A 111,834-nucleotide genomic window follows, 5' to 3' on the forward strand; every position below is an offset into this window, starting at 1 on the left:
GCGGCGATCGCCGGCGATGCCGCGGCCGAGCGCTTCGGCCTGAACAAGCTGGCCGAGAACATCGAGGACGAGCCGAACAACACCACCCGCTTCCTGGTGCTCGGCTACCACCAGACCACCGCCAGCGGCCGCGACAAGACCAGCCTGGTGATGTCGGCCCAGAACAGGCCGGGCGCGGTGCACCAGCTGCTGAGCCCGCTGGCCGAGCACGGCGTGTCGATGACCAAGTTCGAATCGCGGCCCTCGCGCACCGGGCTGTGGGAATACGTGTTCTTCGTCGACGTCGAGGGCCACGCCGACGAGCCGCGCGTGGTCGCCACGCTCGACGCGCTGCGCAACCGCGCCGCCTTCGTCAAGGTGCTCGGCGCCTACCCGGTGGCGGTGCTGTGAGCGTGGAGCCGTCGCAGCCGGCGGCGGTGGCGCTGGTGGCGGAATACTGGCGGCGCATGCAGAGCAACGATTTCGCCCATGCCGCCGCGCTGTTCGGCGACGACTACCTGCTCGACTGGCCGCAATCGAACGAACGCATCCGCGGCCGCGAGCGCTTCGTCCGGATCAATGCCGAATACCCGGCCCACGGCCCGTGGCGCTTCACCGTCCACCGCATCGTCGGCGACGCGGTGCAGGCGGTCAGCGAGGTCTCGGTCACCGACGGCGTGCAGTCGGCGCGCGCGATCACCTTCAGCGAAGTGCGCGACGGCCTGATCCGGCACCAGACCGAATTCTGGCCCGACCCCTATCCCGCGCCGGCCGGCCGCAGCCATCTGGTCGAGCCCCTGGCCTGAGCGGCCCACGCCGGCAATCCTGACGTCGTCATGGCGCGGCCGGCCAGATCGCCGATAATGCCGCCATGGTGAAGACCTTTCACGACGTGAATCGCCCGGCTCCATCCGAGCCGGCCGCCGATCCCGCGATCCGCACCTTCCACGATCAGGCCCCGAAGCCCGCCGCGCCGGCTGCGGCAGGCCCGGCCGCCATGTTCCCGGCCGGCGCAACGTCGACCACGCCCGCTGCGCCGCAGGGCACCGCACCTGCGGCTGCCGCAGCGCAGGCTGCCGCAGCCGTCCAGACCTTCCACCACCTGCCCGCCCGCGAGGCTGCGCCGCGACCGGTGCCGCCGCGCGTGCTGTTCGCCGATCGCGCGGTGACCGCCGAGGCGATCGACGCGCAATGGCGCGAAGCGACCCGGGCCGCGCTGGCCGACTGCGATTGCGCCGATTTCACGCCCGACGACCCGACCCTGCAGCGTATCCGCATGATGGCGGCCGAGATCCGCTTCGACGATGCGGTCTACCAGACCCGCTACGCCTCGGACGTGGCCGAGACGCTGCGCCAGCTGCAGGACGAGCTGGCCCGCAAGATCGGCGACGGCGCCATCGGCCGGCTGCAGGCGGCCAGCCGGCGCATGCTCGAGATCGTGCGCGGCATCGACCTCGATGCGCTCGACAGCCATTCGGTCAGCGGCCGGCTGGCCGACTGGTGGAAGGGCCGCGACGCCCGCCGCGCCGCGCTGCGGGCCGAGTTCGAGGCTGCCGGCGGCGCGATCGAGCGCGAGATCGCCGGCACCCGCGCCGACCTGGCCGCGCTGGGCCAGCGGCTGGCCGAGTTCGGCACGCTGTACGCGCGCAACGAGACGGTGTTCGAGCTCCTGACCGTGCACCTCGCGGCGGCCCACCTGCGGCTGCGCCAGACCGAGGCCGAGCTGCCCGCGCGCCGCGCCGCGCTGGCCGGCGTGACCGATCCGTTCGCGCGCCAGGCGGTCGACGCGCTCGAGGACGCCGCCGCGCAATGGCGGCGCAAGCTCGACAACCTGCGCCTGCTGCGCCACACCACGCTGCTCACGCTGCCGCAGCTGCGGCTGACGCAGCGCAACCTGCACGCTACGCTCAACCGGTTCGGCGATATGATCGACGTCCTGTTGCCCGCCTGGAAGCAGCAATTCATCACCGCGCTGGCCCTGCCCGAATCCGACGACGGCAGCCTGTTCGATCGCCTGGTCGAGATTCAGGCCAGCCTGCGCAAGCCCATGGAGGAGTTGTTCAAGTGACGTTCAAGCCGATCTCCGCTCACCAGCTCGATCAGCAGCAGTCCGCGCCCGCACCGGTGGCGCAGCCCGAGCCGACGCTGTCGCAGTCGGTTCTGCCGGTCGCCGCCGCGCCCATCATGCCGCCGCCGCTGCCGATGGCGCAGCCGGCCACGGCCGCCGGCCTGGCGTCCGCCACGCTGGCCCAGGGCGATCCGATCGCCGCCGCCATCGCCGCCCGCCGCGACGAGCTGGTGCAGGCCGGTTCCGACCCGGCCGAAGTCGAGCGCAACGTGCGCCAGATCCTGTCCGGCTTCGATCCGCGCCAGCCGCAGGCGGTGGTCGGCTTCGGCAAGGCGGCCGGCGAGAAGGTCGCGCAGTACTCCGACGACATGCTGGCCCAGGTGCGCAGCGGCAATATGGAAGGCGTCGGCGACAAGCTGACCGAGATCGTGGTGCTGGCCAAGGGCGTGAACCTGTCGGACCTGCGCGAGAGCGGCTCGAAGATCCCGCTGATCGGCGGCCTGATCGACAACTTCAAGCTCAAGAAGGAAAAGCTGCTCGGCCGCTTCGAGACGCTGGCCAAGCAGATCGACAAGATCGTGGTGGAGATCGACGGCCAGCAGCAGAAGCTGGTGCGGCGCACCCAGGACCTGGAGAAGGTCTACGCGCTCAACGTGCAGGAATACTACGGCCTGTCCAACCACGTGATCGCCGGCGAGGTGAAGCTGGAGGAGATGCGGGCTGAGCTCGACGCGATGCGCGCCCGCCCCGATGCGGCCGACCCGATGCAGGCGCAGGCGATCGCCGACTTCGCCGACCTGATCCAGCGCTTCGACAAGCGCGTGCACGACCTGCGCGTGATGCAGACGGTGGCGGTGCAGACCGCGCCGATGATCCGGCTGGTGCAGTCGAACAACCAGATGCTGGTGGAGAAGTTCCACAACATCAAGGCGCTGACCATCCCGGCCTGGAAGAAGCAGTTCACGCTGGCGATCGCCCTGATCGAGCAGAAGAAGTCGGTCGAGCTGGCGACCAAGATCGACGACACCACCAACGAATTCCTGCGCAACAACGCCGAGATGCTGCGGCAGAACAGCCTCTCGACCGCGCGCGCCAACCAGCGCGCGATCGTCGACATCGAGACGCTCGAGTCGGTGCAGAGCACGCTGATCTCGACCTTCGAGGAAGTCGCCCGCATCCAGGCGGACGGCGAGCAGAAGCGCGCCGACGCGGCGGTGCGGCTCGGCCAGATGAAGCAGGAACTGACCACCCGGCTGGCCGGCAAGATGTAAGGCCCCGTGTTTCCTGCCATCGCCAGTCGTTTCAGCATGAATGCGTACGAAGTGCGAACGAGCGCCAGCGAGGCTCCCTCTGGTCCACCCCGTCGGCGGTCCCCCGCAAAGTCTTCGACGTCGCGGGGGACCGCCGACGGGGAGCCCGGGGCGGCGAGGGCGGGGTGAATCAGGGAGAGCCATTGCCTATGAGTCCACGCGGACCGTTGGCGCCCGGCTTTGCCGGGGCCTGTGCTTCAGATTATTGACAACTAACGCCTGCAATCGACAGGCTCGCTAAGGGAGCTGCATGTCTACTCTGTTCCGTTTCTTCAAGGGGTCCTTCCTCTTCTCCGCGGCCGGCCTGATCGCCGCCTGGATGCTCGGCGGGCCCAAGGCCGCCTTCATCGCCGCCATCCTGTCGGTGCTCGAGGTCTCGCTGTCCTTCGACAACGCGGTGGTCAACGCCACCGTGCTCAAGGACATGGACGAGGTCTGGCGCAAGCGCTTCATCACCTGGGGCATGCTGATCGCCGTGTTCGGCATGCGGGTGGTGTTCCCGGTGCTGATCGTGGCGGTGATCGCCCACCTCAACCCGTGGGATGCGCTGATGCTGGCGGTCGGCAAGCCCGACCAGTACGCCGCCACGCTGACCTCGGCCCACGTGCTGGTGGCCGGCTTCGGCGGCGCCTTCCTGATGATGGTGTTCCTCAAGTTCTTCCTCGACCGCGAGAAGGACGTGCATTGGATCGCCGTGATCGAGAAGCCGCTGACCAAGATCGGCCGGGTGCAGGCGGCCGAGATCGCGGTCTGCCTGACGGCGGTCTACCTGATCTCGACCTGGCTCGGCGCGCACGAGCGCATCGAGTTCATCCTGGCGGCGATCGCCGGCGTGGTCGCCTACATCGTGGTCGACGGCTTCGCCGCGCTGCTCGAGACCGAGGAACCGGGCGACGCCGGCATGGTGGCGCGCACCGGCCTGTCGGCCTTCCTCTACCTCGAGGTGCTCGATGCCAGCTTCAGCTTCGACGGCGTGATCGGCGCCTTCGCGCTGTCCAACAACATCTTCATCATCGCCATCGGCCTCGGCATCGGCGCCATGTTCGTGCGCTCGCTCACCATCATGTTCGTCGAGAAGGGCACGCTCGAGCAGTTCCGCTACCTCGAGCACGGCGCCTTCTACGCGATCGGCGCGCTGGCCACCATCATGTTCGTCGGCACCTTCCATGAAATTTCCGAGGTCGTCACCGGTCTGATCGGCGCCGGCTTCATCGGTCTGGCACTGGTGTCGTCGATCCATCACAACCGCAAGGCCGCGGCTGCGGCCGTGGCCTGAACCAGGAGGCATCCATGGCGATCAACCTGAGCAAGAAGCAGACGATCAACCTGAGCAAGGAGAACAAGCGCCCGCTGGCCGGCGTCAGCATGGGCCTCGGCTGGGACACCAAGGGCGGCCTGTTCTCGATGTTCTCCGGCGACATCGACCTCGACGCGTCCTGTGTGCTGATCGACGGCGCCGGCAAGTGCGAGGCGGTGTGGTTCCGCCGCCTGCACCTGCCCGACAACTCGGTGCGCCACTCGGGCGACAACCGCACCGGCGAGGGCGCCGGCGACGACGAGACCATCACGGTGCAGTTCGACCGGCTCGACGCGCGCTTCCAGCACCTGGTGTTCACGGTGAACAGCTTCACCGGCCAGCGCTTCGACAAGGTGAAGAACGCCTACTGCCGCGTGGTCAACGACCAGGGCGTCGAACTGGCGCGCTACGACCTCAGTAACGAGGCCGCCGGCAGCCATACCGGCCTGATCCTGATGAAGGTGAGCCGCGGCGCCGACGGCGACTGGCATTGCACCGCGATCGGCCAGCCGGTCGACGGCCGCACCTGGCACGACATCGAGGCGCAGGCGCTCAAGCTGATCTGATCCCGACATCCCCATCCCGACATTTCCGGAGAAACCGATGGCAATCAACCTGACCAAGGGCCAGGGCATCAACCTGGCCAAGACCGCCCCGGGCCTGAGCCGCATCCGCATGGGCCTGGGCTGGAACCGCAAGCAGGGCGGCGGCACCGACTTCGACATCGACTGCTCGGTGTTCGTCTGCCGGCTCAACGCCGCGGGCGAGCCCAAGCTGATCTCGGACGCGCACTTCATCTTCTACAACAACCTCTCCACCCGAGCGGCGGCGTGGTCCACAAGGGCGACAACCGCACCGGCGTGGGCGAGGGCGACGACGAGACGGTGCTGGTCGACCTGGCCAAGATCGATGCCGAGGCGGCCGAGATTTCCTTCATCGTCACCATCCACGAGGGCGCCGAGCGCGGCCAGAACTTCGGCCAGGTCGACAACGCCTACATCAAGCTGTACGACGACGTGACCGGTGCGGTGGTGGCCGAGTACGACCTCGACGCCACCTTCTCCAACGAGACCTCGGCGCAGTTCGGCTCGCTCTACAAGAAGGACGGCCAGTGGCACTTCAAGGCGGTCGGCGCCGGCTACCGGCTGTCGCTCGGCGACTTCGTGGCCGGCTACCAGTAAGGCGACGGCCATGGCGATCCAACTGAGCAAGGGGCAGGGCATCAACCTGTCCAAGAGCGCGCCCTCGCTCAAGCGGGTGCGCGTCGGCCTGGGCTGGGACGCGCCGGCGCTGTACAACGGCCAGCCGTTCGACCTCGACGTATCGGCCTTCGTCTGCCGGCTCAATGCGGCCGGCGAGCCCAAGCTGATCTCGGATTCGCACCTGGTGTTCTACAACAACCTGGCCACGCCCAACGGCGCCGTCGCCCACAGCGGCGACAACCGCACCGGTGCGGGCGAGGGCGACGACGAGACGCTGCGGGTCGACCTCGGCAAGATCGACGCCGACGCGGCCGAGATCTCCTTCGTGGTGACGCTGCATGAGGCGGTCGAGCGGCGGCAGAGCCTGGGCCAGATCAGCAACGCCTTCATCCACCTGTACGACGATGCCACCGGCGCGCTGATCGCCGGCTACGCGCTCGACACCACCTTCTCGAACGAGACGGCGGTGCAGTTCGGCTCGCTGTTCCGCAAGGACGGCGAATGGCACTTCAAGGCGGTCGGCGCCGGCTACCGGCTGTCGCTCGGCGATTTCGTCGCCGGCTACCAGTAGGCGTCGGCCGACGAGGCCCGGCCGTGGCATTGCCGCGGCCGGGCCTGTTTCTTTTGGAGGAAAGCAGCACATGAAATCGATCTGCGTATTCTGCGGCGCCGCCTTCGGCAAGCGCGAGGTCTACCGCGACGCCGCGGCCGAGCTGGGCCGCACGCTGGCGGCGCAGTCGCTGCAACTGGTCTGGGCGGCGGCCGGGTCGGCCTGATGGGCGTGGTGGCCGATGCCGCGCTGGCCGGCGGCGGCAGCACGCTCGGCGTGATCCCGGCCTTCATGGTCGAGAAGGAGCTGGCGCACCCGGGCTCGACCGAGATGATCCAGGTGGACAGCATGCATACCCGCAAGGCGCTGATGGCCGAGCGCGCCGACGGCTTCGTCGCGCTGCCGGGCGGCTTCGGCACGCTGGACGAGCTGTTCGAGATCCTGACCTGGGCGCAGCTGCACCTGCACGGCAAGCCGATCGGCCTCTTGAACGTCGCCGGCTATTTCGACCCGCTGCTGGCCTGGGTGCGCCATGCCGAGGCCGAGGGCTTCGTCCGCAGCGGCCACCTGTCGCTGTTCGTGGTGGCCGATACGGCCGAGGAACTGCTCGACAAGATGCGCGCGCACCGGGCGCCGGACGGCGACTGGAGCGCCAAGGTGGCGTTCGCGCGCGGCTGAGCCTGCCTTGCCCGCAGGAATGCGCCTTGCAGGAGCGGCTTCAGCCGCGAATGGGCGCAGGAGCGCTGCCGGCCATTCGCGGCTGAAGCCGCTTCTGCAAGAGGCCTACTGGTTCTCGTAGGTCGGACTTCAGTCCGACGGCGCCGTCGATCGAAGTCGCTGTCGGACTGAGGTCCGCGACCTACCGCTCGCATCGCGTGTCGATCGACGGCAGTCGCGGTAGCGACCGATCGACCTGTGTCATCGCCGCGGTAGGCGCCCGCAAGCCCGCTTCCCGCGCCGCGCGCGGCTGCCCTATGCTTCGGCCTCTCTCTACCCATCCGACCGAAGCGCCATGTCCCTCGCCGACCTCGCCCCCGCCCACATCCGCGCCATCGCGCCCTACCAACCCGGCAAGCCGATCGCCGAGCTCGCGCGCGAGCTGGGGCTCGACGAGGCCGGCATCGTCAAGCTCGCCTCCAACGAGAACCCGCTCGGCCTCGGCCCCAAGGCGCGCGCCGCGATGCTGGCCGCGGTCGACGAGCTGGCGCGCTATCCGGACGGCAACGGCTTCGCGCTCAAGGCGGCGATCGCCCGCCGCTTCGCGGTCGAGCCCGAACGCATCGTGCTCGGCAACGGCTCGAACGACATCCTCGAACTGGCCGCGCGCACCTTCCTGGCGCCGGGCGACTCGGTGGTGTACTCGCAGTATTCGTTCGCGGTCTACCCGCTGGCGACGCAGGCGGTCGGCGCGCGCGGCATCGAGGTGCGCGCGGTCGAGTACGGCCACGACCTCGACGCCATGCTGGCCGCCATCGAGCCCTCGACCAAGCTGGTGTTCATCGCCAACCCGAACAACCCGACCGGTACGCTGTGCCGGCCCGGCGACCTGGTCGAGTTCATGGAGCGCTGCCCGCCGAACGTGCTGGTGGTGCTGGACGAGGCCTACAGCGAATACCTGCCGGCCGAGAAGCGCATCGACTCGGTCGCGCTGCTGCGCCGCTTCCCCAACCTGATCGTCAGTCGCACGCTGTCCAAGGCCTATGGCCTGGCCGGCCTGCGCATCGGCTTCGCGCTGGCCGCGCCCGAGGTGGCCGACCTGATGAACCGCGTGCGCCAGCCGTTCAACGTCAACAGCCTGGCCCAGGCCGCCGCGGTGGCGGCGCTGGACGACCTCGACTTCCTGCGCGAGACGGTGCGCGTCAACCGCGCAGGCATGCAGCAGCTGACCGAGGCCTTCGTGCGGCTGGGCCTGCCCTTCATCCCGAGCTACGGCAACTTCGTCACCTTCCACGTCGGCGACGGCGCGCTGCTCAACCGCTACATGCTGGAACGCGGCGTCATCATCCGGCCGCTGGCGAGCTATGGTATGAGGGACAGCCTGCGCGTCTCGATCGGCCTGCCGCACGAGAACGCGCGCTTCATCGAGGTGCTGGAGGCGGCGCTGGACGGCTAGCGCCGGGCGGGCCACGACGGGAGTCCATCATGGTGTATGCGTTCTGCTTCGAGACCAACACGTTGCACTGCTTCCGCAGCGAGCGCGAGGCGGCCGAGCATTGCCGCGGCCAGGGCGGCGACTGGCAGCTGTGCGACGAGGCGGGCAGGGCGCTCTGCCCGGCTGGCTTCGCGCCGCGCGCGCGGATGGGGCTGCTGGCGGCCCACCTGTGGCTGGCCGATGCGCACGAGGTGGGCGGGGTGCTGCACGTGGCGGTGCCGGCCGATGGGCTGCACCTGTTCGGGCAGGCATGACATCGCCGTAGGGCGGGCCAGGGGTTGCCCAAGTGCTTGCCTCTGCGTGGGCAGGTGAGGCGTGCCCACCCTGCCTGTCGGATCGTTCACCGCGGAGGACGCCGAGGCCCTGCATCCCGGCTGCCCTCCGCGTCCTCAGCGGTAAAACGCTTCGATCGACCGTCTTCCGTTCAACTGCCGGTATCGGCCTGGCGGTTCGCCGAGGTGGCCAGCATCCGGCGCGCCAGCAGCAGGTCCTGCCAGGCCTTGATCTTGTCGGGCATATTGCGCAGCAGATAGGCCGGGTGGTAGCTGACCACCACCGGCACGCCGCGGTAGTCGTGGCGCTTGCCGCGCAGGCTGGCGATGCTGGCCTCGCGGCCGAGCAGCGTCTGCACCGCGAAGCGGCCGACCGCGAAGATCACCTTGGGCCGGATCAGTTCGACCTGGCGGTGCAGGAAGGGCGCGCACAGCGCCAGCTCGTCCGGATTCGGATTGCGGTTCTGTGGCGGCCGGCACTTGAGCGTGTTGAGGATGAAGGCGCCGTCGCGGCGGTTCAGGTCGACCGAGGCCAGCATGCTGTCGAGCAGCTTGCCGGCCTGGCCGACGAAGGGCTCGCCCAGCCGGTCCTCCTCGGCGCCGGGCGCCTCGCCGACGATCAGCCAGTCGGCCTCGGGATTGCCGACGCCGAACACCGTGCGGTTGCGCGACTTGCACAGGCTGCAGGCGGTGCAACTGGCCACGGCGGCCTGCAGTTGCTCCCAGTCCATCGCCGCGATGGCGGCCGCGCGCTGGTCGCGCTCGACGCTGCCGCTCGCGGCGGCGACCGCGGCCGGCGCCGGGGCGGGCGCGCTGGCCGGGATCACGGTCTGGCGCATCGGCCGCGGCGGCGGTTCCGCGGCAGCGGGCATTGCGATGGCTTCGGCCGGCGCCGCGGCGGTTTCGGCCCGGGCCGGCTGCGCGGCATCGTTCGAGGCGGCGGCGTCGTTCGATGCGGCCACGCGGGCGCGCTCGGCCGCGACCAGATCGCGCCGCACCCACAGCGGCAGCAGGCCCAGTTCGTCGAGCACGAGCTCCTGTCTTGCCTCGCTCATCGTCCCCCCTCGTCCAGCGTCAAGGTCATCAGCACCGCGTCCTCGCGGCCTTCCTCGGCCCGATAGTAACCGCGCCGCAGCCCGGTCTCGACAAAACCCATGCGCCGGTACAGCGAGCGCGCCGCCGCGTTGCCCTTGCGCACCTCGAGCAGCAGCACCGCCGCGCCGCGTTCGCTCGCTTCGTCAGCCAGCTGCTGCACCAGCTGGCGGGCGATGCCGCGGCGCTGCCAGCGGCTGCCGACGCCGAGCGTGAGCAGCGAGGCTTCGTCGAGCACCTGGCTGACGACGGCGAAGCCGACCACCTCGTCGCCGATGGTCGCCACCCAGCCGCGATGGCCGTCGGCCCACGATTGCAGGAACTGCATGGCGGTCCAGGGAAAGGACTGCAGCTCGGCCTCGAGCGCGGCCATGGCCGGCAGGTCGGTTTCGAGGATGGGGCGGAGGAGGGCGGGGGACGGGGTGGTCACGGCGGTTTGAAGGGCGTTATGCACAGTTGGGTGAGTCGGCGGTGCGAGTGCTTGATTGAATCATCGCGGCATGGCGAGCTGAACGATCCTGCGCGGGAGATGCGGCCTCACCCTCTCCGTCCGGGAGAGGCCAGGGCGAGGGACGCCAGTTCAGGATGGAAGGCGGGTCAATGAATGCTCAACCGGCGCCCTCGCCCCGACCCTCTCCCGGTGGGCGCGGGGCTAACCAGCCAATGCGATCCAGCACGGCAAATCAAGCACTCCAGTCCTAAAAAGGCTTAGGAAAAAATTACGACTATCGTAGGGAAAGTATGCGCATGACATTGAATTCATTGCCCATAATCCGGACCGATATCACTACTTAATCATTCTCTTACCATGCTTACTCGAAGCGTCGGTCTGGCCATCGTCATCAATCTCGACTATCTCAATCTGCCCTACGACACCTGTCGGATGATGTGGGTGATGATCGAGAACGCCATGGTGCGCGCCGGCTTCATCCTCGACGGCCGCGAATTCGTCGCCATGAACGACCCGGCGGCGTCGGACCGCGCGCGCCAGGTGCTCAAGGCGCTCGAGCCGACCTTCGTCTCGCTCGGCTACAGCATGTTCGACGCGGTGCGCGAGTTCTACTGCTACGACCTCGCCTCGCGCGTCGACCTCAACATGGTCGGGGCCGCCGCCGAAGTCGAACTGGTCGATTCCAGCGAGGTCGAGGTGGTCGAACTGCCGGCCGGCGCCGGCCTCGATACCTTCGGTTTCAAATCCTTCCCGCTGCGCTGAACGCCCGCGCATACGGTTTCACTGTCTTCCCCGATGCCCGGCTCGTGCCGGGCATCGCCGTTTCGGGCTTCAGATCGGCTTCGGCGGGCGTTCGCTGGTCTTCAGCGCCACCTTGTCGCGGATGTAGAGCAGCTCGAGCCGGTCGGCGGCCACCGCGCGGCCGGCGGCGAACTCGCGCTGCGCCAGCCGCAGCACGCCGCGTGCGTGCGGAAACGCCTCGGCATCGGCCGCGGCGAGCTGGCTGCCGTAGCGCTGGCGCAGCGCGTCGCCGGCCACCTTGAAGCCGCTGCCGACGCCGTGCCAGCTACCGCCGGGCAGCTCGGGCAGCGCGTCGGGGCCGCACACCGTGGTCGCCACCACTTCCTTCCAGTCGTCGCCGTCGCGCTCCAGCGCCGCCAGGTAGAACTCGCCCATGCGCGCGTCGAGCGCGGCCAGCACGCGCGGCCCGGTCTGCTCGGCGGCCAGCGCGGCCAGGGTGTTGATGCCCACGGTGGGGATATCGAGGCCGAAGGCCAGGCCCTGGGCGATGCCGCAGCCGATGCGCAGGCCGGTGAAGCCGCCGGGGCCGATCGACAGCGCCAGGCCGTCGAGCTGGCCCAGCGCGATGCCGGCTTCGGCGACCAGGCGGCGGATCTCGGGCAGCGTCAGTTCGGCATGGCGCTGCTGGGCCAGCCAGTCGCGCGCCAGTACCTGGCCGTCGCACAGCAGGGCCAGCGAGAGGTATTCGGTGGAGGTGTCGAGCGCGAGCAGCTTCATGGCGGGAACGGGCGGGGAAGCCGCGGATTCTAGCACGCGGCGCCGGCCGGCCCGCCCGGGCCGGTTTGCCCTGGAGTGCGCCACGGCCCGCAAGCCTGGAGCGATGGGCGGCAGCGTCCCGGTAGGAGCGGCTTCAGCCGCGAATTGGCAGTCCGTGGCACGGTCGGCGATTCGCGGCTGAAGCCGCTCCTGCGGCGCGTACCGCCACGTTCGCGATCCCATCCCGGGCGTCTGCGATCGCTCAGGACAGCTGCTCGTCGAGCCAGGCCAGCAGTTGCGCCGCCGGCAGCGCGCCGGACATGCGGGCGACCTCGCGGCCCGCTTCGAACAGCAGCAGCGTCGGCACGCTGCGGATGCCGAAGCGCTGGCTGGCGCGCGCGGCCTGGTCCGAGTCGACCTTGACGAAGCGCACCGCCGGCCGCTGCCGCGCGGCTTCGGCGAACTGCGGCGCCATGCTGCGGCAGGGGCCGCACCAGGTCGCCCAGAAGTCGACCAGCACCGGCCGGTCGCTGGCGGCAAGGAATGCGTCGAGATTGCCGTCGTCGAGCGCGATCGGCGCGCCGGCGAGCAGCGCGGCCTTGCAGCTGCCGCAGCGCGGGCCGTCGTTCAGGCGGGCGTCGGGGATGCGGTTGGCGGTGCCGCAGTGGGGCAAGTCAGTTGCATGGCGGGGTCCGGGCTCGGGCGATGGCTGTTAGATGCGGCCGGACCGGCCGGGTTGCAAGCGGGCCGGCCCGGGCCGGTCGCCCGGTGGCCTGGCCGAGCAGGCCATCGCGGCGGCGGCGGCCGAGCGCGGACCGGTGAGCGTCGCCGCGCTGGTCGAGCAGCTCGGCATCACCGAGCGCGGCTTGCAGCGCCTGTTCGGCAACTACGTGGGCGTCTCGCCGAAATGGGCGATCCAGCGCTTCCGGCTGCAGGAGGCGATGGCGCGGCTGGCCGAAGCCGAACCGCCGCCGCTCGCCGAGCTGGCGCTGGGCTTCTTCGACCAGGCCCATTTCAGTACCGCGTTCTCGAAGCGGGTCGGGCAGACGCCGCAGGAATACCGGCGCTCCCAGCAGGCCTGGCCTGGCCATTCCGCGCCGGGCCGATCCGGCCTCGGCGCATGGCGGCCAGCCCCGGCCCGGCTCTCGAGCGAAGCCGAAGAACTTGCGGGTGGAAAAGTTTTTCCAAATAATATGGAAAAGTTTTTCCAGAACCTGCCATGTTCCAGGCCACCGAACCCCCACCCAAGCACGCCGTCGGCGACGAAACCCGCCAGGCGCTGCTCGACGCCGCCACCCGGGTCTTCCTCGAAGCCGGCTTCCGCGCCGCGCGCGTGCGCGATATCGCGGTCGCCGCGGGCGTACGGCTGTCGGCGATCAACTACCACTTCGGCGGCAAGGAAGGGCTCTATCTGGCCGTGCTGCAGCATCACGCCCAACTGGCGCTGCAGCACGCGCCACTGCCGAGCCCGGCGCCGGGCGAGCCGCTCGAGCTGCGCTTCCGCGCCTTCGTGCGCGCGCTGGTGGCGCGCATGCTCGACCCGGCCAGCCCGTCGCGCATCGCCAGCCTGATGGTGCGCGAGGCGGCCAACCCCACGCCGGCGCTCGACGTGATGTTCGAGCGCTTCACCAAGCCGCAGTCGGCCGTGCTGTTCGGCATGCTGCGCGAGCTGTTCGGGCCGGCCGCCGAGCCGGACCTGATCGCACGCGCCGGCATCGGCGTGGTCGCACAGAGCATGGTCTACGTCGGCATGCGCGCGCTGGTCGACAAGGTGCGGCCCGGCTTCTACCAGCGGCCCGACGGCGTGGCCGAGCTGGCCGAGCATATCGCCACGTTTTCCTGGGCCGGGTTGCAGGCGCTGGCGCGCGAGAGGAGCGAGCACGATGCGAATTGAATGGATGGCGCCGGCCCTGCTGCTGGCCCTGGCGGGATGCGGGCGCGACGAGCCGGCGGCGTGGCACGGCTACGTCGAGGCCGAGCCGGTGCGGCTGGCGGCGCCGGTCGGCGGCCGGCTGGCGGCGCTGGCGGTCGAGCGCGGCGATACGGTGGCGGCCGGCCAGCCCTTGTTCCGGCTCGAGCAGGACAGCGAGCGCGCCGCCGTCGGCGAGGCCGCGGCGCGGGCCGAGCAGGCGCGCGCGCAGGCCGACGACCTGGCCAGCGGCAAGCGGCCCGACGAGCTGGCTGTGACCGCCGCCGGCCTGGCCGCCGCGCAGGCGGCGCTCAAGCAGTCCGAATCCGACCTGCGCCGGCAGGGCGAGCTGGCCCGCGCCGGCTTCGTCTCCGGCGCCCATCTCGACGCCCTGCGCGCGCGGCGCGACGCCGATGCGGCCAAGGTGACCGAGATGGCGGCCCAGCTGCGCGCCGGCCGGCTGGCCGGCCGCGAGGCGAGCCGCGCCGCGGCGCAGGCCGGCACCGCCGCGGCCGAGGCGCAGCTGGCGCAGCGGCAATGGACGCTGGCGCAGAAGACGGTGGCGGCGCCGCTGGCTGCGCGGGTGGAGGAACGCTATTACCGGGTCGGCGAATGGGTGCCGGCCGGCAGCCCGGTGCTGAGCCTCCTGGCGCCCGGCGCGGTGAAGGCGCGCTTCTGGGTGCCCGAGCCGGCGCGCGCGCGATTGCGGCCCGGCAGCAGGGTGAACCTGGCCTGCGACGGCTGCGGCGCGCCGGTGGCCGCCACGGTGCGCTACGTGGCGCGCGAGGCCGAGTTCACCCCGCCGCTGATCTACAGCAAGGAGAACCGCGCCAAGCTGGTGTTCCTGGCCGAGGCGACGCCGCTGGCGGCGGCCGACGCCGCGCGGCTACCGCCCGGCCTGCCGCTCGACGTGACGCCGGCGGCGGCGCCATGAGCGGGCATGTCGACCCGGCCATGGGCGCGCCCGAGCGCCAGGCGAACGCCGACGACGTGATCGACGTGGCCGGCCTGACCAAGCGCTACGGCGACAAGACGGTGGTCGACGGCCTCAGCATGCGGGTGCGGCGCGGCGAGATCTACGGCTTCCTCGGCCCCAACGGCTCGGGCAAGACCACCTCGATCCGCATGATGTGCGGCCTGCTCACGCCTGACGCCGGCCAGGGCCATACGCTGGGCTACGACGTGGTGAAGGAGGCCGCCGCGATCAAGCGCGAGGTCGGCTACATGACGCAGCGCTTCGGCCTCTACGACGACCTCAGCATCCGCGAGAACCTCGATTTCGTCGCCCGCGTCTACGGCATGGACCGGCGCCGCGAGCGGGTCGACCAGGCCTTGAGCCGGCTCGGCCTCGAGGGCCGCCAGAAGCAGCTGGCCGGCAGCCTGTCGGGCGGCTGGAAGCAGCGGCTGGCGCTGGCCGCCTGCATGCTGCACGAGCCGCGCCTGCTGCTGCTCGACGAGCCCACCGCCGGCGTCGACCCCAAGGCGCGGCGCGACTTCTGGGACGAGATCCACCACCTCGCCCGCCAGGGCATCACCGTGCTGGTGTCGACCCACTACATGGACGAGGCCGAGCGCTGCCACCGGCTGGGCTACATCGCCTACGGCCGGCTGCTGGCGATGGGCACGCCGGCCGAGCTGGTGCGCGGCTCGGCGCTGTCGACCTGGACCATCGCCGGCGAGGGCGCCGGCGAGCTGGCCGATGCGCTGGAAGCCGCGCCCGGCGTGGAGATGGTGACGCGCTTCGGCAATGCGCTGCACGTCAGCGGCGCCGACGAGGCGCGGCTGGCCGCGGCGGTCGCGCCCTACCGCGAACGGGCCGGCCTGCGCTTCGAGCACGGCGAGCCGGCGCTCGAGGACGTGTTCATCCACCTGATGCGGCAATCGGCCGACAACTTCCCGGGCGGCGGGCGATGAGCGGCGTGCGCGATTTCGGCCGTCGGATCATTCATCGCAATGGCCGCGATGGTCGGCAGCGCCTTCGTAGGAGCGGCTTCAGCCGCGAATCGTCGATTGCGGCCGCCCAGCCATTCGCGGCTGAAGCCGCTCCTACGGTGCCGCGCTCGTCCGGTACTCGGTTTCCCTTGGCGGGCCTTCGCGTCCTGGGTGGTGAAAATGCCCGCATGAACGCTCGCGTTCCGCCGAATTCCATTTCCAAGCTCCCCGCATGCACATCCTGATCTCCTGCGTCGGCAGCGCCGGCGACGTCTATCCCTTTCTCGCCATCGGCCGCGCGCTCAAGCAGCGCGGCCACCGTGTCGAGCTGCTGACCTCGGCCTGGTTCCAGCAGCGGGTCGAGGCGGCCGGCCTCGGCTGCATCCCGCTCGGCACGCTCGACGACTACCGCAGCAGTGTGGACGACCCCGACCTGTGGCACCCGCGCCGCGCCTTCGCCACCGTGTGGAAGCACGTCGAGCCGCAGCTGCGCGCCGGCTACCGGGCGCTGGCCAGGCGGGCCGGGGCCGATACGGTGCTGGTCGGCAGCACGCTGGCCTGGCACAGCCGGCTGGCCGAGGAAAAGCTGGGCCTGCCCGGCGCCACCGTGCACCTGTCGCCGAGCTGCCTGTTCTCGGCCCAAGAGCCGCCGGTCTGGCCCGGCATGGGCTGGCTCGGCCGGTTGCCGCCGTGGGCCGCGGGCGCCCTCCAGTCGGCGGTGGAGCGGCTGGTGCTGGACCCGGTGGTACGGCCCGGCATCAACGAGATCCGCGCCGAGCTGGGCTTGCCGCCGGTGCGCCGCATCATCAGCCGGTGGAGCAATTCGCCCGGCCGCGTCATCTGCGCCTTTCCCGACTGGTTCGCCGCGCCGCAAGCGGACTGGCCGCCGCACACCGTCACCACCGGCTTCCCGCGCTGGGGCGCCGCCGCCGGCGCGGTGCTCGATCCGGCGCTGACGCGCTTCCTGCGGGACGGTCCGCCGCCGATCGGCATCACGCCGGGCTCGGCCATGGCGCACGGCCGCGATTACTTCGCCCGCGCGCTGGCCGCCTGCGACGCGCTCGGCCGCCGCGCGGTGCTGGTCACGCCCTACCGCGACCAGCTGCCCGAGCGGCTGCCGCCGTTCGCCCACCACGTCGCTTACGTGCCGTTCGACCTGCTGGCGCCGCGGCTGGCGGCCTTCGTCCACCACGGCGGCATCGGCACGCTGGCGCAGGGCCTGGCGGCCGGCGTGCCGCAGCTGGTGGCGCCGTTTGCCCATGACCAGTTCGACAACGGCGTGCGGCTGGCGCGGCTCGGCGCCGGCGCCTGGCTGAAGCCCGATGCCAAGGTCGGCGACTGGGCCCGCACGCTGCGCGACCTGGTCGCCGATCCGGCGGTGGCGCATGCCTGCGCCGAGCTGGCGGCGCGGATGGGCGGCGCGGAGGCGGCGCCGATGCGCATCGCCGAGATGATCGAAGCGCTGCATCCGGCGGCGTAGCCGCCGCTGTAGGAGCGGCTTCAGCCGCGAATGGCGGACGCCGGGCACGGCCGCCATCCCGTAGGAGCGGCTTCAGCCGCGAATGGGGGAGGTGGCACGACCGCTATTCGGTAGGAGCGGCTTTAGCCGCGAATGGTGGAAGCGGCACGGCCGCTATCCCGTAGGAACGGCTTTAGCCGTGATTGGGTGGATGTGGGCACGGCCGCCATTCGCGGCTGAAGCCGCTCCTACAAAACCCATGCGGCCGTCTGGCGAGGACGCGTGTGCAAGGAATCATGCCGCGCATCCGGGGTAGGTCGGAATTCATTCCGACGGCGATCTTTGCCAAGGGTGCTGTCGGGATGCCCGATAGAACGGGGCAGCCCCTGAATTCCGACCTACAGGAACGACAGCCCGGCGACATAGAAACGCAACGAAGGACGCACCATGCACGCCAGCTTCAGCCCCGGCCGCCTGATGGCCATCATGCTCAAGGAATTCATCCAGCTGCGGCGCGACCGGCTGACCTTCGCCATGATGATCGGCATCCCGCTGATCCAGCTCACGCTGTTCGGCTTCGCCATCAATGGCGATCCGAAAGGGCTGCCGACGGTGGTGGTGGCCGAGGAGCAGGGCACCTTCACCCGCTCGCTGCTGGCGGCGCTGACGCACTCGGGCTACTTCAAGGTGCTGCGCGCCGACGCCAGCGCCGCCGAGGCGTCCGACGCGCTGGCGCGCGGCGAGGCGCAGTTCGCGCTGACCATCCCGGCCGGCTTCGAGCGCGGCCTGGTGCGCGGCGAGCGGCCGGCGCTGCTGCTCGAAGCCGACGCGACCGACCCCTCGGCCACCGGCAACGCCATCGCCGCGGTGCAGCAGCTCACCAACACCGCGCTGGCCCACGACCTGGCCGGCCCGCTGGCGCCGCTGCGGCCCGGCGAGACGCCGTTCGAGCTGCGCATCCAGCGCCGCTACAACCCCGAGGGCATCACCCAGTACAACATCGTGCCGGGCCTGATGGGCGTGATCCTGACCATGACGATGATCATGATGACGGCGCTCGGGGTGACCCGCGAAGTCGAGCGCGGCACCATGGAAAACCTGCTGGCCACGCCGGTGCGGCCGCTCGAGGTGATGGTCGGCAAGATCGCGCCCTACATCCTGATCGGCTACGTGCAGGTGACGGTGATCCTCTTGGCCGCGCGCTTCATCTTCGCCGTGCCCTTCGTCGGCAGCCTGGTGCTGCTGCTGGGCTGCGTGCTGCTGTTCATCGCCGCCAACCTCACGGTCGGCATCACCATCTCCAGCATCGCGCGCAACCAGACCCAGGCGATGCAGATGACCTTCTTCTTCTTCCTGCCCTCGATGCTGCTGTCGGGCTTCATGTTCCCGTTCCGCGGCATGCCGGCCTGGGCGCAGGTGATCGGCGAGGCGCTGCCGCTCACGCATTTCCTGCGGCTGATCCGCGGCGTGATGCTCAAGGGCAGCGGGCCGGCCGAGCTGTGGCCGAATGTGTGGCCGCTGCTGCTGTTCATCGCGGTGGTGATGGCGGTGGGGTTGAAGCGGTTCAGGCGGACGCTGGATTGATGAAGATGCAGATGCGGAGCGGAGTGGAGAGATGCCGCTTGGAACCCCTCTCCCACCGGGAGAGGGGCAGGGGTGAGGGAGCGACGATCCAGAAGTAAATGTCGGCTGTGGAGCGCTCCACGGCCGCTCCCTCACCCCGGCCCTCTCCCGGTGGGAGAGGGGGAATGGCAGCGAAGCTAGAAACGGCATCGGCTTCCACCTCGCTCATGAGCGCGATGGAAGCCGACATTGGATTGCTCCCTGCCGGAGGATCGGCCGCTAGCGCTTGATCAACCGCACCAGGAACAGCAGCACGACCGCGCCGATGGTCGCCACGATGATGCTGCCCAGCAGGCCGCCGCCGCCCGATGCCCCGAAGACGCGGAACAGGAAGCCGCCGAGAAAGGCGCCGACCACCCCGACCACCAGATTGCCGATGAGGCCGAAGCCGCCGCCTTTGACCAGCAGGCCGGCCAACCAGCCTGCGACCAGGCCCACGATCAGGAACCAGATAAAGCTCATTTTTCATCCCTCCGTTTGGTGTTTGCGAATCGCCGGATGACGTTAACAGGAAATGGAGCCGGCCGCTGTTCGAGAGGGTGACAGAATGGGTCGAGTCAGGAGATTTCCGCGGAGGGCGTGCACCAGGCGCCCGACTCGAGAAATGGGGTCACGACTTGGCGCTTTACGACCCCGCTTGCTGCGCGCCAACCGGAAGATTGATCGCGAACCTCGATGCTGGTGTGCATCGCATCCGGGCCATAGGAGATGTTCACCCTCATTTCACCGGAATTGAACGGAACCGAATACATGCCTATGGCGTATTTTTGCGCGCCGGACGAATTGGCGTGGATGCTGAAGGTGAAATACTTGTCGTAGGGTACGTAGATCGTATCGTTCACCCCGGTGGAGAAGAAAGCCAGGCGCTGTATGCCCTTGCATTCGACCGGATCTTTGTATATCGAAATCGTGGCATAGGTGCCGCCTTGCGTCAGGAACTGCACCTTGCCCGGATTCGCTGGCGCTGCCGTTCTGGCGAATTGAGCCATGGGTGTTCCGCAGCCGGCGAGCAGCAGGGCAGCGAGAATGGTGGGGATTGTTTTGATTTTCATGATTTGAAGGAAGTGGGGGACCATCGAGATCTCCGGGCCATATTTAGGCCAGAGATCGGGAGATAAACTCGAATCGAGTCGTTTGGATCACAACCTCACCATCCCGACGGCCATCCGCCTGGCGGGGGCTGCAGCTTGGTTTTGATGAACGCAAGGTATTTTGGATTCTCACCGTCGAAGAGCTTCTTGCCCTCCTGCAGATAGGCTCGGGCGAGTTCATCTGCGGCCCGATCCATATTGCCGAGCTCGAACTGCGCCTGGCCCAGTCTCATATGGATGAATGGATTGCCGACCGCGCCGGGACAATGCATGGCATCGGATAGCGCCTTCTGTGCATATTCATGGCTGCCCGCCAGGAAATGGGCATCGCCGATGGCCGTCAGCGGCCAGGTACAGGCTTCCCAATCGGTGATCGGCTCGGGCAGGAGCTGGAGCGCTTCGATGTATTTTTCGACGGCTGCCCGGTATTGGCTTTTCTCGACGAGCGCATCGCCGGCCTTCGAGAGCCGGACGATTTTTTCGTGCACTTCGTTCGGGAGTTCCATGGGGGCCGCCTCGGCCATATGGCCGGAAATCAGGACGAACAGTGTTGCAGCAAGAACGTACATTCGACGCATCAGATTCTTCTTTTCGACCTGGATGGATGAGCGCCATTCGGAATCCAGGTATTCAAGGCCTGGTTCTCGGCACGGCATAAATTCATTGCCCGGTATACCGACGTCTTTCTTGCTGCTTGTCCGCATCCCGCGCTTCGATTTCGAAATGATTGTCCCAGTAGGGATTCCGCCCCGCAGCCATTGCCACAGGCTGGAAACAGGATAGACCAGGAAAAAGGCCAGCCCCCAGCGCTCGTATTGGCCGACATGCACGAATTCATGCGCACGCAATCGATCGAGCATCGGCTCGTTCAGCCCGAGCACGACATGGCCGAAGGTGATGGCGCCGAAGGGAAAATCGACCGCGCGCGCATCGCGCCGCAGCGCGACCTCGAGCACGCCCGACCGGGTCCGCGCCGTGCCGCCGAGCAGCAGCGCCAGGCCGGCCAGCACGAGGCCGACCGCCGAGCAAGGTGCGGCCCAGGCATAGCGGATGATCCGGAGCGGTCGGGCGGCGCGATTCATGAAGAAGTCCACGGGGGCCGGCGGGACGGGCGCGTTTCATCAGCCCGTCCTGCGCGGCGGTGTGCAGGGCCTGGAAGCGCGGCGCTCAGGCGCGCGCCAGCGCCTGTTCGACGAGGCGCGTCACCTGCTTGTCGATGCTGATTCCCGAGGCTTCGAACATCCTGGGATACAGGCTGATCGAAGTGAACCCCGGCAGCGTGTTGACCTCGTTGATGAACAGTTCGCCCTGTTCGCCGAGGAAGAAATCGACGCGCGCCAGCCCGCGGCAACTCAGCGTCTGGAATGCCTCGACCGCCATCGCGCGGATGCGGCTGGCGGTCTCGGCCGTCAGTTGCGCCGGGACTTCGACCGTCGCGGGGCTGTTGTCGGCGTACTTGGTGTCGTAGTCGTAGAACGCATCCTGGGTCCCGGTCATGATCTCGCCGACCACCGACGCCACCGGCCCCTGGGCGGTCTCCAATACGCCGCATTCGAGTTCGCGGCCGACGATGCGCCGCTCGATCAGCACCTTCTCGCCGTGTTCGCGCGCGCCCGCCAGCGCCCGTGCGAACGACGCCTCGTCGTCCGCCGGCGCGGTGCCGATCGACGAGCCGAGCGATGCCGGCTTGACGTACAGCCGCGGTCCGAGGTCGCCGCTCAGGGCCTGCCAGGTGGGCGTCGGCTTGCCCGCGACGTGCAGGTGGTAGGGGACGACGGGCAGGCCGGCATCGCGCAGCAGACGCTTCGTCACCTCCTTGTCCATCGTGAGGGCGCCGGCCAGCACGGTCGCGCCGACGTAGGGGACGCCGCAGGTCTCGAACAGCCCTTGCAGGCAGCCATCCTCGCCGAACGGCCCATGTAGGGCGGGGAAGGCGACGTCGATACGCGGCAGTCCGCCTGCATCGGGCGCGCCGTCGCGGGCGATCAGCTGGCCGGCGCCGCCGGGCGCCAGCGCGACCGCGCAGGCATTCGGGTCGACATCGCGATGGAACGTCTCCCCCGTCAAGGGCATGTGGCGCCAGGTGCCGGAGCGTTCGATCCCGATCGGCACGACCCGGTAGCCGGCGCTGCGCAGCGCCGCATGGATGGTCGCTGCCGACCGCAGCGAAACGGCGTGCTCCGCGGAGCGGCCGCCGAAGAACAGGCCCACCGTGATCGCTTGGTTGGTTTGGCCGTCGGGCGACGACGGCAGGATCTGAGTCGATTGCATGTGATTTCCTCGTTGGTCGATGGCCGCGTCGCGGGCCATTCCGTCTGATGCAGATATGCCCTATGCGGGTTCAGTCTTCCGGCGCATGGCAGACGACGCAGAGCTTGTTGCCGTCCGGATCGCGGAAATAGGTGCCGTAGTAATGCGGGTGATATTCGGGCCGCAGGCCGGGCAGGCCTTCCGATGTGCCGCCGTGGGCCAGCGCGAGCCGGTGAGCCTCGTCGACCTGCGCGCGGCGCTCGGCCATGAAGGCGGCCATCTGCCCGTTGCCGGGCTGGTGCGGCTGCTGGTCGTAGGGCCGGCCGATCAGGAACAGCGGGCGCGGGCCGCCGGCCGTCTGCCAGCCGGCCCAGGGGCGGCTGCGGTCGCAGAAGCGCGGCTCGATGCCGAGGCAGTCCATCAGGGCGCTGTAGAACGCGAAGGCGCGGTCGAAGTCGGTGATGCCGATGAAGAGGTGCGAGAACACGGGGTTGCCCGGGGTTTGGATGGCGGTTGCGCGTTCAATGTGGGTGGTGGCCGGGGTAGGTGGATTGCCTGTTCGCCCGACGTTTGCGGTGCTTGGCTAGAGCTTGTAGGCCGATGGGGCCAGCAGTTCCATGACGTCGCGATTCAGGGTGGATGCCAGGGTTGCGAGCACCATGAGCGAAGGATTGACCACCGCGCGTTCGATTCGGCTCACATAGCTTCGGTCCAACCCGGCCTGCAGGCTGAGTTCTTCCTGAGACAGCCCGGCGTCGCGGCGCAGGCGCCTAAGGTTGTGCGAAATATCGCGTCGCAGCGTTTCGTAATCACGGCTTTCCATAGGTGCTAAGGCTGATACCTATGGGGCCATCAAACCACGGACAAAAATCCTCCTTGTGGGACTATAGTCCCAATTTGTAATATATGATCCACGAAATAGGAATCAGGTAGGAGAAATGCGGCTTCCGGTGGTATCCGGCAAGCGGCGTTGGTAGTGGTGGGCGTGGATGGAGTTGGGCATGAACTGGCTGCACCGCTGCGACATGGCTCCAAATGGCTGATCTCGATCCGCCCGGCTGCTTTCCATTGCAGATCGGCAAGCTGGCTGAGATCGCGTTCCTGCTGCGGCAGTACGCCTTGTTGATCGACCACTGCCACGAACCGGGACCGAGCGATCCGCTCGACTGCGGGGACTTGCTGATGCGTTTGGCCGGCCAGCTCGATGCGGTGATCGGCGAACTGCTCGATCCGTGCGCAGCCGGCCGGGCAGGGGAGGGCGCAAGGCTCGACGGCTAGCGGAATGCCGCCGTAGGCGGCGAGCGCCGCTCTGGCTCCCGGACCTCATTGCAATAGCGGCCAGGTGGCCGATTCCAAACAATCACAACGACCACGAGGAAAACCATGCAAGCCGATCAGCCGTCGTTCTACACGCCCGAATCCCTGTTCACGCCCTCGTCCGCCGCGCCGCCCGGCATCCCCTACGACGCGCTGGTCTGCGCCCTCGACCGCGCGCGGGCGGTGCTGACACTGCTGTCGCAGCAATTCGACGGTGGCAGCTGCGACCGCCTCGGCGACGAAATCCTCGCGTTGGTGGTGGATGATGCGATGGGCAATGTGAAGCTGGCGCGGAAGATGGTGGAGTTTGCCGAGGAGGAGTTGCGGCTGAGTCGTATGGTGCGGGGCGATCGCTCGTGAGCTGCTACCAAATGGAGAGGGTTTGTTACGTGCTGTGTAACCTATTCGTAGTGCCGATTGATTGCGTGCAAGCTATCCAATCTGCCTATATTTAATGTGGACTCTGGCTTGGCCACAGATGGTTGGCAGTGAACAGTGTCGAGTTTGTTATGCGGTAGTTGGCATTATCATGCTGCACTGAGTGCAGTCCAATTTACGCTAGGCACTTCGAAGGATCATTTAATGGCTGAACTAGAAAAGGATGAGAATCAACAGCCCGGCAATTCAATTGCTGTTGGTGTTGGTGTTGTAGTCAACAACTCATCGGATCAAAACGAGGAACACCCAGATGTTTCCGCACTTAAGGCACTATTTAAGACAACACTTGAAACCAGAAATTTCGAAATCTCAATGTTGGTTCAACGAAACAACTTTTTCATGATATTTCAAGGTGTGCTTTTTGCTGGGCTAATTCAGTCGTCACACCAAAAGCCTATTGTTAGCTTTATGGTTTGCCTCGCTGGATTCTTGGTTTCATTTTTTCAAATTAAAATGGCCGCCGGAGCTAAATTCTGGCAAGAATATTGGGAGCAAGCTCTCCATAAAATTGAGGGCGAGTTGCTCCGGAGTATGGATGCCCGAAAGAGTGGGCGTCGTTATAAATTCCAACTCTTCCATGATGAGATACATATCTATGAAAAGATGGTTCGCGATAGGCTAAAATGCAATGGAGACGGTTTCATTAATAGACTTATTATGAGCCGCTACTCGGTTAGCAGGGTTCCAATATATGTTGCAATTGTGCTTGCAGCTATTTGGTTCACTCTTGTCCTGTGTACGTTGCGCGCATATCCACCACTTGCCATTCCTTCATTTATTGTTGGCTTCTAAATTTTGGCTAACTTTTCGGTCAATGTTAGCCCTATTTGGACGAAGTAGAGATGAACCAAGCCGAAGCCCACTACTCGGACGCCTTGGTTGGGGAAGGTCACTATGAAGAGCATGAAGATTTCTATCTATGTGTTGCTCAAGAGGCGGGATTCAATGGGTGGGAGCTGGATCGCCTTCTCTTTAATTTTCGGACGGAAGTTGAAAAAGGCGCTTAGCCTAACCCCATCCACCGATAGGGCTCGCTGTGGTAAGCCGGTTCACGCCTCTCATGTAAAAATTCTCATGGACACCCTCTCACCTAAAAAGAATAGCTCATGGACATTTATGATTTCTTATGGCTGATTCCAGTCGTGATACTTGCGCTTGTAGTGATGATGCTCCTGCGTAGGCGCAGTAAGCTTGGGCAGCAAGTGGCGGACGTTGTGCCGACTACACTAGCACCGGTTGCTATTTCGTCAAAAGCCGCAACTGAACAATTAGCGCGTCCGAATGCAATCGTCATCGGAACAAGTCCAAGAGAGCCAATGGTAACTATCAAACATATCGTCTCTCCTAATGAATTCGGGTCGGTGAAGCCGTTAGATGCACGTAGTAAGGTAGTTATCGATCGCCTTAGCCCCATGTTGCAAGCTGCGCCATCCTTGTTGGTGGCTCAACAAGCCTCTGGCAAGCAACTCATGGAAGTTGTCGTCAATGGCAATCTGGTCGTGGCCGCTGACGGTAATGGGCTCCGTGCCTTCGTCGTGGGACCCACTGGCATCAAGGAGCAGGCTCGACTGTTCGACGTGAACAACCTTCAAAGCATGATCAATGCCGCCGCAATCTGGCAGATAGCCTCTGTATTGGTTGCCCAAAAGCATTTAGCGGATATCAGCAGCAAGCTGGAAGAAATCAAGAAAGGTGTGACTGCAATATCAAAGTTCCTGGACAACCAACGAAAGGCTCGCATTAGCAGCACTTATGAATACCTCGGTCAGGTCTACGCGGTCCTACAGCGTGGTGAACTTTCGGAAGCGACCAGGCATCAGCTGGAATCTTGCGAGCGCGATCTGATTGAGATTCAGGAACACCTTTTAGCAGAGTATCGGCAAAAAGCTGACGCAAAGGTTGAAGACAGTAAATGGGGTACACAGGAAATTTGTAGAGGTATTGGAATGAAACTGAACGAACTTGATCTGCTTGCACAGGACATTGCGGTTTGTTTAAAGACACGGATCGCGGCTTGGCACGTTCTGACACTTTTCCCCGGAAGCCTGCATCTGAAGACGGCTCGTAAAGAGAGTATCCAAAAATCAATTCTGGCGTTTGTCAGGCTTGGTCCGTACGGCCGAGATAAAATCCAAACAGAAATCTCTTCTATTGATTCAATTTGGAATAGAAGAGAGACGCTCAAATCACGCAAAAGATCCCTTGAGGACAAGAATACCACCACAGCTCAGAATTTATCGGACCTTTCCAAGCAGGGATTGGAACGGATTCGGAAGAGTGAACATGTAATGCTTGAGGCAAGTCATTCCATTCATTTGCTGCTGCAGATCGAAGATGGCGTGGTCATCGGTGCCGGGCAGAGAGCGTAAAAACTAGGTAGGATAGGCACGTTTCATATGCCCACGCGATAATTGTTCCAATTTACAGCCGGGTAGGGTGGGCACGTTTTATGTGCCCACGCGGTATCAGCCGCATTCAAATCTGCAACCGGTTTCAGGGTATCGCAACTTGCCTAAGTAATTTCCAATGCCCCTCGGAAACGACTTCGACGGTGCCATCCATCACCTTAATAGCCGTCTGATCGTCAATTGCATAGGACGGCACAGATATCGTGGCAGCCAGCTTCTCCAGATTAGCCATGGAATTGTCTGGAAACCCTTCATAATCCAGATGCGGCAAAATGGCAAAATCGAGTAACCCCAACGATTTATCGCTATCGGCCGGCAGCGTATGGCCACCGTAGGTCGTGCCGAAGCGGGTCATGATCATGCTCCCCGCGCTGAGCCCCACATAGACCGTCTTTTGCAATAGCGACGGCAGCAGGTCTGCCAGTCCGGATTGCCGCATCCAGTAGCTCAGGTATTGGCAATCGCCGCCGCCGACCAGCAGGGCATCGGTCTCCTGCAGCATGGGCATCCAGAGTTCCTGCTTGATGCTGGGCAGCGCGGTGAGCTCCAGCAGGCCCAGGGACTTCCACCCCAATTCGCAGAACGGATCGCCCAGCGATCCATTGATCACCCTTCTTGCGATATCGCCGCCATTGGGCAAGGCATAGATGGCCGTCGGGATAAAAAGGGCGCTCGCCTCGGCGATCGGCTTGCCCAGGAGGTCGACCAGCGCATTACGAATACTCGCGTTGCTGATGCCGGCGGAGGTGAGGAGCAGTTTCATGCTTTTCCCGCATCGTTGATGGTCACTACAAGATAAGCCAAGGTTCCGCATGCTGCATGCGTAGCGCCCTCGCTTGGAGGCTTGTAGCCAAGGCATGGCATGGCGAAGCGTGGAGCGCGCCTTGATTTCTTCCACGCGCTGCAGAAAAGGCCGGCCGCAGTCGACTTCAGCGACCGTTCGTGCGGGTATTATGCGCATGGCGTTCCTACTGCCTATACTCGACGCGCTTTCACAACGTACACAAATGAGTTCGCGTGAATAGAACCCCGATGGCTCTCCGCATGTTGACTAAGCTGGCGCGAACGGTCGCGCAGGCCGATTAGCCCCTAATCAGGACGCTGGATGGATATTCCGATGACTCGCACACAAATGATCGTCATGGTAATTGGGGCACTAGCTGCATTCTCATTGGCAACCTCTACCACGGTGTACGTCGCCATGACGATCATGGAGAGCAGCGACATCCTTGGTGTCATCCTGGGGCTCGTGCTTGGCCCGATAGTCGGGGCCGTGGCTGCGTTTCTCCTGGGAATTGGAATTCGAAGCTGGTTCGCGCGATTGGATGGAAACGAAAATGCGCCAACGGGCGTTTCAACTTATGGCGTCGGTCAAATAGCCTTCGCTGTATTGGGTTCTGCATTGTGGTTCTACTTCCGAACCAAAGCCTATTTGGCAGGGCCGAGCGATGACGCACCATTCTTTCGGAGTTGGGATACGCAGTTGCTAATCTACATAACGTTTTGGTTGCCCTTGGTCGTATTGTGTACCGGCTTGTTAGTCGCTCTGCAATTCGAATGGACCATGTTTTATCGTCAGCGAAAGAATAGAGCCGCTGGCGAAGTACGTGGGACGAAAATGCCGTAGGGCTAGGTATTCAGAATTCATCTCACGTGGCTAGCATGAATTCAGAATGCATCGTGGCAACGAAGATTTCCGCTTGCTCGACCATTTCCGGCGTACCCGTACCTGTCCGGAATCCCTTTCGATACGCTGGTCTGCGCGGTCGACGCACGCGGGTGGTGCCGACGCTGCTGATACAGTAGTTCGATGCTGGCAGTGCCTACCGGCTCGACGAAGAAATCCTTGCACTAGTGGTGAGCGATGCCGTAGGCAATGTGATGCTGGGGGAGGGCGGCCGAGTTTGCTGAAGTGGCGTAAGGCAGCTGAGCCATATTGATGTAGGGTAATAACACGCAACTTGCGAACTGATGTTCGACGGCAAGCTGCCGTCGAGCTGCAGTCGGTGCCCATCGGTAGCGCGCCGTGGCCTGCACCGTTACACCGATACTATGTTCGATCGTATCGATCGCGATCCACCGGTGGTAAGTGCCGGCATTCTTGGGCAAGGCTTCCTGCGGACCGAGTTACCTTCTCTGTTGACTGCGTAACCTTCTGGTATTGCACATGTAACGATCAAGCTTCCTATACTTGATAAGTATTTCTGGATTGGCTGTCGATAGCGGCGGAACGCCGTTTCTGATTCGTTATGCGGCAACTGAGATTGCTATACGAAAAATAGTGTGGCGTGGTCGAAATCAGATCATGCTTAGCCTTGCCGGGACGGAAGTGCAATCGACCTGTCTCGATCTGGAGATTATTGCTGCTGCCTTGTCGGGTACGGAATGAATGCGTAGTTAGCTGGTCGCTCATTTTCCTGTCGCCAAGACCATTGCTGTGCCAGTGGAATTATAGGGTCTTGTGCACATCTCATTCAGTCAGAAATAGGAGTTTTGCGATGTTTGCAAAAAATGCATATGTGGCAGTCATATCCGTGGCGATCTCTGTTCACGCTGCACCTATGCCTGTAGCCGACGGAGATATTTCAAAGAAAGTGGGTGACTTGGTTTCAAAGTCCCCGTGCTCAAAATACATGTGGAAAAACAGGGGCAAGGCACCTATTGGCTACGTCAAGGGCGTGGCATTGACGTATGCGAAGTCATATTGCGAGCTAAAGAAGAAAGAAGATACGGCCGTGGCTGTGTTTGGACAGGAATTGCAAGGCGATAATAAAGATGCACTGGCTTGGTATGGCCTGAATGGACAGTCTAGCAACGATAGGCAGCGATTAACTTATACGTTGGCTCTAGGTCTTGGAATGCGAGAGAGCTCCGGCAACACGACAGAAGGCAGAGATACAACGGTTGCCCATCCAACCGCAAGCAACGCAGAGGCCGGTTTGTTCCAAACTAGCTATGACTCATTTAATGTTTCACCTTGGCTGAAAAGATTGTCGGATCAATATCGGGAAAACGAAAGTGCATGTCTTCTGGATGTTTTCAAAGAAGGGGTGAAAATAAAGAATAAGGAAATTATTGGATCGGGTCCCGGTGCAGACTATCAGAGATTTACGAAGGCATGCCCTGCATTTGCAACTGAATATGTGATGATCATGCTGCGAGTGAATCGAAAGCATTTTGGCCCTATAAATCAAAAGAAGGCGGAGGTTGTTCAGTCATGCAATGCAATGCTCAAGGAAATTGAGCAAGTTGCAGATGTCGGATGCCCATGACAAGTCGACCATTACAGTGGGGGGGATGTCCTGGATGCCAGCACGTCTTTCCCATCGATATTCCCGTGGCGGCATGGAAGAGATAAATCGGCGAGCGATGGGTAATGGGTGAGTGGTTTTAGCCATGCCCCTGGGGTTTGATTGTCTACGGAGGTGAAGTGAATGGCGAAGTCGCTACTAATATTGTTTGTTGCATTTTGCGTTTGGCTATCTACCGATCTTGATTACAGCGCGGATGGAGACGGGCGCGATCGAATGCATTCGATCGAGAAAATGATGAAATGGTCACCATCTAAAGCGAAGATGTTAATAGAGGATTTTGAAGTTGCGGCGGATAATAATCGTGCAACTAACTTGCATGGTATGAACGCCGTTCAGATCCACAAAGTGGCGGTAAAGAAAAGAATTCTCTTGTATGAGAAAAATATCAAGATGATGAGAAGTGCGCTGGAAGGCGCAAAATCATCGGGTGAGAAGGTGGTTCAGCTCATGCCGGGAAACCCAAGGACAATCGTCACACTGGAAGAACTAGAGAGTAGATTGCACAATACGGAGGTCGAGCTGGTTGGAGTGAAGCAGGAGGCTGAATCTTTCTGGTGGTAATGGAGTATTCCTAAAAAATTTCTCCAGCGTGCCGGAGCTGGTCCAGAGAGCGTCTGCCGCTGGTTGAGGATCGCTTCCACATCCGACTGAAACAACTTTCCGATCGCCTGGGCGACGCCGACTGGCTCGATGGTGCGTTCAGCGCGGGCGACCTGATAATGGTGTCGGTGCTGCTCAGGTTGAGGTCATCGGGCTTATTAGACGAATATCCGAACCTGGCTGCCTATGTCATTCGAGGCGAAGTACGGCCGGCTTACCGGTGGGCGTTCGAGGCTCAGTTGGCGGTTTATACCGGTGTGCCCTCGGCGCACTGGATTGGGTTTCGTTATGTTCATCCCAACCTGTACGCTGTTGCTCGATCAAAGTTCGGGCTCAGCTTTGCCTGCAGCCCGAAGGCGGAATTGAAAATCCGGAGCTGCTTTATTCGGCTTGATTCCGAGATCTTCTCGAATGGCATACATCAATACGGTGAGAAGCTCATCGTGCCGATCAACTGTTTTGTTCTTGTTCGATTCGGACGCTTCATCCAGAAAATCACGCAACGCAACGAGCACTTCCGGCGTGGCTACCAGCAGCATGTGGTTTGCGATATGTGCAAACCGGGTTTTTGCCGCCGATGAAGGTGCTGGGTCTACGATTCCGCTGAGTGCTGAAATGAGTTCCTTGTAGCTTTCGAGTTTTTGTTTACGCCATTCGGCTTCGCGTTCTTTCCATTTTGTGAGGAAGAAGGTGAGCGCACTGATAATGATGCCTGCGGAGGCAGAGATAACGGCAACGAGTATTGTGGCTTCCATTGTGGTTGACCTGGCTGGTTGCATCGATAAAGCAGAATAACAAAACTAAACTAGTGTTGGTCATGCAGCTTGGGCGCATTGATTCGTTGCACTGATCCTGGCTAGTTAATATCGGGTTCCACCAATATATCTGCGCCGCGTTTGTATGTTCCTCGTCTCATCGTACTCGTTGACTGCATCGGCTCAGTACTGGTTGATCTGGCATTGCATGTTCCAGCGGCAGCGTACGCCAGCATCTTGGGGCAGGGGAGACCGTTTGGTCGGTGCAGATCGCCACTAGGCGGCTACCGCCCATCATGAATTGAAGGAATTGCCAGTTGCCGATGGTTTCAATCAGAGACTCATCGAACTTGGCTTGGATTAATGCTCTCTCGACGAACGCAAACTCCATCCGCCGAGGCGGAACATCCAACCCTGTACCGATCGCCTTGAGCCAACTCTCCTTCAAGGTCCACAGCTCGACGAAACGCCGGCCCCGCTGTTCCGCTGGCAAGGCGCACAAGGCCTTCGCCTCGTCAGCCGTCAGCACACGCCCGACGACGGCAGCGCCAATCGGCCGATCCAGCGATTCGACATCGACCCCGATGCGCGTATCCCGCCCGACCGCCATGACCACCAACCCAGCCGCATGGGAAACATTGAACGACAGCCCGCGCAGCCCGGCCGATCGGGACCCGCCACGGCCGGCTTGCCATGCGCATTGCGCGAGAACACCCAATCGCCCGGCGCGACGTCGGCATAGCGCGACAGCACCGTGCGTACCAGCGCCCGCGTGAACAGATAGCGCTGCGCGTCTTCCGCGAACAGGAACGCGCCATGGCGCGCCCGTTCGTCCTCCGACAGCAAGGCGGCGTAGTGCGACGCCAGGTCCGTGCCGGCCATCTCGGCCGGAAAGCCGTACCACAGGTGCAGTTCGCCCGGCGCCAGCGGCAGCAGCGCACAGCCCGCCGGGCTGCTGTCGTCGCGGGTCACGTCTCGACTGTCGCGGGTCAGTCCACCACTGTTGCCGGTCACGCGCCTACTGCCACCGGCCAGGCCACCGCAGCCGCCGACCTGACCACCGCTGCAGCAATCCAGTCCGACACCGCTATCGGCAGCCCTCATTTCATCCCGAGCAACTGCCGCTTCAACCCGCTATCGATCGGATGCGCACCCAGCCAGATCGACAGCAACGCGTCGTTGAAATCCTTGCCCGCGATATCGGCCCCGACCCGCGCCTGGTTGATCTTCAGGTGGGTGGCGCCGCCCGTGTAGACGATCTCCAGCACGTCGCCCTTGTTCAGCGAGCGCACTGCCCGCATGGTGGCCAGCAGCATCTGGGTGCGTGCCTGCAGGCCGGGCAGGGCGCCGGGCGGGGCGTTGTCGCGGATGCCGTCGGTGACCACCTTTTCCAGCAGCGACAGCGGCGCGTCGCGCAGCAGCCGCAGTTCGAGGATGCGCGGCTGGTCGGCCTGGCGCAGCGCGTCGAAATCGGCGTAGCGGGCGCCGGCGTACAGCGCGGCGTGGTAGGCGTCGAAGAACAGGATGGTCCGCTTGCCGACGCCGTTGCACAGCAAGGTGTCGCCGCCCAGGCTGCGCGCCGCTTCGAAGCGGGCGCCGTCGAAGGCGATCTCCTGGGCGCGCGGCAGGCCGGCCGCGAGCAGCAGGCCGGCTGCCATCAGCATGCTGCGGCGCCTCATTTGAAGTGGTACTCGAGGCCGACCAGCAGGCGGCTCTGGTCTTCGAGCAGGCCGAAGCTGCGCGCGCTGCCGTGGAAGCGCTCGATCGCGGCGGTGCCGAGCAGCTGCGGGCCGAATTCGTAGCGCGCGGTCAGCGAGGCGTAGCTGGCCGATTCGATCCGGTCCCAGGCGACATAGCCGGTCAGATGCAGGCGGTCCTGCAGCAGGCTGCGGCGCGCGGCCAGCGTCGCGGTGCGCTGGCGGTCCGGCAGCGCCAGCGGCCGGTCGGCCTCCTGCTTGCGGTCGAACAGCTGGGCCGAGAAGAACCACGGCTCGGTCGAGTAGTCGACGCCGAGCAGGTAGCTGGTCTGCCGCGTGTCCAGCGGCTCGAGCCGGCCGCCCGCGCCGCGCGCATAGCCGGTGATGCCGCGGTTGCGCGCGCCTTCGAGGCGCACCACCAGCGGGCCGATCGGCCGGGTGTAGGAGGCGCCGACCATGTGGAAGCGCGCCGCTTCCTTGCGGTAGACGGCGCCGTCGGGCCGGTAGCGCTGCTCGCCCTGCCAGCCGCGGTAGGCGTTGAGCGTCACGTCGGCCTCGCCGGCCTTGCCGCTCCATTGCGCGCCGCCGCTCCAGTCGGCCGGCTCGCCGGCGCCGGGCTTGCCGCCGTCGACGATGCGGATGCCGCGCGCCGCCAGTTGCGCGGCCACGCCGGGCAGGGCGAAGCGGCCCTGCGTGCTCGGCCGGCGGTCGAAGCGGGTCTGCGGCACCAGCAGCAGCTGGATCGATTGCTCGCCCAGCCCGCATTCGACGTTGAGCATGGCCAGCGGCAGGCGCTTGCGCTGCCAGTCGCCGAAATACGACTCGCGCAGGTCGAGCGGGTGGATCACGTCGAGCACCTGCAGCCGGTCGGCGCCGCCCCACACCACCTGCTGCACGCCGATGCGGCTGCCGCAGCGTTCGCCTTCGTAGCGCGCGTACAGCGCGTCGACTTCGAGCCGGGTGTCGGCTTGGCGGTCGAGCTTGCGTTCGGTGACCCAGCCCAGCTTGGCCTGGGTGTGCCAGTCCGGCGCCGGATTGCCGGCGGCTTCGAGCTGGGCGCGGTATTCGGCCAGCGCCAGCCGGCGGTCGCGGTCCAGGCCGTGGCGGCTGGACAGCGACAGGTCGACGCTGCCGGCCGCCGCTGGCTCGGCCGGGTCCGCCGCGGCGGCGCCGTCGTCCGCGCCGTGCGCCGCCAGGCTCAGGCATTGCAGCGAGAAGCCGCAGATGAAAAGAAGGGGACGTATTCCTTTCACTATCGGACTCAATGCATGGCGTCGATTAGCCCCTTTCCCGTGCACGGGAGAGCCCCCGTTTCCGCTACGCGGAAGCGGGGAGGGGTGAGGGCTGTGCTTCAAACCACAGCCCTCATCCGGCCCTCCGGGCCACCTTCTTCCAAGACCGGGAGAAGGGTTGCGCGGCAATTCAGAGGTCAAAGAGGCGAAAGGAATAAATCCCGGAAGAATGGTCCGATGCATCATGAATCGATCAGTCATGGGAATCAGTCGAATAGATAAGGATCGAGCTCGCGCTGCTCGCCGGCGCGCATCTGGCGGACCAGGCCGGCTTGCCGGTCGATCAGCGCGGCCAGCAGGTCGGCGTCGGGCAGCGCCGCTTCGGCCGGCGCCAGCAGGCGCTCGGCCGCCGCGGCGCGCTTGGCGCCGAGCCAGCCGGCCAACTCGGGCGCCGGTTCGACGTAGGCGGCCAGCACGGTCCAGGCGGCCGCTTCGCCCAGCGCGACCAGGCCGCGGGCCGACGGCTCGGCGTCCTGGGCGCGGCAGCAGTCGGCGATGGCCTGCAATTGCGCGGCCTGGCCGGCATGCCGCGTCTGCAGGTGCTGCAGCAGGGCCGAGGGTTCGCGCAGCAACTGCTGGCCCAGGTAGCTGGCGATGGTCTCGCTCGGGCCTTCGAACACCCGGGTGATGCGCGCGTCGCGCCAGATCTGGGCGACCGGGTTGTTCTCGCAGTAGGCGCGGCCGCCGAGCAGCTGCATGGCGGCGTCGGCCGCGGCCCACAGCAGCTCGGTGGCGACCAGCTTGGCGGCGGCGTGGACCTCGGGGGGCAAGGACGCACCGCCGTCGAGCGCGATGCCGATGCGGCGCACCAGCAGGTCGAGCGCGCTGGCGGCGCGCCAGTGTTCGAGGATCACCGCCTGGACGTGGTCGTTGCCGTACAGCAGCGTCTCGCCCACGCGGCGCCGGCTGGTGTAGCGCACCATCAGCTGCAGCAGGCGCCAGACCGCGCCGCCGGCGACCGCGGCGATGGCCAGCCGGCCGTAGCCCATGGTGTCGGCCGCCACCGACATGCCGGCATAGGGGCTGCCCAGCACGCGGTCGGCGCCGATCGCGGCGGCGTCGAAATGCAGCTGGTTCTGCACCATGCCGCGCAGGCCCAGGGTGAGCGCCTCCTCGCCCTGGCGCAGGCCCGGCTGGTCGCCGTCGACGCACAGCGCGACGAAGCCGCAGTGGCGGCCGGCGGTATCGTGGTGGCGCGCGACCACGTTGATCACGCCGGCCCACTGGGCCGAGCCGGACCACCATTTCTCGCCCGACAGCACGAAGCCGTTCGCTTGCCGCTGCGCCACCGCGGCGATGCCGGCCGGGTTGGAGCCGGCGCCGGCCTCGGTGACGGCGAAGGCGCCGAGGATGCGGCCGCGGGCCAGGTCGGGCAGGTAGCGCTCGCGCATGGCCGGGTTGCCGAAGCGCAGGATCGGCCGCACGCCGAGGCAGTTGTTGAGGCCGACGAAGGCCGCCAGCGTGAAGTCGATGGCGCCGAGCTGACGCAGGAGCCAGAAATATTCCTGGTGGTCGAGGCCGAGCAGGCCGCCTTGCCCGGCCGGCACCTGCATGCCCAGCAGGCCGCGGTTGCCGAAGTCGAGCGCCACGTGGGGCGGGATGCAGCGCCGCTCGTCGATCAGGCGCGAGTGGATGCGGCGGCGGGCGTAATCGCGCAGCCAGTCGGCCAGCGCCTGGCTGCGGTCCGACGGCGGCGCCAGCGCGGTTTGGGCCAGTTCAAGCGACATGGGCCGCTCCTTGCTGTTCTGTGGCCAGCCAGCGCCAGGTCTCGGCCACCGCCGATTGCAGCGTCTGGCTCGCGGCGAAGCCGAGTTCGCGCGCGGCCTTGTCGGTGCGGTAGTGCTTCTGCCGCCACAGCAGGTCGAGCACGCCGGACGACAGCCGCATCTGCGGCAGGCAGCGCCGGCTCACCGGCTCGATCGCGCGCAGCAGGCGGGCGGCGCCGCGCAGCAGCGGACGCGGCGCGGTCCAGCCCGGCGGCGCCACCGCGGCGGCGGCGGCGAAGCAGTCGATCAGTTCGCGGTAGCCGGCATTGCCGCTGGCCAGCAGGTAGCGTTCGCCGCGGCGGCCGTGCCGCATGGCGGCCTGCATGCCGGCGACCAGGTCTGCCGCGCCGATATAGGCGATGCCGCCGGGCGGGCAGAAGGCCATGCGGCGCGCGGCCACGTCGAGCATGATCCGGCCCCAGCCGTCGCGGCGGTCGCAGTAGGGCGCGATGACGGCGGCCGGGCAGACCGATACCGCGTTGAGCCCGCGCGCCACCGCGGCGGCCACTTCGCGCTCGGCGGCATGCTTGCCGTGCATGTAGGCGAAGGCGATGTCGGCGCCGTTGTAGGCGGCCGTTTCGTCGACGCAACCGTCGGGATAGCCGACCGCGGCGATCGAGGAGACGTGCACCACCCGCGCCACGCCGGCCTGCCGCGCGGCTTCCAGCAGGTTGCGGGTGCCGTCGACGTTGACCGCCCACATGCGCGCTTCGTCGGCCGGCCGCGGCGAGGCGACGCCGGCGGCGTGGTAGACCGCATCGATGCCGGCCATGGCCCGCCGCAGCGAGTCGGGATCGCGCACGTCGCCGCTGCGGCGCTCGATGCGGTCGCCGAGCGTGCGCAAGGCCGGCGCCGGGTCGCCGGGCAGCAGCAGCGCGGCCACCGGCTCGCCGGCCGCGACCAGCGCGTGGACCAGGTTGGCGCCGACGCAGCCGCTGGCGCCGGTGACCAGGATCATGCCGCCACCTCCGGCCGGCGCAGCACCAGCGAGGTGTTCAGCCCGCCGAAGGCGAAGGAGTTCTTCAGCAGGGTGTTCACCCGCTGCGCGCGCGGCGCGTTGGGCGCGCAGTCGAGGTCGCATTCCGGGTCGGCTTCCTGGTGGTTCAGCGTCGGCGGCAGCAGGTCGCGCTCGAACGCCATCAGGCCGGCGATCAGCTCGACCGCGCCGGCCGCGCCCATCAGGTGGCCGATGGCCGATTTCACCGACGAGGCCACGATGCGGTCGGCCTGCTCGCCGAGCACCCGGCGGATCGCCGCGGTCTCGACCCGGTCGTTCAGCAGCGTGCCGGTGCCATGGGCGTTGACGTAGTCGACTTGGCCGGGCGGCAGCTCGGCGTCCTGCAGCGCTTCGCGCATCGCCCGCGCCGCGCCGGTCTCGGACGGCTTGACGATGTCGCCGGCGTCGCAGTTGGCGGAATAGCCGAGCACTTCGGCCAGGATGGGGGCGCCGCGCGCGCGGGCCGATTCGAGCGTTTCCATCACCAGCACGCCGGCGCCTTCGCCGAGCACCATGCCGCGGCGGCCCTTGGAGAACGGCCGGCAGGTATCGGGCGCCATGGCGCGGATCGATTCCCAGGCGCGCCAGACCAGCGGATTGAGGCAGGCGTCGGTGCCGCCGGCGACGGCGGCGTGGATGGCGCCGTGGCGCAGCAGGCGGAAGGCCTCGCCGATCGCCTGGGTCGAGGAGGCGCAGGCGGTCGAGATGGTCAGCGACGGGCCGCGCAGCTTGTAGCGCAGGCCGATGTGGCTGGCGGCGGCGTTGGCCATGGCGCGCGGCACGGTCAAGGGCGGCAGGGTCAGGCAATCGTCGCGGTAGAGGTCGCGGTAGACCGCGTCGAGCGCGTCGCTGCCGCCGACCGCGGTGCCGATGTAGACGGCGGTGCGCGCCGCCTGCTGCTCGGTGAGCTGCAGGCCGGCCTGGCGCCAGGCCTGATCGCAGGCGAGCAGGGCGAACTGGGTGGCGCGGTCGAACAGCATCTGCTCGGAGGCGCTGAAGTGCGCGTCGGGCGCGTAGTCGAGCAGGCCGCCGCCGTGGCGGTACTGGGTCTTCGCCTCCCGCAGCCACGGCACTTCGCCGATGGCGCCGCGGCCCTCGGCCAGGCCGCGCCACAAGGGCTCGACGCCGATGCCGTAGGGCTGACGCAGCCGATGCCGGTGATCACCACCCGCTTCATGGCTGGGCCGCCGCGCGCGGGGCGGTCTCGTGCCGCAGGATCTCGACCAGCCGCGCCAGCGAGGTCACGTCGGTATGGCTGTAGGCCGACAGGCTGATGCGGAAGTGCTTTTCGATCGCGTAGGTGAGGCGCAGGACGTCGAGCGAGTCCATGCCGAGTTCCTCGACGGTCAGCTCGGGGGCGAGCAGGGTGCGGTCGAGGTTGGCGGTGGCGGCGACCAGGTCGAGGACCTGGGATTCGAGCGTGATGGTATTCATATTCAATTCCTCCAATTCGTTCCAAATCGATCAATTCAATGCGTCGAGTGGCTGGTATTGCCGTGACGGCCTTTGTTGTGCTCGCTGGAGCCGGCAGCGATGGCTGAACCGCCGCTCCCTCATCCCCAGCCCTTCTCCCGGCGGGAGAAGGGGGCCAAGCCTGCGCAGCTTCAACCGCTTGTGGGGCCTTGACCGTTCAAGCCCCTCTCCCCCGGGAGAGGGGTTGGGGTGAGGGAGCGCCGGTTCAGTGCGTATTGCCCGGTGTTGCATGCTCAGCCGTTGTGGCGCTTGCTGAGTCGAGCTGATCTCGCAGCGGCCGGCCGTGATGACTGAACCGGCGCTCCCTCATCCCCAGCCCTTCTCCCGGTGGGAGAAGGGAGCCTGGCCTGTGCAGATTCGATCGATTGCGATGTCTCGACCGTTCGAGCCTCTCTCCCGGGGGCGAGGGGCTAAAAGCGCTCACTCCTCGTTCCGCAACGCCCGCTGCGTGAACTGGCTGTCCACCAATCCCGGCTTGATCGTCAGCTCGGTCACCACCATCCGCGTCTTGCGGTTGTTGGCCGCGTTCCACATGGTCTGAGCCTGCGGCCGCGAATAGCTGCCGTAGCTCTTCAGGCTCTCGGTGGTCAGGCGCTTGGCCAGCGCGCCCTGGCGGTCGAAATACTCGATCTGCACCGGGTATTGGCTGGCCTGCTCGATGTAGTAGCGCTTCTTGCCGTAGCCCGAGGCCTGCGCCTCGGCGCCGGGGTTGGGGGTCGCTTCGATCACCGCGCACTTGGCCCAGCGCAGGCAGGGCGCCAGCGTGTCGACCTGCTCGAAGCGGTAGGACTTGAGCTTGTAGTCCTCGAAGTCCTCGTAGGTGAACTCGGTGCCCATGAACCAGTTCTGCTTCTGCGCGCCGGCGATGCGCCGCAGCGACTTGGTGGCCGGCGTGTAGGACCAGATGTCGTTGATCGCCGCGCCCGTGTCCTCGATCAGCAGGCCGACGTTCTTCACCGCCGCCGGCGCCTGGAATCGGATCAGCGTGCTGTTCTTGCCGTCCATCTGCTTGTCCAGCCGCAACAGCTTGCGGCTGTGCACCAGCTTGTCGCCGTCGTACAGCTCCATGTCGTACTGCACCGTTTCGTCGGGCGCCTTGATGCGCCTGTCCGATTCCTTCATCAGCGCCGTGGCGTCGGCGGCCCAGCCAGGCAGCGCCAGCAGCAGCGCCGGCAGCATCCCTATGCGCTTGTTCATCCGAATTTCCTTTCCTTGAGTATGTCCACCGGGGCGATGCCGAAGATGTTGCGGATGGTCGGCAGCGCGGCCAGCGGCACCAGCACCAGGGCCGGGCCGATCACCCGCAGGAAGTCCAGCACGCTGGACTGGGTGTTGACCTTGAACCAGACGTAGGTGAGCCGGTCGTTGAGCACGTCGCCCAGCACCTGGCCCAGCGGGATGGCCAGCAGCGAGGCGATGACGGCCATCAGCGCCGCTTCGGTCAGCACGATGCCGGTGACCATGGCGTTGCGGTGGCCGATGATCCGCAGCATCCCGTACTCGCCGCGGCGGCCCATGATGGTGAAGGTGATGCTGGTGAGCACGAACAGCGCCGACACGCCGATGCTCATCAGCGCCGACAGGTGGATGATTTTCCAGATGTGGCCGCTGATGCTGAGGATGGCCGCCACGATCTCGTCCTTGCCGGTGACGCGCACCACGCCGCGCACGCCGTACAGCGCCGCGGTCTCGCGCGCCGTCGGCGCCGGTTCGACCAGGAAGGCGCCGGTGAACTGGTCGTCCAGCGACAGCATGCGCTGGGCGAAGGCGCGCGGCGCCACCACCTCGCCCGGCACTGCGCTCGAATGGATGCCGACGATGCGCGCCGGGTAGTCGGCGCCGCGTACCTTGAGCGTGATGGTGTCGCCGACCGCCGCCTGGTGGTCGACCGCCAGCCGCCGCTCCAGGATCACCGCGTCGCCGTCGCCGGCCTGCAATTCGCGTCCGGCGATCAGGTTGACGTTGCGCACCTTGTCGGCGGGCACGATGCCGAGCAAGTAGGCGTTGTCGCTGCGGTGGGCGCTGACCACCTGGGCGCCGCCCTTGACGAAGGGCGACCAGCGGCTGGCCGGGATCGCATCGCGCAGCCGGCCGATCTCGTCCATCCACAACGGTGCGTCGAGGTCGACCACCGCGTGCCAGCGGTCGCTGGCCACGCTGCCGATGGCGGTGCGCTCCATCGAGGTCAGCGAGACGTAGAACGAGATGGTCACCGCCAGGCTGGCCGCCACCGCCAGGATCGACACCGCCGACACCTGCCAGCTGCGGATCAGGTTGCGCAGCGAGTACTTGAGCCAGAACGGCCCGCGCACCTTCTGCGCGGCGCGGATCAGCCAGCTCGGGTGGTGGTCGGCCTGCGCGTTGAGGTCGCGCAGCGCGTCGATCGGCGCGATGCGGATCATCGAGCGGATCGGGAAGAACATGCCGAGGCCGACCGTGCTCACCGTCAGCGCGCAGGCGCCGGCGATATAGGACCATTGCAGCCGCAGCGTCGGCTCGGGCATGCCGATGGCGCGGCCGTAGTTGGAGCCGAAGGCCCACATGTCGAAGCCGGCCAGGAACAGGCCCATCGCCAGCGCCAGCGCCACGATCGCCAGCGCCGGCAGCAGGTAGGCCACGATCAGCTGCCGGCGGCCATACCCCAGCGTCAGCAGCATGGCGATCAGCGGCCGCTCTTCCTTGATCCACTGGTACATCAGGAAGAACACCACCAGGATCGACGACAGCGCGAAGATCAGCACCACCGTGGGCAGGAAGACCTTGAAGGTGTTGAGGTCCAGCTCGAGGAACTTCTGGCTGAACTGCTCCTGCCGGGTGAGCGCGTAGTCGACCGACAGCCGGGTCTGCGCCAGCTCGAGCGCCGCGGCCTTCATCGCCTCGGCGCTGCGGCTGCCGTCCAGCCGCAGCAGCACGCTGTTGACGGCGGGGAAGCCGAGCTTGTCGTGCAGCAGCGTCTCCACCCCGAACATCACGCACAGCGAGCCGTTGGTAGGCACGTAGACGCTCGGGTTCAGCGGCGCGATCAGGTATTCCGGGCTCTCGACGATGCCGCGCACGGTCAGCGGGTAGTCGACGTAGCCGACCCGCAGGTTCAGCCGGTCGCCCACTCGCTTGCCGTAGTGGGCGGCGCAGTTGCGCTCCAGTGCGACCTCGTCGACCCGGTCGGCGCCGGGCAGGCGGCCGTCGAGCACGGTCAGCTTGTTGATGCGGCCGAACAATTCGGGCTGGGCCGCGATCAGCAGCGAGGACACCGTGCCCTGCGCGCCGAGCGTGGCCTGGCCGCTCATCACCAGCCGGTGCGCCTGCGCGCTCACGCCGGGCAGCGCGGCGAAGTCGGGCAGGTTCTTGGCGTCGTCCGGCGCGAACAGCAGTTCGAGGTCGGCCATGTCGGCCTTGGACTGGATGCGTTCGACGGTGATGAACAGGCTGTCGATGGCCGAATAGGCGCCGACCAGCACGCCGAAGGTCGAGGCGCAGATCATCGCGATCACCAGCAGGCGATAGCGGATGCGCAGGATCGAGCGGCCGACGTGGGTCAGCGGCAGGTTGTGGAGGAGGGCTTTCAATCGATCAGCCCTCGACCCGCGTCTGCAGCCGGCCCGAGCGCATCTCGTAGACGCTGTTGGCGTGCGGCGCCAGCTCGGGGTTGTGGGTGACGATGACCACCGTGGTCTTCTTCTCGGTCTGCAGCTCGCGCAGCAGGTTCATCACCGCGTTGCCGGTCGCCTCGTCGAGGCTGCCGGTCGGCTCGTCGGCCAGCACCACCGCCGGCTCCTTGACCAGCGCGCGGGCGATCGCCACGCGCTGCTGCTGACCGCCCGACAGCCGCGCCGGGAACTTGTCCTCGTGGCCGGCCAGGCCGACCCGCGCCAGGTATTCGCGTGCCTTCGCGGCGTCGCCGCGCTGCAGCGGCCGCATCGCTTCGAGGCCGGACAGCACGTTCTCCTGCACCGTCAGCGTCGGGATCAGGTTGTGGAACTGGAACACGAAGCCGACCTTCTCGGCGCGGAAGCGCGTCAGCTCGGTGAAGCTCATGCGGTGCAACGGCAGGCCGGCCACCTCGACCTCGCCCTGGTCGACCGTGTCGAGCCCGCCCATGGCGTTGAGCAGGGTGGTCTTGCCCGAGCCGGACATGCCGCGGATCACGACGATGTCGCCGCGCGGCACGTTCAGGTCGACGTCCTGCAGCACCGCGGTCTGCGCATCGCCGACCGTGTAGTGCTTGGAGACCTTGGAAATCCGGATGATCGAATCGCTCATTTCAAATCACTTCCATTGGGTTCGCCGCGGCCGCGAAGCGGACCGCCGCCGGTGCGGCCGCTTGCGGCCGGGCCGTCAATTCCTTGCGGAACACGCCGTAGCGCTTGGTCCGCCGCATGCCGCCGTTCTGGGCCAGCACGTAGCTCGACGGGTTGCGGTCGTCGATCCACATGGTGTGGGTCTCGTCGAAGCGCTCGGCGGCGTAGCCGATGATCTCCTCGGCGATCACCCGGCCCAGGCCCTTGCCGTGCAGCTCGGGGTCGACCCCGATCAGCGCGATCACGCACTTCTTGATGCCGCGCTTGTAGGCCGGCAGCCGGATCAGGTCCAAGAGGCCGAACGAGCCCTTGAGCTTGGCCAGGAGCTCGTTGAGGTCGGGCAGGATCAGGAAGAAGGCGGTCGGCTTGCCGGCCACCTCGATGATGCGGATGCCGTCGAGGTCGACGAAGGGCCGCACCGCGTCGATCTGGAAGCCGAACACCGGCGCCGAGATCGGCGCCACCTCGTAGTTGCCGGCGAAGCTGCTGTTGAACAGCTGGCGCACTTCTTCGAGGTTCTGCTTCAGATCCTGCTTGGTGGCGCTGCGCACGGTGATGCGGTGGCGCTCGCGCAGCTTCTGGCCGAGCTTGCGCAAGCGCTCGGTGCGCTCGCTCGGCCGGCTGTCCATGCCGAAGGTGCTGAAGGTGAAGTCCAGCGCGAAGCCGGCCCGCTCCAGCAGGGTGCGGTAGTAGGGCGGGTTGTAGGTCTGCAGCAGCGTCGGCGGCTTGCCGTCGCAGTTCTCCAGCAGCAGCGCCGCGTCCTGGGTCGAGGTGTAGCTGTAGGGGCCGATCAGCGAGGTCTTGCCGCGCTGCAGCGCCCAGGCGCGCACGGCGGCCAGCAGCGCGTCGGCCACGTCCTGGCGGTTCTCGCTCTCGAAATAGCCGAAGAACACGTGCTGCTCGCCGAAGCGGCGGTTGTAGTCGTGGTGGATGGTGGCGCTGATGCGGCCCACCGCCACGCCGGCCGAGTCGAGCGCGACGAAGTGCTCGATGGCGGCCTCGGCGAACAGCGGGTTCTTCTTCGGCGACATCAGCTTGCGCATGTCGGCGCGCAGCGGCGGCACCCACAGCGGATCGTGGCGGTACAGCCGGAACGGCAGGTCGATGTAGAGGTCGGTCAGGCGACGGTCGGTGACCGGCAGGACGGTGATCATGCGGCGGTCTCCAGCAGGCGGCGCATATTGCGGTGGCGGGCCCTGAACAGCCGGTCCATGTAGCCGTTCACGAACAGCTTCTCGGCCAGCCGGCCGCCGTAGGCCTCGTAGCTGACGCGGTCGGTGTACAGCGTGCCGCGCGGATCGGGCCGCACGATGTGCTCGTGGCGGAAGCGCTTCATCGGGCCGCGCAGCATCTGGTCGACGAACAGCTCGTTGGGCCGCACCTCGGCGATGCGCACCCGCCACCTGCACGGGATGCAGTACAGCATCCAGTGCAGGAAATCGAACTCGCGGCCGGCGGCGATCTGCAACCGGGTCGGGTCGACCTTGCCGATCGGGCGGATCGGCTCGGGGAAGATCAGCGGGAAGTTGGCGCCGTCGAGGCAGAAGTCCAGCACCTCCTGCGGGCTGCGGCCGTGGATCAGCACGGTCTTTTCCATCACGGCGGCCATCAGGCGATCTCCTGCGCCACGGCGGCGGCCTGGCTGCCGAACTGGGCGACGTAGCGCGTCCAGCGCTCGGGATCGAGCGCCTTGTCGAAGCTGCGCAGGCCGGCCAGGCGGAAGCCGTGCTCGGCCGACAGCCGCTGGAACAGCTCGAGATCCTCGCCGGCGAGATCGAGGCCCAGGCTGGCGTCGCGGCAGACGCCGCCGAGCGCCATCATCATCACCTCGGCCATGCAGGCATAGCTCAGGTCCTCGGGATGCCGAAGCGCGAGCCGAGCAGGGCGCGGCCCGGCGCCTCGACGATGCCGCCGTCGATCACCAGCACGTCGTGGCGCGCGCGGGCGATCTCGTGGCTGACGTTGGCCGGGCGCGACAGGTCGCAGACGATGGCGCCGGCCTTCAGGTGCTCGGGCGAGATGAAGCGCTCGGTGCTGCTGGTGGCCACCAGCACCAGGTCGGCGCGTTGCAGTTCCTCGGCCAGCGCGCTGCTGTGGCGCAGCGGCGCGTCGAGGTCGGCCTCGCCCTCGGCCAGCAGGGCCTCGACCAGCGCCGCCTGCGGCTGGCCGTCGGCCAGCCGGCGGGCGACCCGGTCGAGCACGCTGCCCGGCGTGCGGGCGACGGCCGACTGGGCGTAGTCGGCGATGCGGCCGTAGACGGCGCCGAAGCGCGCGCGGTTGAACAGCGCGCTGCGCGGATTGCCGACCAGCACCAGCCGGCGCGCCTGGGCGGCGATCACCCGGGCGATGGCCGAGCCGATGCTGCCGGTGCCGCCGACCACCGCCACCCGCACGTCCGCGATCGAACGGCCGGTCTGCGCCAGCACCGAGCAGGCCGCCTCGACCGCGCTGAGCATGGTGTAGGTATTGCCGGTGCTGACCGCGATGCCCTTGCCGGCCACCCGGGTGCCGCCGCCGGTGACGATCGAGGTGTGGCCGCCGAGGCCGATCAGGCTGGCGCCGCGGGCGCGGGCGATGTCCATCGCCTCTTCGATCAGCGCGGTCGACTCCTCCAGCGGCATGGCGGCCAGCTGCGCGGCCGAGCGCGGCACGGTGATGAAGTCGCCCTCGGCGCGCGCGCCGGTCGGCGAGGTCAGCCGCACGGTGGAGACGTAGAACGGTTCCATCACCGGGTTGAGCCGGTCCTCCATCAGCGTCAGCGCCGCCTCGTCGTAGCCGGCCAGGCTCTCGTCGTATTCGGCGTAGTTCTTCGGTTCCAGCGGGTGCACCAGGAAGCCGAAGCGCGGCACGCTGCGGTCGATCGCGTCGTTGCGCGGCGCGGCGGCGCTCGAGCTGCGCTCGACGGCTTGGCCGCCGGTCAGGTGGGCCAGCAGCGCGCCGGTATTGCCGGCCGAGACCAGCGCCACCGTCCGCTCGAAGGCGGCCAGGAATTGCTCGCACTGCGCCCGCGTGGCGATCAGCGGCGGCTCGATCCGCAGCGTGCTGGCGCCGTTCAGCGTCGGCGCCACGCGCACCCGGCCGACGTTGAGCAGGTGGCTGGCGACCAGCGGCACCAGGCTGTCCTGCTCGCCGGCGATGCCCATGAAGCTGCCGAAATGGCGCTCGAAGTTGGCGCGGCTGACGTCGAACTCGACCCCGATCAGGTAGCCGGCGCCGCGTACCTCGCTGATCACGTTGCCGTAGCGGTCGGCCAGCTTGTGCAGCTCGGCCAGCAGGAACTCGCCGTTGGCGGCGACGTCGGCCAGCAGGGTGCTGCCCGGCGCGGTCAACAGGTCGAGCGCGGCCAGGCCGACGCGGCAGGCCAGCGTGTTGCCGCCGAAGGTGGACGAATGCTTGAGGTGGAATTCCTCGGTCTGCACGCTCGGGGCCAGGAGGCAGGCGCCGATCGGCGCCACGCCGCCGCCGAGCGCCTTGGCCAGCAGCAGGCAGTCGGCCTGGATGCCTTCGCGCTCGATGGCGAACATGCGGCCGGTGCGGCCCAGGCCGGTCTGCACCTCGTCGACGATCAGCATCACGCCGTAGTCGTCGCAGGCCTGCCGCACCTCGCGGAAATAGCCCTCGGGCGCGACGTGGATGCCGCCTTCGCCCTGCACCGGCTCGAGGATGATGGCGGCGTAGTCGCTCGGCCGCGACTGGAAGGCGGCGCGCACCGCCGCGGCGTCGCCGAAGTCGACGAAGTCGAAGCCGGCGATCGGGGCGTGGAACACGTCCTGGTATTTCGGATTGCCGGTGGCCGACAGCGCCGCCATGGTCTTGCCGTGGAAGCTGTTGCGCGCGGCCAGGATGCGGCGGCGGCCGGTGGCGGCGATGCAGGCCTTGAACGAGGCCTCCACCGTCTCGGCGCCGCTGTTCTGGAAGGTCACCGTGCGGAATTCGCCCGGCGCCAGGGCGATCAGCCGCTCGGCCAGCTCGCCGCTGGCGGCCAGCGAGGAGGGCTGCACGAAGATCGGCTCGCCGCCTTCGGCCAGCTTCACCAGCGCGTCCATGATCGGCTTCGGGGCGTGGCCGAAGGGCAGGGCGCCGTAGGCGGCGAGGAAGTCGAGGTATTCGTGGCCGTGCTGGTCGCGCAGCAGGCAGCCCTGGCCGTGGACGAAGGTCTTGTCCAGGCCGATGCGGCGGATCAGGTCGCCGATCTCCGGGTTGACGAAGCGCTCGAAGCGGCTGGGTTCGGCAAAGATGTGTTCAATGGTCATGACCTGATTACCTTTCGTCCGACAGGACGAGAACGGATGGTTTCGAATGATTGCGGCAGGTGCGCCGATAGGTTTCCGCCGCCGGCAGGGCGCTCAGCACGATGCGGCGGTGCGCGGTGGCCAGGGCGTGATAAGGGAGATGGGGAAACAGGTGGTGCAGCGCATGGAAGCGCAGGCCGACCGGCGCCAGCAGGGCGAACCAGCCGCCGTAGTCCAGCGTGGTCGAGTCCTCGATCTGGGCGCTGTGGCTGACGCTCTCGCCGTCGTAGGCGTAGCGGTGGGCATAGCGGGTGCGTACCGCGTTGATCAGCAGCACGCACAGCGCGCAGGCGACGAAGGCGGCCACGACCTGGAGCGGCAGCAAGCCGGCCAGGCAGGCGCCGACGGCCAGCCACAGGTAGAGCGCGGTCAGCGGCTCGGCGATGCGCTGCTCCTTCTGCCGCCGCGCGCGCTGCGGCGTGCGGTCCTGGAAGTGCGGATGGATCGCCACCGCCGAGAAATGCACGTCCAGCCAGCGCCGCAACGGCGGCACGAACCAGGCCAGCGGCGCCAGCACGGCGAAGCGCAGCGCCAGCAGCAGCGGGCTCAGCACGGTGCCGGCCAGCAGCGTCCACCAGCTCTTCAGCGGATGCGGGCCGAAGGCCAGGTACTCGGGGTCGTCGACCGTCGCGTACAGCTTGGTGGCGTGGTGGTTCAGGTGGCTGTAGTAGAGGAAGCTCGGCAGCAGGATCGGGATGCCGCACAGCAGGTTCCAGGCCCAGCGGAAGCCGGGCAGGCGCGACTGCGGCAGGTGGGCCAGCTCGTGCATGAAGGTGGCGGCGCGGTACAGCGCCAGCACCGCCACCGCGAAGGCGGCGGCGCGCAGGCCCTGGCCGGCGGCGCCGGCCAGGCTCAGCGCGAAGGCGCCCCAGAACAGCGCCATGCTGGCCAGCAGGTCGCCCCAGTAGACGAGCGCGCGGTGCTCGGTCAGGTCGCCGATCAGCGGCTTGAGCTGCGCGTTCAGCTGGGCCGCACCCGGCTGGGCCGCACTCGGCTGGGCCGCTTCGCCGCGCGGCGCCGGATCGTGGATGGGCGCGTTCATTTGGCCTTGCGCTTCCAGATCACGCCGTCGAGGTAGAAGTGGTGCAGCACCAGGATCAGCGGAACGATGCCCAGGGTCGGGAACTCGGTCGCCATCACCAGCGAGCTGGCGACGAACAGCGTGCCGACCCAGTACAGCGGATGGCTGCCCAGCGTCTTCACCCGGCGGTGCAGCCAGCCCAGGATCGGCGCGCCGGCCGGTGCGGCCTCGGCGCCGGCCAGCCGGGCCTTCACCGTCGCCACGCAGACCAGGTGGTACTGGATCGCGTGCACGCTGGTGCCGATCAGGATCAGCGCGTACAGGTCGCCGATCAGCAGGTAGGCCGCGTTGTACAGCGCCAGCGACAGCGCCAGCATGATCCAGACGAAGCGCGGCAGCGCCTGGCCGCTGCGCGCGTCGCGCCGCTCCTTGAGCACGAAGCGCACGGCGATGGCGGCGAATGCCGCGTAGGCGATCCAGGCGGTCCATTCGGGCAGGACCGGCGCGTAGACCTTGAGGCCGGAGAACGGCAGCGTGTTGCCGAACAGCACGTAGTGGCCGAACTCGAAGCCGCCGTGGGTGAGCCGGTACAGCAGCGGCGCGGCGAAGCCGGCCAGCACCAGCGTCTTGACGTGCTCGGTATCCGCCTTGTAGCCCGACTTGCGCGCATACATGGTGGCGACGCCGAAGTGCTGCTTGCAGACGTGGTAGGGCTGCCAGTAGACCCAGATGGTGACCAGCAGCAGGAACTGGTCGGCCAGCGCCAGCCCGATGCACAGCGCCGAGATGGCCGCGAGGCCGAGCCAGAACGGCCGCTGGTGGCGGGCGAACTCGGCCGGGTTGGACAAGAGCGCGACATAGGTGTGCAAGAGGTGCGGGATGTCGAGCAGCAGGGCGAACAGCGCGGCGCCGATCAGGAAGGCCGGCCCGTTCCAGATGCCCCACAGCAGCACCAGCGAGATGATCGGCCCGGCCAGCAGGATGAAGAACACGTCGCTGCGGGTGCCGACCAGCCACGGCGACGGTTGGGCGGTGGCGGCCTTGGTCATTGCAGCGCCTCCTCCATGACCGGCGCGGCAGCGCCGGGCGTCGCCCCGCCGATGGCGGCCCCGCCAAGGGTGGCCCCGCCGTATTCCACGGTGGCGTCGCTGAGCATGCGGCCGAAGTCGTCGAGCGAGATGCGCTCGTGCAGGTCGAGGTCGATCTGCGGGATGCCGAGCCGGCCGCACAGCTCGGACAGCACGGTCAGCTTGCCGAGCGAATCGAGTCCGAGGTCGGACAGGCTCATCTGCGGCGTGGGTGCGATCTCGCCGATATGGGCGGGCAGGATGCCGTTGCGGGCGTTTTCGTGCAGGACGTCGCAAATCAGTTCAAACATGGAGGGCCTCCGATTCGGGTTTCGGCGATGCATCCGGCCGGGGATCCGGCTGCGGATCTGCTTGGGGAGCTTGGCTGTAGCGCTGGCGCAGCGCGCTGCGCTGGATCTTTCCGCTGGTGGTCCTGGGCAGCTCGGCGCTGCCGACGAACTCGATCGCATCCAGTTGCAGGCCGGTTTCGTCCACCACCGCACGGGCGACGCGCAGGCGCAGCGCCGCCGCTTCGTCGCCGCCGCGGCCGACGATCAGCGCGTAGACGCGTTCCTGCGCCAGCCGCATGTCGAGCACCGAGAACACCGCCGCCGAGCCGGGCCGGAGCGCCAGCTCGCGCTCGATCACCTGCTCGACGTGGTGCGGGCTGATGTTGAGTCCGGCGCGGGTGATCAGGTCCTTGGCGCGGCCGCTGATATGGACCTCGCCCTCGACCAGGAAGCCGATGTCGCCGGTGGCGTACCAGCCGTCGGGGCAGGTCGCGCCGCCGGCCTGGCCGTAGTAGCCGCGCAATGCCGAGCTGCCGCGCACCTGCAACTGGCCCACCCGCCGCTCGGGCAGCGCATGGCCGGCTTCGTCGACGACGCGGATCTCCAGCCCGTCGACCGGCTTGCCGTTGGCAGCGAACACCAGCGCGTCGGCCGCATCCTCGGCGCATTCGAGCGCCAGGCCGTCCGATTCCAGGCTGCGCCGGTCGACCCGGGCGACGCGGTAGGGCCGGCCGGGCGGATTGAGCGAGGTGGCGACCACCGTCTCGGCCATGCCGTAGGCGGGCTGGACCACGGCAGGTGCCAGGCCGTAGGGCGCCAGCAGGGCCTGGAAGCTGCGCAACTGGTGGTCGAATACCGGCTCGGCGCCGGCCCAGCCGTAGCGCCAGGCGCTCAGGTCGAGATTGCGCCGGGCCAGCAGCGGCGCGAAGCGCGCCATCAAGGCGTAGGCCGAGGCCGGCGCCGGCGACAGCGTGCCGCGGTACCGCGACAGGCAGTCCAGCCAGACCAGCGGTTGGCGCGCGTAGGCCTGGGTCGGGATCAGCATCAGGTCGATGCCGCCCCACAGCGCCAGGGTGACGGCCGACAGGCCCATGTCATGGTTCAGCGGCAGCCAGCTGACCATGCGGTCGCGGCCGTCGAGGCCGATGCGGGCGGCGATTGCGGCGCAGTTGGCGGCCAGCATGGCCTGGTCGACCATCACTGCCTTGGGCAGGCCGCTGCTGCCCGAGGTGAATTGCAGGATGGCGAGGTCGGCCGCGGCGGCCAGCGGCGCATCCGTCAGCGGCGTGCCGGCCATCGCGGCACGCAGCTCGGCGTCGCTCATGCCGGCCGCGGCATGTTCGCCGGCCTGGGCCCGCACTTCGTCGGTCGCCACCAGCAGCGCCGGCCGCAGCAGCTCGAGCATCGCGCGCAGCTTGGCCGGCGCCATGCGGCCGCTGCGGTCCGACAGTTCGTGCGGCACGATGCTGATCGCCAGCGCCTCGGCCCAGGCCGCCAGCAAGGTCGCCACCGCGGCCAGGCTGCTCGGGATCGCCAGTGCGACGATGTCGCCGCGGCGCAGCCCGCGCGCCCGCAATTGCCGCCGGATCGCCTGTGCGGCGCGCCAGAGCGCCGGGTAGTCGTGGGCCTCGGCATCATCGGTTCCGCCCTGAACGCGGTCGCCGTGAATACGGTCGCCGTGAACACGGCAGTTGCCGGCCGTGGCGCCGTCCTGCGCCGACTGGCGGAAGAATCGCGCGATCAGCGTTTCCTGGCCTGCGGGCGTCGTCGCTCCATCCTGTTTTGAATCCATTCCATCCCTGCCTTCGATTTCCACGCACGGCCGCCCCGCCGGGCCTTGGAAGACCCGCGTGCCGAGGCGGTCGCCGGCGCGCGGCGCCGGCGATTCAAATTTTCAAATGTTCCGGCCGGCCATCCCGCGCGGCGGGACGGCCGTGCCGCGATCAGCCGCAGGCGGAACGGTGGGAGGCGGAAGGCGAAGGAAGGGCGCGGCGGGAGCAGGGCGCTCCCCGGGAATACGTCGGAAAAAGCATAGCCATGGTGATTCCTCCTGGATGGCCTATGTCTATCGAAATGTACGTTCTAATTTTTGTGGGGGCGTTTATAGCACGAAAAACGGTCCTGTCTATGACCATGTAGATATTTACGGCCCTTATCGGCTTATTTTAATATGACATTATCTTAAAGTCAGATGCTTGCTTGGTTTTACTAAGATATTACTAATTCTATTGTCATAAATAGAGTAGGGCTGTTATCGATTCCAGTACGGGAAAACGGCTGGGACACTCATTCAAAAAATTCGATACATCTGGTCACTACATTCCGCTATCCCGCCCTGCACGGCTCGGCAAGAATGGCAGCCATCGATCGGTGACCTTCGATCGAAACGACTGAAAGGATGCTGCCATGACCACCCACCTCAACCAGCCGCGCGAAGTCGAACGCCTCGTCAACGGCATGCCGACCTCGGACGGCGCCGGCGTGAAGCTGCTGCGCGTGCTGACCCAGGATCTGCAGCGCCGGCTCGACCCGTTCCTGATGCTCGACTACTTCCACAGCGACGATCCGGGCGACTACCTGGCCGGCTTCCCCGACCATCCGCACCGCGGCTTCGAGACCGTCACCTATATGCTGGCCGGCCGCATGCGCCATCGCGACAACGCCGGCAACGAGGGCCTGCTCGGCCCCGGCGGCGTGCAATGGATGACCGCCGGCCGCGGCATCGTCCACAGCGAGTTGCCGGAGCAGGAGGACGGGCTGATGCAGGGTTTCCAGTTGTGGCTCAACCTGCCGGGCCGCAACAAGATGACCACGCCCGCCTATCGCGACATCCCGGCCGACGAGATCCCGGTCGTGACGCGCGAGGACGGCGTGACGGTGAAGGTGATCGCCGGCGAGGCGCTCGGCGTGGCCGGCGCGGTCAGCCGGCCCGATACCGAGCCGCTCTACCTCGACGTCCAGTTGCCTGCCGGTACCCGTTTCGAGCAGCCGCTGCCGGCCGGTTTCAACGCCTTCGTCTATGTTTACGAGGGCCAGGCCCAGGTCGGCGGCCGCGCCCAGCCGGTCGCGGCGCGGCAGATGGCGGTGCTGGAGACGCGCGAGGAGCGCGACGGCGTGCGCGTGGCCGCGGGCGATGCGCCGGTCCGGCTGCTGCTGATCGCCGGCAAGCCGCTGCGCGAGAGCATCGCGCAATGGGGGCCGTTCGTGATGAACAGCCGCGAGGAGGTGATCCAGGCGGTCGAGGATTTCAACGCCGGCAAATTCTGAGCGGCCTCGACCCGTAGGTCGGGCTTTGCGCCCGACGGTGCACTGATGTAGGTCGGGCTTTACGCCCGACGGCGATCTTTATCAAGTGCGCTGTCGGGCGCAAAGCCCGACCCACATGCCGGCGCCAGGCCTGTACCTGCAGGAGCGGGTTCAGCCGCGAACCGGTGGCTGTTCCGCTGTCGCGATTCGCGGCTGAAGCCGCTCCTGCACAACCCCATCTCGTCGACGAACGATCCCCGGTCGCGGCTGCCTTCATTCAGCCGCGCCGGCTTCCCCGGAAAACACCATGTCCAGCATCCAGCACCTGCTCAAGCCACACGAACGCGACCTCGGCGGCTTCACCGTCAAGCGCCTCCTGCCCAGCCTGCCCAAGCAGGCGGTCGGGCCTTTCATCTTCTTCGACCACATGGGGCCGGCGGCGCAGGCGCCCGGCCAGGGCATGGACGTGCGGCCGCATCCGCACATCGGCCTGGCCACCGTCACCTACCTGTACGAAGGCGAGATCCTGCACCGCGACAGCCTGGGCAGCGTGCAGCGCATCCGCCCCGGTGACGTCAACTGGATGACGGCCGGCAGCGGCGTGGTGCATTCGGAGCGCTCGCCCGACGACGCGCGGGCGCGCGGCCAGACGCTGCACGGCCTGCAGACCTGGTTCGCGCTGCCCAAGCAGGACGAGGACGCCGCGCCCGGCTTCTGGCACCACCCGGCCGAGACGCTGCCGCTGCTGGAGGAGCCGGGCCTGAGCCTGCGCGTGGTGCTGGGCTCGGCCTATGGCGCGCGCTCGCCGGTGCACACCTATGGCGACACGCTCTACGTGGCCGGCGAGCTGGCGCCCGGCGCGGCCTTCGAGGTGCCGGCCGAGCACGCCGAGCGCGGCGTCTACGTGGCGCGCGGCCGGGTCGAGATCGACGGCGAGCCGGTCGAGGCCGGCCAGCTGGCCGTGCTGACGCCGGGCGTGGCCGTGACCGTGGCGGCGACCGCCGATACGCGGCTGTTGGTGCTCGGCGGCGAGCCGCTCGATGGCCCGCGCTTCATCTGGTGGAACTTCGTCGCCTCGAGCCGCGAGCGCATCGAGGAGGCCAAGCTGCGCTGGCAGGAAGGCCGCTTCCCGCAGGTGCCGGGCGAGACCGAGTTCATCCCGCTGCCGCAGCGCTGACGCTGTCGTCGTCGCCCGACGCGGCGAAATCCTTTGCAATCAGTCGAGTACGGCGTGCCGTCCGGTGCGCCGTCGTTTCATCGCGACAAACGGCCGCCGCCGTACCGGGCGCCCGGCGGCCAAGTCGCTGATTCCAGGCGCGAACTTCCGACTGGCACGATGCTTGATAGACAGCGCGGTCGCCGCCTCGTCCGGCGTTCCCCTGGGCGCCAGCCCTGTCCTGCATCCGTCGCAAAGGAAGACCCCATGTTCCAGAAGACCAGCCCCTGGCCCGCCACAATGCCAACGGCGAGCGCGATCCGCGCGCATCGCAGCCCGTCGAGCCGCGCCCCGCGGTGACGGGCACCGCCGCGCCGGGCATCGCCACATCGGGCGCCGCCGAGCCGCCGACCCTGGCCGACATGCTGCCGGCTTCGGCGCGGCCGGCCGAAGCGGCCGCCTTCGCGGTGTCGGCCTCCGATCTGCCGGAAAGCGGCGCGCGGCTGATCGTCGGCCCCAACGTCAAGCTCAAGGGCGCCGACATCCACGACTGCGACACGCTGGTGGTGGAAGGCCGGGTCGAGGCCACCATGGACAGCCGCGTGCTGCGCATCGCCGAGCAGGGCGCCTTCTCGGGCAAGGTCAGCATCGACGTGGCCGAGATCTACGGCCAGTTCGAGGGCGAGCTGACGGTGCGCAGCCAGTTGATCGTGCATGCCACCGGCCGGGTCAGCGGCACGGTGCGCTACGGCAAGCTGCTGGTGGAGGAGGGCGGGGAATTGTCGGGCGAGGTGCGCGCGCTGTCGGCGGCGGCCGAAGCCCGGGCCGAGCCGGCGCGGCGTTCGCCGCCTTACGAGCCGGCCCGGGTCGAACCGGTGAAGAGCGAGGGGGCGAGGGTGGAGCTGCTGCGTGGGGAGGGATTGCCGCGGGTGCAGACGGGGACGGGGGCTGAGGGTAGGTAGTGTGAGGTGCTAGGCGTGAGGTGTTAGGCGTGAGGTGTTAGGGGTGAGGTGTGAGGCGTAACCCCATCCCCACCCCAACCCTCCCCTTGAAGGGGAGGGAGCTGCACCGCGACACGTTTGACGATCACTGGCGACGGAGCTTTGCGCGCCTTGCTCCTCCCCCTTCAAGGGGGAGGCAGGGAGGGGGATGGGGTTACGCCTCACACCTCACGCCTCACCCCTCACATCCAAGGGGCGAACACCTCACGCTTCACCCCTTGCCCCCCACCTAAGATCAGCCGCGCAGCAGCGACAGCACATTGTTCGGCAAGGCGTTCGCCTGGGCCAGCATCGCCGTGCCGGCCTGCTGCAGAATCTGCGCCCGCGTCAGGTTGGCCGTTTCCGCGGCGAAGTCCGCATCCTTGATCCGCGACCGTGCGGCGTTCATGTTCTCGGACGAGCTTTCCAGGTTGGCGATCGTCGATTCGAACCGGCTCTGCAAGGCGCCGAAGTTGGCGCGCTGACCGTTCACCACCGCCAGCGCGCTGTCGACGATGCGCAGGGCCTGGGTGGCGTTGTCGAAGCTGGTCACGTCCAGCGTCGACACCGTCTTGAGGTTCGAGGTCAGCTGGTCGCCGGCCGCCACCGCGGTACCGAAGATCGAGGTGGTCAGCGCCGCGCCCGAGCTTTCGATCGTGTACGACTTGTCCGAGTCCAGCATGATCTGGCCGGCGATCATCAGCGTGCCCGAGGCACCGGTGGCCAGCGCCGCGCCGCCGCCCGACACCGCGCCCGCGTTGCCGCTGGCGGCCACCGTGAGCTTGATGTTCTCGCCCGCGTCCGAGGTCAGCACCACGCCGGTACCGGTGCTGTTGAGCTTGGCGGTCACGCCGGTCTTGGACGACTGGTTGTTGAACGCCGTCACCGCGTCGGCCAGGCCGGCCGACGTGGTGGCGTTGGTGATGTTGAAGGTCACCGTCTGGCCGGTGGTGTTGCTGCCGAAGGCGCTCAGCGTGTAGCTGCCGGTGGCGCCGAAGGTCAGCGTGGTCTCGGTGCGGGCCGCGGCGCGCACGCCGGTCTGGGTCTGGGCGTTGATCTTGTCGGCGATCGACTTGGCCGAGTCGGTGGTGCCGACGCTGATCGAGCCGCTGGCGGCGCCGCCGCGGATGATGATGCTGCCCGAGGCCGTCACGGCCACGCCGCCGGTGACCGCGGCGCCCGACGAGGTCGCGGTGATCGAGCCGACCTGGTTGGTGCCGTAGGCCGAGGTGCGGAAGTTGGCGGTGGTGGTGGTGACCGTCTGGTTGGCGTTGGCGCCGACCTGGAACACCGACGACGCTTGCGAACCGTCGAGCAGCTTGAGGCCGTTGAATTCGGTGGTGGTCGAGAAGCGGTCGAGCTCGGCGGTCAGCTGGCCGACTTCGGCGTTGATCGCCAGGCGGTCGGACGAGGAATTGGTGGCGTTGGACGACTGCACCGCCAGTTCGCGGATCCGTTGCAGGATGTCGCCCATCTTGCTCAGGGCGCCTTCGGCGGTCTGGGTCAGCGACACGCCGTCGTTGGCGTTGCGGCGGGCCTGGTCCATGCCGCGGATCTGGGCGCTGAAGCGCTCCGAGATCGCCAGGCCGGCGGCGTCGTCCTTGGCCGAATTGATGCGCAGGCCGGAAGACAGGCGTTGCAGCGAGGTGTTCAGGCTCGACGAAGCGGTCGAGAGATTGCGCTGAGAGTTCAGCGAAGCGACATTGGTGTTGATGACTTGCATGGCGTGGGCCTCTCGAAGTTGTCGGGCTGCGGTCACGCGCTGTGTGCCGCGGCGGAACGGAACTGGATGTGTCCCGGTGATGCCCGCTTATCGGAAACCGCCACGAAAACTTGAATGCCGGTTGTTGCAGATATTTCGGCATTCCGGCCTGCAAGCGGCCTGCAGCCTTGCGCTCACGGCATCGGCCGGCATGCGCGAAGAGGTCGATGCAGCCGCCCGCCGCGCCCACCGCGGGCGCGGGGCGAACCGGCCGGAGGACCTACATGTGCTTGAACAGGTGGTTGTAGCTGCGGCTCACTTCGAGTTTTTCCGGGCTGCCGCGCAGCGCCACGATCTGCTGGCCGCGGAAGTCGCGGCTGACCTCGGTGATGGCGGTCACCCGCACCAGGATGGCGCGGTGGATCTGCCAGAACTCCTCCGGATCGAGCTCGTCGACCAGTTCCTTGATCGGCTTGCGGATCAGCGCCTCGTAGCCCTCGGTCTGCACCCGGGTGTACTTGTCCTCGGCGCGGAAGAACAGCACTTCGCTGGTCGGGATCATGCGGATGTTGTTGCCGACGCTGGCCTGGATCCAGCGCAGGTATTCGCGCGGCCTGGCCTCGACCGCGCCGCTGCCGCCGCCGAGCCGCTGCGACAGCTTGTCCAGCAGCGCCTCCATGTCGTCGGGCTGCTTGCCGAGCCGGGCCTTGAGCCGCTCGACCGCGACCTTGAGCCGCTCGGGATCGGCCGGCTTGAGCAGGTAGTCGACCGCGCCCTGGTCGAAGGCCTCGACCGCGTACTGGTCGTAGGCGGTCACGAACACCACGTGGCACTGGCCGGCCAACGCCTTGGCGGCTTCCACGCCGGTCATCTCGGGCATGCGGATGTCGAGGAAGACGATGTCGGGCTCCTGGCTGCGCACCAGCGCGACCGCCTCGCGGCCGTTGGCGGCCTCGCCGACGATGACCAGCTCGGGCCAGGCTTCGCGCAGCCGGCCGATGATCTGTTCGCGCATCAGCCGCTCGTCGTCGGCGATGACGGCGGTCGGCGCGGGATTGCGGTCCATGGTGTTCCTCCTCTGGGTTCGGGGTGGCGGCGATTGTTTGCCAGCCGGGCCGATCGATCAAGCCGGCCGCCGGCTGGCGTTGCGCGGCGCACGAAAGCGCGCAGGCCGGCCGGAGTCTCCTCCCGCCGGCCTGCCTTCGGCCCGGTTCGGTCACGATCCTGCAGGCGGCGCGGATCCGGATCGTCCCCTTCGGGAGCGCGGCCGCGTTTCACCTGTCACGTTTCACTTTCCACGGCGCTTCTCAGTGCTTGCCGAGGTCGATCGCGCCGCGCGGCGCGGCGGTCTCGGCGCCGCCCTTGGGCGCCACCTCGTAGGGCACCCGGATGGTGGCCTTGGTGCCGCCGCCGAGCGGGACCAGGATCACCAGTTCGGCCGCGCCGTCGTACAGCGCCTTGAGCCGCTCGCGGATGTTGGCGAGGCCCACGCCGCCCGACGATTTGGGGCGAAGCCCAGGCCCGAGTCGGTGACGCTGACCTCGAGCATGCCGTCGCGGATCTCGGCTGCGATCTCCAGCCGGCCGCCCTCGGCCTTCGGTTCCAGGCCGTGCTTGATCGAATTCTCGACCAGGGTCTGCAGCATCATCGAGGGGAACACCGCCGACTTGAGGCCGTCCGGCACGTTCACCGCCGGCTGCAGCCGTTCTTCCATGCGTACCTGCATGATCTCGAGGAAGGCGGTCGACAGCGCCACCTGCTGGCCCAGCGAGGGCCGGCCGCCTTCGCGCATCTGCGGCAGCGCCGAGCGCAGGTAGCGGATCAGCGACTGCTGCATCTTGGAGGCGCGCGGCGGGTCGGTCTGGATCAGCTGGTCGATGCTGGCCAGCGTGTTGAACAGGAAGTGCGGCTCGATCTGCGCCTGCAGCGCTTCCATCCGCGCTTCCAGCAGGCTGCGGTGCAACTGCTCGGTGTCGGCCCGCTCGGTGGCCTGCTCGGCGGTCTGCTCGGCGCGGTGCTTCCCGCCGGCCAGCACCTTGATGATGATGATGATCAGGAAGAAGGGCAGCAGCTGCTCGGGGTCGCGGAACACGAAGCTCGCGGTGACGAACACCAGGAACATCACGATCGCCAGCTGCTTCTTCGGCACCACCGCCAGCCAGTCGAAGAATTGCCACCACAGCTTGACCAGCATCTTCCAGATTTCGCGCATCGAATCGTTCATGGATTCCGTCGTGTTCTTGTAGTCGCCAGGCTTTTTCATCGCCTTTTCTCCATCGGGTTCATATCGGGGCGACGGGTATCGTCCGCCATGTGGCCACTCTAGGGGGCGTGGCCGCTCGCTTCGAGCACGGCAGGACGTACTGCGCCAGCGGTGGGATACGACGCAACTGGCGGGGATGAAATGTCGGAAAGGGGGACGAACGGCGGGACGGCCGGCACGCGCCGGCCGCCGGTTTGCCGGCACCGGAGGGCCGGCCCCTTCACTCCTCGCGGGCCGGGACCAGTACGGTGCGGTTGCCGTTGGTCTCCATCGGGCTGACCAGGCCGGCCTGCTCCATCTGCTCGATCAGCCGCGCGGCGCGGTTGTAGCCGATGCGCAGGTCGCGCTGCACCGAGGAGATCGAGGCCTTGCGCGTGCGCAGCACGAAGGCCACGGCGCGGTCGTACAGCTCGTCGCCCTCGCTGCCCTCGCCGCCGCCGGTGAGGCCGAACTCGCCGCTCCCGCCGCCGTCGCCGCCCATGCCCTCGACCGAGCCGGTGAGGATGCCCTCGATATAGTTCGGCTCGCCCTGGCTCTTCAGGTATTCGACCACCGCGTGCACTTCCTCGTCGGCCACGAAGGCGCCGTGAATGCGCTGCGGGTAGCCGCTGCCGGGCGGCAGGAACAGGCCGTCGCCCTGGCCCAGCAGCGCCTCGGCGCCCATCTGGTCGAGGATGGTGCGGCTGTCGATCTTGCTCGACACCTGGAAGGCGCAGCGGGTCGGGATATTGGCCTTGATCAGGCCGGTGATCACGTCGACCGACGGCCGCTGGGTGGCCAGGATCAGGTGGATGCCGGCGGCGCGGGCCTTCTGCGCCAGCCGCGCGATCAGTTCCTCGATCTTCTTGCCGGCCACCATCATCAGGTCGGCCAGCTCGTCGATCATCACCACGATCAGCGGCAGCGGCTCGAGCGGCTCGGGATTGTCGGGCGTCAGGCTGAACGGGTTGGTCAGCTTGTCGCCGCGCTTCTCGGCGTCCTTGAGCTTCTGGTTGAAGCCGGCCAGGTTGCGCACGCCCATCGCGCTCATCAGCCGGTAGCGTTTCTCCATCTCGGCCACGCACCAGTTGAGCGCGTTGGCGGCGTGCTTCATGTCGGTCACCACCGGCGCTAGGAGGTGCGGGATGCCCTCGTAGATGCTCAGTTCCAGCATCTTGGGGTCGACCATGATCAGCCGCACCTCGTCGGGCGTGGCCTTGTACAGGAAGGACAGGATGATGGCGTTCATCGCCACCGACTTGCCCGAGCCGGTGGTGCCGGCCACCAGCATGTGCGGCGCCTTGGCCAGGTCGGTGACCACCGGCTTGCCGGAAATATCTTTGCCCATCGCCATGGTCAGGAGCGAAGCCGAGTCGTGGTAGGACTGCGAGCCGAGGATCTCGGACAGCCGCACGATCTGGCGCTTGGGGTTGGGCAGCTCGAGGCCCATGTAGGTCTTGCCCGGGATGGTCTCGACCACCCGGATGCTCACGAGGCTCAGCGCGCGCGCCAGGTCCTTCATCAGGTTGACGATCTGGCTGCCCTTCACGCCGACCGCCGGCTCGATCTCGTAGCGGGTGATCACCGGGCCGGGGTAGGCGGCCACCACCTTCACCTCGACGCCGAACTCGGCCAGCTTGCGTTCGATCAGCCGCGAGGTGTACTCGAGCGTCTCGTGGCTCACCACCTCCTGGGTCGACGGCGGCGGCGCCAGCAGGGTGATGCTGGGCAGCTCGGTGCGGCCGCTCTGCACCAGCGCCGGGGTCTTCTTGCTGACCGTCTTCTGCCGCAGCGGCGCCGCGGCGGCGGCCGGCGCGGCCGGTTCCTCCCACGGTGGCAGGTCTTCGGCGGCGAACAGCGAGGGCTGGGCCTCGGCGCGGCGCGCCTGCTCCTGCGCCTTCTCCTCGGCGCGGCGCTCGGCCTCGATCTCCTTGAGCACCGCCTTGGACGGCGCGATCTCGAGCGTCGGCTCCTCGATGCGCAGCGCCGGCGCCTCGTCGATCTTCTGCTTGCCGACCGTCACCCGCGCCTCGCGCGCGATGGCGGCCTCGGCGCCGATGCGGCGGTCCTGCCGCGCCTGCCAGCCGTTGAACACGCGCAGCGCGCTGTCCTCGATCCAGCCGCCGACGCGTTCCATCAGCGCCAGCCACGACACCCCGGTGAACAGCGACAGGCCGATGGCGAGGCCGGCCAGCAGCGCCAGCGTGGCGCCGATGAAGCCGAGGCCGTGGTAGAGCCAGCTACCCAGCGCGAAGCCGAGGATGCCGCCCGGCTTGTCGGGCAGCGACCAGTGCATGCCGTGCAGCCGCAGCGCTTCCATGCTCGAGCTCGACAGCAGCAGCAGCAGGTAGCCGACCACCGCCACCGTGGCCAGCCGGCCGTTCTGCGTCACCTTCTCGAGCCGGCGGTAGCCCCACAGGATGGCGGCCAGGCAGAACACCACCCACCACCAGGCCGACAGCCCGAACATCGCCAGCAGCACGTCGGCCAGCCAGGCGCCCAGCGTGCCGCCCTTGTTGCTGACCACCGCCTGGCTGCGCGCATGCGACCAGCCCGGATCGGCCGGGTTGTAGCTGGCCAGGATGATGACCAGGTAGATGCCGGCCACCACGGCCGCCAGCCACCAGCTCTCGCGCAATACGGCGGCGAACTGGGGCGGCAGCGGCACGCCGTCGCGTTTGGGCGGATTGGGCTGGTTCTTGGGGCGGCGGGAGAACAGCATGGGCGCTACGGCTCGGCAGAGGGATCGGGGCGATTATACCCGGCCGTCATTTGAACGGCCGGCAGCGCGCGGCGATGCGCGGGCCGGCGGACATGGTACGCGCGTCGCGCCGGGGTGGGGCGAGTGCGGCGCAGGCCCGATGGACGGGCGGCGCCAGTGTCGCGTGGGCGCGTTGCAGGAGCGGCTTCAGCCGCGAATCGGCCGAAGCGATGGCCCGCCCTGCAGGGCTGAGCCGCGTCTACGGAGAAATTCCAGGTAGGTCGGGCTTTATGCCCGACAGCGCTGTCGATCGAGGCCGCTGTCGGGCATAAAGCCCGACCTACCACGCTCGCGTGTCGAATCTGCTGTCGGGAAGCACGGCTACGCGACGTACCGTCCAGGCTCGCTCAGCGGAAGATGGCGACGCTGCGGCGGCCGTCGATGTCGACCGAGGCGCGGTACATGCCCTCGGTGTTGAACGGCATGGCGATATTGCCTTCCCAGTCGATCGCGATCAGGCCGCCGCTGCCGCCGAGCTCGATCAGCTGGCCGAAGACCAGGTCGTCGCAGGCGTCGACCAGCGACTGGTTCAGGTAGCGCAGCCGGCTGGCCACCTCGTGCGCGGCGGCGCTGCGCACGAACAGCTCGCCGTGGCCGGTGCAGGACACCGCCACCAGGTCGTCGGCCCAGGTGCCGGCGCCGATCATCGCGCTGTCGCCGATACGGCCGGCCATCTTGGCGGTGCGGCCGCCGGTCGAGGTGGCGGCCGCCAGCCGGCCGCTGGCGTCGAGCGCCACCGCGCCGACCGTGCCGTGCTTGACCTGCTCGGAGGCGTCGCGCTCGCTGCCGCCGGCGCCGAGCCGCGCCAGCTCGGACTGCAAGGCATCCCAGCGCGACTGGGTGAAGAAGTACTCGGGCGGCGCCATGGCCAGGCCCTGCTCCTCGGCGAAGCGGTCGGCCGCCTCGAAGCCCAGCGACACGTGCGGGGTGTGCGCCATCACCATCCGTGCCAGCTCGACCGGGTTGCGCGTGCGGCGCACGCCGACCACGCTGCCGGCGGCGCGGGTGGCGCCGTCCATGATCGAGGCCTCGAGCTCGACGAAGCCCTGGTCGTTGAACACCGCGCCGCGGCCGGCGTTGAACAGCGGGTTGTCCTCCAGCGTGCGCACCGCGGCCAGCACCGCGTCGACCGCGGCGCGGCCGCCTTGCAGCATGGCCAGCCCGGCGTCGAGCGCGGCGTCGAGGCCGGCGTGCAGCTCGGCTTCGCGTTCGGGGTCAGGTCGGCCTGGCGCAGGGTGCCGGCGCCGCCGTGGAGGGCGAGGGCGAATTTCATGGTCGGGGCATCGCGTGCGTGGGGTTGGTCGGCGCTGCGCGGCTTCCGCCCTAGGCCAGGAAACGCCGCTCCCATTCCTGGTAGAGCCGGTAGGCGTGTTCCTTCATGGCCTCGGGCGAATCGAAGCGGCCCGGATCGATGGGCTCGAATACATGGTAGTCGGCGCGCGGGTTGCTCGCCGTGCCGATTTGCCACAGCTTGAGCAGCAGGTGCTGGTCGCCCCATTCGAAGGTTTCCTGCGCCGGGTAGTGCAGGAACACCGGCACGATCGGCACGCCGCTGTCGAAGCTCGCCACGAAGGCGCCGCTGAAGAAGCGGCCAGCCAGCCGGCGGCCCTTGCAGCCGCCTTCGGGATACAGCGCCAGCCGGTCGCCGGCGCGCGCCGCGTCGCTCAGCGCCTGGCTGGCGGCGCGGCGCGATTCGGCCGATTCGCGCCGCACGAACAGCGTGTCGGCCGCGCGGGCGATGCGGCCCAGCAGCGGCCAGTCGGCCACCTCCGCCTTGGCCAGCGAGCGGACCGGGAACAGCGCGGGGATGCCGATGTCCTCGAAGGCGGACGGGTGGTTGGCGATCAGCACGTAGCGCTCGGGCAGGACGCCGCGGTAGTGCTGGTGCAGCCGCAGTTCGACCCCGAGCGCCCGCACGAAGCAGCGGCACCAGGCATGGAACAGCGGCGGGTAGATGCGCCGCAGCAGCGCTTGCGGCAATACGGCCAGCGCCAGCATCGGCACGGTGAACAGGACCAGGTCGACGATCGCGAGCAGGCGCCAGGCGAGGCGGAGCAGTGCGATCATGGGCGGCTCAGATCAGGAACCCGCGCAGCTTGCTCTCGATGATGCGCGGATTCTCGCCGTGGGCGATCGCCACCAGGCCCTCGGTGACCATCTCGCGCCGTTTCACTTCGACCGCGATCAGGTGCTTGAGCTTGTTGGAGATCGGCAGGAAGAACAGGTTGGCCGAGCCAACGCCGTAGATGGTGGCGACGAAGGCCACCGCGATGCCGGAGCCGAGCTTGGCCGGCTCGCTGAGGTTTTCCATCACGTGGATCAGGCCCATCACCGCGCCCAGGATGCCGATGGTCGGCGCATAGCCGCCGGCCGATTCCCAGATCTTGGCGGCGGCGCGGTGCTTCTCCTCGTAGGCGCCGATCTCCAGTTCCATGGTGTGGCGGATCGCCTCGGGCTCGGCGCCGTCGACCAGCATCTGCAGCGCGCGCTTGACGAACGGATCCTTCTCGCCCATCAGCGGCGTTTCCAGCGCCAGGAGGCCGCCGCGGCGGGCGGTATTGCTCCAGTTCACCACCGCCTTGACCTGGGCTTCGAGCTCCAGCGCCGGCGGCAGGATGATCCAGCGCGCCAGCCGGATGCCGTTCATGAAGGTGTCGAGCGTGCTTTGCAGCAGCACCGCGCCGATGGTGCCGCCGATCACGATGAGGAAGGCAGTGAATTGCAGCAGCGAGGAAATCCGGCCGCCTTCGAGCAATTGGCCGCCGATGATGGCGATGAGGCCCAGCAGCAGGCCGATCAGGCTCAGTCTGTCCATGTATTCGGATGATGTGGTGGTGGGAGATCGAACCTTGGCGGGTTATAGCAGATTTGCCCGCCGGGCCGTAGCTTCAAATGCGCTGCATGCCGCGCCGGGAGCGGCATGGCGCCATGCGGCGACGCCGCGCGCCGGCGCAGCGCGCCGGCTATTTCCGGGTCCAGTCGCTCAGCCGGGCGCGCAGCCGCGCCACCGCCTGGCTGTGCAGCTGGCAGACGCGCGACTCGGAGACGTTGAGTACCGCGCCGATTTCCTTGAGGTTCAGTTCCTGCTCGTAGTAGAGCGCCATGACCATCTTCTCGCGCTCGGGCAACTGCTCGACGCCCTCGATCAGCACGCGGCGGAAATCGTTGTCGTCGAGTTCGTTGAGCGGATCGGCGTTGTCGTCGGCGGCCAGGCTGTCGAGCGGGCTGCGGCCCTCGTCCTCGCCGTCGTGGTCGTCGTAGTAGATCAGCTGGTGGCCGCGGCAGTCGGCCAGCAACGCCTGGTACTCGGCCAGCGGCAGGCCCATCGCCTCGGCCACTTCGGATTCGCTCGGCGCGCGGCCGAGCTTGTGCTCGACCTTGGAGATCGCCTTCTCGATGTCGCGCATCGAGCGGCGCAGCTGGCGCGGCAGCCAGTCGGCCTCGCGCAGCTCGTCGAGCATCGCGCCGCGGATGCGCTGGGTGGCGTAGGTCTCGAACTGGACGCCGGCGAGCGGATCGAAATTGCGCGCGGCGTCCATCAGGCCGATCAGGCCGGCCTGGATCAGGTCGTCCACCTCCACGCTGGCCGGCAGTTTCGCCACCATGTGGTAGGCCAGCTTCTTGACCAGCGGCGCGTAGTCGGCGACACGCTGCTCCACCGGGTCGGCGGCGTGTTGGCGGTAGGCGCCGATCGCACGGGAGGAGGACATCATCGAATCAGGCTGGAAATGTGTGCTTCTTTATCGGATAGACCGCGGGCTTTGCCAACGGCCGGCGAAGATTAGCAATCGCCTGTAAGACTGACAATCGGCGCGGCGACAAGTGCCGAAGGCCATTGCGGCGGCGCGGCGCTGCCGTTCGGGCCGGTTCGGTCATGCCGGCGTCGTAGGTGGGCGGAACCGTTGGGCGGCAGGCCGTCCGCGCCGGCGCGTGGCTGCATGCCGGCGAGGAAGACGGCGCATCATGGCCATCCGTCCCGTTCCCATCGCTTGTGGCGATCCGTCCCAATCGCTTGTGGCGATCCGTCCCAATCGCTTGTGGCGATTGGGACGGTGGCTCGACCGGCTGCGCTTATGCCGCAGCGGTCGTGCAAGCCTGCGCAGACGCGATGCGTGCCTGCGCGCGATTGGCGGCGCCGATCAGCGCCTGCAAGGATGCGGTGACGATGTTGGCCGACAGGCCGACGCCGTAGACGGCGCCGTCTACGCCGTCGAAGGCGATCTCGACGAAGGCGACGGCGCGGGCGTCGGCGCCGTGGCCGAGCGAGCGTTCTTCATAGCTCAGCACCTTGAGCGGCAGGCCGAGCGCGTCGGTCGCGGCGGCGATCGGGCCGTTGCCGGCGCCTTCGAGCCGCTGCGAATGGCCGCCGCGCTCGACCACCAGCTCGATGCGCTGCGCCTCGCCGTCCTCGTCGAGGTGATGGCCGTGCAGCCGCAGCGGCGCCTGCGCCTCGAGGTATTCGCGCGAGAACAGCCGCCACAGCGCGTCGGCGCTCATCTCGCCGCCGCTGGCGTCGGTATGGCGCTGCACCACGCCGCTGAACTCGACCTGCAGCCGGCGCGGCATGACCAGGCCATAGTGGCTCTCCAGCAGGTAGGCGATGCCGCCTTTGCCCGACTGGCTGTTGACCCGGATGATCGATTCGTAGCTGCGGCCGAGGTCGGCCGGGTCGATCGGCAGGTAGGGCACGTCCCAGATGTCGCCGTCGCGCCGCGCGGCGAGGCCCTTCTTGATCGCGTCCTGGTGCGAGCCGGAGAAGGCGGTGAACACCAGGTCGCCGACGTAGGGTGGCGCGGGTGGATCGGCAGCTGGGTGCAGTGCTCGACGGTGCGGGCGACCGCGTTGATGTCGGAGAAGTCGAGGCCCGGGTCGACGCCCTGGGTGTAGAGATTGAGCGCCAGCGTGACCAGGTCGACGTTGCCGGTGCGCTCGCCGTTGCCGAACAGGCAGCCCTCGACGCGGTCGGCGCCGGCCAGCACCGCCAATTCGGCGGCCGCCACCGCGGTGCCGCGGTCGTTGTGCGGATGCACGCTCAGGACCACGCTGTCGCGGCGGTCGAGCCGGCGGTGCAGCCATTCGACCTGGTCGGCGTAGACATTGGGCGTGGCGGCCTCGACGGTGGCCGGCAGGTTGACGATGACCGGCGCCGCCGGCGTCGGCTCCCAGGCGGCGATCACCGCGTTGCAGACCTCGAGCGCGAACTCGGGCTCGGTCTGGCTGAAGGTCTCGGGGCTGTATTCGAGCACCCATTCGGTGGCCGGCTGCTCGGCCGCCAGCTGCCTGACCAGCGTGACGGCCTCGACCGCCATGCGCTTCACCTCGTCGCGGCTGAGGCCGAACACCTGCTCGCGCCAGGGCCGGGCGGTGGCGTTGTAGACGTGGACGATGGCGCGGCGCGCGCCGCGCAGCGATTCCATGGTGCGGCGGATCAGGTGCTCGCGTGCCTGGGTGAGCACGCCGATGGTGACGTCGGCCGGGATCAGGCGTTCTTCGATCAACTGGCGGACGAAATCGAAATCGGTCTGCGAGGCCGAGGGAAGGCGACTTCGATTTCCTTGAGGCCGATCCGGACCAGGGTCTGGAACATCGCCAGCTTGCGCTCGGCGTTCATCGGCTCGAACAGGGCCTGGTTGCCGTCGCGCAGATCGGTGCTGAGCCAGACCGGGGCGCGCTCGATGACCTTGGACGGCCAGGCGCGATCGGGCAGGGCGGGGCGGGGAAGGGGCGGTACTTGGTATGCGGCTGCTTCAACATGATGGACCTCGAGATCGTCGTGCGGCGGGGCGTGGGGGCGACGGACGCAGGGCTGCCGGGCTGTCGCGGGTTCGCGGCCGGGCAACCGGTCGGCAGTCGTAGCGAGGTGGATAGCAGGCGGTTCATGGTGCGGCTCCGGTGAGCGATGGATGTGGCGAGGCGCGCGGACCCCTCACGGGGCAGCGATCTCGAGACTGGGTACAGGGGGAAAATCAGGTGCGCGAAGCGCGCGTCGGCAGACCCAGGCCCGAGGAAAGGGCTAGGGGTAGTAGAACCAGCAGGAGGCGGGTCGGCCGGGAGGACATGGGCTCAACCGTAACGGCTGCGGCGGCGATCGGTCAAGCGCGATTTTCCGCGATGCGGTGGCCGGGGTAGGCGCGGCTTTAGCCGCGAATCGCCGAGCGTTCACCGCCGTTCGCGGCTGAAGCGGCTCCTACAGGGGCGTGCGGTCGCCGAAGCGCGGTCGTGCGCTCAATCGCGGTACCAGGCCGCGTCGACCGCATCGCGCAACTGGTACCAGGCCATGCCGAGCGTGACCGCGGCACGGGCGAAACCGGGCAGCCGGGTCGGCAGGCGGTATTGCGGCAGTGCGGCGAACAGGTCGAAGCGGCGTGGCTGGCCCGTCATCGCCTCGGCCGCCAGCAGGCCGGCCAGGCCGGTCAGCGCCAGGCCGTGGCCGCAGAAGCCCTGGGCGAAGTAGACGCCGTCGGCCAGGCGGCCGAAGTGAGGCAGCTTGTGCGGCGTGACGTCGACCTGGCCGCCCCAGGCATAGTCGATGCGCTGGTCTTCGAGCTGCGGGAACACCGCCAGCATGCGGCGGCGGGTGTCGTCGGCCCGGTCGCGCGCGGTGCCGCTGGCGCGGCCGCCGAACAGCAGGCGCCCGTCGGCGCCGAGGCGGAAATAGTTGAGCACGCGGTTGCAGTCGGCCACCGCGGCGCCGCTGGGCAGCAGGCCGGCGGCCAGCCCGGCGTCGAGCGGCCCGGTGGCGACGATGAAGCTGTCGACCGGCAGGAAGCGGCGCGCCAGCCCCGGCGCGACGGCGCTCGCGGAGCCGGCCGCGGCGGTGTTCACCGCGATCAGCAACTGGCGGCAACGCACGCTGCCGCCGGCGGTGCGCACGCGCCAGCCGCCGGCTTCGGCCTGCCAGCCCGTGGCGGCGCTGCGCTCGAACAGCCGCGCGCCGGCCTGCTCGGCGGCGCGGGCCAGGCCGAGCGTGTAGGCCAGCGGGTCGAGGTGCACTTCGTTCGGATCGAACAGGCCGCCGACGTAGGTCTCGCTGCGCACGTGGGCGGACAGCGCGTCGCGGTCGAGCAGGCGGAAATCGCGGTAGCCGTACTGCGCGGCCGCCGCATCGCGCCAGGCGGCGAGATCGGCCATCTGGCCGGCGTGGGTGGCGGCGTAGACGTAGCCGTTGGCGGCCAGGTCGCAGTCGATCGCGTGGTGGGCGATGCGTTGCTTGAGCAGCGCCAGCGCCTCGCAGGACATCGCCCAGATCTGCTGCGCCGCGGCCAGGCCCACGGCGCGCTCGACCACGTCCATGCCGGCGGCGAGGCCCTGCAGCGCCTGGCCGCCGTTGCGGCCGGAGGCGCCGTCGCCGATGCGGCCGGCCTCGAGCGCCACCGCGTCCACGCCGCGCCCGGCCAGTTCCAGCGCCGCCGACAGCCCGGTGAGCCCGCCGCCGATGACGGCGACCTCGGCCTCGATGTCGCCGTCGAGCGCCGGCCGCGGCGGCGCGGCGGGCCGGCGGCTGGCGTACCAGGACGGATCGGCGCTGCGCGGCGCGGTCATGGCAGCGCCTGGCCGTCGGCGCCGTAGCGCGGCAGGCCGTCGCCGCAGTCCGCCCAGTCGACGTGGCTGTCGTAGAACACGTGGGCGCCCGGCGCCATCACCGTGCCTTCACGCAGGCTGGCGCGCGCGATGTGCATCTCGTCGGCCCAGCGCCGGCCATGGAACAGCAGCGGCGTCCCGCAGCGGCCGCAGAAGCCGCGGCGCGCTTCGGCCGAGGAATCGAACCATTGCAGCGCCTGCTCGCCCTCGACCAGCTCGAATGCTTCTAGCGGCACGCCGAACCAGGTGACGAAGGCGGCCGAGTGGACCTGGCGGCACATCGTGCAATGGCAATGCGCGCACCACTTGGGCGCGGCGGCGACGCGGTATTTCACCGCGCCGCAGAAGCATTGGCCTTGGATGTCGCTCATGCGGGACGCTCCGGTCGAGTGGTCTTCACATTTGGCCGTCAGGGTTGCGCCCGATCGGGCGCGGCGAGACCCCCTCCGGTCCACCCCATGAAGTCTTCGACTTCATGGGGGCCCCGGGGCGGCGAGGGCGGGAGAGTCGGAATCAATCAGGATGTGCCGATGGTTGCGCACGCATCGACCTTGAGCCCCCCGCGCGCAAGCGCCCGGGTTGCGCCGGGCGTCGAGGCCTCAGCCAGGCGCATGCGCCTTGAGGAAGTTGTCGAGCATCTTGTGGCCGTGCTCGGTCAGGATCGCCTCGGGATGGAACTGCACGCCCTCGATCGGCAGCGTCTTGTGGCGCACGCCCATGATCTCGCCGTCGTCGGTCCAGGCGGTGATCTCGAGGCAGTCGGGGCAGCTCTCGCGCTCGATCACCAGCGAGTGGTAGCGGGTGGCGGTGAACGGCGAGGGCAGCTCGGCGAACACGCCGGCGTCGGTATGGCTGACCGGCGAGGTTTTGCCGTGCATCAGCTGCTTGGCGTGGACGATCTTCCCGCCGAAGGCCTGGCCGATGCTCTGGTGGCCCAGGCAGACGCCGAGGATCGGGATCTCGCCGGCGAAGCGCTCGATCGCGGCGACCGAGATGCCGGCCTCGCTCGGCGTGCAGGGGCCGGGCGAGACCACCAGGTATTGCGGCCGCTTGGCGGCGATCTCGTCGAGCGTGATCTCGTCGTTGCGATACACCTCGACCTCCTGGCCCAGCTCGCCGAAGTACTGGACGAGGTTGTAGGTGAAGGAGTCGTAGTTGTCGATCATGAGCAACATTTGAGTTCTAACCTGTTGATTTCGAATGTCTGTTCGTCCAGTCCGCGCGCTGGCGCATGCACGCGGCTATACGCATTTGCGACGGCACGCGATGTCGCCAGCGGCGCACACTCGGCGGATCCGCCGGGGCCTTGCGGCAAGAACCCGCCCGGCCGCGGAGCGCGTCGGCGCCGCTTCCAGGGCGACCCGCTGTCGGGGCGACCCGCAATTGGGTCGACCGGTGCCATGGCCGGAGTATACGCGGCCGCCATGCTCTCCGAGCTGTGCCGATGCCGTGCCTGCTTGTCGCCCGCGGCCGGTGGAACCTAAGCTTTCCCGATGGGCCGATGGCGGCATCGGCACCCTGGATGGTTCACCGATCGGAGGACGACGCGATGGCGGAGATCAAGACCCAACCCACCGATGCGAGCGTCGAGGCCTACATCGCCGCGCGGGCGAGCGAAGCGCAGGCTGCGGATTGCCGGGCCCTGATGGCGATCCTCGGGCGGCTCACCGGGCAGGCACCGAAGATGTGGGGACCGAGCATCGTGGGCTACGGTTCGTACCGCTACACCTACGCGAGCGGTCATTCGGGCGAGATGTGCATCGCCGCCTTCGCGATCCGTGGGCGGGACCTCGTGGTCTACCTCAGCTGCGAGGACGCGGCGCAGGCGGCGCTGCTCGCCAGGCTGGGCAAGCACAGGATGGGCAAATCGTGCCTGTACTTCAAGAAGCTCGCCGATCTCGATGTCGCGGTGCTCGAGCAACTGATCTCGGCGTCGATCGAGGCGACGAGGCAGCGCCACGGCGGGCAGGACGGCGGCTGAGCCGCGCCCGCGCGAAGGCGGGCCGGATCGTTGCCCGGCCCGGCGCTGCTGCGCGGCCGGCTCCGAGCAGGCGCGCCAGGCGCCGGCAGGCCGCTTTCGTACGAACCCCGGCCCCGGCAGGCCAAGGCATGCCGACGGGAAAGCAAGGTCCGGGACGAAGCGCGCCGCGCAATCGAAACGGCCCGGCCGCGGCCGCCCGTGGCCGATATATCGCGCCCGGGACGGCCGACCCGGCCTGATCCGCCTGTCATCTCGCCTATGATTCGGCCTGTGGGGCCGGCGGCCACGCTCGGGCGGCGGTGCCGCCGAGCGTGGCGGAACCTCGGCCCGCCGGGCTCCTCTCCTATTCATTTCCCGCCATGGAAACAGGCCGAATGACGCCTCCGTCATCAGCAAAGCACACGCCGCCCGCCGGCGCCTGGGCGCGCCTGCCGGCCGGCGCGCGCCACGCGATCGTGCTGGCAGGCCTGACGCTGTGCTATTTCGCCGCCGCGCGGCTCGGCCTCCACCTGGCCTTCGCCGCCACCAACGTGTCGCCGGTCTGGCCGCCGTCGGGCATCGCGGTGGCCATGCTGTGCATCCGCGGCCGCTCGGCCTGGCCGGCGGTGCTGCTCGGCGCCTTCGCCGCCAACCTGCTGGGCTTCCTCGACTCGGGCCGGGCGGCCGACGGGGCGACCTGGGCGATGTCGGCCGGCATCGCGCTCGGCAATACCGGCGAGGCGCTGTGCGCCGCCTGGCTGATCCGCCGTTTCAACGGCGCCGGGCCGGCCTTCGTCACGCCGGCCCAGGTGTTCCGCTTCGCCATCGCCGCGCTGCCGGCCTGCGCGGTCAGCGCGGCGGTCGGCGCCGCCTGCCTGCTGCTGGGCGGCCAGGCGCCGGCCAGCGCCGCCCTGGCCATCCTGGAGACCTGGTGGCTCGGCGACGTCGCCGGCATTTTGGTGGTCGCACCGCTGCTGCTGGTCTGGCGGACCCGGCCGCCGGCCGGCATCTCGCTGCGCTGGGCCGTCGAGTGGCTGGGCCTGCTGGCCGTGCTGGCGGCGCTGGCGGCGCTGGTGTTCGGCGGCAGCTTCGCCGGCCAGCGCATCGACCGGCTGCTGGCCTTCCTGTTCACGCCGTGGATCGGCCTGGTCGCCTACCGCCACGGCCAGCACGGCGTCACGCTGGCGGTGCTGCTGCTCGCCGCGCTGGCGGTGACGGCGACCGTGGGCGGCCACGGCCCGCTGGCCGGCGGGCAGATCAACGACGCGCTGGTGCTGCTCGACAGCTTCATCGTGCTGTGGAGCGTCAGCGGCCTGGCGCTGGCCGCCGACCTGAGCGAGCGGCGCATGCTGATCGACGCCAACCTGCCGGCGCGCGACGTGTTCATCCCGTGGCTGATCCTGCTGTTGTCGATTGGCCTGTCGATCCTGGCCTGGTACGCGGTCGGCCGGACCACCGAGGACGAGGCGCGCAAGCGCTTCCTGGTGCAGTCCGAGCAGTTGCGCGTCGCGCTCGAGGAGCGGATCGCCGACTATGTGCAGATCCTGCGCAGCGCCGCCGCGCTGTTCGATGCCTCCGACCGGGTCAGCCGCGCCGAATGGCACGCCTACGTCGACCGGCTGGCGGTGCAGACCAACCTGCCCGGCGTGCAGGGCATCGGCTATGCCGAGCACGTGGCGGCCGCCGATCTGGACGGCTTCGAGGCGCGGACCGGGCAGGACGGCATGCCCGGCTTCCGCATCCGGCCGGCCGGGCCGCGGCCGGAGTACGTGCCGGTCACCTTCATCGAGCCGCTGGACGAGCGGAACCGGCGCGCGCTCGGTTTCGACATGTATTCCGAAGCGGTCCGCCGGGAGGCCATCGAGCGCACGCGCGACAGCGGACTGCCGACCATGACCGCCAAGGTCCGCCTGATGCAGGAGACCCAGCGCTCGGTCCAGCCCGGTTTCCTGATCTACGTCCCGGTCTACCGCAAGGGCATGCCGGCCGGCACGGTGGCGGAGCGGCGGGCGGCCATCGCCGGCTACAGCTACGGCCCGTTCCGCATGTACGACCTGATGGACGCGGCGCTGGGCGGGCGCTTCGGCAATCTCGAGCTGACGCTGTACGACGCGCCGCGCGGCCGGCCGGACGGCCGGCTGTACGACAGCCGGGCGCGGCCGGGCGAGTCGCCGCAGCCGCAGCCCGCGCCGCTGTTCCAGGTGCGCCGGCCGATCTCGATGCTCGGCCATGCCTGGGTGGCGGATTTCCGCAGCAGCCCGGCCTTCGAGCGCGCCATCGACCGGCAGAAGGCGCAGATCGTGCTGGCGATGGGCATCGTCATCAGCCTGCTGGCCTTCGCCTTCGTCCGCACCCTGATGCTGACCCGCTTCAAGGCCCAGGCGCTGGCGGTGGCGATGACCGAGGCGCTGCGCGAATCGGAGGACCGCTTCGCCGCGCTGGCCCGCACCGCCGGCGAAGGCATCGTCATCGTCGACGCGGAGGCGGTGGTGGTGCTGTGCAATCCGCGCGCCGCCCATTTCTTCGGCCGGCCGCAGCAGGAGACGGTCGGCTGCCGGCTCGACGCGCTGCTGCCGGCGCCGTGGTGGCGGCAGATCGAGGCGGCCATGCGCCAGCTCGCCCGCAGCGGGCACGAGGAGGCGGCGCGCATCGACCTGGCCGAGGCCGGCGCGCAGGACGAAGCCGCGCTGGAGCTGGCGGTGTTCCTGTCGTCGTGGCGGCGCGGCGCGCTGCGCTACTACGGGCTGATCCTGCACGACGTGAGCGCCGAGAAGCGGACCGAGCGCGAGCAGGCGCGCGCGCGGCTGACGGCGGAGGCCAGCAGCCGGGCCAAGAGCGACTTCCTGGCCAATATGAGCCACGAGATCCGTACTCCGCTCAATGCCGTGCTCGGCATGAGCCAGCTGCTCGGCGCCACCCGGCTCGACCCGGGCCAGCGCGACTACCTGCGCATGATCGACGTGTCCGGCCGCGCCTTGCTGAGCATCCTCAACGACATCCTCGACATCTCCAAGATCGAGGCCGGCCGGCTGGAGATCGTGCCGGAGGCGTTCGAGCTGGCGGAGGTGGTCGACGCGGCGGCGACCATCATGTCGGCCGGCATGGCCGAGAAGGAGCTCGACGTGGTGATCCACCTCGAGCCCGAGGTGCCCGACCGGCTGATCGGCGACCGGCTGCGGCTCAAGCAGGTGCTGATCAACCTGACCGGCAACGCGCTCAAGTTCACCGCGGCCGGGACGGTGGCGGTGCGGATCGCGCTGGTCGCGCGCCGGCCGGACGCGGCGAGGCTGCGCTTCGAGGTCAGCGACACCGGCATCGGCATCGCGCCGGAGCAGCTGCCGCGGCTGTTCGAGCCGTTCGCCCAGGGCGACAGCTCGACCACCCGCCGCTTCGGCGGCACCGGGCTGGGCCTGGTCATCTGCCGCCGGCTGGTCGCGCTGATGGGCGGCGAGATCGGCGTGGACAGCCGGCTGGGCCAAGGCACCACCTTCCGCTTCGAACTGGACTTCGCCCTGCCGCCGGCCGCGGCCGAGCCCGCGCAGGCCGAGGCGCTGCGGCTGCTGCTGGTCGACGACCATGCGGCCGAGCGCGCGGCGCTGATCGATGCCGGCCGGGCGCTGGGTTGGCAGGTCGAGCCGGTGGCGCTGGCGGCATTGCCGGCCGCCCTGGCCGCGGCGCCGGCCTGCCAGGCGCTGCTGCTGGACTGGCAGACGGTCCGGCGCGGCCGCCTGCGGCTGGCCGACGCGCTGGGCGCGGGGCAGGCGGCGGGCGCGCCCGCCGTGGTGGTGCTGGCGGCGGCGCACCGGCGCGGCGAAGTGCTGCATGCCGAGGCCGGCGAGCGGGTCGACGCCATCCTGGCCAAACCGGCCACGCGCGAGACCCTGCTCAATGCCGTGCAGCAGGCGCGCGGCCGCGGCGCGGCGCCGGCCGCGCAGCAGCCATACGCCGGCGTGCTGCACGGCGTCCGCCTGCTGCTGGTCGAGGACAACGAACTCAACCGCACGGTGGCGCAGGGCCTGTTGCGCGGCACCGGCGCCGGCATCGAGATCGCGGAGAACGGCGCGGAGGCGGTGAGCCGCCTGCGCGAGCGGGCCGGCGATTACGACCTGGTGCTGATGGACGTGCAGATGCCGGTCATGGACGGCTGCACCGCGACCCGCATCATCCGCGGCGAGCTGAGCCTGGCGCTGCCGATCGTGGCGATGACCGCCGGCGTCACCGCCGACGAGCAGCGCCAGTGCTTCGACAGCGGCATGGACGCCATCGTCGCCAAGCCGATCGAACGGCCGCTGCTGATCGATGCCGTGTGCGCGCTGCTGCGCCGGCCGCGACCCGCGACGCCGGATGCGGCCGCACCGGCCGGAAACCCGGCGGACGCCGCCGGGCTGCTGGAGGAGTCGGAAGGGCAAGGGCTGGACGCATCGGCGCAGTCGGCCGAGGCGGCCGGCTTCGGCCTCGACGACCTGGCGCAGCAGATCGGCCACGACGCGGAGCTGCTGGAGACGCTGATGGATGGCTTCATCGCCCAGGTCCGCAGCACGCCCGGCGACGTCCGCAGCGCGCTGGAAGGCGGCGCACGGGCCGACGCGGTGCGCGTCGTGCATACGCTCAAGGGCCTGGCCGGCAGCTTCGAGGCGAGCCGGCTGGTGGAGCTGGCCGCCGCGGTGGAACGGACGCTCAGGGATGCCGCCGCCGATGCCGAGCCGGCGTTGGCGGCGCTGGAGCAGGAGATCGCGCGCCTGCTGCCGCGGCTGGAGCAGCGCCTGGCCGAGATGAAGGCGGCACGCCGGCCGGGCTGAGCCGGATGCCGTTCAGTTCAGGCATGGGGTCGAATCCCTCGCCCTGGAGCGCGCGACATACGCGATCCCAAACGGGTTTAGCAGCTACTGCGCGGTGGTAGGTCGGGTTTCATACCCGACCTACAACTGCATTCCGGCTCGCTGGCATGGCCCTGTGCAGGGGGCTTCGCGCGCGCGCGGGAGAAGGCCGATCGGCGGCGCCTCTGGGCGTCGAAAGGATCGCTCCCCATCGGGAAGGCCTGGCGGCTTTCCCCGGCAGGCCTTGGCGTCTTACATGGTTTCGCGGTTCGAATTCCGCCGGCGCGAACGCTTGCCCAGGCGGCATCGGGCTAAGCCGGTTGCCGCCGGCGCCAGAACGTCGCCGTCGGCCAGCGCCGCTCCTCGCCGTACCAGGCGTCCAGGTGGCGCCGGTAGGCGGCGCCGATCGCATCGAGCGCGCGCTGGTAGTCGGCGACCGCCGCCGCGTCGCCGTTCAGGCTGCCGTCGGCCGCCTCGGCGGCGGCGAGGCCGGTATAGAGCGCATTGAACAGGCCCTGCGACGACAGCGGGTCGAAGCTCAGCGCCGCGTCGCCGACGGCGAACCAGCCGGGGCCGGCGGCCGGGCTGGTCCGGGCCGAATGCGCAGCGGCCAGCTCGGCCGGCATGGCGGCGGCGAAGCCGGTGCGGTGCAGCAGCGCGCCGAGCTCGGGCAGCCGGGCGGCGGCGTCGACCAGCCAGCCCGGCTCGCGCAGCCGCCGCGCCGCGGCCAGGTCGGCGTCGGTGTGGAAGGCCAGCACGCGCTGGCGGTCGGGCAGGGCGGCGCTGTACCACCAGCCGTGTTCGGCCGCCTCGATGCGCGACAGGCCGTTGTCGGCCTCGCCGCGGTCGTGGCCGTACAGCCAGCCGCACACCAGCCGGTCGCCGGGCTGGCGCCGCGCGCCGAGCTTGCGCGCCAGCGTGGCCGCCCGGCCGCCGGCGTCGATCAGCACCCGCGCATGCACCTGGCGCGGGCCGGCCGGCGTGCGCAGCGTCACCCGCCAGCCGCTGTCCTCGGCGGCGACGGCGGCCGCGCTGGCCGGCGCCAGCAGCGCGGCGCCGCGCTCGACCGCCTGCTGCCGCAGCCACAGCTCGAAGCGCGCGCGGTCCAGGTGCCAGCCGTGGCCGTCGGGATCGCGCAGGAAATCCTGCTCGGCCGCGAGGCCGCCCCAGACCGAGCGGTTGCCGTGGCAGGGCCGGTGACCCTGGCGCAGGAAGTCGTCCCACAGCCCCATGTCGGCCAGCAGCCGGCGCGCGGCCGGCGGCAGCGATTCGCCGATGCGGCGCGGCGGCGCCGGCTGGCGGTCCAGCAGCAGCACCCGGCGGAACGGCGCCAGGTTCAGCGCCGCGCAGGCGCCGGCCGGCCCCGCGCCCTGGATCAGGACGTCGGCCTCGAGCGCACTCAACGGTCGTGCCGCCGCGCCAGGTGGCGCGCCTTTTCGGTGGCGGAGAGGTCGATGTCCTCGAACTCCTCCGGCACCGTCGCCGCCGCCGCGGGCAGCAGGCCCTTTTCGGCGGCGTGCGCGGGCGGCGGCAACTGCTCCACCTCGAGCGCCGGCGGGAAGCCCAGCCCGTCGCGCGGCCCTTCGCGCACCTCGACGATACCCATCTGGGCGATGTCGGCGATCAGGTTGTTGATCTGCGCCTGGTAGCTGGCGTTGCCCAGCGGCCGCAGCCAGGACGCGCGGCGGGCGAAGGCGCGCAGCCGGTCCTCGGCCGGCAGGCTCTCGTCCATCACCGTCTCGTAGGCCTGCTGGCTCATCACCTGGTTGGGCACCCGGGCCGGCCAGAAGGTCGGCACATAGGGGTCGTAGGCCTTCTGGTAGCCCGAGCGGCAGCTGGCGGTGTCGGTCTGCCACGGCACCGCCATCCAGCGCGTGACGCCGCCGGCGATCTGCGGGCCGCAGGGGCCGCCGATGTTGTCGGGCGTCAGCACGCCGCCGTAGTTCGGCTCGATCCAGCCCGGCGGCCGGTGCGCCAGCCGGAACGGCGCCATGTACATGGTGGCCTGGCGCATCGGCCAGGTCATCTCGCAGCCGGGGTGGAAGGCGTCGGCCAGGCAGAACTCCATGGCCGCCTGGACCAGCGTGGCCGGCTGGTCCTGCAGCGGCACGTCCTCGATGCGCTGCGGCGGCAGCGCGGCCGGATCGTAGTCGGCGTCGAATTCGCCGGCCGCCCACTGGCGCAGGTAGCGCAGCTGCAGGTCGCTCAGCGCCACGTTCTGGCGCGGCGTGTCGGCCGGCGGGATGCTCATCGCGTCGCCGTACAGCCAGGGCCACGGCGACGGCGCCCAGGCATCGCGCTCGAACTGGCGGAACTGGTTGAACAGCGTCAGCCGCCATTCGCGCTGGATGTCGGACGGGTCGGCCAGCCGGGCCATCCACACGGGCTGGCTGAACGGCGTGCTGCCGCCCCAGCCGAAGGCCGCGGCGAAGCCGGCGTTGACCCACTGCAGCCGCGACAGCCGCTCGAAGATCGGCCGGATGTCGCGCTGGAACGAGGGCCGCGCCGGCACCTCGAGCTGGCCTTCGGCCACGAACAGGTCGCGCATCAGGTCCCACATGGTGCGCACCGATTTCTGCTGCGGCGCGTAGTTGGGCGGCGCCACCACCACCCAGGCCGGGTCGACCGGGATCTCCTGGCCGAGGTAGCGCACCGTGGCGGTGACCGGGCCGTCGGCGACGTCGTCGTGCCAGCCCTCGTTGTTGGCGAAGGTGATCGCCTCGGCGCCGTTCCACGAGGCCGACTTGCCGTGGCCGCCGAGCACCAGCAGCCGGCCGGCCTCGTCGGTGCGCAATTCGCCCAGGTAGACCGGGGTGCCGAGGAAGCGGCCGTCGTCGAAGGCCGGCCCGAGCTGGTCGCGGCCGGCGATCTGGCGCAGGTCGGGCGTGATGGCGAGCGTGGCGCGGTCGGCCACCGCCATGTTGCGCAGGAAGGACGGCGGCGCGGTGGCGGCCTCGGGGATGTCGAGCGCGATCTGGAACTGGTACCAGGCAGCCTTGGTGTTGGCCAGCTCGACGCTCCAGCGCAGTTCGGCGTTGTCGGCGTTGAGCTCGGCTACCACCTCGCCGGCGGCGTTGTAGCCGTAGACGCGGAAGCGCGCCGCCTCGCGCTTGATCGCACCGTGCTCGTCGCGGTAGAAACCGGGCGGCTGCGGCGCCGGTTCCGGCACTTCGGGCGCCAGGTACCAGGCGTCCGGGCTGTTGCCGACGCGGGCGATGCCGATGGCGGGATAGATGGCGGCCTTGACGATGACGGTATCGACCGGCGCGACCGATGAGCTGGCTGACATATGCTTCCTCCTCAATTGGACTTGTGAAGGCCTGGCGATGTGCGGCGCCGGCCCGTTCGCTAAGGGTAGGAAGCGGGGCCCGCCGGCGCTGGCCGAAATCGCTCCGCGGCCATGCCGTTCGTCGCCGTTCGCGTTCGCTTGCAGGCGCGGCGAACTGGCGGCGTCCGGGCGCGTCCACCTTATTGCGCGCGCGGTTTCGGCGCGCGTTCACGCCGGCGTCGACACGCTGCGTGTTTTTTCGCTTTTCGCCTTCGAGGCGGCCACGTTGGGGAGAAAGAAATGAGAAGACTGGGCTTGTCGACCGCATTGCTGCTGCTGGCCGGTTGTGCCGCCACGCCGCCGGGACCGGTCACCTCCGCGCCCGCCACGCCGGCCGAGACGCCGCAAACGGCCACGCCGCAGCCCGGCCAGCGGCTGAGCGGCACGCGCTGGGTCTGGTTCGAGACCGTCAGCGGCGGCAGCCGGCTGGCGGCGCCCAAGAGCGGCATGTACCTGCTCGATTTCGGCGCCAACGGCTTCATCCGGGTGACCGCCGACTGCAACCGCGGCAGCGCGCGCTACAAGTACGACAGCGGCAAGCTCGAGGTGAGTCCGGCGGCGCTGACCCGCATGGCCTGCCCGCCGGGCGGCCAGGGCGCCCGCTTCGCCGCCGACCTCGACCGCGCCGAATCGGCCCGGCTCGACGGCGGCATGCTGGCGCTGGGCCTGCCCGGCGGCGGCGCGATGCGGCTGGCGCCGCTGAAGTCCAGCCGCTACGAGTGCGACGGCGGCCTGCGCTTCGGCCTGGTCGACCTGCCGGGCGACGACGCCGCGGTCGAATTCGACAGCCGCTATTTCCGCGCCGCGCGCGTGCAGTCGGCTTCGGGCGTGGCCTACGAGGGCGCCGGGGTGCGCTTCGCGAGCAAGGGCGACGAAGCCCAGCTCGACCTGGGCGAACAGGCGCTGCGCGGCTGCAAGGTGAAGCGCTAGCCGGTGAGAGTGGGCATGTATTGCCCCCTACCGCTGGCTGGCCGGTTCTGAATAGGTTTGGGAGAGGGGATTGCGGCGTCGTTTCACCGCCGAGGACGCCGAGGGAAGCCGGAACTGATGGCGATTTGCCTCCGCGTCCTCGGCGTCCTCCGCGGTAAAGCTTTGCTGCGGTCCGGTTGCGGTCAGCTATCGAGTCCGCGCTGCGCCAGCTCGGCCGCGCGCAGCACGGCGCGCGCCTTGTTCTGGGTTTCCTGCCATTCCGACTGCGGCACCGAGTCGGCCACGATGCCGGCGCCGGCCTGCACGTACAGCGTCTTGTCGCGGATCACCGCGGTGCGCAGCGCGATCGCCACGTCCATGTCGCCGTTGAAGCCGAGGTAGCCGACCGCGCCCGAGTAGATGCCGCGCTTGGTCGGTTCGAGCTCGTCGATGATCTGCATCGCCCGCACCTTGGGCGCGCCCGAGACGGTGCCGGCCGGGAAGGTGGCGCGCAGGATGTCGAGGTTGCTGACGCCGCCGCGCAGCTTGGCCTCGACGCTCGAGACGATGTGCATCACGTGCGAGTAGCGCTCGACCACGCGGTTGTCGGTGACCTTGACCGAGCCGATCTGGGCGACCCGGCCGATGTCGTTGCGGCCCAGGTCCATCAGCATCACGTGCTCGGCGATCTCCTTCGGGTCGGCCAGCAGTTCTTCCTCCAGCGCCAGGTCTTCGTCGCGCGTCTTGCCGCGCGGCCGGGTGCCGGCGATCGGCCGCACGGTCACCGTGCCGCCCTCGTGGCGCACCAGGATCTCGGGCGAGGCGCCGACGATGTGGGTATCGCCGAGCTGGTAATAGAACATGTAGGGCGAGGGGTTGAGCGAGCGCAGCGCGCGGTACAGCGTCAGCGGCGGCTGTTCGAAACGCATGCTCATGCGCTGGCTCAGCACCACCTGCATGATGTCGCCGTCGAGGATGTACTGCTTGGCCTTGTCGACCGCGGCCTTGAAGTTGGCTTCGCCGAATTCGGACTTGGCGGTGGTCAGCGGCGTCGGCTCGGTGCGCGGCAGCCGGGCCGGCTCGCGCAGCTGCATGCGCAGCTCGTGCAGCCGGCTGTGGGCGCGGGCGAAGGCGTGCGGCTCGCTCGGATCGGCGTAGACCACCAGGTAGAGCTTGCCGCTGAGGTTGTCGAAGATGGCGATCTCTTCGCTCAGGAGGAGCTGGATGTCGGGCGCGCCGATCGGGTCGGGCTTGTCGCAGGCCGCCAATTTCTTCTCGATCAGCCGGATGGTGTCGTAGCCGAAGTAGCCGACCAGGCCGCCGGCGAAGCGCGGCAGGTCGGGCAGCGTCGGCACCTTGAAGCGGCTTTCGTATTCGGCGATGAAGGCCAGCGGATCGCCCTCGTGCTGCTCGACCACCTGGCCGTTGCTGGTCACCTCGGTGCGGTTGCCGCGCACGGTGAGCACGGTGCGGGCCGGCAGGCCGATGAAGCTGTAGCGGCCGAAGCGTTCGCCGCCGACCACCGATTCGAGCAGGTAGGAGTAGGGCGCGTCGGCCAGCCGCAGATAGACCGCCAGCGGCGTGTAGAGGTCGGCGAGACCTTGCTGGACGACGGGGATGCGGTTGTAGCCTTGACGCGCAAGGGCGTCGAATTCGAGTTCGGTCATGATGCGACTCTCAAGAGCGAGGGTTGAAGATAAGACGGACGAAGGACGCGGTCAGCGCCATCGCCAGGTCAGCCCGGTGTGCTCTTTGGAAGTCGTCATGTCGAGGGGGAATGTAGCTGGATTACTTGGATGGAGCCGGCATTCTTCACGAATTCGACGGCCTCGACAAGGCTGTCGAGATGGCCTGCGCAAGCCAGTTCCGCGATGTCTTCGTAGCCGTAGCGCAGGAGCAGGCAGGGCGAGCCGGCGGCGTCCGCGGCGTCGCGGTCGAAATGCGAATCGCCGATCATCAGCAGCTCGGCGGGGGCGATGCCGAAGCGTTCGCAGGCGTGCAGCAGCGGCTGCGGGTGCGGTTTCTTCTCGGCCAGGCTGTCGCCGCCGAGCACCAGTTCGAAATGGCCGGCCAGGCCGGTCCGTTCCAGCAGCGGCACGGTGAAGCGGACCGGCTTGTTGGTGATGACCGCGAGCTTCAGCCCCATGCGCCCGAAGGCCTCCAATCCTTCGATCACGCCCGGATAGGGCCGGCTGGCGACCACCAGCAGCCGGTCGTAATGGCGGCAGAAGGCCTCGATGCCGGCTGCGTGCAGCTCGGGATGGGCGCGGCCGTCGCGGTCGTCGGTCAGCGCGCGATGCACCAGTTGCTGCATGCCGCCGCCGACGAAGCTCTCCAGCCGCGCCTGCTGCAGCGGCGGCAGGTCGAAGTCGCCGCGCATGGCGTTGGCGGCGGCGGCGAGGTCGGCGATGGTGTCGAGCAGGGTGCCGTCGAGATCGAGGGCGATGGCGCGGATGGGCATGGCGGGGGAGGGGAACGAAAATCGTGTTTTACCGCAGAGGACGCCGAGGAGGCGGAGGAAAAATGCCTCCGTGTCGATTTACCTCCGCGTCCTCGGCATCCTCTGCGGTGAAAGGGGCTGGATCAACGCGCCTGTGACTGCGACGGCGCATCGATCCGCTCCGCCCGCGGCAGATACCGCGTCAGCATGCGCTGCTCGAAGCTCGCCGCCGGCAGCGGTTCGGCCAGGTAGTAGCCCTGCATGTAGCTGCAGCCGAGCTGGCTCAGGAAGTCGCGCTGGGCCGGCGTCTCGACGCCCTCGGCCACCACCTCGAGCCGCAGGCTGTGCGCCAGCGCCACGATGCCGCTGACGATGGCGGCGTCGTCCGGGTCGTTGATGACGTCGCGGATGAAGGAGTAGTCGATCTTCAGCACGTCGACCGGGAAGCGCTTGAGATAGCTCAGCGAGGAATAGCCGGTGCCGAAGTCGTCGATCGCCAGGTTGACGCCGAGCGCCTTGAGCTGGTGCAGCGCCGACACCGCGTCGTGGGCATGCTCCATCAGCACGCTCTCGGTGATCTCCAGCGTCAAGAGCGGGCCGGGCAGGCCGGTCTCGGCCAGTACCCGGCCGACCAGCTCGACGAAATCGGACTGGCCGAGCTGCACGCCCGACAGGTTGACCGCCACCTGCAGGTCCGGCCCGCCGGCGTTGCGCCAGGCCGCGGCCTGGGCACAGGCAGTGCGCAGCACCCATTCGCCGATCGGCACGATCAGGCCGGTCTCCTCGGCGATCGGGATGAACTCGGCCGGCGACACCATGCCGCGCACCGGGTGCTTCCAGCGCAGCAACGCCTCCATGCCGACCAGCTTGCCGCTGACCGTCTCGGCCTCGGGCTGGTAATAGACCATCAGCTCGTCGCGCTCGAGCGCGCGCCGCAAGGCGCTTTCCAGCCGCAGGTGCTCGGACACGCTGGCATCCATGCCGACCTCGTAGAACTGGAAGCCGGCATTGGCGCGCTTGGCGCGGTACATCGCGGTGTCGGCGTGGCGCAGGAGCGTGCTGGCGTTGTTGCCGTCGACCGGGAACAGCGAGATGCCGATGCTGGTGGAGATGAAGATGTCGTGGCCGTCGATCTCGAACGGGGTGGCCAGCGCGCGCTCGATCTTCTGCGCGACGTTGGCGGCGGCCGACGGATCGGGCAGCTCGTCGAGCAGCACGGTGAACTCGTCGCCGCCGAGCCGCGCCACGCAGTCGCTGCTGCGCACGCAGTGGCGCACGCGCTGCGCCACCAGCTTGAGCAGGCGGTCGCCGATCTCGTGGCCCAGCGTGTCGTTGACGAACTTGAAGCGGTCGAGGTCGAGGAACAGCAGCGCCAGCGCATGATCGTGCTGCTCGGCGCGTTCGATCGCCTGCTTGAGCTGCTCGGAGAATTGCGCCCGGTTGGGCAGGTCGGTGATGGTGTCGTGGTAGGCCAGGTGGCGCACGTGGCGCGCGGTGCGGGTCGCCTCGATCACCCGGCGCACGCGCCGCTGCACCACCGCGAGGTGGATCGGCTTGGTGATGTAGTCGCTGGCGCCGACGGCGAAGGCGCGCTCGATCGAGCCGTTGTCGTCGAGCGCGGTGATCATCAGCACCGGGATGTCGCGATGCTCGGGATCTCCTGCAGCCGCGCGCAGGCGCTGAAGCCGTCGAGCACCGGCATCAGGCCGTCCATCAGGATCACGTCGGGCCGCACCGTCGCCAGCGAGGCCAGCGCCTGCTCGCCGTCGGCCGCCTCGGCCACCTGGAAGCCGCCGCGCTCGAGCGCGTGGCGCAGCGCCGAGCGGGTGCTGCGGTCGTCGTCGACCACCAGTACCAGGCCGCCGTCGCCGTTGGCCTCGCAGGCCTCGCCGCCGTGGGTCTTCAGCTCGTCCAGCAGCGCCTGCTTGACCAGCGCGTACTCGGCGTGGAGCTGGCTCAGCAGCGATTGGGCATGGCCGGTCTGGCCGACCTCGGCCAGCGTCTCGATCTCGCGCGCGAGGTTCGCCACCAGGCCGGCGCCGAGGTTGCCGCTGGCGCCCTTGACCGCATGCGCAGCCTGGCGCAGCCGGGCGGCGTCGTGGCCGGCGGCGGCCTGCTCGAGCGTTTCGAGGTAGACCGGCATGTCCTCGAGATAGGGCTGGATCGCCAGCGCGATGCTGTCGCCGAGCGCCTCGCGCAGCTTGGCGAACACCGCCTGGTCGAGCGGCTCGCTGCCGTTGCCGGCGGTGGCTGCGACGGCGGCTTCCTCGTCGCGATGCGCGATCGGCAGCCGCGCCCAGCGCTCGATCTTGCTGCCCAGGCTGCCCAGCGTCAGCGGCTTGGCCAGGTGGTCGTCCATGCCGGCCGCCAGGCATTTCTCGACATCGGCCTGCTGGATGTTGGCGGTCATCGCCACGATCGGCACCCGGCCGCCGCTCTCCGTCTCGATCGCGCGGATCGCCGCGGTGGCCTGGTAGCCGTCCATGTGCGGCATGTTGCAGTCCATCAGCACCAGGTCGAAGGCCTGGCGCTTGAAGGCGCGCAGCGCCTCGTGGCCGTCGGCCACCAGTTCGGCCTGGCAGCCGAGCATGGCCAGCATGCTCTCGGCGATCGCCTGGTTGGTGCGGTTGTCCTCGGCCACCAGGATGCGGCAGCGGCTGGCGCCGGCCGGCTCGGCGCTGCGCGCCGGCGCCTGCTGCTGGTCGAGCTCGGCGATGCATTCGAGCAACTTCTCCAGCCGCAGCGGCTTGCTCAGCACCGCGTCGGCGACTTCGCCCGGCGGGCTGCCGGCGCCGAAGCGGTTCATCGCGATCAACCGGGTGCCCTCGAGCGCCGGCGTGGCGCGGATGCGGCCCGGCAGATTACCGCCGGCGGCGCTGGCGAACAGCGTGTCGAAGATCACCAGCTCGCACGGCGTGCCGGCCGCGGCCGCGTCGGCCAGCGTGCGCAGCGCGTCGTCGGCGTCCTGCGCCGACAGGCAGCGGAAGCCCCAGGCCGCCAGCGACTGTTCGAGGAAATGGCGCACCACCGCGCTCTCGTCGACCAGCAGCACGCCGCGGCCCTGCCAGCCCGGCTGCAGCGCCGGTATGGCGCACGGTTCGCTGGCCGGCGCCAGCGGCAGTTCGAACCAGAAGCGGCTGCCTTCGCCCGGCACGCTGTCGACGCCGATCCGGCCGCCCATCAGCGCCACCAGTTGCTTGCAAATCGCCAAGCCCAGGCCCGAGCCGCCGAAGCGGCGGGTGGTCGAGGTATCGGCCTGCGAGAACGATTCGAAGATGCGCGCCTGCGCTTCCGGCGCGATGCCGATGCCGCTGTCGACCACCTCGAGCTGCAGCCGGCAGCCGCCGTCGGCGCCGGCCTCGGCGTCGCCGTTGACCACGATCTCGCCGCGCTCGGTGAACTTGATCGCATTGCCGACCAGATTGGTCAGCACCTGGCGGATGCGGCCGGGGTCGCCGCGCAGCCGCGCCGGCACCGCGGGCGCCAGCAGGTAACCGAGTTCGAGGCCCTTCTGGTGGGCCTGCGGCGCCAGCATGCCGATCACGTCCTCGATCAGGTCGGCCGGGCTGAAATCGGTGTGCTCGAGTTCGAGCCGGCCCGCTTCGAGCCGCGAGAAGTCGAGGATGTTGTTGACCAGGTCCAGCAGGTACTGGGCCGAATCCCAGGCCAGCTCGACGAAATGGCGCTGCTTGGCCGGCAGCTGGGTGGCCATCAGGATGTCGAGCGTGCCGATCACGCCATTGAGCGGCGTGCGCACCTCGTGGCTGACGGTGGCGGCGAACTCGGCCTTGAGCCGGGCGAAGCGCACCGCCTCGTCGCGCGCCTCGCGCAGCTCCTGCTCGCGCGCCTCCAGCACCGCGATCATGCTGTTGAAGGCCTGCGCCATGTCGGCGATGTCGCGCGGGCCGTCGGTGCCGGCGCGCACGTCGAGCTCGCCGCGCTCGGCCTCGGCCATGCGCTCGGCCAGTTGCGCCAGCGGCCGGGTCAGCCGGCGGGTGAGCAGGCGGATCAGGAACAGCAGCGCGAAGGCGGCCAGGAAGGCGGTACCGAAGTTGACCACGAACACCTCGGCCATCATGCGCTGCAGCGTGGCCTTGCTCTGCACCACCCGCACGTAGCCGATGCGCTCGCTGCGCGGCTCGTCGACGGCGAACGGCGAGGCGTCGGCCTCCTTGCCCAGCACCGGCGCGACGAAGCGCCAGTCGGCGTCGGTCTCGGCCTCGAGCCGCGCTGCCGCGATGGTCGCCGCCTTGACGGGCGCGGCGGCGTCGTCGGCCGCCGGCGCCTCCTTCTTGTCGCGGGCCAGCAGCATGCGGCCGTCGGCGTGGTGCAGTTCGACCCGGATCACGTCGGGGAAGGCCAGCGTGCCGCGCACCGCGTTGTCGGCGTTCTCGGCCGAGTCGTACAGCAGCGCCAGCTTGCTTTGCCGCGCCAGGCTGTCGGCCACGCGCTGGCCCTGGGCCAGCAGCACCTGGCGGATCTGCCGGCTGCCCTGCCAGGAGCTGGCCAGCGAGGCGAGCAGGGCCAGCAGCAGCACGCCGGCGGTGACGGCCACGGTGAGCTGGCGGCGGAAGGAGGCTTCGTGCAGGAAGCGGTCGAGCAGCTTCATCTAGCGCCTGTTAATAATGCAAGCATGGGTTTGAGGGTAATCGAGCGAAGCGAGGCTCCCTCTGCTCCACCCCGCAAAGTCTCCGACTTTGCGGGGGCGCCAGCGGGGACCCCGGGGCGGCGAGGGCGGGGGAGTGGGAATGAACAGGCCGAGCCGGAATCGGAGCACGCTCCAGCCGTGAGCGCCCGGCTGAGCGGAGTTGCCGCCCGGATTCCGCGCTCGCAACTCCGGCCTTCCCCTTGCGGGGATTGCCGGGTGTTGCTCTATCGTTCGGGTGCCCACGATCCATTTCAAGCTCTCAAGGCTCGGGGAACACTAAGTCGAATCGCTGCGACGCGCCGATGTTGAGGCCGAGATGGCCGGCGGTGCGCAGGTTGACCGCGATCAGGACGTCCTTCAGCGGCACCATGCCGCCGTCGGCGTCGGCATTGCTGGCCAGCCGGCCGAGCGCCGAGCTGGCCAGGTTGCGGCCGAGTTCCAGGTTGTTGGGGTAGAGCGAGAACAGGATGCCGCGCTTGACGTGGCCCAGGCTCGACGAGAACACCGCGATGTTGCGGTTCCAGGCTTCCTGCAGCACCAGCGGCAGCACTGCGGATTCCTCCACCGTGGTGCTGTCCTGCGGCAGCCACAGCGCGTCGCTGCGCGGGTCGAGGCCGGCCAGCAGCGCCTGGTACTGCTGCATCGCGGCGCGCAGGTCCTGCGCCTCGCGCGGCACCAGCTCCAGTCCCTGGCTGCGGGCGGCGGCGCGCGCCAGCTGCAGCAGCCAGGCGTTCTGGCGCGGGTCGTACACCACGTAGACGCGCCGCACCTGCGGCACCAGCACCTTGAGCCGCGCGAACAGCAATTCCGGATCGGGCGCCAGGCTGTACACCGCCATGCCGCGCATTTCGCTCTCGGGCACGGTGAGCACGCCGCCGGCGACGATCGCGACGCTGCCGCGCTCGAGCGAGGAGGCGGCCTTGAGGCCGTTGCGGCCGAGCGCGATCACCACCCGCACGTTCTGCCGCCTGAGTTCGCCGGCCAGCTCTTCGGGCCGGGTGCCGCCGCCGATCGGGTAGCTGGCGACGCGGACCTTGGCCTTGTCCTCGATGCCTTCGATGATCTTGGAGAACACGCTGCGATAGGGCTCGCCGATATCGGGATAGAGCACCGCGATATTGCCGCCGGTGTAGGCGGCCAGCTTGATGAAGCCGCCCTGCTGCGGCGCCGCGGCGGCGGCCACGGCCAGGGAGCCGGACGGCGGATCGTTCAGGGCGACGCGGAACACGGCGATGTCGGGATGGGTGCGGATGCCGTCGAGCACCTGCTGGAAGGCGTTGGGCGCGTATTCGTCGGCGCGGTCGTACAGGATGGCCAGGGTGGGCCGCCCGGCCAGGCGCCCGGCGGCCTGGCCGGCAGGCCGGCCAGCAGCGCGATCGCGCAGAGGCAGGCCGCGAGGCATCCGAGCCCGTTGTGCCGCCCGCCCGGCTGCCGGCGGGAAAGAAGGGTTTGAAACACGCTGCCAGTGGTCCTGGATTATTCGTTTGTCTGTCTTGCCGCCGTTCGCGACGCGCCATGGCGCTGCGCTCGCGTCCTCCCTGGTCGCCGCGCCGCGCGGCTGCCAGCCTCGAATATAGGATGCTTCCGGGCCGCGCGAAATAGCGGCCTTCGCCCAGGTGGGTAACGCCGGCCGATCCGGCGCCGGGCGCCGCCTGAAGCCGCGTCGGCGCCGATCGCACCGATCGCGCCCCTGGATCTCGGAGCGGGACGCCGATTCACCGCTTGCGGCCGGTTTTTTGCTGTGGGATGAGGCTGAACGCCGCGTGCAATCGGCTGCGGGCGTCGACGCCGGACTGCGGTTCGCTCGGCCTTGACGCATAGGGTAGCTTTTCAATCCGCCAACCCTCATCCGGCCTTGCGGGCCACCTTCTCCCGCGCGCGGGAGAAGGGATCGCCGCCCAAAGACCCGTTATCGGTAATGTCGAGCGTCAGCAGTTCCCATGGACGAAGCGCTGATGCACCGGCATCCATGCGGTTATCCGCCTAGATGGTTCAAGCACCGGCACGGTAATAGCCATCAACTTCAGCGCATTTGTTGTCACGAACGAGCGTCAGCGAGGCTCCCTCGCGGCGGCGAGGGCGGGGGAGTCGGGGTGAATCAGGGATGATCCGCTGCCCGAGCATTCACGGTCCGCAAACGCCCGGCTTTGCCGGGCGCGGGTGCTGCAGGCCGATTCGACATCCATAGCCAGATCGAACCCCAAGGATCACAGCAGGCTCATCCCCCCGTCGACCACGATCTCCTCGCCGACCACATAGGCCGCAGCGTCCGAGGCCAGGAACAGCGCCACCTTCGCCACTTCGTCGGGCGTGCCGAAGCGCTTGATCGGCGACTTGCGGCTGATCTCGGCGCGGATGCCGGGCTCCATCTCGCCGGGCAGGCCGAAGCGGCCGTAGATCGGAGTGTCGATCGGCCCCGGGCAGATCGCGTTGATGCGGATGCCGCGCGCGATCAGTTCCAGGCCCAGCGACTGCACCAGCGAGCGCTGGGCCGCCTTGCAGGCGCCGTAGATGCTGAAGTTGGGCGAACCCATGCGGTTGGTGATCGAGGTGGTGACGATGATCGAGCCGCCTTCGCCCATGTGCGGCAGCGCCTTCTGCACGGTGAAGAACACGCCCTTGAGATTGATCGACACCATGGCGTCGAACTGCGCCTCGCTGACCGCCTCGACCGGCGCCGCCTGGGCGATGCCGGCGTTGACGAACAGCACGTCGATGCGGCCGAAGGCGCCGGCCACCTCGGCGATCAGGCCGTCGATGGCGCCGAGGTCGGCGGCATCGCTCCGCAGCGCCAGCACCTTGCAGCGGCCGGCCTGCACCGGCTCAAGCGCCTCCAGCGTGGCGCGCGCCTCCGCTAGCGTGACCGGGTCGCGGCCGCTGATGGCGACGTCGGCGCCGGCCTCGATGAAGCGCCGGGCGGTGGCGAGGCCGATGCCGCTGTTGCCGCCGGTGATCAGCGCCTTCTTGCCTACGAGGTCGTGCATGTCTTCTCCTTTAAAACTGGTAACGGGCTTGCAGCAGCCAGGAACGGCCGGCGAGCGGGATGTCCTGCGGCAGGTCGGTGCCCGGCGCGAAGCTCGGTTCGCGCGCATCGGCGTCGAACAGGTTGCGCGCGGTCAGCGAGACCTCCCACTGGCTCGAGGCCAGGCCGCGCCGCAGCGTGGCGTCGACGGTGTGGTAGTCGGGCACCGGTTCGGTGCGCACGTCGGCCGCCTCGCGGTGGCGGCCGGCCACCCAGTTGAACTGGCCGCTGAGCGACCATTCGCTGTCGAAGCGCCAGTCGGCGCGCGCATAGGCGTGGTTGTGCGGTGCGATGCCGGCGTCGCGGCCGTCGGTGTCGTCGACCGAGCGCTGGTGGGCGAAGTTGGCCGACAACCGCACCGCCCGGCTCGGCTCCCAGGCGGCTTCGAGCTCGAAGCCGCGGCCGCTGGCGCCGCCGGTGTTCTCGGCCATGTTGCCGACCGCCACCGGCACGTAGCGCAGGATGTCGCTGCGCTGGTAGCGGAACACGTTGAGGCCGAACTGCAGATTGGTCTGCGGCTGCCAGTTCAGCACGAATTCGCCGGTCGAGATCTTCTCGGGCTTGGCGTTCGGATTCCCCTGGGTGACCGGGTTGTTGATGATGTACTGCTCGACGAAGGACGGCGCGCGGAAGGCCTGGCCGTACAGGAGCTTGGCGGTGACGTTGTAGGCGGCCTCCCACACCAGCGCCAGCCGCGGATTGGTGGTGTTGCCGAAGTCCGAGTAGCGGTCGTGGCGGATGCCGGCGGTCAGCGTCCAGTCCTTGGCCATGCTCCACTCGTCCTGCAGGTAGACGTAGTCGAGCCGCCGCACGTGCGGCTTGAGGTAGACCTTGTCGGTGCCGCTGACGTCGACCACGCCGCCGGTCGGGACCGGGACGCCGCCGACGAATTCGAAGTTCTTGCTCTCGGCGGTCTTGTAGATCTCGGTGCGCTCGACGCCGACGCCGAAACGCAGCCGGTGATCCTGCCAGCCCGAGTAGACCGCGGTGCCGGACAGCGCATGGCGGCGTTCCCACTTGGACGGATTGCCGATGAAGCCGTCCGGATAGGCGCCGCCGAAGGCGCCGTTCGGATAGACCTTGAGCCGCGATACCGCGCTGCGGCCGTAATAGTCGGCCTGGGTCGACAGCTCCCAGTCGGCCAGCCGGGTCTGGTAGCCGAGGTTGGCCAGCGTGGTGCGGGTATCGGTGCTGCCGTCCGGATCGAGCGCCGCGCCGATGCCGGCGCCGCTGCCGATGTCGTCGCGGCGCAGGTGGGCGGTGCGCAGGCGCCAGCCGTTCCAGGCCAGCTCCAGGTGGGCGTCGAGCGCGCGGAAGTCGCGGTTCACCGGCCCCGGCGCATGCGAGGCATGGCTGCCGAACAGGCCATCGAGGAAGGTCTGGCCGTCGGCCTCGACGCGCGCGTCGGAGCCGTCGGTGCGCTCGACGTTGAGGTAGGCCGCCACGTCGACGTCGCCCCACTTGCCGCCGTGCTGGAACCAGCCGGCGCGGCTGCCGAACGAGCCGAGCCGGGTGCCGACGTGGTTGCCGTCGATCTGCTTGGCGTCCTTGGTGATGATGTTGATCACGCCCGAATAGGCGTCGGCGCCGTACAGCGCCGAGCCGGGGCCGCGGATCACCTCGATGCGGGCGACGTGCTCCAGCGGCATGCCTTGCCAGAAGTCGCCGCGGTTGCCGACGAAGGGGCTGGTCATCGGCTGGCCGTTCAGCAGCATCAGTACCTCCGGGTTCCGCTTGGAGATGATGCCGCGCACGATGTAGAGCGCTTCGTAGGAGAGCTCGTTTCGGCCGACGTGCATGCCGGGCACGGTTTCGAGCACGTCGTCGAGATTGGCGAAGCCGCCGCTGGCGATCTCCTCGGCGGTGATCACGGTGGCGACCGCCGGCGCGCGCGACACGGCGATGTTCGAGCCGGTGGCGATCGAGACGAAGGACTTGTCGCCGTAGACCAGCTCGAGGTCTTCCTCCTCGCCGCTGGCGGCCAGCGCCCAGCTGCCGCCGAGCAGGAACAGCAGGACGGGCAGGCGCTTGAGGGTTGTCCTGGGCATGGTGGACCTCATGGCTATGGATTCCGCGGGCTGGGGTTGAGCGCGATCAGGCGGGGCCGGCATCCCAGTCGCGCTTGGCCGGGCCGGTGTAGTCGATCTGGGCGCAGCGCAGCGCGAAGGTCGCGCCTTCGGGCTTGGCCGCCGCCTCCTGGTAGCAGGGCGGCATGCCGGCCATGAACGACGGCAGGAAGAACAGGTAGCACTCGCGCGGCGACAGCCCGAGGTCGAGCGAGACGGCCGCGATCGCCGCCGCGTAGTTGATCGGCAGCCGGCGGCCGAGCGCCAGCAGCGTGCGCTCGACCTCGAAGGCCAGCGCCAGGTGCGGGCCGACGCCGAGGCCGAGCTTCTCCAGCAGCTCGACCACCACGGTGATGCGCTCGTCGACCTCGAGCGTGGCCACCGGCCGGCCATAGCCCAGCAGCAGGCGGTGGCGCGCCAGTTCTTCCTTCACCACCGCTTCCAGCGTCTCGCCGGCATCGACGCGCCGGCGGGCGCGATGGAGGAAGTCGGCGGCGGTGAATTCGGGCTGCCAGCCGTAGATCGCGGCTTCCGACACCGCGATGGCGGCGCCGATCGCCATCGCGCCGGTGCCGCGGCCGGCGCCGACCAGCGCGGCGACGCGGTTGTTCCACAGCCGCGCGTCGGGGTAGCTGGTGCAGGTCCACAGCACGTGCAGCACTTCGCGCTGGCGCGGCTCGATGCGGCGGCCGGTGATGCCGAACAGGTAGAGCTCCATCCAGTCGATGTCGCGCAGGTCGGCGTGCAGGTCGTGGCCGCGGAACACCGCGCGGTCGCCGGGGAAGCAGGCGCCGGCCTGGGTGCGGAACGGGCCGTTGTGCTGGGCGAGGGTTGCCGGTCCGCTCATGCTGCGCGCTCCTTGGCCTGGGGATCGTTTTCGAGCTCGATGGTGAAGAAGGGGAAGCGGCGGTAGCCGACCTCGGCCTGTTCGAGCGTATGGGCGGCGGCGCCGGGCAGGCGCAGCAGCAGGGTCAGCATCTCGGCCTCGGCCGGCGTGCAGCCGAGGTCGGCGAAGCCGGCCGCGGCCGCGCCGGTCAGCGCCAGCGGCAGGCCGGCCGCCCGCTCCAGGCCCTCACGCTCGGCGGCCAGCCAGGCGGCGCGGCCGTCCGGCGTCAGTTCGGCCAGGCGGGCCAGCGTCTGCAGCACCGGGCCGGCGCAGCGCGTGCCATAGGGGTCGAAGCCCGGCGGGTGTTCCATGTCGGGCCAGACCTGTGCGCGTTCGGGCGGCGCCGGCTTGGTCAGCAGCGGTGTCCAGGCCGCGAGGTCGGTGCCGGCCGTTTGCCAGCCCTCGACCGCCAGCCGTACCTCGCGCGCGCCGCCGTAGCTTCCGGCTCCGGCCGCCAGCGCGGCCATCAGCGCCGCCGCAGCCGGCGAGCCGCCGACGCCGGCGCACATGGCCGCATGGACCGACGGGTCGCGCGGGCCGGGGTTGGCCAGCGCGATCGCCAGCGTTTCGAGCAGCCGTGCCTGGCGCGTATCGGGCCGCTCGCCGCGGAACAGCAGGTACAGATACTCGATGTAACTGGCCTGGCCCAGCAGTGCGCCGTATACGTCGTAGCCGCGGCAGTAGCTCGCTTCGGCACGAAAGGGGTTGTCCGCTTGCGCTTCTTCCAGCCAGATCTTGCTGTGGATGAGATCCCGGTCTTCGGTCGTCATGGCCTAGGCGGTTCCTTTCAGAGTCTTGATGCGCACGTTCATCGGCGGCACCTCGTCGGGGTCGATGCGCACGTCGAGCAGGCTCGGCCCGCCGCGGCGCAGCAGCGCGCCGATGTCGAGCGCCTCGAGGTCGGCCGCCGAGCGGATCACGTAGCCCGGCACGCCGAACGATTCAGCCTGCAGCCGGTAGTCGACGAGCGGGATCGCATGGCCGATCGATTCGGCGCCCGACAGCCGCTGGCCGTGCTTGACCATGCCCAGGCCGCCGTCGTTGAGGATGACGAACAGCACGTTGAGTCCCTCGGCCGCGGCGACCGAGATCTCCTGGCCGTTCATCAGGTAGCTGCCGTCGCCGGTGATGCAGACCGCCGGGCAGCGCCGGTTGCCGGCCGCCGCGCCGATCGCGGCGCCGATCGCCCAGCCCATCGCGGCGAAGTCCATGGTGCTCTGCAGCCAGCCCGGCCCGCCGTGGCGGCGCTGGCCGTCGGCAGCGACCGGCGGGCTGCCGTTGCCGTGGCGCATGCGGCGGTCGTGCACTTCGAGGTAGTGCACCGCCCACGAGGTGCTGTTGCCGGTGTCGGCGAACACCCGCACATTGGGCGGCAGCCGTTCGGACAGCAGGCGCATCAGCCGTTGCGGCTTGATCGGCACGCTGTCGTCGCTGCACTTGTCCGGCTCGCGCAGCCGCTGGCTCTGGATATGGCCGCTGGCGCCGATGTCGCGCTGGACGTAAGGGCTGGGGCCGCTGCGCAGCGCCTCGAGCAGCCGCTCGCACACCGTGCTGATGCGGCCGCGCACGTGCAGCTTGGCCATCGGCGAGCGCAGCAGGTGTTCCTCGGACGAATCGATGTGGATCAGCCGGTCGTTCAGCACCGTCTCGCACCAGGCCGCGCTGGCCCATTCGCCGAGGCTGGTGCCGAAGGCCAGCGTCAGGTCGGGGTCGTCGAGCAGCGCCGCGTTGGCGGTGTAGTGGCCGGCGAAGCCGAACACGCCGCGGTAGAGCGGGTGGCGCGGATTGACCAGGCCCTTGCCGTCAGGCGCGGTGAGGAAGATCGAGTCGGTCAGCTCGGCCAGTTCGAGGATCGGATCGATCGCCTCGCCGCAGCTGGCGCCGATCACGAACACCATGCGGTGCGCGCCGCGGATCGCCTCGGCCAGCTTGCGCAGCGCCGCCTCGTCGACCAGCGAGGGCTTGTACAAGAGCTTGTTGAGGTCGAAGGCGCGCTCGGGCGACTTGAGCTGGGCGCGCAGGATGTCGACCGGGAAGGTCAGGTGCACCGGGCCGTTGGCCTGGCGCGCCTTCATCAGCGCGTTGGCGAGCTTCTGCTCGGCCTGGTCGCGGTGCGACACCAGCGAGTTGTAGCGCGTGCAGTGGCGGAACATGCCGAGCGTGTTGATGCCGGTGCAGGCCGATTCCTGCAGCGCGCGCTTGCCGAACGAGGGTAGCGAGGGCTGGCCGGTGATGGCCAGGATCGGCACGCCGTTGTCGAAGGCGCAGGCGATGCCGGTGATCAGGTTGGTGGCGCCCGGCCCCGAGGTGGCGAGGCAGACGCCGATCTTGCCGGTCTCGCGCGCATAGCCGTCGGCCATGTAGGCCGCGCCGGTCTCGTGCCGCGCCAGGATGTGGCGCAGGCCGCCGCGCCGCTCGCTGCGCGCCAGGGCGTTGTAGAGCGGTTCGACCGCGCCCCCGGGTATCCCGAACACGTATTCGATGCCAATGCTCTCGAGGTAGCGGACCATCATCTCGGCCACGTCGACAGCATGCTGATCCTCGGACGCGGTGGCGCCCGCCTGTTTCTGATCCGGCATATCTCACCCTTTTGTCGTCGATTCTTGTCGGTCGCAAGGCGGCCTGCGTTGGGCAGCCCCCATCGTTATAGTTGGACGAAAGGACGGGCGGAAGGACGAGCCTGCGTCGCGGCCGATCGCCGGCGGGGACGGCGTACCCCGGCGCGCGCTCAACCGAGCTCGCGCAGGTCCAGCAGTTCGCCGAAGCCGATCCGGTCGCCGTGCAGCGCGGCCAGCAGGCGCGCGCCGCAGTCGTCCGGGTCGCTCAGCGCGCCGTCGGCGTGGTAGGCCTTGACGCGGTCGACCAGCGGAAAGTCGTCGGCGCCGTGGCGGCGGATGTCGGCCTGCATGCCGGTGTCGACGATGCCGGGCGCGATCGCGGCGATGCGGATGCCGTCCGGCCGTGCCGCCTGCTCGAGGCCGACGCAGCGGCTGTACATGTCGAGCCCGGCCTTGGCGGCGCAGTAGGCGCTCCAGCCCGGATAGGGATTGCGGCCGGCGCCGGAGCTGACGTTGACGATGCGGCGGTCGCCGCGGCGCGCTTCGAAATGGCGCACGAAGGCGTTGCACAATTGCATCGCCGCCGCGAGGTCGACGGCGATGCAGCGCTGCAGTTCGGCGTCGTCGCAGCGGCCGGCGGGCGCTACCGGCTCGACCACGCCGGCGTTGTTGACCAGGTAGGCGCCGTCCCAGTCGAGCGCGGCCAGCGAGCCGAACAGCTCCTCGGCGACCTCGGCCACCCGGGCGCCGTCGGCCAGGTCGAGCGCGACGAAGCGGTAGCCGGGCAGTCCCGCGCCGAGCGCGGCCAGCTCGGCCGATTCGTGCCGCGCCAGCGCGACCAGCTGGCCGCCGCGCGCGGCGACGGCGCGGGCCAGGCCCAGTCCCAGGCCGCGAGAGGCGCCGGTGACGACGTAGCAGTGCATTGGTGGTTTCCTTTCGAAGTCGCCGGATGGCGGCCCGCCGTTCACGGCTGGCTGAGCGCCTTGCAGGAGCGGCTTTCGCCGCGAAGGCGACGGCGCAACGACCGACATTCGCGGCTGAAACCGCTCCTGCGCGGATGGTGCGGACGGTGAACCGTTGTCAGACCTTCGCCAGCTCCGCCCTCATGGCGTCGATGGTCGCCTTGTAGTCGGGCGTGTTGTAGATCGCCGAGCCGGCCACGAAGGTGTCGGCGCCGGCGGCGGCGATCTCGGCGATGTTGTCGACCTTCACGCCGCCGTCGATCTCCAGCCAGATCTCGCGGCCGCTGCGCGCGGTGTATGCGTCGATGCGGCGGCGCGCCTCGCGCAGCTTGTCGAGCGTGCCGGGGATGAACTTCTGGCCGCCGAAGCCGGGGTTGACCGACATCAGCAGCACCATGTCGAGCTTGTCCATCACGTAGTCCATGTAGTGCAGCGGCGTGGCCGGGTTGAACACCAGGCCGGCCTTGCAGCCCGAATCGCGGATCAGGCCGAGCGTGCGGTCGAGGTGCTCGCTGGCCTCGGGATGGAAGGTGATGATGTTGGCGCCGGCGCGGGCGAAGTCGGGGATGATGCGGTCGACCGGCTTGACCATCAGGTGCACGTCGATCGGCGCCTCGGTGCAGGGCCGGATCGCCTCGCACACCAGCGGGCCGATGGTCAGGTTCGGCACGTAGTGGTTGTCCATCACGTCGAAATGGATGATGTCGGCGCCGGCGGCGATCACGTTTTGTACTTCTTCGCCGAGCTTGGCAAAGTTTGCAGACAGGATGGACGGGGCGATGCGGTAGGTGGGCTGGCTCATGGCGGCGCGATCGGGGAAGAATGGACGACGGCGCGATTTTACCCGGCTTGTGGCCCGCGCCGAATTGGCGTGTAATCGCCGCCTTCGAATCCAGCACCGGCCACCGACATGGGCGAATCCCGCAAGTACGACATCACAGTGACGGTGCAGCCGCAGTACCTCGAGGACCAGTCCGACGAGGCGGCCGGCCGCTACGTGTTCGCCTACCACATCGGCATCCTCAACAGCGGCTCGGTGCCGGCGCAATTGCTGAGCCGGCATTGGATCATCACCGAGGCGGCCGGCAGCGTGCAGGAAGTGCGCGGCCAGGGCGTGGTCGGCGAGCAGCCGCAGCTCAAGCCCGGCGACAGTTTCTCCTATACCAGCGGGGTGGCGCTGTCGACGCCGGTCGGCACCATGCGCGGCAGCTACCAGTTCATGGCCGAGGACGGCACCGCCTTCGAGGCCGAGATCGCCGAATTCGTGCTGTCGGTGCCGCGCGTATTGCACTGAGCGCAGATTTTCCAAACGAAAGGCCCGTCCATTGGACGGGCCTTTGCATTTTGAGAGTCTGGAAGAGCACGCCGGTTACCGCTGTAGCGATGAAATTGTGCTGTCGAGCGTCGCGAGGCTCCCTCTGGTCCACCCACAAAGTCTTCGACTTTGCGGGGACCCCGGGGCGGCGAGGGCGGGGGGAGTAGGAGTGAATCAGGGTCGAGCTATGCGGTCGAGCAGTCACGAATGATTGGCGCCTGGGTTTCCCGGGCGCCTGCGCAACGCGTCAAGCCAGGTGTTCGGCCAATACGCGGAAGCTCGACAGCAGGGCGAGCGATTCATCCAGCCAGGCGCCGTCGCCATGGCGGACCAGGCATTCGCGCCAGCGCTGGTTGAGGCGGTCGTCCAGGTGATGGCGCCAGGAGAACGCCGGGTCGAGGAAGATCGCCTCGCTGGCCGGCTGGTCGGCCGCGCCGGCGCTGCCCGGATGCATGCGGCGCATGGCGGCGTGCAGCTGCGGGCACAGGATCAGATCGAAATACAGGCGCTGGAAGGTGGTATCGCTGACGTCGGCATCGCCGGCCAGCGCGATCAGGCGGGCGCGGAACGCTTCCGGGAAACCGAGCGGCAACGGGCCGGGCAGGCGCTTGTAGAGGCGCTGCGGGGCCGGGGTGAGGAAGGCGGCGAGCGATTCCTGGCGGGCGAGGGCGGCGGTCATGGTCGGGCTCCTTGGGGGATTGACCGACATGGAGCAAGAAGCGGGCCATCGCCATTCCGCCACCGGGCCGATCCGGCCGGGCGTCGAGTGGGCAGGACGGGGGATCGCGATGCGCGCCTTGCGGCCGCATCCGATCAGCCCGGAAAGGCCGGCCCCTGTTCCGCCAGCGTGCCGCCGTACAGCGGCGAGGGCTGCTGCAGCACGCTGTGCCAGGGCAGCGCGGCGCGGTCGAGCAGCTTGTACAGCCGCGCCAGCGAGGTGATCTCGTGGCCCTGCCCGCGCCAGCCGGCAAGAAGCTGCTCCAGCAGCGGCAAGCGCTTGCCGCCGTCGGCTGCCGCCTGCACGGTAAAAACGTGGCCGGTCAGCGGGATGCGCTCGCTGCGGGCCAGGATGGCGGCCACCGCGCCGGCTTCGTCGTGGCCGTCGCCGATCAGTTCGGCCAGCGTGGGCAGCGTGGTCGGCAATTGCGGCACGCGCACCGGTTCGCCGTCGACCACCGGGTAGAACGGATGGCGGCCGCGCGTATCGCTGCCGAACTCGAGCCCCATCTGCTGCTGCTGCCGCAGTGCGGCGCGATTGAGGCGCCAGCCGGGCAGAGCGGTGGCGCGCGGCGGCTCGCCGCACAGCTCGGCGTGGGCGCCGCAGGCGGCGGCCAGCTCGGCGGCGACCCAGGCCTGTTCGGCGGTGCCGATCCGGCGCACCCAGCCGGCGCGGTCCCAGGCCAGCACGCCGGTGTCGAAACCGGCCTCCCTGACCGCCCGGATCGCCGCCGCGGCCTGCTCGCCGACGCGCGGCGCCGGCAGCGGCCGGCCGTAGCCGCGCGCCCAGCCCTGCGGGCCGAGCAGCGCGCGGTTGAGCTTGCGCTGGCGCTTGTCGCGGCCGATCTCGAACAGCGGGCCTTGCGCCAGCGCGCCGCGGTCGGGGCCGAAATTGAAGTAGAAGCTGGCGCCGGCCTCGTGGCGCTGCAGGGCCTCGAGCAGGCGCGGCACCGCCTCGCGGGTGGCGGCGAGGCTGTCCACTTCGATTCTCAGCGCGAGCAGCATGGCCGCGTTTCTCCCTGGTCTTGTTCTGTACGCAGATGGGTCTGCGCTTGGATTGCGTGTGGCGCGTTCAAGAGCCGCGTCGTCTTGTAGGCGCGGCTTCAGCCGCGAATACGTCCGTGCCGGCCTGAACCGTTCGCGGCTGAAGCCGCTCCTACGGAACCGGAACCGGAACCGGAACCGGCTTGGCGAGCGGGCGCCATTGTCGGGGTTGGGCGGCGTGTCCACAAGCTGTCGGGCCGTACACGCAGCCTTGCCGCGGGGCGGTGTCAGCGCTTCGGCGCGCGCAGCAGCACCAGGGCCGCACCGCCGCCGCCGTCGACGTGCGGCGCCTGGCAGAACGCCAGCACCTCGTCGCGCTGAGCCAGCCAGTTGCGCAGCTTGTTCTTCAGCACCGGCTCGCGGTTCTTCGAGCCCAGCCCTTGCCGTGGATGATGCGCACGCAGCGCTTGTCGCCGCGCACGCAATCGTGGACGAAGGCGCCGACCGCCGCGCGCGCCGCGTCGGTATCGAGGCCGTGCAGGTCGAGCTGGGCCTGCACCACCCAGTGGCCGCGGCGCAGCTTCTTCAGCGTGTCGAGCTTCTGGCCGGCGCGCAGGTAGAGCAGCTCCTCGCCGCTCTCGATCTCGTCCCACGGCCAGAAATCGGTCATCGCGTCGTGCATCACGCGGCCTTCGTCGGCGGCGCGCTGGCGCGGCCAGGGCGACACCGGCGCCGGCGGATGCGGGTAGGGCAGCGGCCGGCGCAGCGGCTCGACGCCGGCCATCTCGCGCTGGAACAGCAGCGCCTCGGTCTCGACCGGCGGCGCGGCCGGCGGCCTGGGCGCGGGCGGGCGACGCTCCTCGCGCAGGGCGCGGGCGATCGGCTTGAGCTGGTCGGCGAGCGGGGTCTTGGGGCGCGGCATGACGCGATGGGTGATCCAGGACGCGGCAAGGCCGCCCATCAGGGCGGCCTCGTCTGCGGACTGCGCCGGGAAGCTTACTTCAGCGTGTCGAGGTACTTGTCGGCATCGAGCGCGGCCTGGCAGCCGGTCGCGGCGCTGGTGATGGCCTGGCGGTAGACGTGGTCCTGCACGTCGCCCGAGGCGAACACGCCGGGGATGCTGGTCGCCGTCGCGTTCCCTTCGCGGCCGCCGCGGGTGACGATGTAGCCGTTTTCCATCTCGAGCTGGCCGGCGAAGATGTCGGTGTTGGGCTTGTGGCCGATGGCGATGAAGCAGCCGGTCAGCTCCAGGTTCTTGGTCGAGCCGTCCTGCGTCGACTTCACCCGCACGCCGGTCACGCCGCTGTCGTCGCCGAGCACCTCGTCGAGCGTGGCGTTCAGTTCCAGGCTGATCTTGCCCGACTCGACCTTCTCCATCAGGTGCTCGATCAGGATCTTCTCGGCGCGGAAGGTGTCGCGGCGGTGGATCAGGGTGACGTGGCTGGCGATGTTGGCGAGGTAGAGCGCTTCCTCGACCGCGGTGTTGCCGCCGCCGACCACGCAGACCTTCTGGTTGCGGTAGAAGAAGCCGTCGCAGGTGGCGCAGCCCGACACGCCGCGGCCGTGGAAGGCCTCTTCCGACGGCAGGCCGAGGTATTGCGCCGAGGCGCCGGTGGCGATGATCAGCGCGTCGCAGGTGTATTCGCCGGAGTCGCCGATCAGGCGGATCGGCTTCTCGGTCAACTTCGCGGTGTGGATGTGGTCGAACACGATCTCGGTGCCGAAGCGCTCGGCGTGTTTCTGGAAGCGCTGCATCAGCTCGGGGCCCTGCACGCCGTCGGCATCGGCCGGCCAGTTGTCGACGTCGGTGGTGGTCATCAGCTGGCCGCCCTGGGCAAGGCCGGTCACCAGCAGCGGCTTGCGGTTGGCGCGGGCCGCGTAGACGGCGGCGGTGTAGCCGGCGGGGCCGGAACCGAGGATCAGCAGGCTGCTGTGCTTGACGTTGGGCATGGCGGGTTCCTTTACTTTTAAGGACGGGCTAAGGCTGGAGACGGATCGTGGCGGCTGTGACCGACACGGTCCGGCAAAAATCCGCGATAGTATAAGTCTGCGACTGTTGGGGAATTAAATTGATTGTTTCAATGCGTTCGATAGCGCCGCGAGCCTGGACAAGCGGGCGGCGGCCGGCATGAGCGTGCTGCGTACCCTGCTCGATGCGATCGTCCATCTGGTGGCCCTGCGCCGCTGGCCGGTGCGGCGCGTGCTGATGAAGCAGGTCTATTTCTCAGGCATCCAGTCGATGCCGCTGGTGCTGGCCGTCGGCGTCGCGGTCGGCGGCATCGTGGTGTCCCAGTTGCACTACCAGATCGGCCAGAGCGGCGAGGCGACGCTGCGCCTGCTGGCGTCGATCACGGTGACCGAGCTGGCGCCGTTGCTGACCGTGCTGCTGATGGCGGCGCGCTCGAGCGCGGCGATGGCCAGCGAGCTGGCGCTGATGCGCGCCAACGGCGAGCTGGCGGCGCTGGAGCGGATGGGGATCGATCTCTATGCCTACCTGGTGCTGCCGCGCATCCTCGGCATGATGCTGTCGGCCGCGGTGCTGACTTTCTATTTCGGTGTCGCCGCCATCGTGGCCGGCGCGGTCGGCGTGGCCGGCTTCGGCTGGCGCCATTCGCTGTCGATGCTGCCGCTGTCGCTGCCCCTGCGCGACTTGCTGCTGTGCGCCGCCAAGAGCCTGGCTTTCGGCGCCGCGGTCGCAACCGTGGCCTGCGCGCGCGGCCTGGCCGCCAGCGGCAGCGGCACCGAGGTGCCGGTCGCGGCCTCGCAGGCGGTGATCCGCGGCCTGATGGCGCTGTTCGCGATCGACCTGCTGTTCATCCTGGTGCGGCACTACCTATGAGCCTCCTGCGCCTGGACCACGAAGGCAGACCGATCGAGTTGGCGCCGGCCGGCCGGCTGTGGCTGCCGCTGCACGGCCAGCTGCGCGAGCAGGCCTTCGGCCATGCCGCGCGCCAGCTCGCCGGGCCGCACGGCTGGCTGCCCGGCGAGGGCGGGCTGGTGGCCAATCTGCGCGTGTGGGAGAACTGCCTCTTGGCGCACAACTACTTCGGCGGCCCGCCCGCCGCCGCCGACGAGGCGCTGCTGATCGAGCTGATGGCGCGCTGCGGCCTGGCCGGGCAGGATGCGCAGGCCTTCATGGCGGCGCCGGCCGGCAGCCTCAGCGCCAAGCGGCGCCGGCTGGCCTGCGCGCTGCGCGCGCTGCTGGCGCGGCCGCGGCTGATCCTGGCCGAAGGCGAGTGGTTCGGCGGCCTCGGCGACGACGAGGTCGAACCGCTGGCTGCCGCCTTTGCCGAACTTTGTCCGGACGCTGCCTGGCTGGTGCTGGGCGGTGCCCGTCCCGATACCGTGTGGGGATTTCCCGATCGTGAAAAAACTGGCGGAACTGCAACTCCTGCGTGATGCCGACGCGCGCTTCCGCGCCCTGCCGTGGAAGCTGGCGGCCTTCGGCCTCACCGCCCTGCTCGGCGCCGGCCTCGCGCTGGCCTTCTTCGCCTGGCGGCAGGGCTATTTCGAAGACAAGACGCCGATCTACTTCATCAGCGACACCGGTACCGACCTGCGCATCGGCATGGCGGTCAAGTTCTCCGGTTTCAAGATCGGCGAGGTCACCGACCTCAAGCTGGAGAAGCAGGGCCAGGTCGGCCGCGTGCGCATCGCCACGCTGATCGAGGATCGCCACCTGAAGTGGGTGAAGGCCGATTCGATCGGCCGGGTCGGCAAGGAGGGCTTCATCGGCGACAGCTATATCGACGTCGGCATCGGCGATCCGCGCCTGCCTCCGGTCGAGCGCGACACCGAGCTCGAATTCATGCCGGCCAAGAGCCTCGACGATGTGCTGCGCGAGGTGCGCGACCGCGCCGTGCCGGTGTTCGACCAGGTCGAATTGCTGATCCGCCGCATCAACGACCCGCAGGGCGACCTGAACCAGACGCTGGCCAACCTGCGCAAGCTGTCGGCCGACCTGCACGCCACGCGCGGCAAGGTCGACGCCGCGCTGACGCAGGTCGACCGGCTGGCCGGCAAGGAGGTGCCGGCCACGCTGGCCAGCGCGCGCCAGGCGCTCGAGCGGGCCGACCGCTCGCTGCAGAGCGTCGAGGCGCAGCTGCCGGGCCTGCTGCAGCGGACCGACCGCACGCTGGGCAATCTCGAGGCCGCCAGCGCGACCGCACGGCAGGCGCTCGACGCCGCGGCGCCCGACGCGGTCGGCCTGGTGCGCGACAGCCGCGAGCTGGCGCGCAAGGGCAACGAGACGGTCGACGCGGTCAGCGGCGCCTGGCCGCTCAAATCGCTGCTCGATCCGCCGTCGAGCCGGCCGCCGCGCAGCGACAGTCAGGGAGCCGCGCCATGAACAAGTTGCTGCTCATCCCGCTCGGCCTGCTGCTGGCCGCTTGCGCCAGCAAGGCGCCGCCCGAGCCCGGCCCGGCGCGCCAGGCGCGCGTGCTCAGCGAATCGGCCGCGCGCGCCAGCCTCGCCGGCCAGTGGCGCAGCGCCGCCGCGCAATGGCAGGAGGCGGCGCGCCGCCATGCCGCGCTCGACGATTGGAATGCGGCCGGCCAGGCCCTGCTCGGCGCGGCGCAGGCACTGGCCGGCCAGGGCGAGCCGGCGCAGGCCGCGGCCATGCTCGATGGCTTGGGTGCGGCGCGCTACCCGGCCGCGGTGCGCGGCGAGGCGTTGTACCAGCGGGCACTGATCGATTTGGCTGCCAAGGATTGGCCGGCCGGCCTGGCCCGGCTGGCCGCGGCGGAGGCGCTGCTGCCGGCCGACGAGCCGCTCCGCGCGGCGATCCCGAACGCCCGGGCGCGCGAGGCGCAGGCGCGCGGCGACTGGGCGGAAATGAAGCGGCAGGCCGGGCTTGCGCTGGCGGTGGCGGCGATCGAGCCGGCCGAGCGCGCCAATGCGCTGCGCCTGCGCGGTGTCGCGGCGCTGGCGCAGGGCGAGACGGCGGCAGCGCGCGGCGACCTCGATGCCGCGCTGGCGCTCGACCGCTCGCTGGCCCGGCCTGCCGGCATCGCGGCCGATCTGGCGGCGCTGGCCGACTGGGCCAGGCGGACTGGCGACCCGGCCGCGGAGGAGTGGGCGGATCGCGCGGCGGCCGTCTGCACGGCGGCGGGGCTGGCTGCGCGCCTTGATCGCTGAGTGGGGGTCGGCTTGAGCGATGGGCCGGAATATGCGTATAATCGCTGGCTCCCCAACTTGGGGAGTAACTATCCCGTCCACGCGAGCCAGGGTGTGTCGAGGCGGCCGAGTCAATCGGCGCCGGGCATGTCGGTCGTGGGCGGCAAGTCCCTAACCCTCGCAATGGAGTATCAAGAGATGTCCGTCAGCATGCGCGAAATGCTGGAGGCCGGCGTTCACTTCGGCCACCAAACCCGTTACTGGAACCCGAAGATGGCCCCTTCATCTTCGGTCACCGCAACAAGATCCATATCGTCAACCTGGAAAAGACCCTGCCGATGTTCGAGCAGGCTCTTGCCTACGTGCGTCGCCTGGCCGCCAACAAGGGCCAGATCCTGTTCGTCGGCACCAAGCGCGCCGCCCGTGAAATCGTCCGCGAAGAAGCGCTGCGCGCCGGCACCCCGTTCGTCGACCACCGCTGGCTCGGCGGCATGCTGACCAACTACAAGACGGTCAAGCAGTCGATCAAGCGCCTGAACGAACTGCAGACCACGCTGGCCGACGAGGGCAACGGCTACTCCAAGAAAGAGCTGCTGATGCTCAATCGCGAAGTGACCAAGCTGGAAACCTCGCTGGGCGGCATCAAGGACATGAGCGGCCTGCCGGACGCCATCTTCGTGATCGACGTCGGCTACCAGAAGGGCACCATCGTCGAAGCCCAGAAGCTCGGCATCCCGGTCATCGGCGTGGTCGACACCAACAACTCGCCCGAAGGCATCGACTACGTGATCCCGGGTAACGACGACTCGGCTCGTGCGATCCGCCTGTACGCCCGTGGCGTGGCCGACGCGATCCTCGAAGGCCGTGCCCAGGCCATCCAGGAAATCCTGGCCGCCGCCGGCGGCGAGGCGCAAGCCGCCTAAGGCTGCGGGCGTTCATCGCGCCGTCACACGATGCAGACAAAAAGGGGCGAGCAGCCCCTTTTGTACAGGCTCTGTTGACGTAAGGTTTGTGGGCCGCGTTTCGTCGGAAAGGGGCCTGATGCAAGGCGGAAATCGTGCAGCGTAGTCATCTACGCAAGCGATTTTCAACGCAGCAGCAGGCCCTTTCCGGCGAAACCCGGAGGGCCGGGCCGATTTTTGGGGCCATGCGTCGTTACGGCTCGCTGACTTATCTCGATAAGCTGCGCTTGCCGTGCCTAGCCTGGCCCCAAAACTCGGCCCGGCGCGGCCCACAAACCTTACGTCAACAGAGCCTCTAGTCCCCGAATATCGAACGATCAAGGAGTACCGACATGGCGGAAATCACCGCAAAGATGGTTGGCGAGCTGCGCGAAATGACCGGCCTGGGCATGATGGAATGCAAGAAGGCCCTGGTCGAAGCCAACGGCGACATCAAGGCTGCCGAAGAAATCCTGCGCATCAAGAGCGGCAACAAGGCGTCCAAGGTGGCCGGCCGTACCGCCGCCGAAGGCACCGTGGCCGTGTCCGTGAACGGCAAGGTCGGCGCGCTGGCCGAAGTGAACTGCGAAACCGACTTCGTCGGCAAGGACGCCGGCTTCCTGGCCTTCGCCAAGGCTGCCGCCGAAGCGATCGCTACCGCCAACCCGGCTTCGATCGAAGCGCTCGGCGAGGTGAAGACCGCTTCGGGCGAAACCGTCGAAGAACTGCGCAAGGCCATCATCGCCAAGCTCGGCGAGAACATCAACGTCCGCCGCTTCCAGCGCTTCGAGACCGAAGGCCAGCTGGCGACCTACCTGCACGGCTCCAAGATCGGCGTGGTGGTCGACTACACCGGCGGCGACGAGCAACTGGGCAAGGACATCGCGATGCACATCGCCGCGTCCAAGCCGGTCTGCGTGTCGAAGGACCAGGTTTCGTCCGAGCTGATCGAATCCGAACGCAAGATCTACTCGGCCCAGGCTGCCGAAAGCGGCAAGCCGGCCGACATCGTCGCCAAGATGGTCGAAGGCCGCATCGCCAAGTACCTGGCCGAAGTCACGCTGCTGGGCCAGCCCTTCGTCAAGAATCCCGACCAGACGGTCGAGAAGCTGCTGGCCGAGAAGGGCGCCAAGGTCAACGGCTTCACCATGTACGTGGTGGGCGAAGGCATTGAAAAGAAGGTCGTCGACTTCGCAGCCGAAGTCGCCGCCGCCGCCAAGGTCTGATCGACCCTGGTGTTCGAGACAGCCGTCCGGGGCGACCCGGACGGTTGTTTCACGAACGCGGCCGGCAAACGAACTTTTCCGGCTCGCGCTGCTACAAATAAGCGATTTCGATCGCCCCCTCCATTTCCCGCAAAGGTGAGCCCATGAGCCAAAGCCCCATCTACAAACGCATCCTCCTCAAGCTTTCGGGTGAAGCGCTGATGGGCGAGGACAGCTACGGCATCAACCGTGCGACCGTCGAGCGCATCGTCGCCGAGGTCAAGGAGGTGGCCGAGCTCGGCGTGCAGGTGGCGGTGGTGATCGGCGGCGGCAACATCTTCCGCGGCGTCGCCCCGGCGGCGGCCGGCATGGACCGCGCGACCGCCGACTACATGGGCATGCTGGCCACGGTGATGAACGCCATGGCCTTGCAGGACGCCATGCGCCAGCAGGGCCTGGTCAGCCGCGTGCAGTCGGCGCTGACCATCCAGCAGGTGGCCGAGCCCTATATCCGGCCCAAGGCGATCCAGTACCTCGAAGAGGGCAAGGTGGTGATCTTCGGCGCCGGCACCGGCAACCCGTTCTTCACTACCGATACCGCGGCCGCGCTGCGCGGCATGGAGATGAACGCCGACATCGTGCTCAAGGCCACCAAGGTCGACGGCGTCTACACCGACGATCCGAAGAAGAACCCCGATGCGGTGCGCTACTCCGAGCTGACCTTCGACGAGGCGATCAGCAAGAACCTCAAGGTGATGGACGCGACCGCGCTGGCGCTGTGCCGCGACCAGAACATGAACATCCGCGTGTTCAGCATCTTCAAGGTCGGCGCGCTCAAGCGCGTGGTGCTCGGCGAGGACGAGGGCACGCTGGTACACTGCTGACCGGCCGCTTTCGAGCTTGCGATGGCGGATAGGGGCGCCAGGCGGAGCCTGGCGGGATTGGCCGGCGGTGGAATATCGGCCGGTCCCTGATCGAATCCCTGCCCCCTCCGCCCCGTCCGCCGGCGGGGGAACCTCGCTGCGCTCGCTGGCTCCATTCCGCCATTCGGCCCAATTCATTCCGGCGCGGGTGTTTGATCCGCGCTTTTTACTCGATGACTACACAGGAGCGAGAAGCATGATCGCCGACGTGAAAAAGAATACCGAACAGAAGATGCAGAAGTCGGTGGAGAACCTGAAGGCCAATCTGGCCAAGGTGCGCACCGGCCGGGCCCATACCGGGCTGCTCGACCATATCACCGTCGACTACTACGGCAATCCGACCCCGATCAACCAGGTCGCCAGCGTGTCGCTGATGGATGCGCGCACGCTGTCGGTGTCGCCGTTCGAGAAGAAGATGGGCGCCGCCATCGAGAAGGCGATCCGCGATTCCGACCTCGGCCTCAATCCGGCCTCGATGGGCGACGTGGTGCGCGTGCCGATGCCTGCGCTGACCGAGGAACGCCGGCGCGACCTGATCAAGGTGGTGCGCGGCGAGGCCGAAGACAGCCGGGTCGCCGTGCGCAACCTGCGCCGCGACGCCAACGAGCAGATGAAGAAGGCGCTCAAGGACAAGGCGATCTCGGAAGACGACGAGCGCCGCGGCCAGGACGACGTGCAGAAGCTGACCGATCGCTACATCGCCGAGATCGACAAGCACCTGGCGGAAAAAGAAAAAGAGTTGTTGACGGTCTGATCGGCGACATCGTGGCTCTCTTCCAAAGCTCCACCAGCGCCGTACCGGCCGTGGCCAGCGTGCCGCGGCATGTCGCGATGATCATGGACGGCAACGGCCGCTGGGCGAAGAAGCGCTTCCTGCCGCGAGTGGCCGGCCACAAGCAGGGCGTCGAGACCATCCGTGAGATGGTCAAGGCCTGCCTCGACCTCGGCGTCGAATACCTGACGCTGTTCGCCTTCTCGAGCGAGAACTGGCGCCGGCCGCCCGACGAGGTGTCCTTTCTCATGGGGCTGTTCATCGCTGCGCTCGAGCGCGAGGTGGTCAAGCTCGACGAGAAGAATGTCCGCCTGCGGCTGATCGGCCGGCGCGACCGTTTCGCGCCGGAGATCGTCCGCGCGATCGAGACGGCCGAGGCCCGTACCCAGGGTAACCAGGGCCTGACACTGACCATCGCCGCCGATTACGGCGGCCGCTGGGACATCCTGCAGGCCACCCGCGCGCTGCTGCGCGATCGGCCCGACTTCGCCGCCGAGCAGGAGATCGACGAAGAGGCGCTGACCCCCTATCTCGCCATGGCCTATGCGCCCGAGCCCGACCTGTTCATCCGTACCGGCGGCGAGGCGCGCATCTCCAATTTCCTGCTGTGGCAGCTCGCCTATACCGAGCTCTACTTCACCGACGTGTTCTGGCCCGATTTCGACCGCGGCCAGCTCGACCTCGCGATCGCCTCCTACCGCCAGCGCGAACGGCGCTTCGGCCGCACCAGCGAACAACTGAAAGACGCCGCATGCTGAAGACCCGCGTGCTGACCGCGCTGGCGCTGCTGCCGCTGGTGCTCGGCTGCCTGTTCCTGGCGCCGCCGTGGGGCTGGGGCCTGTTCGCCGCCTTCGCACTGACGCTCGGTGCCTGGGAGTGGAGTCGCTTCGCCCGCTTCGCCCGCGGCGAGATGGTGGTGTTCGTGCTCGGCTTCGTCGCGCTGGCCGCAGCCTGGCTGGCCTTGCCGCTGGCGCGCAGCTGGGCGCCGCTGCTCGACCTGCTGGCGCTGCTGTTCTGGCCGCTGCTGGTGCCGATCTGGCTGCGACGCAAGTGGAGCCTGCGCCACAAGCCGCTGGCCGCCCTGGTCGGCTGGCTGCTGCTGCTGGCCGCGCTGGCTGGCGTCACCCGGCTGCACGAACTCAATCACGGTGCCTGGGCGCTGCTGTCGATCCTGGCCATCGCCTGGGTAGCCGACATCGCTGCTTATTTCGCCGGCCGCGCCTTCGGCCGCCGCAAGCTGGCGCCGACCATCAGCCCCGGCAAGAGCTGGGAGGGCGTCTATGGCGCGCTGCTGGCGGTCGCCGTCTACGTCGCCGCGCTGCATTACGCCGGCGCGCCGATCTTCGCCGCGATCCCGCTGTGGCTCGCGCTGCCTCTGGCCTGGGCACTGACCGCGGTCAGCGTGATCGGCGACCTGTTCGAATCGCTGCTCAAGCGCCAGGCCGGCCTCAAGGACAGCAGCAATCTGCTGCCGGGCCACGGCGGCGTGCTCGACCGCATCGACAGCCTGCTGGCGCTGATCCCGGTCTCGACCGCGCTGCTGTTCGGCTACGCCATGCTGAGCCTGGCCTGAATCCCATGTCGCATATCCCCCAGAATCTGACCGTCCTCGGTTCCACCGGCAGCATCGGCGTCAGCACCCTCGATGTGGCGGCCCGCCATCCCGACCGCTACCGCGTGCTGGCGCTGACCGCCAACGGCCAGGTCGACAAGCTGATCGAACAGTGCCTGCTGCATCGACCGCGCTACGCGGTGCTGGCCGAGTCCGAGCGGCTCGGCGACCTGCGCCAGGGTCTGCGCGACGCCGGCCTCGGCGACGTCGAAGCGCTGGCCGGTGTCGAGGCGCTGGAGATGGTCTCCGCGCTGCCCGAAGTCGACGCGGTGATGGCCGCCATCGTCGGCGCTGCCGGCATGCGGCCGACGCTGGCCGCCGCGCGTGCCGGCAAGCGCGTGCTGCTGGCCAACAAGGAAACGCTGGTGATGGCCGGCCGGCTGTTCATGGAGGCCGCCCAGCACGGCGGCGCCACGCTGCTGCCGATCGACAGCGAGCACAACGCGATCTACCAGTGCCTGCCGCAGCCGTTCGACGACGCGCCGGCGCAGGGCGTGCGGCGTATCCTGCTGACCGCCTCGGGCGGTCCGTTCCGCCGCTTCACCGCCGAGCAGCTCGAGGCGGTGACGCCCGAGCAGGCGGTCAAGCATCCGAACTGGAGCATGGGCCGCAAGATCTCGGTCGACTCGGCCAGCCTGATGAACAAGGGCCTCGAGGTGATCGAGGCGCGCTGGCTGTTCGGCCTGCCGCCCGAGCGCATCTCGGTGGTGGTGCATCCGCAGAGCGTGATCCACTCGATGGTCGAGTACGTCGACGGCTCGGTGCTGGCCCAGCTCGGCAATCCCGACATGCGCACGCCGATCGCCTACGGCCTGGCCTGGCCCGAACGCATCGACGCCGGCGTCGCGCCGCTCGACCTGTTCCAGATCGCCCGGCTCGATTTCGAGCAGCCCGATGCCGCGCGCTTCCCCTGCCTCGGCCTCGCCTTCGAGGCGCTGCGCCTGGCCGGCGCCGCGCCCGCCGTGCTCAACGCCGCCAACGAAGTGGCGGTGGCCGCCTTTCTCGACGGCCGCCTCGGCTTCAGCGCGATCCCCGTGCTCAACGAGTCGGTGGTGCGCGCGGTGGCGGCCGACTTCGACGCCGATTCGCTCGACAGCCTGATCGCCGCCGACGCCGCTGCGCGCCGCGCCGCCGACGACTGGCTGGGCCGGCGTGACGGCTGACGCGCCGAATCGTTTGGCCGCCGTCCCTGTCGAACATTCGGAGCGGTGCGTCCGCCGCCCCGACTGCCCCATCCGCCTGACCGAGTCGCCATGTCGCTGCTGATCACCTTGCTTGCCTTCATCGTCGCCATCGGCGTCCTGGTCTCGATCCACGAGTACGGCCACTACTGGGTCGCGCGCCGCTGCGGCATCAAGGTGCTGACCTTCTCGATCGGCTTCGGCAAGCCGCTGCTCAAGTGGCAGCGCGGCGAGACGCAATGGCAGCTGGCGGCGATCCCGCTCGGCGGCTACGTCAAGATGCTCGACGAACGCGAAGACCCGGTCGCGCCGGAAGAGCTGCACCGCGCCTTCAACCGCCAGCCGCCGCTCAAGCGCATGGCGGTGGTGGTGGCCGGCCCGCTGGCCAACTTCCTGCTGGCCATCGTGATCTACTGGGCGATCTTCATGGGCGGCGTGCAGGTGATGGCGCCGCGCATCGGCGCGGTGACGCCCGATTCGCTGGCCGGCCATGCCGGTTTCGTCGCCGGCGACGTGGTGACCCGCATCGACGGCCGCGATATCGAGAGCTGGGCCGACGTCCAGCTGGCGCTGATCGACCGCGCCGCGGCGCGCGTGCGCAGCAGCGTCACGGTCGAGCGGCCCGGCGGCGGCGAGATCGATCGCA

The 111,834-nt window shown here is 68.6% G+C and carries 106 protein-coding genes and 6 pseudogenes (2 of these 112 only partly in view); 46 read left to right on the top strand and 66 right to left on the bottom strand.

The genetic code is table 11. The features are described 5' to 3' along the window. The 12 genes and pseudogenes from pheA to H9L41_RS08025 all read left to right on the top strand — a co-directional run. Positions 1–390 (top strand): annotated as a pseudogene (gene pheA / locus H9L41_RS07975) (prephenate dehydratase); it begins 683 nt to the left of the window's first position. 2 nt (positions 391–392) lie between these two features. After that, positions 393–785, top strand: coding sequence for a nuclear transport factor 2 family protein (locus tag H9L41_RS07980; protein ID WP_281172466.1), 393 nt, complete (start codon positions 393–395; stop codon positions 783–785). A 65-nt stretch (positions 786–850) separates the two neighbouring features. Then, positions 851–2,047: a toxic anion resistance protein gene (locus tag H9L41_RS07985; RefSeq protein ID WP_028446462.1), complete on the top strand. Its 1,197-nt coding sequence runs from the start codon at positions 851–853 to the stop codon at positions 2,045–2,047. After that, positions 2,044–3,318, top strand: coding sequence for a toxic anion resistance protein (locus H9L41_RS07990; RefSeq protein ID WP_051319057.1), 1,275 nt, complete (start codon positions 2,044–2,046; stop codon positions 3,316–3,318). Before H9L41_RS07985 ends, H9L41_RS07990 begins: the two co-directional genes overlap by 4 nt. A gap of 289 nt (positions 3,319–3,607) precedes the next feature. Then, positions 3,608–4,633, top strand: a complete 1,026-nt coding sequence (locus H9L41_RS07995; RefSeq protein ID WP_028446463.1) for a DUF475 domain-containing protein — start codon at positions 3,608–3,610, stop codon at positions 4,631–4,633. 14 nt (positions 4,634–4,647) lie between these two features. Further along, positions 4,648–5,220 (top strand): TerD family protein, encoded by a 573-nt coding sequence (locus H9L41_RS08000; RefSeq protein WP_028446464.1) that lies wholly within the window; start codon positions 4,648–4,650, stop codon positions 5,218–5,220. A gap of 37 nt (positions 5,221–5,257) precedes the next feature. Beyond that, positions 5,258–5,835: pseudogene (locus H9L41_RS08005) on the top strand (TerD family protein). Positions 5,836–5,845: 10 nt separating this feature from the next. Beyond that, the gene (locus tag H9L41_RS08010; RefSeq protein WP_028446466.1) at positions 5,846–6,427 is read left to right on the top strand and encodes a TerD family protein; all 582 of its coding nucleotides are present in this window, start codon (positions 5,846–5,848) and stop codon (positions 6,425–6,427) included. 70 nt (positions 6,428–6,497) lie between these two features. After that, positions 6,498–6,632, top strand: coding sequence for a hypothetical protein (locus H9L41_RS25645; RefSeq protein WP_308419627.1), 135 nt, complete (start codon positions 6,498–6,500; stop codon positions 6,630–6,632). Further along, a complete protein-coding gene (locus H9L41_RS08015) occupies positions 6,632–7,084 on the top strand; it encodes an LOG family protein (RefSeq protein WP_308419628.1) in 453 nt (150 codons plus the stop codon). Before H9L41_RS25645 ends, H9L41_RS08015 begins: the two co-directional genes overlap by 1 nt. A 334-nt stretch (positions 7,085–7,418) precedes the next feature. Next, positions 7,419–8,519 (top strand): histidinol-phosphate transaminase, encoded by a 1,101-nt coding sequence (hisC, locus tag H9L41_RS08020; protein ID WP_028446468.1) that lies wholly within the window; start codon positions 7,419–7,421, stop codon positions 8,517–8,519. 29 nt (positions 8,520–8,548) lie between these two features. Further along, positions 8,549–8,812: a hypothetical protein gene (locus tag H9L41_RS08025; protein WP_028446469.1), complete on the top strand. Its 264-nt coding sequence runs from the start codon at positions 8,549–8,551 to the stop codon at positions 8,810–8,812. A 170-nt stretch (positions 8,813–8,982) separates the two neighbouring features. Here the strand turns inward: H9L41_RS08025 and H9L41_RS08030 are convergent, their stop codons facing one another. Next, a complete protein-coding gene (locus H9L41_RS08030) occupies positions 8,983–9,885 on the bottom strand; it encodes a uracil-DNA glycosylase (RefSeq protein ID WP_028446470.1) in 903 nt (300 codons plus the stop codon). Then, a complete protein-coding gene (gene rimI / locus H9L41_RS08035; RefSeq protein WP_028446471.1) occupies positions 9,882–10,352 on the bottom strand; it encodes a ribosomal protein S18-alanine N-acetyltransferase in 471 nt (156 codons plus the stop codon). The genes H9L41_RS08030 and rimI overlap by 4 nt, the downstream gene beginning before the upstream one ends. A gap of 378 nt (positions 10,353–10,730) precedes the next feature. Here rimI and H9L41_RS08040 point away from each other — a divergent pair, with 378 nt between their 5' ends. Then, positions 10,731–11,135: a hypothetical protein gene (locus tag H9L41_RS08040; RefSeq protein ID WP_157461995.1), complete on the top strand. Its 405-nt coding sequence runs from the start codon at positions 10,731–10,733 to the stop codon at positions 11,133–11,135. A gap of 69 nt (positions 11,136–11,204) precedes the next feature. Here H9L41_RS08040 and tsaB read toward each other — a convergent pair whose 3' ends face one another. Together tsaB and trxC are read right to left on the bottom strand one after the other, a co-directional pair. After that, entirely contained in the window at positions 11,205–11,891 is a 687-nt protein-coding gene (tsaB, locus tag H9L41_RS08045; protein ID WP_028446473.1) for a tRNA (adenosine(37)-N6)-threonylcarbamoyltransferase complex dimerization subunit type 1 TsaB, read from the bottom strand. A gap of 241 nt (positions 11,892–12,132) precedes the next feature. Beyond that, positions 12,133–12,543, bottom strand: a complete 411-nt coding sequence (gene trxC / locus H9L41_RS08050; protein WP_187523750.1) for a thioredoxin TrxC — start codon at positions 12,541–12,543, stop codon at positions 12,133–12,135. A gap of 43 nt (positions 12,544–12,586) precedes the next feature. Here trxC and H9L41_RS26095 point away from each other — a divergent pair. The 6 genes and pseudogenes from H9L41_RS26095 to H9L41_RS08075 all read left to right on the top strand — a co-directional run. After that, positions 12,587–12,901 (top strand): annotated as a pseudogene (locus H9L41_RS26095) (helix-turn-helix domain-containing protein); the annotation flags it as partial. 188 nt (positions 12,902–13,089) lie between these two features. After that, the gene (locus H9L41_RS08060; protein ID WP_051319059.1) at positions 13,090–13,764 is read left to right on the top strand and encodes a CerR family C-terminal domain-containing protein; all 675 of its coding nucleotides are present in this window, start codon (positions 13,090–13,092) and stop codon (positions 13,762–13,764) included. Beyond that, positions 13,754–14,713, top strand: coding sequence for an HlyD family secretion protein (locus tag H9L41_RS24450; protein WP_034607086.1), 960 nt, complete (start codon positions 13,754–13,756; stop codon positions 14,711–14,713). The genes H9L41_RS08060 and H9L41_RS24450 overlap by 11 nt, the downstream gene beginning before the upstream one ends. Further along, positions 14,710–15,693 (top strand): ABC transporter ATP-binding protein, encoded by a 984-nt coding sequence (locus H9L41_RS08065; RefSeq protein ID WP_084300300.1) that lies wholly within the window; start codon positions 14,710–14,712, stop codon positions 15,691–15,693. The genes H9L41_RS24450 and H9L41_RS08065 overlap by 4 nt, the downstream gene beginning before the upstream one ends. A 250-nt stretch (positions 15,694–15,943) precedes the next feature. After that, positions 15,944–17,191, top strand: a complete 1,248-nt coding sequence (locus H9L41_RS08070; protein WP_051319060.1) for a glycosyltransferase — start codon at positions 15,944–15,946, stop codon at positions 17,189–17,191. A gap of 426 nt (positions 17,192–17,617) precedes the next feature. Next, on the top strand, positions 17,618–18,754 hold the full coding sequence (locus H9L41_RS08075) for an ABC transporter permease (protein ID WP_028446477.1): 1,137 nt from the start codon (positions 17,618–17,620) through the stop codon (positions 18,752–18,754). 258 nt (positions 18,755–19,012) lie between these two features. On the opposite strand, the gene H9L41_RS08080 is transcribed toward H9L41_RS08075, so the two are convergent. From H9L41_RS08080 to H9L41_RS08105, 6 genes are all read right to left on the bottom strand, one after another. Then, positions 19,013–19,255 (bottom strand): GlsB/YeaQ/YmgE family stress response membrane protein, encoded by a 243-nt coding sequence (locus H9L41_RS08080; protein ID WP_028446478.1) that lies wholly within the window; start codon positions 19,253–19,255, stop codon positions 19,013–19,015. A gap of 95 nt (positions 19,256–19,350) precedes the next feature. After that, positions 19,351–19,869 (bottom strand): hypothetical protein, encoded by a 519-nt coding sequence (locus H9L41_RS08085; RefSeq protein WP_028446479.1) that lies wholly within the window; start codon positions 19,867–19,869, stop codon positions 19,351–19,353. A 71-nt stretch (positions 19,870–19,940) separates the two neighbouring features. Continuing rightward, on the bottom strand, positions 19,941–20,966 hold the full coding sequence (locus H9L41_RS24455) for a tetratricopeptide repeat protein (RefSeq protein ID WP_265583962.1): 1,026 nt from the start codon (positions 20,964–20,966) through the stop codon (positions 19,941–19,943). An 85-nt stretch (positions 20,967–21,051) separates the two neighbouring features. Next, positions 21,052–22,155, bottom strand: coding sequence for a D-alanine--D-alanine ligase family protein (locus tag H9L41_RS08095; protein ID WP_051319061.1), 1,104 nt, complete (start codon positions 22,153–22,155; stop codon positions 21,052–21,054). 70 nt (positions 22,156–22,225) lie between these two features. Beyond that, entirely contained in the window at positions 22,226–22,621 is a 396-nt protein-coding gene (locus tag H9L41_RS08100) for a VOC family protein (protein ID WP_028446482.1), read from the bottom strand. Between the two features lie 96 nt (positions 22,622–22,717). Further along, positions 22,718–22,957, bottom strand: a complete 240-nt coding sequence (locus tag H9L41_RS08105) for a helix-turn-helix domain-containing protein (protein ID WP_084300304.1) — start codon at positions 22,955–22,957, stop codon at positions 22,718–22,720. A gap of 212 nt (positions 22,958–23,169) precedes the next feature. Here H9L41_RS08105 and H9L41_RS08110 point away from each other — a divergent pair, with 212 nt between their 5' ends. The 5 genes from H9L41_RS08110 to H9L41_RS08130 all read left to right on the top strand — a co-directional run bounded on the left by H9L41_RS08110 (position 23,170) and on the right by H9L41_RS08130 (position 26,258). Then, entirely contained in the window at positions 23,170–23,412 is a 243-nt protein-coding gene (locus H9L41_RS08110; protein WP_028446484.1) for a hypothetical protein, read from the top strand. Positions 23,413–23,517: 105 nt separating this feature from the next. After that, positions 23,518–23,811, top strand: a complete 294-nt coding sequence (locus H9L41_RS08115; RefSeq protein WP_051319062.1) for a hypothetical protein — start codon at positions 23,518–23,520, stop codon at positions 23,809–23,811. 222 nt (positions 23,812–24,033) lie between these two features. Beyond that, the gene (locus H9L41_RS08120; RefSeq protein ID WP_157461997.1) at positions 24,034–24,681 is read left to right on the top strand and encodes a RipA family octameric membrane protein; all 648 of its coding nucleotides are present in this window, start codon (positions 24,034–24,036) and stop codon (positions 24,679–24,681) included. Between the two features lie 50 nt (positions 24,682–24,731). After that, positions 24,732–24,896 (top strand): hypothetical protein, encoded by a 165-nt coding sequence (locus H9L41_RS08125; protein ID WP_187523751.1) that lies wholly within the window; start codon positions 24,732–24,734, stop codon positions 24,894–24,896. Between the two features lie 99 nt (positions 24,897–24,995). Beyond that, positions 24,996–26,258: a hypothetical protein gene (locus tag H9L41_RS08130; protein ID WP_157461998.1), complete on the top strand. Its 1,263-nt coding sequence runs from the start codon at positions 24,996–24,998 to the stop codon at positions 26,256–26,258. A 124-nt stretch (positions 26,259–26,382) separates the two neighbouring features. On the opposite strand, the gene H9L41_RS08135 is transcribed toward H9L41_RS08130, so the two are convergent. Beyond that, complete coding sequence (locus tag H9L41_RS08135; RefSeq protein WP_028446486.1) at positions 26,383–27,060, bottom strand: Type 1 glutamine amidotransferase-like domain-containing protein; 678 nt, start codon at positions 27,058–27,060, stop codon at positions 26,383–26,385. Between the two features lie 342 nt (positions 27,061–27,402). Here H9L41_RS08135 and H9L41_RS08140 point away from each other — a divergent pair, with 342 nt between their 5' ends. The 3 genes from H9L41_RS08140 to H9L41_RS08150 all read left to right on the top strand — a co-directional run bounded on the left by H9L41_RS08140 (position 27,403) and on the right by H9L41_RS08150 (position 30,172). After that, positions 27,403–27,924: a hypothetical protein gene (locus H9L41_RS08140; protein WP_157461999.1), complete on the top strand. Its 522-nt coding sequence runs from the start codon at positions 27,403–27,405 to the stop codon at positions 27,922–27,924. Between the two features lie 871 nt (positions 27,925–28,795). Next, complete coding sequence (locus H9L41_RS08145) at positions 28,796–29,569, top strand: hypothetical protein (protein ID WP_157462000.1); 774 nt, start codon at positions 28,796–28,798, stop codon at positions 29,567–29,569. Positions 29,570–29,731: 162 nt separating this feature from the next. Beyond that, positions 29,732–30,172, top strand: a complete 441-nt coding sequence (locus tag H9L41_RS08150) for a hypothetical protein (RefSeq protein WP_157462001.1) — start codon at positions 29,732–29,734, stop codon at positions 30,170–30,172. Positions 30,173–30,531: 359 nt separating this feature from the next. Here H9L41_RS08150 and H9L41_RS08155 read toward each other — a convergent pair whose 3' ends face one another. From H9L41_RS08155 to H9L41_RS08250, 20 genes are all read right to left on the bottom strand, one after another. Further along, entirely contained in the window at positions 30,532–30,966 is a 435-nt protein-coding gene (locus H9L41_RS08155; protein WP_157462002.1) for a hypothetical protein, read from the bottom strand. A 157-nt stretch (positions 30,967–31,123) separates the two neighbouring features. After that, positions 31,124–31,576 carry a 4'-phosphopantetheinyl transferase family protein gene (locus H9L41_RS26100; RefSeq protein ID WP_187523752.1) on the bottom strand — a complete coding sequence of 151 codons (453 nt, stop codon included), beginning with the start codon at positions 31,574–31,576 and terminating at the stop codon, positions 31,124–31,126. Next, on the bottom strand, positions 31,489–31,980 hold the full coding sequence (locus H9L41_RS08165) for a 4'-phosphopantetheinyl transferase family protein (RefSeq protein ID WP_187523932.1): 492 nt from the start codon (positions 31,978–31,980) through the stop codon (positions 31,489–31,491). Before H9L41_RS08165 ends, H9L41_RS26100 begins: the two co-directional genes overlap by 88 nt. 86 nt (positions 31,981–32,066) lie before the next feature. After that, positions 32,067–32,630 (bottom strand): chalcone isomerase family protein, encoded by a 564-nt coding sequence (locus H9L41_RS08170; RefSeq protein WP_034607089.1) that lies wholly within the window; start codon positions 32,628–32,630, stop codon positions 32,067–32,069. Positions 32,631–32,641: 11 nt separating this feature from the next. Then, complete coding sequence (locus H9L41_RS08175; RefSeq protein ID WP_028446488.1) at positions 32,642–33,916, bottom strand: hypothetical protein; 1,275 nt, start codon at positions 33,914–33,916, stop codon at positions 32,642–32,644. Positions 33,917–34,161: 245 nt separating this feature from the next. Next, a complete protein-coding gene (locus H9L41_RS08180) occupies positions 34,162–35,682 on the bottom strand; it encodes an acyl-CoA dehydrogenase family protein (protein WP_028446489.1) in 1,521 nt (506 codons plus the stop codon). After that, positions 35,672–36,679, bottom strand: coding sequence for an SDR family NAD(P)-dependent oxidoreductase (locus tag H9L41_RS08185; protein WP_051319064.1), 1,008 nt, complete (start codon positions 36,677–36,679; stop codon positions 35,672–35,674). The genes H9L41_RS08180 and H9L41_RS08185 overlap by 11 nt, the downstream gene beginning before the upstream one ends. Then, a complete protein-coding gene (locus H9L41_RS08190) occupies positions 36,676–37,833 on the bottom strand; it encodes a beta-ketoacyl-[acyl-carrier-protein] synthase family protein (protein ID WP_265583963.1) in 1,158 nt (385 codons plus the stop codon). The genes H9L41_RS08185 and H9L41_RS08190 overlap by 4 nt, the downstream gene beginning before the upstream one ends. Before the next feature lie 58 nt (positions 37,834–37,891). Next, entirely contained in the window at positions 37,892–38,152 is a 261-nt protein-coding gene (locus H9L41_RS08195) for an acyl carrier protein (RefSeq protein WP_028446491.1), read from the bottom strand. A gap of 459 nt (positions 38,153–38,611) precedes the next feature. Further along, positions 38,612–39,388, bottom strand: coding sequence for an outer membrane lipoprotein-sorting protein (locus tag H9L41_RS08200; protein WP_084300310.1), 777 nt, complete (start codon positions 39,386–39,388; stop codon positions 38,612–38,614). Further along, positions 39,385–41,757, bottom strand: coding sequence for an ABC transporter permease (locus H9L41_RS08205; RefSeq protein WP_028446493.1), 2,373 nt, complete (start codon positions 41,755–41,757; stop codon positions 39,385–39,387). The genes H9L41_RS08200 and H9L41_RS08205 overlap by 4 nt, the downstream gene beginning before the upstream one ends. A 4-nt stretch (positions 41,758–41,761) precedes the next feature. After that, positions 41,762–42,451, bottom strand: coding sequence for an ABC transporter ATP-binding protein (locus tag H9L41_RS08210; RefSeq protein WP_028446494.1), 690 nt, complete (start codon positions 42,449–42,451; stop codon positions 41,762–41,764). Position 42,452: 1 nt separating this feature from the next. Next, complete coding sequence (locus H9L41_RS08215; protein WP_028446495.1) at positions 42,453–43,643, bottom strand: GNAT family N-acetyltransferase; 1,191 nt, start codon at positions 43,641–43,643, stop codon at positions 42,453–42,455. Beyond that, positions 43,640–44,098: an SRPBCC family protein gene (locus H9L41_RS08220; protein ID WP_028446496.1), complete on the bottom strand. Its 459-nt coding sequence runs from the start codon at positions 44,096–44,098 to the stop codon at positions 43,640–43,642. Before H9L41_RS08220 ends, H9L41_RS08215 begins: the two co-directional genes overlap by 4 nt. Beyond that, a complete protein-coding gene (locus tag H9L41_RS08225; protein ID WP_187523753.1) occupies positions 44,098–44,325 on the bottom strand; it encodes a hypothetical protein in 228 nt (75 codons plus the stop codon). The genes H9L41_RS08220 and H9L41_RS08225 overlap by 1 nt, the downstream gene beginning before the upstream one ends. An 11-nt stretch (positions 44,326–44,336) precedes the next feature. After that, positions 44,337–46,742, bottom strand: a complete 2,406-nt coding sequence (locus H9L41_RS08230; protein ID WP_187523754.1) for an aminotransferase class III-fold pyridoxal phosphate-dependent enzyme — start codon at positions 46,740–46,742, stop codon at positions 44,337–44,339. Positions 46,743–46,749: 7 nt separating this feature from the next. After that, a complete protein-coding gene (locus H9L41_RS08235; protein WP_051319066.1) occupies positions 46,750–47,823 on the bottom strand; it encodes a fatty acid desaturase family protein in 1,074 nt (357 codons plus the stop codon). Next, the gene (locus tag H9L41_RS08240; RefSeq protein WP_028446497.1) at positions 47,820–48,851 is read right to left on the bottom strand and encodes a hypothetical protein; all 1,032 of its coding nucleotides are present in this window, start codon (positions 48,849–48,851) and stop codon (positions 47,820–47,822) included. Before H9L41_RS08240 ends, H9L41_RS08235 begins: the two co-directional genes overlap by 4 nt. After that, entirely contained in the window at positions 48,848–49,180 is a 333-nt protein-coding gene (locus H9L41_RS08245; RefSeq protein WP_028446498.1) for a phosphopantetheine-binding protein, read from the bottom strand. The genes H9L41_RS08240 and H9L41_RS08245 overlap by 4 nt, the downstream gene beginning before the upstream one ends. Next, the gene (locus tag H9L41_RS08250) at positions 49,173–50,951 is read right to left on the bottom strand and encodes an AMP-binding protein (RefSeq protein ID WP_028446499.1); all 1,779 of its coding nucleotides are present in this window, start codon (positions 50,949–50,951) and stop codon (positions 49,173–49,175) included. Before H9L41_RS08250 ends, H9L41_RS08245 begins: the two co-directional genes overlap by 8 nt. 614 nt (positions 50,952–51,565) lie before the next feature. Here H9L41_RS08250 and H9L41_RS08255 point away from each other — a divergent pair. From H9L41_RS08255 to H9L41_RS08265, 3 genes are all read left to right on the top strand, one after another. Further along, on the top strand, positions 51,566–52,426 hold the full coding sequence (locus H9L41_RS08255; RefSeq protein ID WP_028446500.1) for a pirin family protein: 861 nt from the start codon (positions 51,566–51,568) through the stop codon (positions 52,424–52,426). Between the two features lie 286 nt (positions 52,427–52,712). Next, positions 52,713–53,582 (top strand): pirin family protein, encoded by an 870-nt coding sequence (locus H9L41_RS08260; protein ID WP_028446501.1) that lies wholly within the window; start codon positions 52,713–52,715, stop codon positions 53,580–53,582. A 335-nt stretch (positions 53,583–53,917) separates the two neighbouring features. After that, complete coding sequence (locus tag H9L41_RS08265) at positions 53,918–54,523, top strand: bactofilin family protein (protein ID WP_265583964.1); 606 nt, start codon at positions 53,918–53,920, stop codon at positions 54,521–54,523. Positions 54,524–54,797: 274 nt separating this feature from the next. Here H9L41_RS08265 and H9L41_RS08270 read toward each other — a convergent pair whose 3' ends face one another. The 15 genes and pseudogenes from H9L41_RS08270 to H9L41_RS08325 all read right to left on the bottom strand — a co-directional run bounded on the left by H9L41_RS08270 (position 54,798) and on the right by H9L41_RS08325 (position 70,002). Then, the gene (locus H9L41_RS08270) at positions 54,798–56,264 is read right to left on the bottom strand and encodes a flagellin N-terminal helical domain-containing protein (protein ID WP_187523755.1); all 1,467 of its coding nucleotides are present in this window, start codon (positions 56,262–56,264) and stop codon (positions 54,798–54,800) included. Positions 56,265–56,523: 259 nt separating this feature from the next. Next, the gene (locus H9L41_RS08275) at positions 56,524–57,309 is read right to left on the bottom strand and encodes a LytR/AlgR family response regulator transcription factor (protein WP_028446524.1); all 786 of its coding nucleotides are present in this window, start codon (positions 57,307–57,309) and stop codon (positions 56,524–56,526) included. A 241-nt stretch (positions 57,310–57,550) separates the two neighbouring features. Then, the gene (locus H9L41_RS24465) at positions 57,551–57,733 is read right to left on the bottom strand and encodes a sensor histidine kinase (RefSeq protein ID WP_265583965.1); all 183 of its coding nucleotides are present in this window, start codon (positions 57,731–57,733) and stop codon (positions 57,551–57,553) included. Continuing rightward, positions 57,670–58,506, bottom strand: coding sequence for a sensor histidine kinase (locus H9L41_RS08280; RefSeq protein WP_265583966.1), 837 nt, complete (start codon positions 58,504–58,506; stop codon positions 57,670–57,672). The genes H9L41_RS24465 and H9L41_RS08280 overlap by 64 nt, the downstream gene beginning before the upstream one ends. A gap of 220 nt (positions 58,507–58,726) precedes the next feature. Continuing rightward, complete coding sequence (locus H9L41_RS08285) at positions 58,727–61,207, bottom strand: DNA translocase FtsK (protein WP_051319072.1); 2,481 nt, start codon at positions 61,205–61,207, stop codon at positions 58,727–58,729. 386 nt (positions 61,208–61,593) lie between these two features. Beyond that, positions 61,594–62,400 carry an isoaspartyl peptidase/L-asparaginase family protein gene (locus tag H9L41_RS08290; RefSeq protein WP_506256283.1) on the bottom strand — a complete coding sequence of 269 codons (807 nt, stop codon included), beginning with the start codon at positions 62,398–62,400 and terminating at the stop codon, positions 61,594–61,596. Between the two features lie 169 nt (positions 62,401–62,569). Further along, entirely contained in the window at positions 62,570–63,313 is a 744-nt protein-coding gene (locus tag H9L41_RS08295) for a lysophospholipid acyltransferase family protein (protein ID WP_028446527.1), read from the bottom strand. A gap of 7 nt (positions 63,314–63,320) precedes the next feature. After that, a complete protein-coding gene (locus H9L41_RS08300) occupies positions 63,321–64,061 on the bottom strand; it encodes a flagellar motor protein (RefSeq protein WP_028446528.1) in 741 nt (246 codons plus the stop codon). Between the two features lie 148 nt (positions 64,062–64,209). Continuing rightward, positions 64,210–64,956, bottom strand: a complete 747-nt coding sequence (locus tag H9L41_RS08305) for an RNA polymerase sigma factor FliA (RefSeq protein WP_051319122.1) — start codon at positions 64,954–64,956, stop codon at positions 64,210–64,212. A gap of 361 nt (positions 64,957–65,317) precedes the next feature. Next, the gene (locus H9L41_RS25655) at positions 65,318–65,812 is read right to left on the bottom strand and encodes an alpha-isopropylmalate synthase regulatory domain-containing protein (RefSeq protein WP_308419629.1); all 495 of its coding nucleotides are present in this window, start codon (positions 65,810–65,812) and stop codon (positions 65,318–65,320) included. 78 nt (positions 65,813–65,890) lie between these two features. Next, positions 65,891–66,016, bottom strand: a pseudogene (locus H9L41_RS26105) (hypothetical protein); the annotation flags it as partial. A 71-nt stretch (positions 66,017–66,087) separates the two neighbouring features. Next, a pseudogene (locus H9L41_RS25660) lies at positions 66,088–66,857 on the bottom strand (2-isopropylmalate synthase); the annotation flags it as partial. Between the two features lie 614 nt (positions 66,858–67,471). Next, positions 67,472–68,788, bottom strand: coding sequence for an NAD(P)/FAD-dependent oxidoreductase (locus H9L41_RS08315; protein WP_028446531.1), 1,317 nt, complete (start codon positions 68,786–68,788; stop codon positions 67,472–67,474). Beyond that, positions 68,785–69,198, bottom strand: coding sequence for a GFA family protein (locus H9L41_RS08320; protein ID WP_028446532.1), 414 nt, complete (start codon positions 69,196–69,198; stop codon positions 68,785–68,787). Before H9L41_RS08320 ends, H9L41_RS08315 begins: the two co-directional genes overlap by 4 nt. A 228-nt stretch (positions 69,199–69,426) precedes the next feature. Further along, positions 69,427–70,002, bottom strand: coding sequence for an aminodeoxychorismate/anthranilate synthase component II (locus H9L41_RS08325; RefSeq protein ID WP_028446533.1), 576 nt, complete (start codon positions 70,000–70,002; stop codon positions 69,427–69,429). Between the two features lie 374 nt (positions 70,003–70,376). Here H9L41_RS08325 and H9L41_RS08330 point away from each other — a divergent pair, with 374 nt between their 5' ends. Together H9L41_RS08330 and H9L41_RS08335 are read left to right on the top strand one after the other, a co-directional pair. After that, complete coding sequence (locus H9L41_RS08330) at positions 70,377–70,808, top strand: DUF1801 domain-containing protein (RefSeq protein ID WP_028446534.1); 432 nt, start codon at positions 70,377–70,379, stop codon at positions 70,806–70,808. Between the two features lie 374 nt (positions 70,809–71,182). After that, entirely contained in the window at positions 71,183–75,586 is a 4,404-nt protein-coding gene (locus H9L41_RS08335) for a CHASE domain-containing protein (RefSeq protein ID WP_051319073.1), read from the top strand. Between the two features lie 329 nt (positions 75,587–75,915). On the opposite strand, the gene H9L41_RS08340 is transcribed toward H9L41_RS08335, so the two are convergent. Both H9L41_RS08340 and H9L41_RS08345 read right to left on the bottom strand, forming a co-directional pair. Then, positions 75,916–77,007 carry an NAD(P)/FAD-dependent oxidoreductase gene (locus tag H9L41_RS08340; RefSeq protein WP_034607103.1) on the bottom strand — a complete coding sequence of 364 codons (1,092 nt, stop codon included), beginning with the start codon at positions 77,005–77,007 and terminating at the stop codon, positions 75,916–75,918. Then, complete coding sequence (locus H9L41_RS08345) at positions 77,004–78,893, bottom strand: LodA/GoxA family CTQ-dependent oxidase (protein ID WP_051319074.1); 1,890 nt, start codon at positions 78,891–78,893, stop codon at positions 77,004–77,006. Before H9L41_RS08345 ends, H9L41_RS08340 begins: the two co-directional genes overlap by 4 nt. 279 nt (positions 78,894–79,172) lie before the next feature. Between H9L41_RS08345 and H9L41_RS08350 the strand changes: the two genes are divergently transcribed. Beyond that, positions 79,173–79,862, top strand: a complete 690-nt coding sequence (locus H9L41_RS08350) for an META domain-containing protein (RefSeq protein ID WP_169730190.1) — start codon at positions 79,173–79,175, stop codon at positions 79,860–79,862. Between the two features lie 182 nt (positions 79,863–80,044). On the opposite strand, the gene trpE is transcribed toward H9L41_RS08350, so the two are convergent. The 13 genes from trpE to rpe form a co-directional block, all read right to left on the bottom strand. Then, positions 80,045–81,511: an anthranilate synthase component I gene (trpE, locus tag H9L41_RS08355; RefSeq protein ID WP_308417325.1), complete on the bottom strand. Its 1,467-nt coding sequence runs from the start codon at positions 81,509–81,511 to the stop codon at positions 80,045–80,047. Positions 81,512–81,603: 92 nt separating this feature from the next. Continuing rightward, positions 81,604–82,302 carry a phosphoglycolate phosphatase gene (locus H9L41_RS08360; protein ID WP_028446537.1) on the bottom strand — a complete coding sequence of 233 codons (699 nt, stop codon included), beginning with the start codon at positions 82,300–82,302 and terminating at the stop codon, positions 81,604–81,606. 122 nt (positions 82,303–82,424) lie between these two features. After that, a complete protein-coding gene (locus H9L41_RS24470; RefSeq protein WP_265584027.1) occupies positions 82,425–83,909 on the bottom strand; it encodes a putative bifunctional diguanylate cyclase/phosphodiesterase in 1,485 nt (494 codons plus the stop codon). After that, positions 83,909–86,890: a response regulator gene (locus H9L41_RS08365; protein ID WP_265583967.1), complete on the bottom strand. Its 2,982-nt coding sequence runs from the start codon at positions 86,888–86,890 to the stop codon at positions 83,909–83,911. The genes H9L41_RS24470 and H9L41_RS08365 overlap by 1 nt, the downstream gene beginning before the upstream one ends. Positions 86,891–87,188: 298 nt before the next feature. Next, complete coding sequence (locus H9L41_RS08370) at positions 87,189–88,331, bottom strand: ABC transporter substrate-binding protein (protein ID WP_187523756.1); 1,143 nt, start codon at positions 88,329–88,331, stop codon at positions 87,189–87,191. A 443-nt stretch (positions 88,332–88,774) separates the two neighbouring features. Further along, the gene (locus H9L41_RS24475; RefSeq protein WP_265583968.1) at positions 88,775–88,900 is read right to left on the bottom strand and encodes a hypothetical protein; all 126 of its coding nucleotides are present in this window, start codon (positions 88,898–88,900) and stop codon (positions 88,775–88,777) included. Between the two features lie 236 nt (positions 88,901–89,136). Further along, complete coding sequence (locus H9L41_RS08375) at positions 89,137–89,913, bottom strand: SDR family oxidoreductase (RefSeq protein WP_028446540.1); 777 nt, start codon at positions 89,911–89,913, stop codon at positions 89,137–89,139. Between the two features lie 10 nt (positions 89,914–89,923). Further along, complete coding sequence (locus H9L41_RS08380) at positions 89,924–91,999, bottom strand: TonB-dependent receptor plug domain-containing protein (RefSeq protein ID WP_051319076.1); 2,076 nt, start codon at positions 91,997–91,999, stop codon at positions 89,924–89,926. A gap of 46 nt (positions 92,000–92,045) precedes the next feature. After that, positions 92,046–92,864 carry a citrate synthase family protein gene (locus H9L41_RS08385; protein WP_028446541.1) on the bottom strand — a complete coding sequence of 273 codons (819 nt, stop codon included), beginning with the start codon at positions 92,862–92,864 and terminating at the stop codon, positions 92,046–92,048. Further along, positions 92,861–93,673, bottom strand: coding sequence for a citrate synthase family protein (locus H9L41_RS08390; protein ID WP_028446542.1), 813 nt, complete (start codon positions 93,671–93,673; stop codon positions 92,861–92,863). The genes H9L41_RS08385 and H9L41_RS08390 overlap by 4 nt, the downstream gene beginning before the upstream one ends. Before the next feature lie 3 nt (positions 93,674–93,676). Beyond that, positions 93,677–95,482, bottom strand: coding sequence for a thiamine pyrophosphate-binding protein (locus tag H9L41_RS08395; RefSeq protein WP_028446543.1), 1,806 nt, complete (start codon positions 95,480–95,482; stop codon positions 93,677–93,679). A gap of 149 nt (positions 95,483–95,631) precedes the next feature. Beyond that, positions 95,632–96,384, bottom strand: coding sequence for an SDR family NAD(P)-dependent oxidoreductase (locus tag H9L41_RS08400; protein ID WP_028446544.1), 753 nt, complete (start codon positions 96,382–96,384; stop codon positions 95,632–95,634). 157 nt (positions 96,385–96,541) lie between these two features. After that, complete coding sequence (gene rpe, locus H9L41_RS08405) at positions 96,542–97,225, bottom strand: ribulose-phosphate 3-epimerase (protein ID WP_028446545.1); 684 nt, start codon at positions 97,223–97,225, stop codon at positions 96,542–96,544. 108 nt (positions 97,226–97,333) lie between these two features. Between rpe and apaG the strand changes: the two genes are divergently transcribed. After that, positions 97,334–97,717 (top strand): Co2+/Mg2+ efflux facilitator ApaG/CorD, encoded by a 384-nt coding sequence (apaG, locus tag H9L41_RS08410; protein ID WP_028446546.1) that lies wholly within the window; start codon positions 97,334–97,336, stop codon positions 97,715–97,717. Between the two features lie 268 nt (positions 97,718–97,985). On the opposite strand, the gene H9L41_RS08415 is transcribed toward apaG, so the two are convergent. From H9L41_RS08415 to trxB, 5 genes are all read right to left on the bottom strand, one after another. Then, the gene (locus tag H9L41_RS08415; protein WP_028446547.1) at positions 97,986–98,417 is read right to left on the bottom strand and encodes a hypothetical protein; all 432 of its coding nucleotides are present in this window, start codon (positions 98,415–98,417) and stop codon (positions 97,986–97,988) included. 134 nt (positions 98,418–98,551) lie between these two features. Then, positions 98,552–99,460, bottom strand: coding sequence for a polysaccharide deacetylase family protein (locus tag H9L41_RS08420; RefSeq protein WP_028446548.1), 909 nt, complete (start codon positions 99,458–99,460; stop codon positions 98,552–98,554). A gap of 266 nt (positions 99,461–99,726) precedes the next feature. Then, complete coding sequence (locus H9L41_RS24480; protein WP_265583969.1) at positions 99,727–99,852, bottom strand: Smr/MutS family protein; 126 nt, start codon at positions 99,850–99,852, stop codon at positions 99,727–99,729. Beyond that, positions 99,846–100,400 carry a Smr/MutS family protein gene (locus tag H9L41_RS08425; protein ID WP_265583970.1) on the bottom strand — a complete coding sequence of 185 codons (555 nt, stop codon included), beginning with the start codon at positions 100,398–100,400 and terminating at the stop codon, positions 99,846–99,848. Before H9L41_RS08425 ends, H9L41_RS24480 begins: the two co-directional genes overlap by 7 nt. A gap of 35 nt (positions 100,401–100,435) precedes the next feature. Next, positions 100,436–101,389 (bottom strand): thioredoxin-disulfide reductase, encoded by a 954-nt coding sequence (gene trxB / locus H9L41_RS08430; protein ID WP_028446550.1) that lies wholly within the window; start codon positions 101,387–101,389, stop codon positions 100,436–100,438. A gap of 178 nt (positions 101,390–101,567) precedes the next feature. Between trxB and H9L41_RS08435 the strand changes: the two genes are divergently transcribed. From H9L41_RS08435 to rseP, 12 genes and pseudogenes are all read left to right on the top strand, one after another. After that, positions 101,568–102,278, top strand: coding sequence for an MlaE family ABC transporter permease (locus H9L41_RS08435; protein WP_028446551.1), 711 nt, complete (start codon positions 101,568–101,570; stop codon positions 102,276–102,278). Then, on the top strand, positions 102,275–102,838 hold the full coding sequence (locus H9L41_RS08440; RefSeq protein WP_028446552.1) for a hypothetical protein: 564 nt from the start codon (positions 102,275–102,277) through the stop codon (positions 102,836–102,838). Before H9L41_RS08435 ends, H9L41_RS08440 begins: the two co-directional genes overlap by 4 nt. Next, entirely contained in the window at positions 102,804–103,787 is a 984-nt protein-coding gene (locus H9L41_RS08445; protein ID WP_028446553.1) for an MlaD family protein, read from the top strand. Before H9L41_RS08440 ends, H9L41_RS08445 begins: the two co-directional genes overlap by 35 nt. Next, positions 103,784–104,575 (top strand): hypothetical protein, encoded by a 792-nt coding sequence (locus H9L41_RS08450; protein WP_187523757.1) that lies wholly within the window; start codon positions 103,784–103,786, stop codon positions 104,573–104,575. The genes H9L41_RS08445 and H9L41_RS08450 overlap by 4 nt, the downstream gene beginning before the upstream one ends. A 177-nt stretch (positions 104,576–104,752) precedes the next feature. Then, a pseudogene (gene rpsB, locus H9L41_RS08455) lies at positions 104,753–105,477 on the top strand (30S ribosomal protein S2). A 371-nt stretch (positions 105,478–105,848) separates the two neighbouring features. After that, positions 105,849–106,721, top strand: coding sequence for a translation elongation factor Ts (tsf, locus tag H9L41_RS08460; RefSeq protein ID WP_028446556.1), 873 nt, complete (start codon positions 105,849–105,851; stop codon positions 106,719–106,721). A gap of 143 nt (positions 106,722–106,864) precedes the next feature. Next, positions 106,865–107,584: a UMP kinase gene (gene pyrH / locus H9L41_RS08465; RefSeq protein WP_028446557.1), complete on the top strand. Its 720-nt coding sequence runs from the start codon at positions 106,865–106,867 to the stop codon at positions 107,582–107,584. Between the two features lie 235 nt (positions 107,585–107,819). Then, entirely contained in the window at positions 107,820–108,377 is a 558-nt protein-coding gene (gene frr / locus H9L41_RS08470) for a ribosome recycling factor (protein ID WP_028446558.1), read from the top strand. A gap of 77 nt (positions 108,378–108,454) precedes the next feature. Then, positions 108,455–109,153, top strand: a complete 699-nt coding sequence (uppS, locus tag H9L41_RS08475) for a polyprenyl diphosphate synthase (RefSeq protein WP_211236890.1) — start codon at positions 108,455–108,457, stop codon at positions 109,151–109,153. After that, positions 109,147–109,968, top strand: a complete 822-nt coding sequence (locus H9L41_RS08480; protein ID WP_028446560.1) for a phosphatidate cytidylyltransferase — start codon at positions 109,147–109,149, stop codon at positions 109,966–109,968. The genes uppS and H9L41_RS08480 overlap by 7 nt, the downstream gene beginning before the upstream one ends. Before the next feature lie 5 nt (positions 109,969–109,973). Beyond that, complete coding sequence (gene ispC, locus H9L41_RS08485) at positions 109,974–111,170, top strand: 1-deoxy-D-xylulose-5-phosphate reductoisomerase (RefSeq protein ID WP_028446561.1); 1,197 nt, start codon at positions 109,974–109,976, stop codon at positions 111,168–111,170. 90 nt (positions 111,171–111,260) lie between these two features. Next, on the top strand, positions 111,261–111,834 hold the 5' portion of the coding sequence (rseP, locus tag H9L41_RS08490) for an RIP metalloprotease RseP (RefSeq protein ID WP_028446562.1). Its footprint extends 776 nt past the window's final position; the window shows 574 of its 1,350 coding nt (coding positions 1–574); it begins with the start codon at positions 111,261–111,263; the stop codon falls past the right edge of the window.

Origin of the sequence: Chitinimonas koreensis (assembly GCF_014353015.1) — a bacterium.
In the GTDB taxonomy this organism is placed as follows: Bacteria; Pseudomonadota; Gammaproteobacteria; order Burkholderiales; family Chitinimonadaceae; genus Chitinimonas; species Chitinimonas koreensis.

What these genes read in the sequence shown, in the direction of transcription:
- H9L41_RS08000 (WP_028446464.1), top strand. Translation starts at nt 4,648, where the DNA reads ATGGCGATCAACCTGAGCAAGAAGCAGACGATCAACCTGAGCAAGGAG.
- H9L41_RS08115 (WP_051319062.1), top strand. Translation starts at nt 23,518, where the DNA reads ATGCAAGCCGATCAGCCGTCGTTCTACACGCCCGAATCCCTGTTCACG.
- hisC (WP_028446468.1), top strand. Translation starts at nt 7,419, where the DNA reads ATGTCCCTCGCCGACCTCGCCCCCGCCCACATCCGCGCCATCGCGCCC.
- H9L41_RS25655 (WP_308419629.1), bottom strand. Translation starts at nt 65,812, where the DNA reads ATGCCGCGCCGGCTGCAGGTCGAGTTCAGCGGCGTGGTGCAGCGCCAT.
- H9L41_RS08195 (WP_028446491.1), bottom strand. Translation starts at nt 38,152, where the DNA reads ATGAATACCATCACGCTCGAATCCCAGGTCCTCGACCTGGTCGCCGCC.
- H9L41_RS08370 (WP_187523756.1), bottom strand. Translation starts at nt 88,331, where the DNA reads ATGCCTCGCGGCCTGCCTCTGCGCGATCGCGCTGCTGGCCGGCCTGCC.
- H9L41_RS08245 (WP_028446498.1), bottom strand. Translation starts at nt 49,180, where the DNA reads ATGTTTGAACTGATTTGCGACGTCCTGCACGAAAACGCCCGCAACGGC.
- H9L41_RS08380 (WP_051319076.1), bottom strand. Translation starts at nt 91,999, where the DNA reads ATGCCCAGGACAACCCTCAAGCGCCTGCCCGTCCTGCTGTTCCTGCTC.
- trxB (WP_028446550.1), bottom strand. Translation starts at nt 101,389, where the DNA reads ATGCCCAACGTCAAGCACAGCAGCCTGCTGATCCTCGGTTCCGGCCCC.
- H9L41_RS08415 (WP_028446547.1), bottom strand. Translation starts at nt 98,417, where the DNA reads ATGACCGCCGCCCTCGCCCGCCAGGAATCGCTCGCCGCCTTCCTCACC.
- H9L41_RS08335 (WP_051319073.1), top strand. Translation starts at nt 71,183, where the DNA reads ATGACGCCTCCGTCATCAGCAAAGCACACGCCGCCCGCCGGCGCCTGG.
- H9L41_RS08395 (WP_028446543.1), bottom strand. Translation starts at nt 95,482, where the DNA reads ATGCCGGATCAGAAACAGGCGGGCGCCACCGCGTCCGAGGATCAGCAT.
- H9L41_RS08065 (WP_084300300.1), top strand. Translation starts at nt 14,710, where the DNA reads ATGAGCGGGCATGTCGACCCGGCCATGGGCGCGCCCGAGCGCCAGGCG.
- H9L41_RS08255 (WP_028446500.1), top strand. Translation starts at nt 51,566, where the DNA reads ATGACCACCCACCTCAACCAGCCGCGCGAAGTCGAACGCCTCGTCAAC.
- H9L41_RS08250 (WP_028446499.1), bottom strand. Translation starts at nt 50,951, where the DNA reads ATGGATTCAAAACAGGATGGAGCGACGACGCCCGCAGGCCAGGAAACG.
- H9L41_RS24470 (WP_265584027.1), bottom strand. Translation starts at nt 83,909, where the DNA reads ATGATCACCGCGCTCGACGACAACGGCTCGATCGAGCGCGCCTTCGCC.
- H9L41_RS08440 (WP_028446552.1), top strand. Translation starts at nt 102,275, where the DNA reads ATGAGCCTCCTGCGCCTGGACCACGAAGGCAGACCGATCGAGTTGGCG.
- H9L41_RS08215 (WP_028446495.1), bottom strand. Translation starts at nt 43,643, where the DNA reads ATGATCACCGTCCTGCCGGTCACCGACCGTCGCCTGACCGACCTCTAC.
- H9L41_RS08365 (WP_265583967.1), bottom strand. Translation starts at nt 86,890, where the DNA reads ATGAAGCTGCTCGACCGCTTCCTGCACGAAGCCTCCTTCCGCCGCCAG.
- H9L41_RS08480 (WP_028446560.1), top strand. Translation starts at nt 109,147, where the DNA reads ATGCTGAAGACCCGCGTGCTGACCGCGCTGGCGCTGCTGCCGCTGGTG.
- H9L41_RS08375 (WP_028446540.1), bottom strand. Translation starts at nt 89,913, where the DNA reads ATGCACGACCTCGTAGGCAAGAAGGCGCTGATCACCGGCGGCAACAGC.
- H9L41_RS08400 (WP_028446544.1), bottom strand. Translation starts at nt 96,384, where the DNA reads ATGCACTGCTACGTCGTCACCGGCGCCTCTCGCGGCCTGGGACTGGGC.
- H9L41_RS08275 (WP_028446524.1), bottom strand. Translation starts at nt 57,309, where the DNA reads ATGGACCGCAATCCCGCGCCGACCGCCGTCATCGCCGACGACGAGCGG.
- H9L41_RS08390 (WP_028446542.1), bottom strand. Translation starts at nt 93,673, where the DNA reads ATGACGACCGAAGACCGGGATCTCATCCACAGCAAGATCTGGCTGGAA.
- H9L41_RS07995 (WP_028446463.1), top strand. Translation starts at nt 3,608, where the DNA reads ATGTCTACTCTGTTCCGTTTCTTCAAGGGGTCCTTCCTCTTCTCCGCG.
- H9L41_RS08060 (WP_051319059.1), top strand. Translation starts at nt 13,090, where the DNA reads ATGTTCCAGGCCACCGAACCCCCACCCAAGCACGCCGTCGGCGACGAA.
- H9L41_RS08285 (WP_051319072.1), bottom strand. Translation starts at nt 61,207, where the DNA reads ATGCTGTTCTCCCGCCGCCCCAAGAACCAGCCCAATCCGCCCAAACGC.
- H9L41_RS08210 (WP_028446494.1), bottom strand. Translation starts at nt 42,451, where the DNA reads ATGAGCGATTCGATCATCCGGATTTCCAAGGTCTCCAAGCACTACACG.
- H9L41_RS08225 (WP_187523753.1), bottom strand. Translation starts at nt 44,325, where the DNA reads ATGGCCGAGGTGATGATGATGGCGCTCGGCGGCGTCTGCCGCGACGCC.
- H9L41_RS08295 (WP_028446527.1), bottom strand. Translation starts at nt 63,313, where the DNA reads ATGATCGCACTGCTCCGCCTCGCCTGGCGCCTGCTCGCGATCGTCGAC.
- rpe (WP_028446545.1), bottom strand. Translation starts at nt 97,225, where the DNA reads ATGAGCCAGCCCACCTACCGCATCGCCCCGTCCATCCTGTCTGCAAAC.
- H9L41_RS24475 (WP_265583968.1), bottom strand. Translation starts at nt 88,900, where the DNA reads ATGGATGCCGGTGCATCAGCGCTTCGTCCATGGGAACTGCTGACGCTC.
- H9L41_RS08350 (WP_169730190.1), top strand. Translation starts at nt 79,173, where the DNA reads ATGAGAAGACTGGGCTTGTCGACCGCATTGCTGCTGCTGGCCGGTTGT.
- H9L41_RS08280 (WP_265583966.1), bottom strand. Translation starts at nt 58,506, where the DNA reads ATGAAAAAGCCTGGCGACTACAAGAACACGACGGAATCCATGAACGAT.
- H9L41_RS24450 (WP_034607086.1), top strand. Translation starts at nt 13,754, where the DNA reads ATGCGAATTGAATGGATGGCGCCGGCCCTGCTGCTGGCCCTGGCGGGA.
- H9L41_RS08325 (WP_028446533.1), bottom strand. Translation starts at nt 70,002, where the DNA reads ATGTTGCTCATGATCGACAACTACGACTCCTTCACCTACAACCTCGTC.
- frr (WP_028446558.1), top strand. Translation starts at nt 107,820, where the DNA reads ATGATCGCCGACGTGAAAAAGAATACCGAACAGAAGATGCAGAAGTCG.
- H9L41_RS08080 (WP_028446478.1), bottom strand. Translation starts at nt 19,255, where the DNA reads ATGAGCTTTATCTGGTTCCTGATCGTGGGCCTGGTCGCAGGCTGGTTG.
- H9L41_RS08085 (WP_028446479.1), bottom strand. Translation starts at nt 19,869, where the DNA reads ATGGTCCCCCACTTCCTTCAAATCATGAAAATCAAAACAATCCCCACC.
- H9L41_RS08345 (WP_051319074.1), bottom strand. Translation starts at nt 78,893, where the DNA reads ATGTCAGCCAGCTCATCGGTCGCGCCGGTCGATACCGTCATCGTCAAG.
- H9L41_RS08135 (WP_028446486.1), bottom strand. Translation starts at nt 27,060, where the DNA reads ATGAAACTGCTCCTCACCTCCGCCGGCATCAGCAACGCGAGTATTCGT.
- H9L41_RS08120 (WP_157461997.1), top strand. Translation starts at nt 24,034, where the DNA reads ATGGCTGAACTAGAAAAGGATGAGAATCAACAGCCCGGCAATTCAATT.
- H9L41_RS08290 (WP_506256283.1), bottom strand. Translation starts at nt 62,400, where the DNA reads ATGCTGCAAGGCGGCCGCGCCGCGGTCGACGCGGTGCTGGCCGCGGTG.
- H9L41_RS08260 (WP_028446501.1), top strand. Translation starts at nt 52,713, where the DNA reads ATGTCCAGCATCCAGCACCTGCTCAAGCCACACGAACGCGACCTCGGC.
- H9L41_RS07985 (WP_028446462.1), top strand. Translation starts at nt 851, where the DNA reads ATGGTGAAGACCTTTCACGACGTGAATCGCCCGGCTCCATCCGAGCCG.
- H9L41_RS24455 (WP_265583962.1), bottom strand. Translation starts at nt 20,966, where the DNA reads ATGAATCGCGCCGCCCGACCGCTCCGGATCATCCGCTATGCCTGGGCC.
- H9L41_RS08150 (WP_157462001.1), top strand. Translation starts at nt 29,732, where the DNA reads ATGGCGAAGTCGCTACTAATATTGTTTGTTGCATTTTGCGTTTGGCTA.
- H9L41_RS08155 (WP_157462002.1), bottom strand. Translation starts at nt 30,966, where the DNA reads ATGGAAGCCACAATACTCGTTGCCGTTATCTCTGCCTCCGCAGGCATC.
- H9L41_RS08070 (WP_051319060.1), top strand. Translation starts at nt 15,944, where the DNA reads ATGCACATCCTGATCTCCTGCGTCGGCAGCGCCGGCGACGTCTATCCC.
- H9L41_RS08200 (WP_084300310.1), bottom strand. Translation starts at nt 39,388, where the DNA reads ATGAACAAGCGCATAGGGATGCTGCCGGCGCTGCTGCTGGCGCTGCCT.
- H9L41_RS08360 (WP_028446537.1), bottom strand. Translation starts at nt 82,302, where the DNA reads ATGCCCATCCGCGCCATCGCCCTCGATCTCGACGGCACCCTGCTCGAC.
- tsf (WP_028446556.1), top strand. Translation starts at nt 105,849, where the DNA reads ATGGCGGAAATCACCGCAAAGATGGTTGGCGAGCTGCGCGAAATGACC.
- H9L41_RS08110 (WP_028446484.1), top strand. Translation starts at nt 23,170, where the DNA reads ATGGCTGATCTCGATCCGCCCGGCTGCTTTCCATTGCAGATCGGCAAG.
- H9L41_RS08235 (WP_051319066.1), bottom strand. Translation starts at nt 47,823, where the DNA reads ATGAACGCGCCCATCCACGATCCGGCGCCGCGCGGCGAAGCGGCCCAG.
- tsaB (WP_028446473.1), bottom strand. Translation starts at nt 11,891, where the DNA reads ATGAAGCTGCTCGCGCTCGACACCTCCACCGAATACCTCTCGCTGGCC.
- H9L41_RS08015 (WP_308419628.1), top strand. Translation starts at nt 6,632, where the DNA reads ATGGGCGTGGTGGCCGATGCCGCGCTGGCCGGCGGCGGCAGCACGCTC.
- H9L41_RS08075 (WP_028446477.1), top strand. Translation starts at nt 17,618, where the DNA reads ATGCACGCCAGCTTCAGCCCCGGCCGCCTGATGGCCATCATGCTCAAG.
- H9L41_RS08025 (WP_028446469.1), top strand. Translation starts at nt 8,549, where the DNA reads ATGGTGTATGCGTTCTGCTTCGAGACCAACACGTTGCACTGCTTCCGC.
- apaG (WP_028446546.1), top strand. Translation starts at nt 97,334, where the DNA reads ATGGGCGAATCCCGCAAGTACGACATCACAGTGACGGTGCAGCCGCAG.
- H9L41_RS08450 (WP_187523757.1), top strand. Translation starts at nt 103,784, where the DNA reads ATGAACAAGTTGCTGCTCATCCCGCTCGGCCTGCTGCTGGCCGCTTGC.
- H9L41_RS08145 (WP_157462000.1), top strand. Translation starts at nt 28,796, where the DNA reads ATGTTTGCAAAAAATGCATATGTGGCAGTCATATCCGTGGCGATCTCT.
- H9L41_RS08040 (WP_157461995.1), top strand. Translation starts at nt 10,731, where the DNA reads ATGCTTACTCGAAGCGTCGGTCTGGCCATCGTCATCAATCTCGACTAT.
- uppS (WP_211236890.1), top strand. Translation starts at nt 108,455, where the DNA reads ATGATCATGGACGGCAACGGCCGCTGGGCGAAGAAGCGCTTCCTGCCG.
- ispC (WP_028446561.1), top strand. Translation starts at nt 109,974, where the DNA reads ATGTCGCATATCCCCCAGAATCTGACCGTCCTCGGTTCCACCGGCAGC.
- H9L41_RS08230 (WP_187523754.1), bottom strand. Translation starts at nt 46,742, where the DNA reads ATGACCATTGAACACATCTTTGCCGAACCCAGCCGCTTCGAGCGCTTC.
- H9L41_RS08330 (WP_028446534.1), top strand. Translation starts at nt 70,377, where the DNA reads ATGGCGGAGATCAAGACCCAACCCACCGATGCGAGCGTCGAGGCCTAC.
- H9L41_RS08170 (WP_034607089.1), bottom strand. Translation starts at nt 32,630, where the DNA reads ATGCTGATGGCAGCCGGCCTGCTGCTCGCGGCCGGCCTGCCGCGCGCC.
- H9L41_RS08385 (WP_028446541.1), bottom strand. Translation starts at nt 92,864, where the DNA reads ATGAGCGGACCGGCAACCCTCGCCCAGCACAACGGCCCGTTCCGCACC.
- H9L41_RS08320 (WP_028446532.1), bottom strand. Translation starts at nt 69,198, where the DNA reads ATGAGCGACATCCAAGGCCAATGCTTCTGCGGCGCGGTGAAATACCGC.
- H9L41_RS08240 (WP_028446497.1), bottom strand. Translation starts at nt 48,851, where the DNA reads ATGACCAAGGCCGCCACCGCCCAACCGTCGCCGTGGCTGGTCGGCACC.
- H9L41_RS08220 (WP_028446496.1), bottom strand. Translation starts at nt 44,098, where the DNA reads ATGGCCGCCGTGATGGAAAAGACCGTGCTGATCCACGGCCGCAGCCCG.
- pyrH (WP_028446557.1), top strand. Translation starts at nt 106,865, where the DNA reads ATGAGCCAAAGCCCCATCTACAAACGCATCCTCCTCAAGCTTTCGGGT.
- H9L41_RS08105 (WP_084300304.1), bottom strand. Translation starts at nt 22,957, where the DNA reads ATGGAAAGCCGTGATTACGAAACGCTGCGACGCGATATTTCGCACAAC.
- H9L41_RS08270 (WP_187523755.1), bottom strand. Translation starts at nt 56,264, where the DNA reads ATGCAAGTCATCAACACCAATGTCGCTTCGCTGAACTCTCAGCGCAAT.
- H9L41_RS26100 (WP_187523752.1), bottom strand. Translation starts at nt 31,576, where the DNA reads ATGGCGGTCGGGCGGGATACGCGCATCGGGGTCGATGTCGAATCGCTG.
- H9L41_RS08180 (WP_028446489.1), bottom strand. Translation starts at nt 35,682, where the DNA reads ATGTCGCTTGAACTGGCCCAAACCGCGCTGGCGCCGCCGTCGGACCGC.
- H9L41_RS08010 (WP_028446466.1), top strand. Translation starts at nt 5,846, where the DNA reads ATGGCGATCCAACTGAGCAAGGGGCAGGGCATCAACCTGTCCAAGAGC.
- H9L41_RS08420 (WP_028446548.1), bottom strand. Translation starts at nt 99,460, where the DNA reads ATGCTGCTCGCGCTGAGAATCGAAGTGGACAGCCTCGCCGCCACCCGC.
- H9L41_RS08030 (WP_028446470.1), bottom strand. Translation starts at nt 9,885, where the DNA reads ATGAGCGAGGCAAGACAGGAGCTCGTGCTCGACGAACTGGGCCTGCTG.
- H9L41_RS08185 (WP_051319064.1), bottom strand. Translation starts at nt 36,679, where the DNA reads ATGATCCTGGTCACCGGCGCCAGCGGCTGCGTCGGCGCCAACCTGGTC.
- H9L41_RS08305 (WP_051319122.1), bottom strand. Translation starts at nt 64,956, where the DNA reads ATGTCCTCCTCCCGTGCGATCGGCGCCTACCGCCAACACGCCGCCGAC.
- H9L41_RS08300 (WP_028446528.1), bottom strand. Translation starts at nt 64,061, where the DNA reads ATGGACAGACTGAGCCTGATCGGCCTGCTGCTGGGCCTCATCGCCATC.
- H9L41_RS08140 (WP_157461999.1), top strand. Translation starts at nt 27,403, where the DNA reads ATGGATATTCCGATGACTCGCACACAAATGATCGTCATGGTAATTGGG.
- H9L41_RS25645 (WP_308419627.1), top strand. Translation starts at nt 6,498, where the DNA reads ATGAAATCGATCTGCGTATTCTGCGGCGCCGCCTTCGGCAAGCGCGAG.
- H9L41_RS08315 (WP_028446531.1), bottom strand. Translation starts at nt 68,788, where the DNA reads ATGACCGCGCCGCGCAGCGCCGATCCGTCCTGGTACGCCAGCCGCCGG.
- H9L41_RS08435 (WP_028446551.1), top strand. Translation starts at nt 101,568, where the DNA reads ATGAGCGTGCTGCGTACCCTGCTCGATGCGATCGTCCATCTGGTGGCC.
- H9L41_RS08095 (WP_051319061.1), bottom strand. Translation starts at nt 22,155, where the DNA reads ATGCAATCGACTCAGATCCTGCCGTCGTCGCCCGACGGCCAAACCAAC.
- H9L41_RS08125 (WP_187523751.1), top strand. Translation starts at nt 24,732, where the DNA reads ATGAACCAAGCCGAAGCCCACTACTCGGACGCCTTGGTTGGGGAAGGT.
- H9L41_RS08130 (WP_157461998.1), top strand. Translation starts at nt 24,996, where the DNA reads ATGGACATTTATGATTTCTTATGGCTGATTCCAGTCGTGATACTTGCG.
- H9L41_RS08425 (WP_265583970.1), bottom strand. Translation starts at nt 100,400, where the DNA reads ATGGGCGGCCTTGCCGCGTCCTGGATCACCCATCGCGTCATGCCGCGC.